The 115,343-nt window shown below is 52.3% G+C and carries 110 protein-coding genes, 1 other RNA gene and 1 pseudogene (2 of these 112 running past the window's edge); 51 read left to right on the top strand and 61 right to left on the bottom strand.

Annotated elements, in window-relative coordinates; translation table 11 throughout:
- Positions 1-58 carry the 3' portion of a 7-cyano-7-deazaguanine synthase QueC gene (gene queC, locus TU92_RS02135; RefSeq protein ID WP_112164319.1) on the top strand. Its footprint begins 641 nt before the window's first position, so only the last 58 of its 699 coding nucleotides appear in the window; its start codon lies beyond the left edge, outside the window; the stop codon is at positions 56-58.
- Positions 59-110: 52 nt separating this feature from the next.
- Here queC and TU92_RS02130 read toward each other — a convergent pair whose 3' ends face one another.
- From TU92_RS02130 to bolA, 9 genes are all read right to left on the bottom strand, one after another.
- A complete protein-coding gene (locus TU92_RS02130) occupies positions 111-527 on the bottom strand; it encodes a YbgC/FadM family acyl-CoA thioesterase (protein WP_112164318.1) in 417 nt (138 codons plus the stop codon).
- A 117-nt stretch (positions 528-644) separates the two neighbouring features.
- Positions 645-1,028, bottom strand: a complete 384-nt coding sequence (locus tag TU92_RS02125; protein ID WP_112164317.1) for a ComEA family DNA-binding protein — start codon at positions 1,026-1,028, stop codon at positions 645-647.
- Between the two features lie 138 nt (positions 1,029-1,166).
- Positions 1,167-3,047 (bottom strand): peptidylprolyl isomerase, encoded by a 1,881-nt coding sequence (gene ppiD, locus TU92_RS02120; RefSeq protein ID WP_112164316.1) that lies wholly within the window; start codon positions 3,045-3,047, stop codon positions 1,167-1,169.
- A 166-nt stretch (positions 3,048-3,213) separates the two neighbouring features.
- The gene (gene hupB / locus TU92_RS02115) at positions 3,214-3,489 is read right to left on the bottom strand and encodes a nucleoid-associated protein HU-beta (protein WP_112164315.1); all 276 of its coding nucleotides are present in this window, start codon (positions 3,487-3,489) and stop codon (positions 3,214-3,216) included.
- Between the two features lie 214 nt (positions 3,490-3,703).
- The gene (gene lon / locus TU92_RS02110) at positions 3,704-6,058 is read right to left on the bottom strand and encodes an endopeptidase La (RefSeq protein WP_112164314.1); all 2,355 of its coding nucleotides are present in this window, start codon (positions 6,056-6,058) and stop codon (positions 3,704-3,706) included.
- Positions 6,059-6,249: 191 nt separating this feature from the next.
- Entirely contained in the window at positions 6,250-7,524 is a 1,275-nt protein-coding gene (gene clpX / locus TU92_RS02105; RefSeq protein ID WP_112164313.1) for an ATP-dependent protease ATP-binding subunit ClpX, read from the bottom strand.
- A 230-nt stretch (positions 7,525-7,754) separates the two neighbouring features.
- On the bottom strand, positions 7,755-8,378 hold the full coding sequence (gene clpP / locus TU92_RS02100) for an ATP-dependent Clp endopeptidase proteolytic subunit ClpP (protein WP_056771081.1): 624 nt from the start codon (positions 8,376-8,378) through the stop codon (positions 7,755-7,757).
- Between the two features lie 417 nt (positions 8,379-8,795).
- Positions 8,796-10,100, bottom strand: a complete 1,305-nt coding sequence (gene tig, locus TU92_RS02095; protein WP_112164312.1) for a trigger factor — start codon at positions 10,098-10,100, stop codon at positions 8,796-8,798.
- Between the two features lie 449 nt (positions 10,101-10,549).
- Positions 10,550-10,864 carry a transcriptional regulator BolA gene (gene bolA, locus TU92_RS02085; protein ID WP_112164311.1) on the bottom strand — a complete coding sequence of 105 codons (315 nt, stop codon included), beginning with the start codon at positions 10,862-10,864 and terminating at the stop codon, positions 10,550-10,552.
- Positions 10,865-11,207: 343 nt separating this feature from the next.
- On the opposite strand from bolA, the gene TU92_RS02075 reads away from it, so the two are divergent.
- From TU92_RS02075 to TU92_RS02035, 9 genes are all read left to right on the top strand, one after another.
- A complete protein-coding gene (locus TU92_RS02075; RefSeq protein WP_112164309.1) occupies positions 11,208-11,786 on the top strand; it encodes a lipoprotein in 579 nt (192 codons plus the stop codon).
- 149 nt (positions 11,787-11,935) lie between these two features.
- Positions 11,936-13,414: a muropeptide MFS transporter AmpG gene (gene ampG, locus TU92_RS02070; RefSeq protein WP_112164308.1), complete on the top strand. Its 1,479-nt coding sequence runs from the start codon at positions 11,936-11,938 to the stop codon at positions 13,412-13,414.
- 435 nt (positions 13,415-13,849) lie between these two features.
- Positions 13,850-14,809: a cytochrome o ubiquinol oxidase subunit II gene (gene cyoA, locus TU92_RS02065; protein ID WP_112164307.1), complete on the top strand. Its 960-nt coding sequence runs from the start codon at positions 13,850-13,852 to the stop codon at positions 14,807-14,809.
- A gap of 3 nt (positions 14,810-14,812) precedes the next feature.
- On the top strand, positions 14,813-16,804 hold the full coding sequence (cyoB, locus tag TU92_RS02060) for a cytochrome o ubiquinol oxidase subunit I (RefSeq protein ID WP_112164306.1): 1,992 nt from the start codon (positions 14,813-14,815) through the stop codon (positions 16,802-16,804).
- Positions 16,794-17,411, top strand: coding sequence for a cytochrome o ubiquinol oxidase subunit III (locus TU92_RS02055; RefSeq protein ID WP_112164305.1), 618 nt, complete (start codon positions 16,794-16,796; stop codon positions 17,409-17,411). Before cyoB ends, TU92_RS02055 begins: the two co-directional genes overlap by 11 nt.
- Positions 17,408-17,740 carry a cytochrome o ubiquinol oxidase subunit IV gene (locus tag TU92_RS02050; RefSeq protein ID WP_056771051.1) on the top strand — a complete coding sequence of 111 codons (333 nt, stop codon included), beginning with the start codon at positions 17,408-17,410 and terminating at the stop codon, positions 17,738-17,740. The genes TU92_RS02055 and TU92_RS02050 overlap by 4 nt, the downstream gene beginning before the upstream one ends.
- An 18-nt stretch (positions 17,741-17,758) precedes the next feature.
- Positions 17,759-18,643: a heme o synthase gene (gene cyoE / locus TU92_RS02045; protein ID WP_112164304.1), complete on the top strand. Its 885-nt coding sequence runs from the start codon at positions 17,759-17,761 to the stop codon at positions 18,641-18,643.
- Between the two features lie 188 nt (positions 18,644-18,831).
- Positions 18,832-20,196 carry an MFS transporter gene (locus tag TU92_RS02040; protein WP_112164303.1) on the top strand — a complete coding sequence of 455 codons (1,365 nt, stop codon included), beginning with the start codon at positions 18,832-18,834 and terminating at the stop codon, positions 20,194-20,196.
- Positions 20,197-20,372: 176 nt separating this feature from the next.
- Positions 20,373-21,671, top strand: a complete 1,299-nt coding sequence (locus TU92_RS02035) for a Gfo/Idh/MocA family protein (protein ID WP_112164302.1) — start codon at positions 20,373-20,375, stop codon at positions 21,669-21,671.
- 117 nt (positions 21,672-21,788) lie between these two features.
- On the opposite strand, the gene TU92_RS02030 is transcribed toward TU92_RS02035, so the two are convergent.
- Positions 21,789-22,280 (bottom strand): YajQ family cyclic di-GMP-binding protein, encoded by a 492-nt coding sequence (locus tag TU92_RS02030; protein WP_112164301.1) that lies wholly within the window; start codon positions 22,278-22,280, stop codon positions 21,789-21,791.
- A gap of 239 nt (positions 22,281-22,519) precedes the next feature.
- Between TU92_RS02030 and panE the strand changes: the two genes are divergently transcribed.
- Both panE and yajL read left to right on the top strand, forming a co-directional pair.
- Positions 22,520-23,431, top strand: coding sequence for a 2-dehydropantoate 2-reductase (panE, locus tag TU92_RS02025; RefSeq protein WP_112164300.1), 912 nt, complete (start codon positions 22,520-22,522; stop codon positions 23,429-23,431).
- Positions 23,394-24,002 carry a protein deglycase YajL gene (yajL, locus tag TU92_RS02020; RefSeq protein ID WP_112164299.1) on the top strand — a complete coding sequence of 203 codons (609 nt, stop codon included), beginning with the start codon at positions 23,394-23,396 and terminating at the stop codon, positions 24,000-24,002. The genes panE and yajL overlap by 38 nt, the downstream gene beginning before the upstream one ends.
- Before the next feature lie 67 nt (positions 24,003-24,069).
- Here the strand turns inward: yajL and thiI are convergent, their stop codons facing one another.
- On the bottom strand, positions 24,070-25,518 hold the full coding sequence (gene thiI, locus TU92_RS02015; RefSeq protein WP_112164298.1) for a tRNA uracil 4-sulfurtransferase ThiI: 1,449 nt from the start codon (positions 25,516-25,518) through the stop codon (positions 24,070-24,072).
- Between the two features lie 290 nt (positions 25,519-25,808).
- On the opposite strand from thiI, the gene xseB reads away from it, so the two are divergent.
- From xseB to TU92_RS01995, 4 genes are all read left to right on the top strand, one after another.
- A complete protein-coding gene (gene xseB / locus TU92_RS02010) occupies positions 25,809-26,051 on the top strand; it encodes an exodeoxyribonuclease VII small subunit (RefSeq protein ID WP_112164297.1) in 243 nt (80 codons plus the stop codon).
- Between the two features lie 6 nt (positions 26,052-26,057).
- Complete coding sequence (gene ispA, locus TU92_RS02005) at positions 26,058-26,987, top strand: (2E,6E)-farnesyl diphosphate synthase (RefSeq protein ID WP_112164296.1); 930 nt, start codon at positions 26,058-26,060, stop codon at positions 26,985-26,987.
- A gap of 19 nt (positions 26,988-27,006) precedes the next feature.
- Positions 27,007-28,869, top strand: a complete 1,863-nt coding sequence (dxs, locus tag TU92_RS02000) for a 1-deoxy-D-xylulose-5-phosphate synthase (protein WP_112164295.1) — start codon at positions 27,007-27,009, stop codon at positions 28,867-28,869.
- 151 nt (positions 28,870-29,020) lie between these two features.
- Positions 29,021-29,995 (top strand): aldo/keto reductase, encoded by a 975-nt coding sequence (locus TU92_RS01995; protein WP_112164294.1) that lies wholly within the window; start codon positions 29,021-29,023, stop codon positions 29,993-29,995.
- Between the two features lie 90 nt (positions 29,996-30,085).
- On the opposite strand, the gene thiL is transcribed toward TU92_RS01995, so the two are convergent.
- The 5 genes from thiL to nrdR form a co-directional block, all read right to left on the bottom strand.
- Complete coding sequence (gene thiL / locus TU92_RS01990; protein WP_112164293.1) at positions 30,086-31,057, bottom strand: thiamine-phosphate kinase; 972 nt, start codon at positions 31,055-31,057, stop codon at positions 30,086-30,088.
- A gap of 164 nt (positions 31,058-31,221) precedes the next feature.
- Positions 31,222-31,635 (bottom strand): transcription antitermination factor NusB, encoded by a 414-nt coding sequence (gene nusB, locus TU92_RS01985; RefSeq protein ID WP_101075473.1) that lies wholly within the window; start codon positions 31,633-31,635, stop codon positions 31,222-31,224.
- Between the two features lie 20 nt (positions 31,636-31,655).
- The gene (gene ribH, locus TU92_RS01980; RefSeq protein ID WP_056771010.1) at positions 31,656-32,126 is read right to left on the bottom strand and encodes a 6,7-dimethyl-8-ribityllumazine synthase; all 471 of its coding nucleotides are present in this window, start codon (positions 32,124-32,126) and stop codon (positions 31,656-31,658) included.
- A 150-nt stretch (positions 32,127-32,276) separates the two neighbouring features.
- Positions 32,277-33,398: a bifunctional diaminohydroxyphosphoribosylaminopyrimidine deaminase/5-amino-6-(5-phosphoribosylamino)uracil reductase RibD gene (gene ribD, locus TU92_RS01975; protein ID WP_112164292.1), complete on the bottom strand. Its 1,122-nt coding sequence runs from the start codon at positions 33,396-33,398 to the stop codon at positions 32,277-32,279.
- Between the two features lie 9 nt (positions 33,399-33,407).
- Complete coding sequence (nrdR, locus tag TU92_RS01970; RefSeq protein ID WP_112164291.1) at positions 33,408-33,857, bottom strand: transcriptional regulator NrdR; 450 nt, start codon at positions 33,855-33,857, stop codon at positions 33,408-33,410.
- Between the two features lie 159 nt (positions 33,858-34,016).
- On the opposite strand from nrdR, the gene TU92_RS01965 reads away from it, so the two are divergent.
- Complete coding sequence (locus TU92_RS01965) at positions 34,017-34,577, top strand: DUF3251 domain-containing protein (protein ID WP_112164290.1); 561 nt, start codon at positions 34,017-34,019, stop codon at positions 34,575-34,577.
- Between the two features lie 67 nt (positions 34,578-34,644).
- On the opposite strand, the gene secF is transcribed toward TU92_RS01965, so the two are convergent.
- The 5 genes from secF to queA all read right to left on the bottom strand — a co-directional run bounded on the left by secF (position 34,645) and on the right by queA (position 40,307).
- On the bottom strand, positions 34,645-35,616 hold the full coding sequence (gene secF, locus TU92_RS01960) for a protein translocase subunit SecF (RefSeq protein WP_112164289.1): 972 nt from the start codon (positions 35,614-35,616) through the stop codon (positions 34,645-34,647).
- A gap of 10 nt (positions 35,617-35,626) precedes the next feature.
- Entirely contained in the window at positions 35,627-37,474 is a 1,848-nt protein-coding gene (gene secD, locus TU92_RS01955) for a protein translocase subunit SecD (RefSeq protein WP_112164288.1), read from the bottom strand.
- A 27-nt stretch (positions 37,475-37,501) separates the two neighbouring features.
- Positions 37,502-37,834 (bottom strand): preprotein translocase subunit YajC, encoded by a 333-nt coding sequence (gene yajC / locus TU92_RS01950; protein WP_056770992.1) that lies wholly within the window; start codon positions 37,832-37,834, stop codon positions 37,502-37,504.
- A gap of 166 nt (positions 37,835-38,000) precedes the next feature.
- Positions 38,001-39,125, bottom strand: coding sequence for a tRNA guanosine(34) transglycosylase Tgt (gene tgt / locus TU92_RS01945; protein WP_112164287.1), 1,125 nt, complete (start codon positions 39,123-39,125; stop codon positions 38,001-38,003).
- Positions 39,126-39,236: 111 nt separating this feature from the next.
- Complete coding sequence (queA, locus tag TU92_RS01940) at positions 39,237-40,307, bottom strand: tRNA preQ1(34) S-adenosylmethionine ribosyltransferase-isomerase QueA (protein WP_112164286.1); 1,071 nt, start codon at positions 40,305-40,307, stop codon at positions 39,237-39,239.
- Between the two features lie 135 nt (positions 40,308-40,442).
- On the opposite strand from queA, the gene TU92_RS01935 reads away from it, so the two are divergent.
- From TU92_RS01935 to ggt, 3 genes are all read left to right on the top strand, one after another.
- Positions 40,443-41,024, top strand: coding sequence for an ACP phosphodiesterase (locus tag TU92_RS01935; protein WP_112164285.1), 582 nt, complete (start codon positions 40,443-40,445; stop codon positions 41,022-41,024).
- Between the two features lie 218 nt (positions 41,025-41,242).
- Complete coding sequence (locus TU92_RS01930) at positions 41,243-41,845, top strand: peroxiredoxin C (RefSeq protein ID WP_112164284.1); 603 nt, start codon at positions 41,243-41,245, stop codon at positions 41,843-41,845.
- Positions 41,846-42,123: 278 nt separating this feature from the next.
- On the top strand, positions 42,124-43,887 hold the full coding sequence (gene ggt / locus TU92_RS01925) for a gamma-glutamyltransferase (protein ID WP_112164283.1): 1,764 nt from the start codon (positions 42,124-42,126) through the stop codon (positions 43,885-43,887).
- A gap of 87 nt (positions 43,888-43,974) precedes the next feature.
- Here the strand turns inward: ggt and proY are convergent, their stop codons facing one another.
- The 5 genes from proY to phoB all read right to left on the bottom strand — a co-directional run bounded on the left by proY (position 43,975) and on the right by phoB (position 50,818).
- The gene (proY, locus tag TU92_RS01920) at positions 43,975-45,393 is read right to left on the bottom strand and encodes a proline-specific permease ProY (protein WP_112164282.1); all 1,419 of its coding nucleotides are present in this window, start codon (positions 45,391-45,393) and stop codon (positions 43,975-43,977) included.
- A 147-nt stretch (positions 45,394-45,540) separates the two neighbouring features.
- On the bottom strand, positions 45,541-46,860 hold the full coding sequence (brnQ, locus tag TU92_RS01915) for a branched-chain amino acid transport system II carrier protein (protein WP_112164281.1): 1,320 nt from the start codon (positions 46,858-46,860) through the stop codon (positions 45,541-45,543).
- 567 nt (positions 46,861-47,427) lie between these two features.
- On the bottom strand, positions 47,428-48,531 hold the full coding sequence (locus TU92_RS01905; RefSeq protein WP_112164279.1) for a cobalamin-independent methionine synthase II family protein: 1,104 nt from the start codon (positions 48,529-48,531) through the stop codon (positions 47,428-47,430).
- A gap of 256 nt (positions 48,532-48,787) precedes the next feature.
- On the bottom strand, positions 48,788-50,107 hold the full coding sequence (gene phoR / locus TU92_RS01900) for a phosphate regulon sensor histidine kinase PhoR (protein ID WP_112164278.1): 1,320 nt from the start codon (positions 50,105-50,107) through the stop codon (positions 48,788-48,790).
- Between the two features lie 21 nt (positions 50,108-50,128).
- Positions 50,129-50,818: a phosphate response regulator transcription factor PhoB gene (gene phoB, locus TU92_RS01895; RefSeq protein ID WP_112164277.1), complete on the bottom strand. Its 690-nt coding sequence runs from the start codon at positions 50,816-50,818 to the stop codon at positions 50,129-50,131.
- A gap of 217 nt (positions 50,819-51,035) precedes the next feature.
- Here phoB and sbcD point away from each other — a divergent pair, with 217 nt between their 5' ends.
- The 5 genes from sbcD to TU92_RS01870 all read left to right on the top strand — a co-directional run bounded on the left by sbcD (position 51,036) and on the right by TU92_RS01870 (position 58,372).
- The gene (gene sbcD, locus TU92_RS01890; RefSeq protein WP_112164276.1) at positions 51,036-52,274 is read left to right on the top strand and encodes an exonuclease subunit SbcD; all 1,239 of its coding nucleotides are present in this window, start codon (positions 51,036-51,038) and stop codon (positions 52,272-52,274) included.
- Positions 52,271-55,519 (top strand): exonuclease subunit SbcC, encoded by a 3,249-nt coding sequence (gene sbcC, locus TU92_RS01885; RefSeq protein ID WP_112164275.1) that lies wholly within the window; start codon positions 52,271-52,273, stop codon positions 55,517-55,519. Before sbcD ends, sbcC begins: the two co-directional genes overlap by 4 nt.
- Before the next feature lie 236 nt (positions 55,520-55,755).
- Positions 55,756-56,778 carry an ABC transporter substrate-binding protein gene (locus tag TU92_RS01880; protein ID WP_112164274.1) on the top strand — a complete coding sequence of 341 codons (1,023 nt, stop codon included), beginning with the start codon at positions 55,756-55,758 and terminating at the stop codon, positions 56,776-56,778.
- 11 nt (positions 56,779-56,789) lie between these two features.
- A complete protein-coding gene (locus TU92_RS01875) occupies positions 56,790-57,554 on the top strand; it encodes an ABC transporter permease (RefSeq protein WP_112164273.1) in 765 nt (254 codons plus the stop codon).
- On the top strand, positions 57,551-58,372 hold the full coding sequence (locus tag TU92_RS01870; RefSeq protein ID WP_244207762.1) for an ABC transporter ATP-binding protein: 822 nt from the start codon (positions 57,551-57,553) through the stop codon (positions 58,370-58,372). Before TU92_RS01875 ends, TU92_RS01870 begins: the two co-directional genes overlap by 4 nt.
- A 67-nt stretch (positions 58,373-58,439) precedes the next feature.
- Here TU92_RS01870 and mak read toward each other — a convergent pair whose 3' ends face one another.
- Positions 58,440-59,360 carry a fructokinase gene (gene mak, locus TU92_RS01865; RefSeq protein WP_112164272.1) on the bottom strand — a complete coding sequence of 307 codons (921 nt, stop codon included), beginning with the start codon at positions 59,358-59,360 and terminating at the stop codon, positions 58,440-58,442.
- Positions 59,361-59,569: 209 nt separating this feature from the next.
- On the opposite strand from mak, the gene rdgC reads away from it, so the two are divergent.
- Complete coding sequence (gene rdgC, locus TU92_RS01860; protein ID WP_112164271.1) at positions 59,570-60,484, top strand: recombination-associated protein RdgC; 915 nt, start codon at positions 59,570-59,572, stop codon at positions 60,482-60,484.
- A 69-nt stretch (positions 60,485-60,553) separates the two neighbouring features.
- Here rdgC and ppnP read toward each other — a convergent pair whose 3' ends face one another.
- The 6 genes from ppnP to TU92_RS01825 form a co-directional block, all read right to left on the bottom strand.
- Positions 60,554-60,844 (bottom strand): pyrimidine/purine nucleoside phosphorylase, encoded by a 291-nt coding sequence (gene ppnP, locus TU92_RS01855; protein ID WP_112164336.1) that lies wholly within the window; start codon positions 60,842-60,844, stop codon positions 60,554-60,556.
- Positions 60,845-61,023: 179 nt separating this feature from the next.
- Positions 61,024-61,701 carry an AroM family protein gene (locus TU92_RS01850; RefSeq protein ID WP_112164270.1) on the bottom strand — a complete coding sequence of 226 codons (678 nt, stop codon included), beginning with the start codon at positions 61,699-61,701 and terminating at the stop codon, positions 61,024-61,026.
- 254 nt (positions 61,702-61,955) lie between these two features.
- Positions 61,956-62,747: an IclR family transcriptional regulator gene (locus tag TU92_RS01845; protein WP_112164269.1), complete on the bottom strand. Its 792-nt coding sequence runs from the start codon at positions 62,745-62,747 to the stop codon at positions 61,956-61,958.
- A gap of 536 nt (positions 62,748-63,283) precedes the next feature.
- Positions 63,284-63,808 carry a shikimate kinase AroL gene (gene aroL, locus TU92_RS01835; protein ID WP_112164267.1) on the bottom strand — a complete coding sequence of 175 codons (525 nt, stop codon included), beginning with the start codon at positions 63,806-63,808 and terminating at the stop codon, positions 63,284-63,286.
- 263 nt (positions 63,809-64,071) lie between these two features.
- Complete coding sequence (locus tag TU92_RS01830) at positions 64,072-64,650, bottom strand: class I SAM-dependent methyltransferase (RefSeq protein WP_112164266.1); 579 nt, start codon at positions 64,648-64,650, stop codon at positions 64,072-64,074.
- 226 nt (positions 64,651-64,876) lie between these two features.
- Positions 64,877-65,152 carry a YdgH/BhsA/McbA family protein gene (locus TU92_RS01825; RefSeq protein ID WP_112164265.1) on the bottom strand — a complete coding sequence of 92 codons (276 nt, stop codon included), beginning with the start codon at positions 65,150-65,152 and terminating at the stop codon, positions 64,877-64,879.
- A 405-nt stretch (positions 65,153-65,557) separates the two neighbouring features.
- Between TU92_RS01825 and TU92_RS01820 the strand changes: the two genes are divergently transcribed.
- Entirely contained in the window at positions 65,558-66,475 is a 918-nt protein-coding gene (locus TU92_RS01820) for a DUF808 domain-containing protein (RefSeq protein WP_112164264.1), read from the top strand.
- Between the two features lie 59 nt (positions 66,476-66,534).
- Here the strand turns inward: TU92_RS01820 and TU92_RS01815 are convergent, their stop codons facing one another.
- Entirely contained in the window at positions 66,535-67,305 is a 771-nt protein-coding gene (locus TU92_RS01815; RefSeq protein WP_112164263.1) for a class I SAM-dependent methyltransferase, read from the bottom strand.
- Between the two features lie 139 nt (positions 67,306-67,444).
- Between TU92_RS01815 and TU92_RS01810 the strand changes: the two genes are divergently transcribed.
- From TU92_RS01810 to sseA, 3 genes are all read left to right on the top strand, one after another.
- On the top strand, positions 67,445-68,236 hold the full coding sequence (locus TU92_RS01810; protein ID WP_112164262.1) for a helix-turn-helix transcriptional regulator: 792 nt from the start codon (positions 67,445-67,447) through the stop codon (positions 68,234-68,236).
- Positions 68,237-68,366: 130 nt separating this feature from the next.
- Complete coding sequence (locus TU92_RS01805; protein ID WP_112164261.1) at positions 68,367-68,915, top strand: GNAT family N-acetyltransferase; 549 nt, start codon at positions 68,367-68,369, stop codon at positions 68,913-68,915.
- A 32-nt stretch (positions 68,916-68,947) separates the two neighbouring features.
- Positions 68,948-69,793 (top strand): 3-mercaptopyruvate sulfurtransferase, encoded by an 846-nt coding sequence (gene sseA, locus TU92_RS01800; RefSeq protein WP_112164260.1) that lies wholly within the window; start codon positions 68,948-68,950, stop codon positions 69,791-69,793.
- Between the two features lie 47 nt (positions 69,794-69,840).
- Here sseA and TU92_RS01795 read toward each other — a convergent pair whose 3' ends face one another.
- From TU92_RS01795 to purL, 6 genes are all read right to left on the bottom strand, one after another.
- The gene (locus TU92_RS01795; protein ID WP_208640447.1) at positions 69,841-70,638 is read right to left on the bottom strand and encodes a phosphate/phosphite/phosphonate ABC transporter substrate-binding protein; all 798 of its coding nucleotides are present in this window, start codon (positions 70,636-70,638) and stop codon (positions 69,841-69,843) included.
- 15 nt (positions 70,639-70,653) lie between these two features.
- Positions 70,654-71,661: a fatty acid desaturase gene (locus TU92_RS01790; RefSeq protein WP_112164258.1), complete on the bottom strand. Its 1,008-nt coding sequence runs from the start codon at positions 71,659-71,661 to the stop codon at positions 70,654-70,656.
- 171 nt (positions 71,662-71,832) lie between these two features.
- Positions 71,833-73,134 carry a bifunctional glucose-1-phosphatase/inositol phosphatase gene (agp, locus tag TU92_RS01785; RefSeq protein ID WP_112164257.1) on the bottom strand — a complete coding sequence of 434 codons (1,302 nt, stop codon included), beginning with the start codon at positions 73,132-73,134 and terminating at the stop codon, positions 71,833-71,835.
- 173 nt (positions 73,135-73,307) lie between these two features.
- The gene (pagP, locus tag TU92_RS01780) at positions 73,308-73,826 is read right to left on the bottom strand and encodes a lipid IV(A) palmitoyltransferase PagP (RefSeq protein ID WP_167457487.1); all 519 of its coding nucleotides are present in this window, start codon (positions 73,824-73,826) and stop codon (positions 73,308-73,310) included.
- Positions 73,827-74,180: 354 nt separating this feature from the next.
- Complete coding sequence (gene pagP / locus TU92_RS01775; RefSeq protein ID WP_112164256.1) at positions 74,181-74,804, bottom strand: lipid IV(A) palmitoyltransferase PagP; 624 nt, start codon at positions 74,802-74,804, stop codon at positions 74,181-74,183.
- A gap of 279 nt (positions 74,805-75,083) precedes the next feature.
- Positions 75,084-78,974 (bottom strand): phosphoribosylformylglycinamidine synthase, encoded by a 3,891-nt coding sequence (gene purL, locus TU92_RS01770; RefSeq protein WP_112164255.1) that lies wholly within the window; start codon positions 78,972-78,974, stop codon positions 75,084-75,086.
- Positions 78,975-79,252: 278 nt separating this feature from the next.
- Between purL and mltF the strand changes: the two genes are divergently transcribed.
- Entirely contained in the window at positions 79,253-80,713 is a 1,461-nt protein-coding gene (mltF, locus tag TU92_RS01765; protein WP_112164254.1) for a membrane-bound lytic murein transglycosylase MltF, read from the top strand.
- Between the two features lie 8 nt (positions 80,714-80,721).
- On the opposite strand, the gene tadA is transcribed toward mltF, so the two are convergent.
- Complete coding sequence (gene tadA, locus TU92_RS01760; RefSeq protein ID WP_112164253.1) at positions 80,722-81,273, bottom strand: tRNA adenosine(34) deaminase TadA; 552 nt, start codon at positions 81,271-81,273, stop codon at positions 80,722-80,724.
- Positions 81,274-81,562: 289 nt separating this feature from the next.
- On the opposite strand from tadA, the gene yiaY reads away from it, so the two are divergent.
- On the top strand, positions 81,563-82,714 hold the full coding sequence (gene yiaY / locus TU92_RS01755; protein WP_112164252.1) for an L-threonine dehydrogenase: 1,152 nt from the start codon (positions 81,563-81,565) through the stop codon (positions 82,712-82,714).
- 106 nt (positions 82,715-82,820) lie between these two features.
- Here yiaY and yfhb read toward each other — a convergent pair whose 3' ends face one another.
- Genes yfhb through murQ form a run of 3 tightly spaced genes read right to left on the bottom strand, consistent with a single transcriptional unit; the run spans position 82,821 to position 85,750 of the window.
- Positions 82,821-83,459 (bottom strand): phosphatidylglycerophosphatase C, encoded by a 639-nt coding sequence (gene yfhb, locus TU92_RS01750; protein ID WP_112164251.1) that lies wholly within the window; start codon positions 83,457-83,459, stop codon positions 82,821-82,823.
- A 4-nt stretch (positions 83,460-83,463) separates the two neighbouring features.
- Positions 83,464-84,828 carry a PTS transporter subunit EIIC gene (locus TU92_RS01745; protein WP_112164334.1) on the bottom strand — a complete coding sequence of 455 codons (1,365 nt, stop codon included), beginning with the start codon at positions 84,826-84,828 and terminating at the stop codon, positions 83,464-83,466.
- 28 nt (positions 84,829-84,856) lie between these two features.
- Complete coding sequence (murQ, locus tag TU92_RS01740) at positions 84,857-85,750, bottom strand: N-acetylmuramic acid 6-phosphate etherase (RefSeq protein ID WP_112164333.1); 894 nt, start codon at positions 85,748-85,750, stop codon at positions 84,857-84,859.
- Positions 85,751-85,904: 154 nt separating this feature from the next.
- Between murQ and TU92_RS01735 the strand changes: the two genes are divergently transcribed.
- Both TU92_RS01735 and TU92_RS01730 read left to right on the top strand, forming a co-directional pair.
- Positions 85,905-86,753, top strand: a complete 849-nt coding sequence (locus TU92_RS01735) for a MurR/RpiR family transcriptional regulator (protein ID WP_112164250.1) — start codon at positions 85,905-85,907, stop codon at positions 86,751-86,753.
- Between the two features lie 100 nt (positions 86,754-86,853).
- Complete coding sequence (locus tag TU92_RS01730) at positions 86,854-87,108, top strand: YfhL family 4Fe-4S dicluster ferredoxin (RefSeq protein WP_056770866.1); 255 nt, start codon at positions 86,854-86,856, stop codon at positions 87,106-87,108.
- Position 87,109: 1 nt separating this feature from the next.
- On the opposite strand, the gene acpS is transcribed toward TU92_RS01730, so the two are convergent.
- From acpS to lepA, 7 genes are all read right to left on the bottom strand, one after another.
- Complete coding sequence (gene acpS, locus TU92_RS01725; protein ID WP_112164249.1) at positions 87,110-87,490, bottom strand: holo-ACP synthase; 381 nt, start codon at positions 87,488-87,490, stop codon at positions 87,110-87,112.
- Positions 87,490-88,221 (bottom strand): pyridoxine 5'-phosphate synthase, encoded by a 732-nt coding sequence (gene pdxJ, locus TU92_RS01720; protein ID WP_112164248.1) that lies wholly within the window; start codon positions 88,219-88,221, stop codon positions 87,490-87,492. The genes acpS and pdxJ overlap by 1 nt, the downstream gene beginning before the upstream one ends.
- Before the next feature lie 104 nt (positions 88,222-88,325).
- Positions 88,326-89,063, bottom strand: a complete 738-nt coding sequence (gene recO / locus TU92_RS01715; protein WP_112164247.1) for a DNA repair protein RecO — start codon at positions 89,061-89,063, stop codon at positions 88,326-88,328.
- An 11-nt stretch (positions 89,064-89,074) separates the two neighbouring features.
- Positions 89,075-89,980, bottom strand: coding sequence for a GTPase Era (era, locus tag TU92_RS01710; RefSeq protein ID WP_112164246.1), 906 nt, complete (start codon positions 89,978-89,980; stop codon positions 89,075-89,077).
- Complete coding sequence (gene rnc / locus TU92_RS01705) at positions 89,977-90,657, bottom strand: ribonuclease III (protein ID WP_112164245.1); 681 nt, start codon at positions 90,655-90,657, stop codon at positions 89,977-89,979. Before rnc ends, era begins: the two co-directional genes overlap by 4 nt.
- Positions 90,658-90,930: 273 nt before the next feature.
- Complete coding sequence (gene lepB, locus TU92_RS01700) at positions 90,931-91,908, bottom strand: signal peptidase I (protein WP_112164244.1); 978 nt, start codon at positions 91,906-91,908, stop codon at positions 90,931-90,933.
- A 28-nt stretch (positions 91,909-91,936) separates the two neighbouring features.
- Positions 91,937-93,739, bottom strand: coding sequence for a translation elongation factor 4 (gene lepA / locus TU92_RS01695; RefSeq protein WP_112164243.1), 1,803 nt, complete (start codon positions 93,737-93,739; stop codon positions 91,937-91,939).
- A gap of 422 nt (positions 93,740-94,161) precedes the next feature.
- Here lepA and TU92_RS01690 point away from each other — a divergent pair, with 422 nt between their 5' ends.
- Positions 94,162-94,980, top strand: a complete 819-nt coding sequence (locus tag TU92_RS01690) for a DUF6585 family protein (protein WP_112164242.1) — start codon at positions 94,162-94,164, stop codon at positions 94,978-94,980.
- Between the two features lie 63 nt (positions 94,981-95,043).
- Here the strand turns inward: TU92_RS01690 and rseC are convergent, their stop codons facing one another.
- From rseC to rpoE, 4 genes are read right to left on the bottom strand one after another with little or no spacing between them, the layout of a single operon-like run.
- Positions 95,044-95,526: a SoxR-reducing system protein RseC gene (gene rseC / locus TU92_RS01685; protein ID WP_112164241.1), complete on the bottom strand. Its 483-nt coding sequence runs from the start codon at positions 95,524-95,526 to the stop codon at positions 95,044-95,046.
- Positions 95,527-95,542: 16 nt separating this feature from the next.
- On the bottom strand, positions 95,543-96,496 hold the full coding sequence (rseB, locus tag TU92_RS01680) for a sigma-E factor regulatory protein RseB (RefSeq protein ID WP_112164240.1): 954 nt from the start codon (positions 96,494-96,496) through the stop codon (positions 95,543-95,545).
- Positions 96,496-97,143: an anti-sigma-E factor RseA gene (rseA, locus tag TU92_RS01675; protein WP_112164239.1), complete on the bottom strand. Its 648-nt coding sequence runs from the start codon at positions 97,141-97,143 to the stop codon at positions 96,496-96,498. Before rseA ends, rseB begins: the two co-directional genes overlap by 1 nt.
- Before the next feature lie 30 nt (positions 97,144-97,173).
- A complete protein-coding gene (gene rpoE / locus TU92_RS01670) occupies positions 97,174-97,749 on the bottom strand; it encodes an RNA polymerase sigma factor RpoE (protein ID WP_056771962.1) in 576 nt (191 codons plus the stop codon).
- Between the two features lie 214 nt (positions 97,750-97,963).
- Here rpoE and nadB point away from each other — a divergent pair, with 214 nt between their 5' ends.
- Entirely contained in the window at positions 97,964-99,565 is a 1,602-nt protein-coding gene (gene nadB / locus TU92_RS01665) for an L-aspartate oxidase (protein WP_208640446.1), read from the top strand.
- A gap of 44 nt (positions 99,566-99,609) precedes the next feature.
- Here the strand turns inward: nadB and trmN are convergent, their stop codons facing one another.
- The gene (gene trmN, locus TU92_RS01660) at positions 99,610-100,356 is read right to left on the bottom strand and encodes a tRNA(1)(Val) (adenine(37)-N(6))-methyltransferase TrmN (protein WP_112164332.1); all 747 of its coding nucleotides are present in this window, start codon (positions 100,354-100,356) and stop codon (positions 99,610-99,612) included.
- 156 nt (positions 100,357-100,512) lie between these two features.
- Between trmN and srmB the strand changes: the two genes are divergently transcribed.
- Positions 100,513-101,841 (top strand): ATP-dependent RNA helicase SrmB, encoded by a 1,329-nt coding sequence (srmB, locus tag TU92_RS01655; RefSeq protein WP_112164237.1) that lies wholly within the window; start codon positions 100,513-100,515, stop codon positions 101,839-101,841.
- Between the two features lie 87 nt (positions 101,842-101,928).
- Here srmB and grcA read toward each other — a convergent pair whose 3' ends face one another.
- On the bottom strand, positions 101,929-102,312 hold the full coding sequence (gene grcA, locus TU92_RS01650) for an autonomous glycyl radical cofactor GrcA (RefSeq protein WP_112164236.1): 384 nt from the start codon (positions 102,310-102,312) through the stop codon (positions 101,929-101,931).
- A gap of 340 nt (positions 102,313-102,652) precedes the next feature.
- Between grcA and ung the strand changes: the two genes are divergently transcribed.
- On the top strand, positions 102,653-103,336 hold the full coding sequence (ung, locus tag TU92_RS01645) for a uracil-DNA glycosylase (protein ID WP_112164235.1): 684 nt from the start codon (positions 102,653-102,655) through the stop codon (positions 103,334-103,336).
- 61 nt (positions 103,337-103,397) lie between these two features.
- Here ung and grpE read toward each other — a convergent pair whose 3' ends face one another.
- Complete coding sequence (gene grpE / locus TU92_RS01640; protein ID WP_112164234.1) at positions 103,398-103,985, bottom strand: nucleotide exchange factor GrpE; 588 nt, start codon at positions 103,983-103,985, stop codon at positions 103,398-103,400.
- A 137-nt stretch (positions 103,986-104,122) separates the two neighbouring features.
- Between grpE and nadK the strand changes: the two genes are divergently transcribed.
- From nadK to bamE, 3 genes are all read left to right on the top strand, one after another.
- On the top strand, positions 104,123-105,001 hold the full coding sequence (nadK, locus tag TU92_RS01635; RefSeq protein WP_112164233.1) for an NAD(+) kinase: 879 nt from the start codon (positions 104,123-104,125) through the stop codon (positions 104,999-105,001).
- A gap of 95 nt (positions 105,002-105,096) precedes the next feature.
- The gene (gene recN, locus TU92_RS01630) at positions 105,097-106,758 is read left to right on the top strand and encodes a DNA repair protein RecN (RefSeq protein ID WP_167457485.1); all 1,662 of its coding nucleotides are present in this window, start codon (positions 105,097-105,099) and stop codon (positions 106,756-106,758) included.
- 112 nt (positions 106,759-106,870) lie between these two features.
- A complete protein-coding gene (bamE, locus tag TU92_RS01625) occupies positions 106,871-107,215 on the top strand; it encodes an outer membrane protein assembly factor BamE (protein ID WP_112164231.1) in 345 nt (114 codons plus the stop codon).
- Positions 107,216-107,293: 78 nt separating this feature from the next.
- On the opposite strand, the gene TU92_RS01620 is transcribed toward bamE, so the two are convergent.
- Positions 107,294-107,578, bottom strand: coding sequence for an RnfH family protein (locus TU92_RS01620; RefSeq protein WP_112164230.1), 285 nt, complete (start codon positions 107,576-107,578; stop codon positions 107,294-107,296).
- Positions 107,571-108,005, bottom strand: coding sequence for a type II toxin-antitoxin system RatA family toxin (locus tag TU92_RS01615; RefSeq protein ID WP_112164229.1), 435 nt, complete (start codon positions 108,003-108,005; stop codon positions 107,571-107,573). The genes TU92_RS01620 and TU92_RS01615 overlap by 8 nt, the downstream gene beginning before the upstream one ends.
- A 154-nt stretch (positions 108,006-108,159) precedes the next feature.
- On the opposite strand from TU92_RS01615, the gene smpB reads away from it, so the two are divergent.
- From smpB to TU92_RS22410, 6 genes and pseudogenes are all read left to right on the top strand, one after another.
- Positions 108,160-108,642: an SsrA-binding protein SmpB gene (smpB, locus tag TU92_RS01610; protein ID WP_112164228.1), complete on the top strand. Its 483-nt coding sequence runs from the start codon at positions 108,160-108,162 to the stop codon at positions 108,640-108,642.
- Between the two features lie 49 nt (positions 108,643-108,691).
- Positions 108,692-109,055: a transfer-messenger RNA gene (gene ssrA / locus TU92_RS01605) on the top strand.
- 176 nt (positions 109,056-109,231) lie between these two features.
- Positions 109,232-110,278 (top strand): integrase domain-containing protein, encoded by a 1,047-nt coding sequence (locus tag TU92_RS01600; RefSeq protein WP_244207761.1) that lies wholly within the window; start codon positions 109,232-109,234, stop codon positions 110,276-110,278.
- Positions 110,279-110,645: 367 nt separating this feature from the next.
- A complete protein-coding gene (locus TU92_RS22265; RefSeq protein WP_167457484.1) occupies positions 110,646-110,783 on the top strand; it encodes a hypothetical protein in 138 nt (45 codons plus the stop codon).
- A 443-nt stretch (positions 110,784-111,226) separates the two neighbouring features.
- Positions 111,227-111,421 (top strand): annotated as a pseudogene (locus tag TU92_RS22590) (terminase small subunit); the annotation flags it as partial.
- Between the two features lie 28 nt (positions 111,422-111,449).
- Positions 111,450-111,764: a hypothetical protein gene (locus TU92_RS22410; protein ID WP_244207760.1), complete on the top strand. Its 315-nt coding sequence runs from the start codon at positions 111,450-111,452 to the stop codon at positions 111,762-111,764.
- Between the two features lie 212 nt (positions 111,765-111,976).
- Here TU92_RS22410 and TU92_RS01590 read toward each other — a convergent pair whose 3' ends face one another.
- Complete coding sequence (locus TU92_RS01590) at positions 111,977-112,759, bottom strand: DeoR/GlpR family DNA-binding transcription regulator (RefSeq protein ID WP_112164226.1); 783 nt, start codon at positions 112,757-112,759, stop codon at positions 111,977-111,979.
- 272 nt (positions 112,760-113,031) lie between these two features.
- On the opposite strand from TU92_RS01590, the gene gatZ reads away from it, so the two are divergent.
- The 4 genes from gatZ to TU92_RS01570 form a co-directional block, all read left to right on the top strand.
- On the top strand, positions 113,032-114,327 hold the full coding sequence (gene gatZ, locus TU92_RS01585; protein ID WP_112164225.1) for a tagatose-bisphosphate aldolase subunit GatZ: 1,296 nt from the start codon (positions 113,032-113,034) through the stop codon (positions 114,325-114,327).
- Positions 114,320-114,802, top strand: coding sequence for a PTS galactitol transporter subunit IIA (gatA, locus tag TU92_RS01580; RefSeq protein ID WP_112164224.1), 483 nt, complete (start codon positions 114,320-114,322; stop codon positions 114,800-114,802). Before gatZ ends, gatA begins: the two co-directional genes overlap by 8 nt.
- Before the next feature lie 111 nt (positions 114,803-114,913).
- Positions 114,914-115,198 carry a PTS galactitol transporter subunit IIB gene (gene gatB, locus TU92_RS01575; protein WP_112164223.1) on the top strand — a complete coding sequence of 95 codons (285 nt, stop codon included), beginning with the start codon at positions 114,914-114,916 and terminating at the stop codon, positions 115,196-115,198.
- Between the two features lie 3 nt (positions 115,199-115,201).
- Positions 115,202-115,343, top strand: the 5' end (the start) of a protein-coding gene (locus TU92_RS01570; RefSeq protein WP_112164222.1) for a galactitol-specific PTS transporter subunit IIC. It continues 1,223 nt past the right edge of the window; only the first 142 of its 1,365 coding nucleotides appear in the window; the start codon lies at positions 115,202-115,204; its stop codon lies off the right edge, out of view.

Raw genomic sequence — 115,343 nt, 5'->3', positions numbered from 1 at the left:
TCAGCAGGATAATGCAGGCGTGATGGCCAGCCTGAAGAAGAAAACCGGCCTGAAATGATCTTCGGGTTGTGATAAGAGCGGGCAGATTTCACTGCCCGTTTTCATTTTATTCAGTCGTGGCTGGCCTGATCGTTTTCCAGCTCAAGCTCGCGCAACCTTTCCAGCAACTCACCTTCCAGTGGTAATGCTTTTTGCGTGCGCAAATCAATGCAAACAAACGTCAGTGTGGCATCTGCCACCATATCGCCTTCACAGGTCACTACCTGCTCGATGACACCGCTTCGACCATTCAGTTGCTGAAGGCTGCTGTCGATGCGTAAGAGATCGCCCAACACGGCAGGCTTGCGGTAGTTGATATTGATATTCACCACGATGAAAGCAATTTTGTTTTGGCTCATCCACTTAAAGCCAGACTGATTGTCCAGCCATTCCCAACGCGCCGTCTCCAGGAACTCCAGATATCGGGCATTGTTAACGTGCTGGTAAACGTCGATATGAAAACCGCGAACTTTGATAAACGTATGCATAGTGATTAAACAACTCCTGCTGATCGCCTGAGGCATAAACCGAACTGGTCAGATGTCTTTAGAGATTAGCAGAAGAAAACGGCGGCACCCGTTAAGGGTTGGCCGCCGCGACATCCGTCACAGTTTCAGACGGTCCTTGTTACGTTCAAACAGTGCTGCACCGATTCCTGGCACTTCACGCAGCTGTTCAATATCGGTGAATTGCCCCAGCTCTTCACGGTAGCTGATGATGGCCTGCGCCTTTTTCATCCCCACACCGTTCATCACTTTGGCAAACTCCTCTGCCGTGGCGGTATTGATGCTGACGGTACTTTCATCCGTCACCGCCGCCTGCTCCTTTTTCACCTGCGGACCCGCCACTTTGCTGGCCGTCGTTGCCGGGGCAACGGACGTTGTGGCAACCGTGCCGGTAGTATTAGGCGCCGCCTTCAGCATTACAGGTAAGGTAGAAAGTCCCAGTGCCAGAGCGAGTGAAAGTGAAGTAATGCCTAATTTTTTCATGCTGTATCCTCCATGTGTTTGACAGCACACAGAGAGTGCATCAGGAAAAAAAAGCGAACAACGGGCAACTTTCAAATGTGGAAAAGGCCGCGAAAGCGGCCTTTGTTTGTTGCAACGCGTTGCAAAACTTTGCGGCGTTTACTGGTTTTGTGCAGCAGAACCGAACTTGATTTTCGCTTGCTGACGCAGGTTAGTCAGAAGCGCATCAAAGGTCACGTTCGAGGAGGTTTGTTGCATTTCCTGAGCAAAACGTGCGGCATCCGCTTCAGGAACAGCACCCGGCGTCACGGCAGTCAGTTTGACCAACACGCTGTTTCCTTTGGTATCCTGAGACAAACCGTAGACAGCCTGATCTTTCTGCGGCTGCGGCATAGCGAAGACGGTTTCTTCGAACGCTGAAGGTTGCTGGCTGCGCTGAACTTTCTGCACATCACCAAAGCTCAGACCTGCGGCTTTCATCGCATCATCGCCTTTGCCTTCTTTCAGCGCCGTCAGCAGTTTCTCGCCTTCCATACGCGCCTGATTTTGCGCTTTCTGGCGTTTCACCAGCGTCGTCACCTGATCTTTCACTTCAGCAAATGGCTTAACGCCTTCAGCTTTGTGTGAATCGACACGTATCACAAACGCACGATCACCATCGACCGTGATGATGTCAGAGTTGTTGCCCGGAGTACCGTCCTGAGGGATAAGACCACCTTCAAAAATCGCCTGCACTACAGGTTTGAAGTTGATAGCTGCCGGGATTTGATTTTGTGTGAACCAGTCGGTATGAGCCGCTTTCACGCCGGCAACTTCTTCAGCCGAAGCCAGAGATTCGTTGTCGTTGGTCGCCGCTTCACTGACCTTCTGCTGCAATGCGTAGTAGGCATCGAGTGATTTCTCTTGTTTGAGCTTATCAGTGATGCTGTTACGCACTTCGGCCAGAGGCTTGACCTGTTCAGGTTTGATGTCTTCTAAACGCAGGATGAAGAAACCGCTGTCAGATTTAATCACACCCGATACCTGACCTTTGGTGGTCAAGTTAGCGCTTTTAAATTCTGGCAATGTTGTTTCAGGTTCCATCCAGCCCAAATCACCGCCTTTTTTTCCGCTCAGTGCATCGGTGGATTTCGTTTTCGCCAGTTCAGCAAAGTCAGTGCCGTTCTTAAGCTCAGCCGCAACTGCGTCCGCTTGTGCCTGAGTTTTCAGGACGATAACACTGTAGCGACGGCGCTCAGGCTGACCAAACTCGTTTTTGTGCTGGTCGTAATAGGCGCTAATATCGGCATCCGATACGTCTGCTTTACCCTGCATAGCCGCTGCATCCATTTGGATGTAGCTGATTTTGACCTGCTCAGGGGACAAGAAGTTGTTTTTATTCTGCTCGTAGAAAGCCTGCAATTCGGCGTCAGTCACCTGCTGTTTCGCTGCCAGAGTCTCAGTGTCCAGCGTCGCGGTGTGCACATCGCGGGTTTGCAGGATCAGCTCGCCCAGCGTTTTGCTTTCAACAGGGAGAATGAAATCAGACTGACCAAACGCTTGTTCGAGTTGCTGACTGATCAATTGCTGTTTCATCAGCTGGGCAAAATTATCCGCGCTGTAACCCATGCTCTGGATACTTTGGAGATATTTAGCGTTGTCGAAACGACCATTGGTCTGAAATTGCGGCGTCGCAAAAATCGCGTCTTTGATCTGTTGATCATTGACCGTAATGCCTAATTTTTTGGAATACTGATCCAGCAAAGTGACATCAATCAGGTTGTTCAGAGATTCCTGACGCAGCTGCTGCATGTAACCTTCGCTGCCTGCCAGCGCAGAGAACTGATCTCCAAGCTGTTGTTGCAGTCGGCTGCGCTGATTTTGCACTGCCTGCTCTAACTGAGCTCGACCGATCTCCTGACCATTCACTTTCGCTGCATAGTCGCCTGAACCGCCGACCAGGTAGTTGCCCACCCCTGTCAAAATAAAGGACAGAATAATCAGGGCCAGAATGATTTTGAGCACGACGTTATTGGACGCCGCGCGTAAATTGTCCATCATAGTGAGGCAACACTCCGCTGTAATAAAAAAAGCGCACCGTTTTCGATGCGCCTTATATCTTACCTTACCAGCCCGGTGACGTCAGGTTATTGTTTAACAACCAGACCTGAGTAAATATGCATCAGTGATACGCTTCACACGGATTTGACGTCAGCTCGTCGGGTAATTAGCCGTTAACGGCATCTTTCAGCGCTTTACCTGCACGGAAGCCAGGTACTTTAGCTGCTGCAATGCTGATTTCTTTACCGGTCTGTGGGTTACGGCCAGTACGTGCTGAACGTTCGCGCACGGAGAAAGTACCAAAACCTACCAGAGCGACTTCTTCCCCGGCTTTCAGGGTATCAGTGACAGATCCAAGAACCGCATCCAAAACACGTCCCGCTGCGGCTTTAGAAATATCAGCACCGGCAGCAATTTTGTCGATCAATTGTGACTTATTCACTCTTTTCGTCCCCTCTTAATATTTTTCATCACGCCGAATTTCCCTTCGGACGCGACCGCGCTGCTGTTATATCAATCTTGTCAGGGCTATGCAAGCGACTGAAAGCAGCCTGAAACCTTCTGACCGTTGACTACGTTAACGGCACAAAAAAAAGCTGGCAAGTGAGAATTCACCAGCCAGCCAGCGTTTTATTCAACTGTGTAAGTCAACATCACTATTTCGCAGCAACCGGTAACGCACCGTATGCAGGATTTTGCAGAGCAAAGTTCAGAACATCATCAATACGTTTGACCGGATGGATCTCAAGATCTGCCAGCACGTTCGCCGGAATTTCTTCCAGATCGCGTTTGTTGTCGTCCGGGATCAGAACCACTTTGATACCGCCACGGTGTGCAGCCAGCAGTTTTTCTTTCAGACCACCGATTGGCAGCACCAGACCACGCAGGGTTATCTCACCCGTCATCGCCACGTCTGCACGCACAGGGTTACCGGTCAGACAAGACACCAGGGCGGTACACATTGCAATACCCGCACTTGGGCCATCTTTCGGCGTCGCCCCTTCTGGTACGTGAACATGAATATCACGCTTTTCGTAGAAGTCAGGGTTGATGCCCAGCTTGTCGGCACGTGCACGCACGACCGTCAGCGCAGCCTGAATGGATTCCTGCATCACTTCACCCAGTGATCCGGTGTACGTCAGCTTACCTTTACCCGGCACGCAGGCTGTTTCGATGGTCAGCAGCTCGCCGCCCACTTCAGTCCACGCCAGGCCAGTCACCTGACCGACACGATTTTCGGTATCCGCACGGCCATAATCGACCTTTTGCACGCCGAGGAAATCTTTCAGGTTGTCGCCGTTAATTTCAATGTGCTTGAGGGTTTTATCCATCAGCAATTGTTTAACCGCTTTACGGCACAGTTTAGACAACTCACGTTCCAGACTACGCACGCCCGCTTCACGGGTATAGAAACGAATGATGCCGATGATTGCACTGTCATCCACCGTCAGTTCGTTCTTCTTCAGCGCATTACGTTCAATCTGTTTCGGCAACAAATGCTGTTTGGCGATGTTCAGCTTTTCGTCTTCGGTGTAACCGGAAAGGCGGATCACTTCCATACGGTCCAGCAATGGCGCAGGGATGTTCATGGAGTTCGACGTCGCGACAAACATCACGTCTGACAGGTCATAATCGACTTCCAGATAGTGATCGTTAAACGCTACGTTCTGCTCTGGATCCAGCACTTCCAGCAGCGCTGAAGCCGGATCGCCGCGCATGTCAGACGACATCTTGTCGATTTCGTCGAGCAGGAACAGCGGATTTTTCACGCCAACTTTGGCCATTTTCTGGATCAGTTTGCCTGGCATAGAACCGATATAGGTACGACGGTGACCGCGGATTTCCGCTTCATCGCGTACGCCACCCAGCGCCATACGAACATACTCACGCCCTGTCGCACGTGCGATGGACTGGCCAAGAGAGGTTTTACCCACACCCGGAGGCCCGACCAGGCACAGGATAGGCCCTTTGATTTTGCTGACGCGCGTCTGCACCGCAAGATACTCAAGGATTCGGTCTTTGACGCGTTCGAGGCCAAAGTGATCGGTATCCAGAACTTCCTGCGCTTTGCGCAAATCTTTCTTCACTTTACTGCGGGCGTTCCATGGCACCTGAAGCATCCAGTCGATATAACCACGGACCACTGTGGCTTCGGCGGACATCGGCGACATCATTTTCAACTTTTGCAGTTCAGCTTCGGTTTTTTCACGCGCTTCTTTCGGCATTTTCGCCGCGTCGATTTTGCGTTTCAACGCCTCATGTTCATCAGGCGTGTCGTCCATTTCACCAAGTTCTTTCTGAATCGCTTTCATTTGCTCATTCAGATAGTACTCGCGCTGGCTCTTTTCCATCTGCTTTTTGACACGGTTACGGATACGTTTTTCGACCTGTAAAAGATCGATTTCGGATTCCATCATCGCCATCAGATATTCCAGGCGCTCGGTGATATCAAACATTTCCAGTACGGACTGTTTGTCAGCGAGTTTCAATGGCATATGCGCGGCAATGGTGTCAGCCAGACGTGCAGCATCTTCAATGCTGTTCAGCGACGTCAGCACTTCTGGCGGGATTTTTTTGTTCAGTTTGATATAGCCTTCAAACTGATTAATCGCTGTGCGTACCAGAACTTCCTGCTCGCGTTCATCAACGGCCGGAGATTCAAGGTATTCTGCCTGGGCAGCAAAATGCTCGCCACTGTCAGAAAGTGTGGTAATACGTGCGCGTTGTAACCCTTCCACCAGCACTTTTACCGTGCCGTCCGGGAGCTTCAGCATTTGTAATATTGAGGCAACCGTACCCACGGAGAAGAGATCGTTAACGCCCGGCTCATCGGTCGACGCTTCTTTCTGCGCAACCAGCATGATTTTTTTGTCGTGATCCATCGCGGCTTCGAGGCATCGAATCGATTTTTCCCTGCCAACGAACAACGGGATCACCATGTGCGGATAAACCACCACATCGCGCAGAGGCAATACGGGGATTTCTATGCGTTCAGAACGCTCAGGGTTCATAGAGCTCTCTCTTAGTTTAGCTTCCGCCAGGTTAAGGAAATCTCGTGAAACACGAGTCAGACGGGTTTCAGCAAGTCGTTAACTGAGTATATGGGGATGAATGTCCGACATTCAACGATAAGAATGTGCGAAAAAAAAATGGGGGACTAAATCCCCCATTTTGTGGCTAACTCTCTGGATAGTTTGGCTAATTATTCACCAGACGCTTGTTGCGCCTCAGGCTTGCCATAAATCATCAGAGGTTCTGACTGGCCCGCAATTACGGACTCATCAATCACCACTTTCTCCACATCGTCGAGAGACGGCAGATCGTACATAGTGTCCAGCAATGCAGCCTCAACGATTGAACGTAAACCACGGGCACCCGTTTTACGGTTCATGGCTTTCTTCGCAATCGCAATCAGCGCTTCATCACGGAATTCCAGTTCAACGCCTTCCAGATTGAACAATGCCTGATATTGCTTAGTCAGCGCATTTTTCGGCTCTTTCAGAATTTGAATCAGTGCATCTTCATTCAGCTCGCTGAGCGTCGCGACCACTGGCAGACGGCCAATGAACTCAGGGATCAGACCAAATTTGATCAAATCTTCCGGTTCAGCCTGCGCCAGCAACTGACCTTCAGTGGCCTTTTGCTCTTTGCCTTTCACTTCTGCACCAAAACCGATACCGGTACTGGTGTTAATACGCTGGCCAATCACTTTATCCAGACCGGCAAACGCACCGCCGCAGATAAAGAGGATTTTCGAGGTATCAACTTGCAGGAATTCCTGCTGTGGATGCTTACGTCCGCCCTGAGGTGGAACTGCAGCAACCGTACCTTCAATCAGTTTCAGCAGCGCCTGCTGGACACCTTCACCGGACACGTCACGTGTGATCGATGGGTTGTCAGACTTGCGGGAAATCTTGTCGATTTCGTCAATGTAGACAATACCGCGTTGCGCTTTCTGAACATCGTAATCACATTTTTGCAGTAGTTTCTGAATGATGTTTTCAACATCTTCCCCCACGTAACCGGCTTCGGTCAGTGTGGTGGCATCGGCCATAGTAAATGGCACATCCAGGAAACGTGCGAGGGTTTCAGCCAGCAGCGTTTTACCGCTACCGGTCGGCCCGATCAGCAGAATGTTACTTTTGCCTAATTCGATCCCATTACTGGTATCGCCATTACGCAGGCGTTTGTAGTGATTGTATACCGCCACTGCCAGCACTTTCTTCGCAGGTTCCTGACCGATAACGTAATCGTCAAGGTGCTGACGGATTTCGTGCGGCGTCGGTAATGCACTGCGTTCACGGTGTGGCGCGACTTCTTTAATCTCTTCGCGAATAATGTCATTGCACAAATCGACACATTCATCGCAGATATACACTGACGGCCCGGCAATCAGCTTACGCACTTCATGCTGGCTTTTGCCGCAAAAAGAGCAGTACAGCAGCTTTCCTGAACCGTCTTTGCGCTTATCTGTCATCAGTAAACCTCTTCTTTAGTATCAGTCCCGCAGCGTTACTATAACGCGACGACACGACCATGTTACACAACAGCCGCATGAGGGCTGATGTCTGTTCATTCATGTTATGACTCACATCGGGTGGAAAAGTGTCGTTAATGCCACACTCTTTTTCCTTTTCGGAAAGTTTCCGCCCACGTAACCACGGTATGAGTATAACTATAGACCATCAGCCCGGCACGATTGAGCCGTCAGGCGCGATGGGTAAATACAGAATCCACTAAACCGTACTGTACAGCCTCATCAGCAGACAGGAAACGGTCACGCTCTGTATCGCGCTCGATTTCTTCAAGCGTTTTGCCCGTGTGTTTCGCCATCAGCTCATTCATACGAGATTTCACTTTCAGGATTTCTTTCGCATGGATCTCAATGTCCGTCGCCTGCCCCTGGAAACCGCCCAGTGGCTGGTGGATCATCACGCGCGAGTTTGGCAGGCAGAAACGCTTACCTTCTGCACCTGCGGTCAACAGGAACGCGCCCATTGAACATGCCTGGCCCATACAAATCGTACTGACGTCCGGCTTGATGAACTGCATGGTGTCATAAATCGACATCCCGGCAGTGATCACGCCACCCGGTGAGTTGATGTACAGATAGATGTCTTTTTCCGGGCTTTCTGCTTCCAGGAACAGCATCTGGGCAACAATCAGGTTAGCCATATGGTCTTCGACCTGACCAGTCAGGAAGATGATGCGTTCCTTAAGCAGACGGGAGAAGATGTCGTATGAACGCTCGCCCCGTGAAGTTTGCTCAACCACCATGGGTACCAACGCCATGTTTGGTGCAAATTGCTCTCTTTCACCACTGTATGACATAACCGTCTCCTAATAGATTCTGTTTGGCGCTATTTAAAACCGATTCTACTTGAGATAGACACACATGACTATGCTCAAGCGGCCAAGTCGCCTTTTACACGCCTGACGGTCGTTATCAGTCAGATTCTGACTACAAATTTATCTGAGTTCGTGTTTATCAATTGGGGGATTTAGGCCCCTTTTTCAAGCCTGCCGTCATAATTCTTTTCTCTATCCCCCAATCCGGGCCGCTGAAAGGCCATTTTGCGGGAGACAACGGAGCGGTTCTACGTGCGCTGTGCCTTATAGAGATAAATATAGTGCAAAAACAACAGCCAAAACAAAAATACCTGATTTTTGGCAAATAAAAAGCCCGCAGTGAAAACTGCGGGCTTTTAAACGTGAATCTGCGGACAGATTCAGCAACGTGCAATAAAATTATGCAGGTTGAGTCTGGTTCATCAGCTCAGTAAAGGTAGTGGCTTTTTCAGTCACTTTCGCTTTAGACAACAGAGTTTCGACCGCTTGTTCTTCCAGCGCGACGTTACGCATGTTGTTCATCAGCTCTTTGTTTTTGCTGTAGAACTCAACAACTTCCTGTGGATCTTCGTACGCAGAAGCCATTTCTTCGATCAGCGCTTTAACACGATCTTCGTCAGCTTTCAGTTCGTGCTGGCTGATGACTTCGCCCAGCAGCAGACCGACAACAACGCGGCGTTTAGCTTGCTCTTCGAACAACTCGCGTGGCAGTTCCAGCGCTTGTTTTTCGTTGCCACCAAAACGCTGTGCAGCTTGGCGACGCAGAACGTCAACTTCGCCGTCGATCAGTGCAGCTGGCACGTCGATTTCGTTAGCGCTGACCAGACCGTCGATAGCCTGAGTTTTGATGCGGTTACGAACAGCACCTTTCAGCTCGCGCTCCATGTTTTTACGCACTTCTGCACGCAGACCTTCAACAGAACCATCAGCTACGCCGAAACGTTTGATGAATTCTGGCGTCAGTTCTGGCAGCTCACGCTCTTCCACTTTCTTCAGGGTAATAATGAACTTAGCCGCTTTACCTTTCAGATTTTCAGCGTGGTAATCTTCTGGGAAGTTTACGTCGATAGTGAATTCTTCACCGGCTTTGTGACCGACCAGACCTTCTTCGAAGCCTGGGATCATGCGGCCCTGGCCCATAGCCAGTACGAAATCAGAGGCTTTGCCGCCTTCGAAATCTTCACCGTCGATAGAACCGGAGAAATCAACGGTCACGCGGTCTTCTGCGGTGACAGCTGCATCAGTTTCTTTCCAGTCAGCTTGTTGCTTGCGCAGAGTTTCCAGCATGGTATCAACATCAGCGTCGTTAACTTCAACAACAGGTTTTTCAACTTCGATGTTTTCCAGATCTTTCAGCTCAACTTCCGGGTAAACTTCAAATTCTACGGTGAAAGTGAACTCTTCACCCTGCTTGTACTCACCCGGGATATAGTTAGGTGCGCCAGCTGGATTGATTTTTTCTTTGATGATCGCATCAACAAAGTTGCGTTGCATCAGATCACCCAGCACGTCCTGACGTACTGACGCGCCGTAACGCTGTTCGATGATGTGGCTTGGTACTTTGCCTTTACGGAAGCCGTCAATACGTACTTTTTTAGAGACGTTGACCAGTTCACTTTTCACTGCTTTTTCAATGCTTTCAGCAGGAACAGTAATCGTTAAGCGGCGCCCAAGGCCTTGAGTGGTTTCAACAGAAACTTGCATCTTGTTACCTCAAAAAAAAATCACAGTGCTCGGTCAACTCCAGAAGTCGTTCACAAGATGAGAAGCACCAAAAGCGCAAACTTACCTTGAAAACGACTTCTAAGAACCGGGACAGTTCTGTATCAGAACGTAGCCCTGTATTCGAGAGCGTCCGAAACCATTCCGGAAAAATTAGACGCGACATTATAGCGACGCAGACGCATTGAGTCGAGGACGGTATCTACAAGCGCGGGAGGGAAACTCACACGGGGACTCGATCCTTCGAAAAATGCGGTCGATGCAGAGGCGAAAATTGCCCTTGTCGTCTGCCTGTCTTGGGAAAAACAAAAACGGCCCGCGGGCCGTTTCATGAAATTCGCATCTACTAATACCGCATCTGACAAGCAAAGTTCCAGTGATACTGCGTCAAACGGCGATATTTATGCCTTTTGTGAATCAGATCTCGACGATCAGGCCATTGTTCCGGCACCGCGACACGGGGGTGATGCCGGAACCGTGTCCTGCAACCCTTCCCATTCTTTTTGGGTGTAGGTGTGCAATGCCAGTGCATGTACGCTGCCTGCGAGTTCTTCAGCCAGATGCCCGTATATAGCACGATGGCGCGCCAGAAAACGTTCACCAAGGAACTTATCGGATACCATGACCACTTTGAAATGGCTTTCTGAGCCTGCCGGTACATTATGACGATAGCTTTCGTCAGTCACTTCCAGAAACGCGGGTTCAAACGCCTCGACTAACTTTGCTTCTATTTGCTCACGAATCATCGCTATCTCCTTACACCGTATCAGCAGAGAACTGCGCACGTCGGGTTCCCTTTGTCTTACATTCCTTTATCTTCACGTTCTACCCTTTAAGAATAGGCTGTTTTCCGACATCCACGTTAATCACGTTAAAAAATTTATAGATTTGATTGATAAAATCGGCGCTCAGTCTGTCAAAGAAATGGCGGCTTAGCCACGGATGCAGACCGTAATCAGCAGACCTGATGAAATAAAACGCTAAAAAATCACTTTTCCAGATTGTTGGGACTTCCACCCGCAAATGGCAATGTTATGATGGCGAGATAAATATGAGCACTATTCCCTTATAAATATTGAGAAAACACACATGTTAAAGAAAATTATTTTCCCTGTGCTGGCGATGTTGATGCTGGCCGGTTGCGCTACCAGCACCAACACGCTGGACGTTTCGCCAAAAATCGTTCTGCCATCACAAGACCCAACGCTTCAGGGCATCACTATCAGCGTTAACGGCGCTGACCAACGTCAGGATCAGGCGCTGGCGAAAGTTAACCGCGATGGCCAGCTGATTTCTCTGACCCCGTCACGCGACCTGCGTTTCCTGTTGCAGGAATCTCTGGAAAAACAAATGACTGCACGTGGTTACATGGTCGGAGCTGACGGTGTCGTCGATCTGCAAATCGTCGTGAATAACCTGTATGCGGACGTACAGGAAGGTAATCTGCGTTACAACATCACCACCAAAGCAGACATCTCCATCATTGCTACCGCGAAAAATGGCAGCAAGCAGGTGAAAAATTACCGCTCGACCTATAACGTTCAGGGCGCGCTGTCTGCGACCAACGCTAAAATCACCACCGCGGTGAACACCACGCTGGGCGATGTCATCAGCGACATGGCGTCTGACACCAGCATCAGCGACTTCATTAAAGCTAACGCACGTTAAGATTCCGTTGTTGTCAGCCTGATACTTTCTGCCCGGCCTGTCCGGGCAGAATGCTAATGAAAGCCAGTGAATTTATTCCCCGCGAAGCATCCCTTCCTTTATTATGCCCATGCGCCACTCTTTCACCTGTCCGCAGGAACATACTTTTCATGATCAGTCAGTACTTTAAGATTTTCACACAGCGTAATACGGTCATTTTACTGCTGCTGGGTTTTGCGTCCGGGTTACCGCTGGCGCTGACCTCTGGCACGTTACAGGCGTGGATGACGGTCGAGAATGTCGATCTGAAAACCATCGGTATCTTCTCGCTGGTCGGTCAGGCTTACGTCTTTAAGTTCCTGTGGTCGCCGATGATGGACCGCTACACGCCCTCTTTTCTCGGGCGCAGGCGCGGCTGGCTGGTGCTGACGCAACTGCTGCTGGTCGTGGCGATTTTCGGCATGGGCTTTATGGATCCTTCAAAGGACCTGTTCTGGCTGGCGGCGCTGGCGGTGCTGATAGCCTTTGCTTCGGCGTCGCAGGATATTGTCTTCGACGCCTATAAAACGGATTTACTCCCCGCCGAAGAGCGCGGCAACGGCGCAGCGGTTTCGGTGCTGGGTTACCGGCTGGCGATGCTGGTTTCCGGCGGGCTGGCACTCTGGCTGGCTGACCGCTATCTCGGCTGGCAGCACATGTACTGGCTGATGGCTGCCCTGATGCTGTGCGGCGTGCTGGCGACGCTGATGGCGCCGGAGCCGGAAAATTCACAACCCGCGCCGCGCACCATCGAAATGGCGGTGGTCGCTCCCTTGAAAGACTTCTTTGGCCGCAACAACGCGTGGCTGATTTTACTGCTGATCGTGATGTACAAAATGGGCGATGCCTTTGCCGGTAGCCTGAGCACCACTTTTTTAATTCGTGGGGTTGGTTTTGACGCCGGAGAAGTCGGTCTGGTGAACAAATCATTAGGACTGCTGGCGACGATCGTCGGAGCGCTGTTCGGCGGAATGTTGATGCAACGTCTGAGTCTGTTCCGCGCGCTGATGCTGTTTGGGATTTTGCAGGCCGTCTCCAACGCCGGTTACTGGATCCTTGCGGTGACTGACAAACATCTGTATTCCATGGGCGCGGCGATCTTCTTTGAAAACCTGTGCGGCGGTATGGGCACGGCAGCGTTTGTTGCCCTGCTGATGACGCTCTGCAACCGGTCATTCTCCGCCACACAGTTCGCGCTGCTGTCTGCCCTTTCCGCCGTGGGCCGCGTTTACGTCGGGCCGATTGCGGGCTGGTTTGTCGAAGCCTACGGGTGGCCGTGGTTTTATTTGTTCTCTATCGTGGCCGCCGTTCCTGGTCTGTTGTTGCTGGCGGTCTGTCGCGACACACTGGCGTACACGCAAAAAACCGACAGTTTCCTGCCCCGGATCCACTTCGCCACGCCGTATCGCTGGGCGTTGCGCTGCATGGTAGCCGGTAGCGTATTGCTCGCTCTTTGGCTGATTACGCTGATTATAAACAGTCTGGGCTGGGCGTCATGGCAATCGCTGGCAGTGACGCTGCTCGAAACCGGGGCATTCATCTGTCTGGCGGGAATTTTCCTTGGCAGCCTGCTGGATTTCCTGTCACTGCGCCGCAGCGCACGCGCCTGATTTTCCGCCATTCGTTTTGAAAATGAATGGCGGATTCGATTTAACAATTCATCTATAAATATTGCTCAACAATTTGCCGTCGAAAAAAATAATATTTTCTGTTTTTATTTTTCAGGCGCTCATTTGATGCTTTTTATTTCACCTGAAATCTACATTAATTTAACATTAATTAAACCTTCCGGCCGGATAATCGGTGAGAATAATATTTACAAATTCCGACACCCCTTGTTTTTCATCACTATAGAAAAAAATCTATACGCAACATATTGTTGCCCACTGTGAATTGTCACGATCCGTGACATGTGTGACTGCGTTAACATAAAGTGTCAACAGCGCTTTGACACTTGTTTAAGCGTGTTTACAGTCCTGCAACCTTCCCGTAAAATGCCCGCACACCTGAAGCGACAATAGAGCCCTAGTTATTGAGGTCGTTAGATGAGACTTAAGAAATACAATAAAAGTATTGGGATGTTGTCCTTATTTGCTTCCGCGTTAATGTTAAGCGGTTGCAATACGGCATTGATGGATCCCAAGGGAGCAATTGGACTTGAACAGAGAACGCTGATTTTAACGGCGATCGGTTTAATGCTGATCGTTGTTATTCCAGTTATTATCATGGCGTTTGCCTTTGCGTGGAAGTATCGTGCTTCCAACACAAAAGCAACCTACAGTCCTAACTGGTCCCACTCCAACAAAATTGAAGCCGTCGTCTGGACTGTTCCAATTATTATCATTGCCATTCTGGCAACGATTACCTGGAAGACCACCCATGCGCTTGATCCGTTCAAGCCAATCGTATCTGACCAAAAACCAATGACGGTTGAAGTCGTGTCTCTGGACTGGAAATGGTTGTTTATTTATCCGGAACAGGGCATCGCAACTGTTAACGAACTGGTTATCCCGAAAGACGTGCCTGTTCAGTTCAAAGTCACTTCAGACTCTGTGATGAACTCGTTCTTTATTCCTCAGTTAGGCGGACAGATTTACGCGATGGCGGGTATGCAGACTCAGTTGCATTTGATTGCAAATGAAGCTGGCACCTATAAAGGCATCTCGTCAAACTTCAGTGGCCGTGGTTTCTCTGGCATGAAGTTCAACACAATTGCGACCCCAACCCGTGGCGATTTCGACACCTGGGTAGCGAAAGTGAAAAGCGCACCGAACCAACTGGCAACCACTGATGACTTCAACAAGCTGGCTGCACAGAGCATCGACAACCCGGTCGAATATTTCTCTGTCGCAAAACCAGGCCTGTTCAAAGAAATCATTGGCAAATACTCCATGCATGACATGAAGGCAGCGCCAGAAGGTCATACCATGCCAATGCCTGCCGGCACTGACATGAAAGGCATGGATATGGGTGGACAGTCTCACGCAGCCGGAGCCGAGGAATAAACGATGTTCGGAAAATTAACGCTTGATTCGGTTCCGTACCATGAACCGATTATCATGGTCACCGTTGCCGCAATAATCCTGGGCGGTCTGGCAGTTGTTGCCGGTATCACCTATTTCGGCAAGTGGAAGTATCTGTGGACCGAGTGGCTGACCTCCGTCGACCACAAAAAATTAGGTATCATGTACATCATTCTGGCTTTCGTCATGCTGTTGCGTGGCTTTGCCGATGCCATCATGATGCGTAGCCAGCAGGTGCTCGCCTCTGCGGGTGAACCTGGCTTCCTGCCGCCTCATCACTACGACCAAATCTTTACCGCGCACGGCGTAATCATGATCTTCTTCATGGCGATGCCTTTCGTTATCGGTTTGATGAACGTGGTGGTTCCTTTGCAGATCGGTGCACGCGACGTTGCGTTCCCGTTCCTGAACAACGTCAGCTTCTGGTTCACCGCTGCCGCTGTGATTCTTATCAACATCTCTCTGGGTGTCGGTGAGTTCGCACAGACCGGTTGGTTGGCCTATCCGCCGTTGTCCGGTAAGGAATACAGTCCGGGGGTGGGGGTCGATTATTGGATATGGAGTCTACAGATATCCGGTATTGGTACCTTGCTGACTGGTGTTAACTTCTTTGCGACCATCCTCAAGATGCGCGCACCAGGCATGCCGCTGATGAAAATGCCGGTATTTACCTGGGCCGCACTGTGCACCAACGTGTTGATTATCGTGTCCTTCCCGATTCTGACCGTGACTGTTGCACTGCTGACTTTAGACCGTTATCTGGGCACCCATTTCTTCACGAATGACATGGGCGGCAACATGATGATGTACATCAACCTGATTTGGGCCTGGGGCCATCCGGAAGTGTACATTTTGGTTCTGCCAGTCTTTGGTGTGTTCTCTGAAGTTACCGCAACCTTCTCTAAGAAACGTCTGTTCGGTTACACCTCGCTGGTATGGGCAACCATCGCCATCACCGTGTTGTCGTTCGTCGTTTGGCTGCACCACTTCTTCACCATGGGTTCAGGCGCTAACGTCAATGCCTTCTTCGGCATCATGACGATGATCATTTCTATCCCGACCGGGGTAAAAATCTTCAACTGGCTGTTCACCATGTACCAGGGCCGTATCACGCTGAACGCAGCGATGCTGTGGACCGTTGGCTTCATTGTCACCTTCTCTGTGGGTGGTATGACCGGCGTTCTGTTGGCGGTTCCGGGTGCTGACTTCGTGTTGCACAACAGCCTGTTCCTGATTGCTCACTTCCACAACGTTATCATCGGTGGTGTGGTCTTCGGTTGCTTCGCTGGTCTGACTTACTGGTTCCCTAAATCCTTCGGCTTTACGCTGAATGAGAAATGGGGTGTGCGTTCATTCTGGTTCTGGATCATCGGCTTCTTCGTTGCATTCATGCCACTGTACGTACTGGGCTTCATGGGTATGACCCGTCGTGTCAGCCAGAATATCGATCCTGAGTTCCATCCGCTGCTGGTTATCGCCGCGTGTGGTGCAGCACTGATTGCTATCGGTATCCTCTGCCAGCTGATCATGATCTTCGTGTCTGTCCGCGACCGCGACCAGAACCGCGATCTGACCGGTGACCCGTGGGATGCACGTACTCTGGAGTGGTCAACTTCTTCTCCTCCTCCGTTCTATAACTTCGCTATCGTGCCGCAAATTCACGACCGCGATGAGTTCTGGGACATGAAAGAGAAAGGCACCGCTTACAAGCAACCTGCAAAATATGAAAAAATTCATATGCCACGTAACAGCGGCGCAGGCTTCATCATCGCTATGTTGAGTCTGGTTTGTGGTTTCGCATTAATCTGGGATATCTGGTGGCTGGCAGCAGTAAGCTTCCTCGCACTGGTAGTGACCTGGATTGTGAAAAGCTTCGACGAAGATGTTGATTACTACGTATCAGCTGAAGAAGTCGAACGTATTGAAAATCTTCATCATGAACAAATCCGTAAAGCAGGTGTGAAACATGGCAACTGATACCCTGACTAACCACGACGCAGCCCATGCAGAGCATGGGCACCACGACGCGGGTGAGACCAAAGTCTTCGGCTTCTGGATCTACCTGATGAGTGACTGCGTACTGTTTGCGAGCTTGTTCGCAACTTACGCGGTGCTGGTGCACGGGACCGCGGGTGGCCCGACTGGTAAAGACATTTTTGAACTGCCGTTCGTTCTGGTAGAAACCTTCTTCCTGCTGTTCAGTAGTATTACGTACGGCATGGCGATGCTCGGTATGAGCAAGGGCAGTGTGAAAGCAGTCAACGGCTGGTTGTTCCTGACCTTCCTGTTCGGTCTGGGCTTCATCTGCATGGAAGTGTACGAATTCCATCACCTGATCAAAGAAGGTTTCGGTCCGGATCGCAGTGGTTTCCTGTCAGCGTTCTTTGCGCTGGTAGCCACCCACGGGATCCACGTAACCTGCGGTCTGATCTGGATCATCATCATGATGGTACAGGTAAGCCGCCGTGGTCTGAACGCCGTTAACCAAACCCGTCTGATGTGCCTGAGTCTGTTCTGGCACTTCCTGGACGTTGTCTGGATCTGTGTATTCACCGTTGTTTACCTGATGGGGGTATTAGCATGAGTCATTCTGCCACTTCCCACGGCGGCGCAAGCCACGGCAGCGTGAAGTCATACCTGATTGGCTTCATCCTGTCAGTGATCCTGACGGTTATCCCGTTCGCCATGGTCATGAGCGATACTGCTTCGCATTCACTGATCATTGGTACCGTGGTTGCATCCGCGGTCATCCAGATCGTTGTCCATCTGGTGTTCTTCCTGCACTTAAGTACTGCGTCGGAAGCTCGCTGGAATCTGGTGGCATTTCTGTTCACCGCTGTGATTATCTTTATCGTCGTTGTGGGCTCATTGTGGATTATGTATAACCTCAACCTCAATATGATGGTCAGTTAAAGAGCCGAGCTGCACGTGATGATTAAGCAATACCTGCAAGTAACGAAACCAGGAATTATTTTCGGCAACTTAATTTCTGTCATCGGGGGATTCCTCCTTGCTGCCAAAGGCAACATCGACTTCCCACTCTTTCTCGCCACTTTGGTGGGCGTTTCGCTGGTCGTCGCATCAGGTTGTGTGTTTAACAACTTCATCGACCGCGACATCGACCGGATCATGGAAAGAACGAAGAACAGGGCCCTGGTAAAAGGACTTATTCCGCCGAAAACAACCCTGGTTTACGCCACTATTCTGGGTATTGTGGGCTTTGCGTTGTTGTATATCGGCGCCAATCCGCTGGCCATGTGGCTGGCGGTGATGGGCTTTGTGATTTATGTCGGCGTTTACAGCCTGTACATGAAACGCAACTCGGTCTACGGCACGCTGATCGGCAGCTTGTCGGGCGCGGCGCCACCGGTGATTGGTTACTGTGCCGTTTCCGGCCAGTTTGATACCGGTGCGCTGATCCTGCTTCTGATTTTCAGCCTGTGGCAGATGCCGCACTCGTACGCGATTGCCATCTTCCGCTTTAAAGATTATCAGGCTGCAGGCATCCCGGTTCTGCCCGTAGTGAAAGGCATTTCCGTCGCCAAGCATCATATTACCGTCTACATTCTGGCGTTTATGATTGCGACACTGATGCTTACCCTGAGCGGCTATGCAGGTTATAAATACCTGATTGTCGCAGGTGCGGTGAGTGTCTGGTGGCTGGGCATGGCACTGAAAGGTTACAAAGCTGAGAACGACGTGGTCTGGGCGAGAAAGCTGTTTGGCTTCTCCATCGTGACCATTATGTCGCTGAGCTTTATGATGTCTGTGGACTTTAATTCCGCACCCACATCGCTGCTAACCTACGTTTGGTAACCCGAGCTGTTAGCCTGACGCGCTGTCGTTCATTCCGATAATCAGCACACTGAAAGGCCAGTAGCGATACTGGCCTTTTCTTTTGTTCTGCCGGAAAGCAAAACCCGTAATATCTGCTAAAGATCCATCGTTTTACCCCAACTCGCCAAAAGCACTACAATGCACGATTGTTATTTTGAGGTAGTAATGTGAACGATAACCAGATGACCCCGCAGGAAAGTCGGGCAACATGGGGACTAGGGACAGTATTTTCTTTACGCATGCTCGGCATGTTCATGGTTCTTCCCGTCCTGACCACCTACGGTATGGCGTTATCCGGTGCCAGCGAAACGCTGATCGGCATCGCAATCGGTATTTATGGCCTTGCACAGGCTGTGTTCCAAATCCCGTTTGGATTGATGTCTGACCGCGTTGGCCGCAAACCGCTGATCGTCTTTGGTTTGATCATTTTCTGTATCGGCAGCATCGTTGCTGCATCCACCGAATCTATCTGGGGCGTGATCATTGGTCGTGCTCTGCAAGGCTCCGGGGCAATTGCCGCCGCGGTCATGGCGCTATTGTCAGATCTCACCCGTGAGCAGAACCGCACCAAAGCGATGGCCTTTATCGGCATCAGCTTCGGCGTGACCTTTGCGATAGCGATGGTGCTCGGCCCAATCATCACGCACGCGTGGGGTTTACATGCGCTGTTCTGGGCGATTGCCGTACTGACTATCATCGGCATCATCATTACCGTCGCCGTTGTCCCCTCCCCTGCCACCCATATTCTTAATCGCGAATCGAGCATGGTGAAAGGCAGCTTCGGCAAAGTACTGAGCAACCCGAAACTCCTGAAGCTGAATTTCGGCATTTTGTGCCTGCATATCCTGCTGATGTCGAGCTTCGTGGTATTACCGCAGGTGATGGAACACGCAGGCTTCCCTCCAAGCGAGCACTGGCGCGTCTATCTGGTCACCATGCTGACGTCCTTCGTCGCGGTAATCCCGGTTATTATCTACGCCGAGAAAAAACGTCATATGAAGCAGGTCTTCATGGGCTGCGTGGCGGTTTTACTGCTGGCTGAAATCGTGCTGTGGTCTGCCGGGCTGCATTTGTGGGCAGTCATCGCGGGTATCCAGCTGTTCTTCCTTGCTTTTAACGTGATGGAGGCCATTCTGCCGTCGCTTATCAGTAAAGAATCTCCGGCCGGATATAAAGGCACTGCGATGGGGCTTTATTCCACCAGTCAGTTTATCGGCGTGGCAATTGGCGGCAGCTTAGGCGGTTATGTCTACGGTAACGCCGGTGCCGGCGCTGTCTTCCTGGTGTGTGCGGCGATTGCCGTGGTCTGGCTGGTGGTCAGCTCGACCATGACCGAACCGCCGTACGTCAGCAGCCTGCGCATCACGCTGTCTGAACTGGCGGTGAAAGATTCTGCGCTGCAGGCGCGCATTATGGCGCAGCCGGGTGTGGCTGAAGCCGTGGTCGTGCCGGAGGAATTCAGCGCTTACGTGAAAGTCGACACAAAACAGACCAACCGCAAGGCGCTGGAACAGCTGGTCAGCGCTGCCTGATTTTTGCACATTTTTACTGTTAATTCCGGCGTGCCTCTAAAAATGGCACGCCATTTCATTTCGATGTTTCCCGCTGTGATACACCTCACTTAAAAATCTCCCGCAATCATTATCCTCAGGAATTCCTTAACAAAAATTCTGTCAGCCATGACGGCTTTTCAGCCTTTGGGGATCTCATGAAAACGTATGCTTTAGTGGGCACCGGCGGGCGCTCTGGTTTGTACATTGACGCGATCACCGGCAAATACCGCCACAACGCAAAGTTTGTGGCTTTCTGCGACACCAATCAGACACGCATGGATTATGCGAATCAGCAGCTGGCGCAGCGTGACATCGCGCCGGTGCCCACCTGGAAAGCCTGCGACTTCGGCGACATGCTCAGCGAGACTAAACCCGACATCGTGATTGTCACCAGCATGGATCGCACGCATGACGATTATATTGTCCGCGCCCTGCATGCCGGTTGTGATGTGATCACTGAAAAGCCGATGACCATTGATGAAAACCGTGCGCTGCGTATTCTCGATGCGGTCGATGCCACTGGCTATCAGGTTCGCGTGGCTTTCAACTACCGTTACGCGCCGCACCACGGCAAAATCCGCGAACTGCTGATGGAGGACACCATCGGCGAAGTCCTTTCTGTGCATTTTGAATGGCTGCTCAATACCGAACACGGCGCTGACTATTTCCGCCGCTGGCACCGTGAAAAGCGCAACTCCGGCGGCCTGCTGGTGCACAAATCCACCCACCATTTTGATCTGATGAATTTCTGGCTTAACAGCACGCCGGAAAAAGTTTATGCACAAGGCGACCTGCGATTTTACGGTAAAGAGAATGCCGAGAAGCGCGGCGTGACGGAGTTTTACCCGCGTGCGCACGGCTATCCGCAGGCTGATAACGATCCTTTTGCCCTGCATATGGCTGATAACGCTCAGCTCAAAGCGTTGTATCTTGATGCCGAGCACGAGGATAACTATTTCCGCGATCAGAGCGTTTTCAGCGACGGCATCAACATTGAAGATACGCTGTCGGTGCTGGTTAAATACCAGAACAAAGTGCAGATGACATATTCACTCAACGCCTATCTGCCATGGGAAGGACTGAACGTAGTATTCAACGGCACCAAAGGGCGCATTGAAATGAAAATCGTCGAGATGTCCTACGTGAATGCTGGCGGTAAACGTGAAAACGAAGGCAGTCTGGAAGAGGCGAAAATAGTGGTGTATCCGCTGTTTGCCAAAGCGTGGGAAGCCGAATTCTCACTGGGCGAAGGCGGTCACGGTGGCGGAGATAACGCCATGCTTGAGGATCTTTTTGGCGAACGTAAAGAGGATCCGTTAAAACGCGCTGCCGATCACCGCGCAGGCGCCATGTCGATCCTGACCGGTATCGCCGGCAATCTCTCCATGCAGCACGATAAACCGATTTACTTTAAAGACTTCGAGCTGGTGAAGCGGCTGCAACAAAAGAAATAGCACACATGGAAAAGGGACGCGATAAGCGTCCCTTATAACTGAGATAACCCAGTAATTTGAATTACAGCACTAATAAGTGAATCGGATCCCTGGCTGCGGCTCAAAGAACGACGATGATTAGTCGCGGAAATTCTTGAACTGGAACGGCTGTCCCAAATCCCCGTTGCGCACCAGCGCCATCACGGCCTGCAAATCATCACGAGCCTTGCCGGTCACGCGAACTTCATCGCCCTGAACCTGCGCCTGGACTTTGATCTTACTGTCTTTGATCAGCTTGACGATTTTCTTTGCCAGCGTCGATTCAATACCCGAGTGCAGTTTGGCCTCCACACTGTAGGTTTTACCGCTGTGATCCATCTGCTCCGGAATTTCCAGCGCGCCACCTTCAATCCCACGCTTGGCTAACTTCTCACGCAGAATATCTACCAGCTGGTTGACCTGAAAATCAGATTCGCTGGCCACTTTGATGCTCTCGTTTTTTTCGTTGAGATCGAAGCTGGCTGGCACATTGCGGAAATCCCAGCGGGTTTGCAGATCACGGCTGGCGTTTTCCACGGCGTTACGAACTTCCTGCATGTCGATTTCGGAAACAATGTCAAAAGACGGCATAATCGCTTCTCCCTGTAGTTTTGTATTGCACGTTATATGGCGTGCATAATACCGCCTTCAACCGCCGATGCCAAACGACAGCAAAGCTCCAGCCACAAATGGGCACGACGGTCAAAAAGTGCAGGTGAAAATGTGATGTGCAGCACAAATGTCTATACTAATACGATAACCGGACAGCAGAATATTCTTTCTACACCCGATTCCTACGGCGTAATTCGCCACCACTCCCGGGAGGCACAATGAAAATTACAGTATTAGGTTGCGGTGCGCTGGGACAACTTTGGCTATCAGCCCTTTATCAGCAAGGCCACGACGTGCAGGGGTGGATCCGCATTCCGCAGCCTTTTTGTGCCGTCAACGTGATTTCCCCGGAAGGCGTGGCGTTTAACCGTAATATGCCGACCAACGATCCGGAGCATCTGGCGCAAAGCGAGCTGCTGCTGGTGACGCTCAAAGCGTGGCAGGTTTCCAGTGCGGTCAGCGCACTGATGCCGATGCTCAATGATAATTGCACCATCCTGTTGCTGCATAACGGCATGGGCACGGTGGATGAATTACCGGCTAACCGGCTGGCTATCTTACAAGGCGCCACCACCCACGCCGCCCGGCACGAAGGTAACGCGATTATGCACGTCGCATCGGGTATGACTCACATCGGGCCGGTCACGCCGCGTGGCGCGGCGCACAGTGCGCTGGCGGATACCTTGCATCATGCGCTGCCGGACGTCGCGTGGCACGACAACATCAGGCCGTCGCTGTGGAACAAACTGGCGGTCAACTGCGTGATCAATCCCCTCACCGCGCTTCATGAATGTACTAATGGCGATCTCATCGCCTTCCCCGACCAGATTGAGCAGATTTGTCTGGAAGTGGCACAGGTCATGGCGATAGAGGGATATGAGATCCATAGCGAATCACTGCTGAGTTTTGTCTATCAGGTGATCGACACGACGGCGGCCAACCATTCCTCGATGTTGCAGGATATCCGTCATCAGCGTCACACTGAAATTGATTATATTACCGGTTACGTACTGCGCCGCGGGCGCAAACACGGGCTGAGCCTGCCGGTAAACACCCGCATATTTGAACAAATTAAAAGAAAGGAAAACGACTATGAGCGCATCAGTTCTGGTCTGCCTGGCACCTGGTAGCGAAGAGATTGAAGCCGTCACCGCAATTGATTTGCTGGTTCGCGCAGGCATTGATGTCACCACTGCCAGCGTGGCGGGCGACGGTAATCTGGAAATCCGCTGTTCGCGCGGCGTGCGTATTTTGGCGGATGTCACTCTGGTCGAGGTCGCCGACGACGACTTTGACGTGATCGTGCTGCCGGGCGGCCTCGGCGGGGCGACCTGTTTCAGTGAAAGCCCGCTGCTGGTGGAGAAAGTCCGTCAGATGCACATCAGCGGGAAAATTGTCGCCGCTATCTGCGCTGCGCCCGCGCTGGTGCTGGAATATCACGACTTATTCCCAGTCGGCAATATGACCGGTTTCCCTGGGCTGCGCGATAAAATCGATCCGAATAAATGGTCCGATCGCCGGGTGATTTTCGATCCGCGCGTCAATCTGCTGACCAGCCAGGGACCGGGCACGTCGATGGAGTTTGCCCTGAAGATTATCGATCTGCTGCTCGGTAAAACTAAGGCCGCCGAAATCGCCGCGCAGCTGGTGCTTGCGCCGGGGATTTACAACTATACCGATGAAGGCGCCCGCGAATCCTGACCGGAACCTCAGAAAGTAAAAAGGGGCTCAGCGATGCTGAACCCCTTTATTTTTATCGCCGTGAAAACTAAGGGCGATAAACTTTCACATTGTTAAAGCCCTGCTCTTTCAGATACAGCGCCTGCAAACGACTCATGACGCCGCGATCGCAGTACAACAAATAGGTTTTGCTCTGATCCAAATCGCCGAACTGCGTCGCCAGCTTATAGAATGCCAGCGTCTTCACTTCGACATTCTCCAGTGCCAGCGGGTCTGCTTCAGCTTCATCCGGCGCACGCACGTCGAGCACGATATCGGTAGAAACAAACTCAGCGACGGTTTCGACTTCAGGAACTTCCTGAGCGGCCTGCTCAGCAATTTCACGGATGTCGACGTTTCGCGCTTCGCTGACCACTTTATCCAGCACCGAGAAATCGAACATCGCTTCTTCAGCTTCGATTTTAGCTTTCACCGCTTTTACGGTCGGGCTTTTCGAAATCACACCGCAATATTCCGGCATGGTTTTGGCGAAGTCTTCGGTGCCGATTTCACGGGCAATCTTGATGATGTGCTCTTTATCGTGAGAAATCAGCGGACGCAGGATCAGCGTGTCAGAGACGTTGTCGATCAGGCGTAAGTTGGTCAACGTCTGGCTAGACACCTGGCCCAGCGCTTCGCCGGTCACCAGCGCCTGTACACCGTAACGTTCTGCGATAGAAGACGCTGCGCGCACCATCATACGTTTGAGAACGACGCCCATCTGACCGTCTTCAATTTTTTCCAGGATCTCACCGACCACCGGTTCAAAATCAATGGCGATGAAGCGCACGCGGTGTGAGCTGCCAAAACGGTTCCACAGGTAATGCGCCACCTGTTTTACACCGATTTCATGAGCCGCGCCGCCGAGATTAAAGAAGCAGTAATGCACACGGCAGCCACGACGCATCAGCATATAACTGGAAACGCCGGAGTCGAAACCGCCGGAGATCAGTGACATCACATCTTCCTGCGTGCCGATCGGATAACCGCCCTGACCTTCGAGACGGCTTTTCACCAGCACCAGTTTGTCGTCGTTGATTTCCAGCTTCACCGTAACTTCTGGCGAAGTCAGGTTCACCCGTGCAGACTCAATGTGTTGATTCAGACCGCCGCCCACGTAGCGTTCTACGTCGCCGGAGCTGAATTCATGCTTACCGCGACGTTTAACACGCACGCAGAAGGTTTTTCCTTCCACTTCAGAACGATAGGCTTCAAGCGCCTGTTCGAAAATGTTATGCATGTCGGTATAAGGACGATCTTCCACTTCTTCTACGTAGCGGATGCCCGGAATGCGGCACAGCATTTCCTGGATGAGATCGTGTTTGCTTTCGTCTTTGCTGCGAACTTCGATATGATCCCAATGGCGTACGACTGCCAGCGTCTCATCATGCGGTCGCACAATGTTGCGAATGCTGCTTGAGAGGATCTTAATGAAGCGCAAACGCACAGATTGGCTCTTGATGGTGATTTCAGGGAACAATTTAATGATAAACTTCATGGCAGTCTTTTGTTAGCAGGTTAAAGAACGGGGGTAGTAAGTCGCTGAATAAGGATCTAGGATCCTATTATTGCTAAGCCTTATGTTTGTTTATGAATCATCAGTTTTGTGCCACATTGGGCTTAGCAATAAACTCAGCGGCGCAGAGTATATCACTTTTCATGGATATTCTGCGCGCAAAACCAAACAGCAGTGCCATGCTTAACGGGATGTCTCCCTGGGCTGAGAACCGACCCTGCCGTCTCAGCGCTCTGGTCACCGAGTCTGATCAACGATATTGAAAGAGAATTATGCCGAAAAAATCTGCACCACCCGCCAATTTCGAAACGGCTCTGGCCGACCTGGAACAGATCGTTGCCCGCCTTGAATCAGGCGAATTGCCTTTAGAAGACGCGCTGAATGAATTTGAGCAAGGCGTCCAGCTTGCCCGTCAGGGCCAGCAAAAACTGCAACAGGCCGAACAGCGTGTACAGATCCTGCTCGACAGCGATGAAGATGCACCGCTGGCACCTTTCACACCGCAAGCTGAGTAAAGGTTTATGTCTGAAGCGATGTCTCTTTCTCCGGCTGGCGAGTTCTCCCGTGAGCTGCGCGCCATGCAGCAGCGCGTTGACAGCGTACTGACCGCCTATATAGATGCGCAGCCGCTGGCTGATTTACCGCTGGTTGAAGCGATGCGCTACGGTGCGTTGCTCGGCGGTAAACGCATGCGTCCTTATCTGGTGTACGCCACCGGGCAGCTGTTCGGGCTGGATTTGAAAAATCTTGATGCGCCCGCGGCGGCGGTCGAATGCATTCATGCTTATTCGCTGATCCATGACGATCTGCCGGCGATGGATGACGACGATCTGCGTCGCGGACAGCCGACCTGTCACATCAAATTTGGTGAAGCGAACGCGATCCTCGCCGGTGACGCGCTGCAAACGCTGGCGTTCACTATTTTAGCCGACGGCGACATGCCGGACGTACTGGTTAAAGATCGTCTGTCGATGGTGTCCGAACTGGCCACTGCCAGCGGCGCCAGCGGCATGTGCGGCGGACAAGCGCTGGATCTGGCTGCCGAAGGCCAGCAGGTCAGCCTTGATGCACTGGAAAAAATCCACCGCCATAAAACCGGTGCGCTGATCCGCGCCGCTGTGCGCATGGGTGCGCTGGCCGCCGGCAATACCGGACGCGCCGTTTTGCCTATACTGGATACCTATGCACAGGCGATTGGCCTGGCGTTTCAGGTTCAGGATGACATTCTGGATGTGATTGGCGATACCGCCACGTTGGGCAAACGTCAGGGTGCTGATCAACAACTCGGTAAAAGTACTTACCCTGCCCTGCTGGGGCTCGACGGCGCAAAGGCCAAGGCCATGGACCTGTATCAGGAAGCCGTTTCCGCACTGGACCAGCTCGCCGCGCTTTCTTACAACACAGCGCCACTTCTCGCGTTAGCCAGCTTCATTATTGAGCGCGATAATTAATACTTACTATGAGCAACTGATGAGTCTTGAACTAGCCAAATACCCGACACTGGCGCTGGCGGAGAATCCTGAAGATCTCCGTTCACTTCCTAAAGAGAGCCTGCCTAAGCTCTGCGACGAACTGCGCCAGTATTTACTGGCCAGCGTCAGCCAGTCCAGCGGACACTTTGCGTCCGGGCTGGGAACGGTTGAACTGACCGTGGCCATGCACTATGTCTACAATACGCCGTTCGACCACGTGGTCTGGGACGTCGGCCATCAGGCCTATCCGCATAAAATTTTGACCGGACGCCGTGACCGGATTTCCACCATCCGCCAGAAAGGCGGCCTGCATCCATTCCCGTGGCGCGGTGAAAGCGAGTACGACACGTTGTCTGTCGGTCACTCTTCGACGTCAATCAGCGCCGGTCTGGGCATGGCCGTGGCCGCCGAGCGTGAAGGCAAGAACCGCCGTACTGTCTGCGTAATTGGTGATGGCGCGATCACGGCAGGTATGGCATTCGAAGCCATGAACCACGCCGGTGATATCAAGCCGGACATGCTGGTTATCCTCAACGACAACGAGATGTCAATTTCCGAAAACGTAGGGGCGCTGAACAATCATCTGGCGCAGCTTTTATCCGGTAAGTTGTATTCCCATCTGCGTGAAGGCGGTAAGAAAGTCTTGTCCGGCATTCCGCCTATCAAAGAGCTGGTACGCCGTACTGAAGAACATTTAAAAGGCATGATGGTACCAGGCACGCTGTTTGAAGAGCTGGGCTTTAACTACATCGGCCCGGTTGACGGACACGACGTGGTGGCGCTGGTGCAAACGCTGAAAAACATGCGTGACCTCAAAGGCCCGCAGTTGCTGCACATTATGACCAAAAAAGGCAAGGGCTATGCACCTGCCGAAAAGGATCCGATTGGCTGGCACGCAGTGCCGAAATTCGATCCGGCATCCGGTATTTTGCCAAAAGGCAAAGAGGGTTTACCGACCTATTCGAAAGTCTTCGGCGACTGGCTGTGCGAAACGGCGGCTAAAGACAGCAAGCTGATGGCAGTGACGCCTGCGATGCGTGAAGGCTCCGGCATGGTGCGCTTCTCCCGCGAATATCCGCAGCAATATTTCGACGTGGCGATTGCTGAGCAGCACGCCGTGACCTTTGCGGCGGGTCTGGCGATCGGCGGCTACAAGCCGGTTGTCGCGATCTACTCCACCTTCCTGCAACGCGCCTATGATCAGGTGATCCATGACGTAGCGATTCAGAATCTGCCGGTGCTGTTTGCCATCGACCGTGGCGGTATTGTCGGTGCCGACGGCCAGACGCATCAGGGCGCGTTCGATCTCTCGTTCCTGCGCTGCATTCCGAACATGATCATCATGACACCAAGTGATGAAAACGAATGCCGTCAGATGCTCCATACCGGTTATCACCATAATGGCGGTCCGGTAGCGGTGCGTTATCCGCGCGGTACCGGCACTGGCGCAACCTGCGAGCCGCTGGCGTCACTGCCAATGGGTAAAGGTGTGGTGCGCCGCGAAGGCGAGAAAGTGGCGATCCTTAACTTCGGGACTTTGTTACCGGATGCGCTGGAAGCCGCTGAAAAACGTAATGCCACCGTGGTGGACATGCGCTTTGTGAAACCGCTGGACGAAGCCCTGATTCTGGAACTGGCCGCCAGCCACGAAGTGCTGGTGACGGTTGAGGAAAACGCCATTATGGGCGGCGCAGGCAGCGGCGTGAACGAACTGCTGATGGCCAAACGTATGCTTGTGCCGGTGCTCAATATTGGTCTGGCGGACAACTTTGTGCCACAGGGTACACAGGACGAAATTCGTCATGACGTCGGTCTGGATGCCGAAGGGATCGACCGTCAAATCACCGACTGGCTGGCCTGATCATTTCCCCCTCTTTCTCCTGAAAGAGGGGATTTCTCCCTCCATACCCTCATCTCTTGCGCAATCCTGCCGTTCTGTGAGCTACAGTTAAGCATGCTAATCATTTTTTTACGCCTGCCGGTCTTGGCGCAGGCTTTAACGGAGAGATGCAATGCAATACACCACGTTGGGAAAAACCGGTCTGAAAGTGTCGCAACTGTGTCTGGGTTGTATGACGTATGGCGAACCGGATCGCGGCAGACATGCCTGGACGCTGCCGGAAGAGAGCAGCCGCCCGATCATCAAACAGGCGCTTGATGCGGGCATTAACTTCTTTGATACAGCCAACAGCTATTCTGACGGCAGCAGCGAAGAGATCGTCGGACGTGCGCTGAAGGACTTTGCAAAACGCGATGACATCGTTGTCGCCACCAAAGTGTTTTATCCGATTACCGGTCTGGAAGGCGGATTGTCACGCGCCTCTGTCATGCAATCCATCGACGACAGCCTGCGCCGACTCGGCATGGAGTATGTCGATCTGCTGCAAATCCACCGCTGGGATTACAACACGCCGATTGAAGAAACGCTGGAAGCGCTGAATGATGTGGTGAAAGCCGGGAAAGCGCGTTTTATCGGTGCATCATCGATGCACGCCCATCAGTTTAAACAGGCGCTGGATATTTCCGAGCAAAATGGCTGGGCACGTTTCGTCTCGATGCAGGATCAATACAACCTCATTCAGCGTGAAGAAGAGAAAGAGATGTATCCGCTGTGCCTGGAAGAAAACATCGCGGTTCTGCCGTGGAGCCCGCTGGCACGGGGTAAGTTAACGCGTCCGTGGGGTGAAACCACTGCGCGTTCAGTCTCTGACAGTTTTGCCAATACGTTGTACGACGCCACCGACGAAGCTGACGGTAAAATCGCTGAACGTGTCGGTAAAATTGCCGAAGACCACGGAGTACCGCGTGCTCAGATTGCGCTGGCGTGGATCCTCAGCAAACACGTGATCACGGCACCTATCATCGGTGCTTCCCGCCCCGCTCATCTCGATGACGCGATTGCTGCGTTGAACATCAGGCTGACCATCGAAGAAATCGCCGAACTGGAAATGGCTTACGTACCGCACAAGGCCGTCGGTTTTGAATAAGATCAGCGAAACATTTTGAGTTAAAAAAAAGCGCGACAGAATCAACCTGACGCGCCTTTTTCACATTGAATCAAACCGTCTAACGGCCCGTCAGGCGAAGTGATCAAACCCCTGCCATTCCAACTCTACCTGTTTGCCGCCGCGCAAGAACTTAATACCTTCCGACAGCGGTGCGATCTGACCGACACAGGTGAAATCTACACCCAGATGGCTCAGCGCAACGTCCAGCGCGCCCCGGTTTATTTCCGGTACGGTGAAGCAAAGCTCGTAATCTTCGCCGCCGGTCAACGCCCATTTCAGCGCCTGCTCAGGATCAGCAATTTTCTTCATCGCGTCAGACAACGGGATAGCGTCAAGATCCAGACGCGCGCCGCAGTCGCTGGCTTTCAGAATGTGTTTCAGATCGGAGATGAGCCCGTCAGAGAGGTCGATGGCCGACGTGGCTAAATCACGCAGCGCCTGCCCCTGCAAAACGCGCGGCGATGGCCGCAGATGACGTTTGAGCAGAAACTCGCGGGATTTATCATCACTGATGTTCAGCTGTTCCAGCAGTACCGCCAGACCCGCCGCGCTGTCACCCAGCGTGCCGGTCACGAAAATCCAGTCGCCGACGCCCGCGCCGGAACGCGTTAATGCGCGCCCAACGGGAACCAGCCCCTGAATGGTCAGCGTCATGCTCAGCGGACCGCGCGTAGTATCGCCGCCAATCAGCTGCATGCCGTAATAGTTAAGTTGTTCGAACAGGCTGTCGCTGAATGCTTCTAACCAGTCGGCTTTCACCTCAGGCAGCGTCAGTGCGAGAGAAACCCAGGCCGGATCCGCGCCCATTGCGGCCAAATCACTGAGGTTTACTGCCAGCGCTTTGTAACCCAAATCGGCCGGAGAAATGGTTTTAAGGAAATGAATGCCTTCGACCAGGGTATCAGTACTGACTGCCAGTAGCTGCTTTTCGCCCACCGTCAGTAAGGCACAATCATCACCAATGCCTAACTGAACATCCTGCCGGGCAGTTCTGAACCGGTTAAAGTAGCGATTGATAACGTCAAATTCGCCGGATGCCATAGTACAATTCCAAATCGTTAGAATGACTTAAGGCCGGAAAACCGGCCTTAAGAGGGGTGTCACACAGAAGATAAGCGAGGTGACATCACCAGACTATCAACAGAGCGCGCATTCGGCTGAAAATGAGTGTGATCATTTATCAGAAACGCTGACTCTGGCTGACATTATTTTTTGCGAATATGCGGGCCCGCTTTGTCCAGCACACCGTTGACAAACTTGTGGCTGTCTTCAGCGCCGAAGGTTTTCGCCAGTTCGATCGCTTCATTGATGGCCACTTTGTAAGGGACATCCTGGCGCTTGCTCAGCTCAAACAGAGCCAGACGCAAGATAGCTCTTTCCACCTGGCCTAATTCATCCAGCTGACGTGACAGGTATGGCGCCATCAATGCATCGAGTTTCTCTGCACTGTTTGCTACACCCGACAACAGTTCGCGGAAATAGGCAATGTCTACGTCTTTGACATCCTGCTCGGTCAGGAATTCTAATTCAACATCGGCGATGTCATTTTTCGACAACTGCCAGGAGTAAAGCGCCTGAACGGCACATTCACGGGCGCGGCGACGAGCAGCAGGTTTCACGGATTTCCCCTTAACTAGATTCAGGCCTTAATAGCCTTGATAACATTAATCATTTCAAGCGCGGTCAGTGCAGCTTCTGCACCTTTATTACCGGCTTTTGTCCCTGCACGTTCGATGGCTTGTTCAATGCTTTCTGTTGTCAGCACACCAAAGGCAACCGGGATTTCGCTGTTCATTGCAACGCTGGACAAGCCAGAGCTGCATTCGCCCGCGACGAATTCAAAGTGGGCTGTGCCCCCGCGGATCACGGTACCGAGTGCAACCACGGCGTCGTACTTACCGCTTTCAGCCAGAGCACGGGTTGCCAGAGGCAATTCGTATGCGCCAGGGACCCAGACTACGGTGATGTTGTCATCGCTGACCTGACCAATACGTTTCAACGCATCAATAGCACCGGAAAGCAGGCTGTCGTTGATGAAATTGTTAAAACGAGCAATCGCGATCGCTACGCGCGCGTTAGGCGTGGCTACAACACCTTCAATAACGTTCATAGTTTTCCTTAAAGTGGGTTCAGGAGTTTCTCAACCCCAGCCGCAGGGGGGCGGATTCTATCATAAAATTACCCTGTCTGGACATGTGCTTTTAAACCCATGCGGACAAGGAGGCGTAAAATTCTCAGTACGATGTTTTCAGCACGCTATTCAGTACTGCGGTTTCATGCGCAGACGCAGATCCTGGCCAATCTGCCGGACATCGCTGAAGGCGAATTCCGGCGCATCGCTCAGATGCTGCAATCCGGGCAGTTCACACAGCGCCCGGCCATTATTACCCAATAACTTAGGTGCCATATAAACGATTAATTCATCAACCAGACCGGCTTGTAATAAGGCACCGGCGAGTTGTGCGCCTGCTTCGACCCAGACAGAGTTTATCTGACGCTTCGCCAGCTGCATCATCAGCAGAACCAGATCGATTCGATTGTCGCGGCCAGGAACGCACCATTGCTCTACGGATTCAGGCCAGAGTTGATTATCCTTCTCCAGACGCGCCAGCAGCACATCACCGGGGAGTTTCATCAGCTGATGCTCAGGGGTGACACGGTTCTGGCTGTCGAGAATGATCCGCAGCGGTTGGCGCAGATTTTCTTCGGGATAAATCGCCTGCACGTCGCTGCCCAGTTCGCTCCAGCGCACGTTCAGCGATGGATTGTCGGCCAGCACGGTAGCACTGGTACTGAGAATGGCTGAGCTTTCTGCGCGAAAACGCTGAACGTCAGCGCGCGCTGCAGCAGATGTGATCCACTGGCTTTCGCCCGAGGCCATTGCCGTTCTGCCATCCAACGAAGCGCCCATTTTCAGCTGCACGTAAGGGAAACCGGTGCGCATCCGCTTGAGGAAACCAAGATTGACGGCTTCCGCCTGCGAATGCATCAGGCCGTGGCTGACATCCACACCATTTTGCTTGAGGCGATATAAACCGCGCCCGGCGACTTCCGGGTTCGGATCCTGCATGGCGGCCACCACGCGGGTGATCCCGGCAGCCAGCAGCGCATCGGCACACGGCGGCGTGCGCCCGTGGTGGCTGCAAGGTTCGAGCGTCACATAGGCCGTGGCACCTTTGGCTTTTTCGCCTGCCATGCGTAACGCATGGACTTCAGCATGAGGTTCACCGGCACGCACATGGTAGCCTTCACCGATGATTTCGCCATTAAGCACAATGACACAGCCGACGTTCGGGTTTGGCGTGGTAGTGAAACGTCCGCGGCGCGCCAGCTCGAAAGCACGCGCCATAAAACGTTCATCAGAAGCTTTTTCGGACAGCATTAACGTTCCTTAATCCTGAAGACGGGCAATCTCTTCGCCAAATTCGCGGATATCTTCAAAGCTGCGATACACCGATGCGAAGCGGATATAGGCCACTTTATCCAGTCCTTTCAGCGCATCCATCACCAGACCGCCGATCATTTTGGCTGGAATTTCACGTTCGCCGGTGGCGCGCAACTGGGATTTAATGTGGCTGATGGCGGTTTCAACGTCATCTGAACTGACCGGCCGCTTTTCCAGCGCTTTCAGGAATCCGCTACGTAATTTGTCTTCATTAAAAGGTTCGCGGACTTCATTGCTTTTTATGACGCGCGGCATCACCAGTTCCGCCACTTCAAACGTGGTGAAACGTTCATGGCACACCAGGCACTGACGGCGGCGGCGAACCTGCGATCCATCGCCCACCAGGCGGGAATCAATGACTTTAGTATCAACAGCGGCACAAAATGGGCAATGCATAGCACTTCCTGATCGCGAACTCAATTGGACATCAGTTTAACCCGAAGTGTGCCGACAACAAAGGCTGTCGCTACTTTCATAGACATCGGGTTAAACTTACGCATCTCTATTAGTGCCCGGACGGATGTTACATCGGGCAGAAGAAAGGAAATCTCTGATATGACGAAACACCCTCGCCTTTGGCTGGCCTGCGCCGCATTGCTCAGCCTGACCGGCTGCGCGAAGCAAAATCCACAATTGCCGGAACTGAAAACCGAAGTGGGCCAGCTGAATCAGAAACTGCAACGGCTGACCGATTTGGCCGTCGCGCTGGAGCAGCAGACCACGCTTAACCGTCAGTCCACCAACGGCGTGTATTTGCTGCCTGCGGCGAAAAGCCCGGCGCTGCTGAAAAGTGATCTGGGAGAACTGACCGTCACGCTGCTGCGTGTGGCACCTGACGCGAGCGGATTACAGGCCGTTCTGGAAGTGAAGAATAATGCCGGTCAGCCGTTGCCGCCGTTTACCGCGTCTCTGAGCTGGGGCCAGCTGGATCCGGTGACCGGCAAACCACTGACCGTGGATATGCAAACCCAAAACATCAACGTCGAACCGGATTTGTTACCGGGGCCGGTAAAAACTTTCGACGTGAAGTTTAGTCAGGTCACGATGGAAACGCTGGGCTTTATCCATTTGCATAATATGGTTGCCACGCCTCAGCCCGCGCCGGTTCAGCCGTAACCCCCCCAAATGTCAGACAAAAAAAACCCCGCAACGCGGGGTTTTTTATTACTGAACGGTTTGCAGATTAAGGCAGAATCGAAGGCTGATCTGCACCTTCTTTTTCCACTTTTTGCTGCAACATGTGTTCACGCTTCATGCCCAGTTTCAGAGCCAGCGCCGAAGCAACGTAAATCGATGAAGCCGTACCAATTGAAACACCAATCAACATGGTCAGTGAGAAACCACGCAGCAATGCACCACCAAACAGATACAGCATCAGGATCACGACTAACGTGGTACCGGATGTGATTAATGTTCTGTGCAACGTCTGGGTCAACGACACGTTAAAGATTTCGTAAGATGTCCCGCGACGGATCTTGCGGAAGTTCTCACGAATACGGTCCGATACTACGATGCTGTCGTTAAGCGAGTAACCGATAACCGACATTAACGAAGCAACGATAGTCAGGTCGACCTCGATATGGAACAACGAGAGCACACCCATGGTGATCACCACGTCGTGAGCAAGTGCGATAACAACACCTGCTGCCAGACGCCACTCGAAGCGGAAACCGACGTAAACTAAGATAGCGATCAGCGCCACTAACAGCGCCATAGCACCATTTTGCGCCAAATCGGCACCTACGCTCGGGCCAACGAACTCGATACGTTTCACCTGGGCATTCTGGCTGGTCGTTTCGTTAATCACGCTAAGAACTCTGGCACCCAGTTCCTGGCCGCCTGTTTCACCCTTAGTCGGTGGCATACGAACCATGATGTCACGGCTGCTACCAAAGTTCTGTACCAGCGGTTCTGCAAAGCCTGCTTTCTCAAGCGAAGCGCGCATCACGTCCAAATCCGCAGGTTTTTCCAGCGAGATTTCAATGACCGTACCGCCGGTGAAATCCAGACCCCAGTTGAAACCCTTCACACCGATAATGGCGATAGAAAGGATCAACAGGAAACCGGAGATACCGAAAGCCCAGTAATCCCAGCGCATAAAGTCATAGACTCTACGGCCGTGGTTTAATTGTTCTACAGTATATTCCTGTGCCACAACGCACTCCTCAGATAGACAGCTTTTTGATGCGCTTGCCGCCGTACAACAGGTTTACGATGGCACGGGTACCGACGATTGCGGTAAACATTGACGTCGCTACACCAATACCGGTTGTAATCGCAAAGCCTTTAATTGCCCCGGTGCCGACGGCATACAGGATGATGACCTTGATTAGCGTCGTGACGTTGGCATCAAAGATGGAGCTGAACGCGCCTTTGTAACCTTCATCAATAGCCTGCTGTACTGTACGTCCGTTACTAAGTTCTTCCTTAATACGTTCGTTGATCAGTACGTTGGCATCAACCGCTACGGCAAGGGTTAATACGATACCCGCAATACCCGGCATAGTCAGTGTTGCCCCTGGTATCAGAGACATGATCCCAACAATAAGCACCAGGTTAGCAATCAGCGCAGAGGTCGCAATCAGGCCAAACTTCTTATAGAAGAACAGCATGAAGATAATTGAGACCGCAAGTCCTGCCAGACAGGCTTCCAGACCTTGCTTGATGTTTTCCATCCCTAAGGTCGGGCCGATGGTACGTTCTTCAACAATCTGAATTGGCGCGATCAACGCACCAGCACGCAGCAGCAGAGACAGCTGACGGGCTTCATTCGGATCGTTCACACCGGTGATGCGGAAGCTGTTGCCCAGACGTGACTGAATGGTCGCCACGTTGATGACTTCTTCCTGTTTCGCCAGAATCGAACGGCCGTTGGCATCTTTCTTACCGCTGTCTTTATATTCCACGAACAGGGTCGCCATCGGTTTGCCGATGTTATCCTTCGTGAAGTTAGACATGGCGTTACCGCCAGCGCTGTCGAGAGAGATGTTTACCTGCGGCTGATTGTACTCATCCATGCTGGAGGTGGAGTCAGTGATATGGTCACCGGTCAGGATCACGCGTTTGTACAAGACAACCGGGCGGCCTTCACGGGTATTTTTCACTTCGCTGTCACCCGGCACGCGTCCAGAAGTTGCAGCGGTAGCATCCACATTGGTGTTGACCAGACGGAATTCCAGCGTCGCGGTCGCGCCGAGAATTTCTTTCGCGCGAGCGGTGTCCTGAATACCCGGCAACTCAACCACAATACGGTCAGCACCCTGACGCTGTACCAGCGGCTCGGCCACACCCAGTTGGTTAACACGGTTACGCAAGATGGTGATGTTTTGCTGAACGGCATACTCGCGAGCTTCACTCAGACGAGCATCAGTCATCACCACTTTGATGGCGTTATCGCCACTGTTGGTGATCACTAAATCGCGGTGACGTGGGCCGAGGAAGCTGACCGCAGAATCGCGGGTGGCAGCATCACGGAATCGCACTTCAACGCCATAGTTGTCGAGCTTACGCACCGTGGCATAAGGAATATTCTTGTCGCGCAGATCGCTGCGCATGTTGTCCATTGTCTGCTCTTGCAGCTTACTCAGCGCGGTATCCATATCCACTTCCATCAGGAAGTGCACACCACCACGTAAGTCGAGGCCCAGCTTCATCGGCTCGGCACCCAGCATGCTCAACCAGCGCGGCGTTGCAGGCGCGAGGTTCAGTGCAATGACAAACTTGTCGCCCAGCGCTTCGGTCAGCGCTTCACGTGCACGAAGCTGTACATCCGTGTCATTGAAACGGGCAAGAATAGCGCCATTTTCCAGAGCAACTGATTTGATCTGAATTTTGCTTTGATCTAATACGTTACGGACTTGGTCCAGCGTTGCTTCACTGGCGTCGGAACCCCGAGCACCAGTGATTTGAACAGCCGGATCCTCACCATAAAGGTTGGGAAGTGCATAAAGCAGCCCGACGATGACCACAACGATCAGCATCAGATACTTCCACGCAGGATAACGGTTTAACACGGCAGTTCCCTTCGGGAAAATCGAAAATTAGATAGACTTCATCGTGCCTTTTGGCAGAACTGCTGCCACGAAGTCACGCTTGATCATCACTTCGTTAGTGTCGTTCAGTGCGATAACGACATAGCCGGTTTCAGCCACTTTCGTTACGCGACCGATCAGGCCACCGGTGGTCATCACTTCGTCACCTTTACCGATGGAATCCATCAGTTTTTTGTGTTCTTTAGAGCGTTTCTGCTGCGGGCGCAGGATCATGAAATAGAAAATCAGACCAAAAACCACCAGCATAATAACCAGAGAGTAAGGACTTCCCTGTGACGGTGCGCCAGACGCTGCGACAGCATCGGAAATGAAAAGACTCATTTAAATTCCCTCATTGTTGTTGTGAAGCAAAAGAGTTGTTGTAAAAAATACCGTATTTCCAAAATGGAGTCTGGCGATGAAACGTCTCGCACAATACCCCATTATGACGGCTCAACAAATGATAAAATCGGCACCGCCCTGAGGTGATACCGACACGACTAAGAAATCAGAAGTTTAAAGGCGGAACCGGTTTGCCTTTACTCTCGTAGAAGTCTGTCACAAAGAGCTCTAATTTACCCTCTTCGATAGCCTGGCGTAAACCGGCCATCAGACGCTGGTAATAGCGCAAATTATGAATGGTATTTAAACGCGCACCCAGAATTTCGTTGCAACGGTCGAGATGATGCAAGTAGGCGCGGCTATAATTGCGACACGTGTAGCAATCACAGTGTTCATCCAGCGTCGAGGTGTCATCTTTATGCTTGGCATTACGGATTTTCACGATGCCGTCGGTGACGAACAGGTGACCGTTACGCGCGTTACGCGTTGGCATTACACAGTCAAACATATCGATACCGCGACGCACGCCTTCCACCAAATCCTCCGGTTTGCCGACGCCCATCAGATAACGAGGTTTGTCTTGCGGAATTTGCGGGCAAACGTGCTCGAGGATACGGTGCATGTCTTCTTTTGGCTCGCCTACCGCCAAACCGCCCACAGCGTAACCATCAAAGCCGATATCTACCAGCCCTTTTAATGATACATCTCGTAAATCTTCGTAAACGCTTCCCTGGATAATCCCGAACAAAGCATTCTTATTATTCAATTCGTTGTGACGATCGCGACTGCGTTGCGCCCAGCGCAAAGACATCTCCATCGAGCGTTTGGCGTAATCCCAGTCGGCAGGATATGGCGTACATTCGTCGAAGATCATCACGATGTCAGAGCCGAGATCGTTTTGGATCTCCATGGATTTTTCCGGGCTCAGGAACACCGGATCTCCGTTGATCGGGTTACGGAAATGCACACCCTCCTCTTTGATTTTGCGCATCGCACCCAGGCTGAACACCTGGAAACCGCCGGAATCAGTGAGGATCGGGCCGTGCCAGTTCATGAAATCATGCAAATCGCCATGCAGCTTCATGATTTCCTGGCCCGGACGCAGCCACAGGTGGAAGGTGTTACCGAGCAGGATCTGTGCGCCGGTTTCTTTGACTTCTTCCGGGGTCATGCCTTTAACGGTGCCGTAGGTACCGACGGGCATAAAGGCCGGGGTTTCGACCACGCCGCGTTCAAAGACCAGACGTCCGCGACGGGCGCGGCCATCGGTAGTGCTTAATTCGTACTTCACATTGCCTCCAGCATCAGAGAAACAGTCTGATGAGGTTAAGTCCGTGGCATGACGCCCGGAAAAGAAAGCCCGAATGCACCGAGTGCGTCCGGACCGGTAGTTTTAAAAAACTTACTCGCCCACCACTTCCTGAGGGGCCAGCGGGTTACGGTTGATGAACATCGCATCGCCGTAACTAAAGAAACGGTACTGCTCAGCCACCGCCTGATGGTAAGCATTCATGGTATTTTTGTATCCGGCAAACGCCGACACCAGCATGATCAGGGTTGATTCAGGCAGATGGAAGTTCGTTATCAGGGAATCAATCACCTGATAGTGATAACCCGGATAGATGAATATCTTAGTATCACCGAAGAACGGTGCAATCAGCGCATCTTCGCTGGCTTTCGCGGCACTTTCCAGCGAACGGACAGACGTGGTACCCACGGCCACCACTTTGTTACCGCGCGCTTTACACGCCAGCACCGCATCCACCACGTCCTGAGGCACTTCGGCATACTCAGCGTGCATGATGTGGTCTTCGATGGTATCTACGCGTACCGGCTGGAACGTCCCCGCGCCGACGTGCAGCGTGACGAACGCAAATTCCACGCCCTTTTCTTTCAGCGCATCCATCAGCGGCTGATCAAAGTGCAGACCGGCAGTCGGTGCAGCAACAGCCCCCAGACGTTCACTGTAGACTGTCTGATACAGTTCGCGGTCGGCATCTTCGTCAGGACGGTCAATGTACGGCGGCAGCGGCATATGGCCGATTTCGTTGAGCAGGGTAAAGACATCGCGGTCTTCATTAAATTCCAGCTCAAACAGCGTATCGTGACGCGCCACCATCGTCGCTTTAATATCGTCTTTATCACCGAGCAGCAACTCTGCGCCGGGCTTCGGAGATTTTGAGGCGCGAACGTGCGCCAGAACGCGGTGCGAATCCAGCACGCGTTCAACCAGCACTTCAATCTTGCCACCGCTGACCTTACGGCCAAACACGCGGGCGGGGATCACGCGGGTATTGTTGAAGACCAGCAGATCACCGGGCACGATTTTATCGAGAATGTCGGTGAACACGCCGTGCGTTAACTCACCGCTCGGCCCGTCCAGAGACAACAAACGACAGCCGCTGCGCTGGGTCTGCGGATAGCGGGCGATCAGGGATTCCGGGAGTTCAAAAGAAAAATCGGCAACACGCATGGGTTTTCACTTCACTTTAACGACAAAAACAGGCGGCTTAGTCTAGTGGGACGGGGCATCCCCTGCAAGCTTCTGCGCTAATAAAGGCACCCGCTGACCTGTCAGAGATCACGTTTCCTGCGTTATACTTCGCCGATGAATTTTTTAGCGCACCTCCATCTGGCCTCGCTGGCCGACAGTTCACTGCTGGGCAATTTGCTGGCGGACTTCGTTCGCGGCAATCCTGACGGACAATATTCTGCTGAAATCGTCAGCGGGATCCGTATGCATCGCCGCGTTGATACCCTGACCGACTCCCTGCCCGAAGTGCGGATCGCGCGCAGCTATTTCCGTGATGATTTCCGCCGCGTCTCGCCGATCACGCTCGACGTGGTGTGGGATCACTTCCTGTCGCGCCATTGGGCGACAATTCATCCACAGCAACCGCTGGAAGATTTTCTTGCCGCCTGTCAGCAGGAAATTACGCCGCATTTGCCCGATATGCCGGAGCGTTTCCAGAATCTGAATGCCTGGTTATGGCCGGAGCGCTGGATGGAACGCTACGCCGCACTTCCGTTTATCGCCGATGTACTTCGCGGCATGGCCTCACGGAGGCCAAAACTCAGTGCACTGACCGGTTCCTTCCACGATATCGAACTGAACTATGACGCGCTCGAGCAGTTATTCTGGCAATTTTACCCGGTGATGATGCAGCAGGCGAAAGATCGTCAACTCTGACAAACCGCGCTAAACCTGTGAGTCACAGCACAATCCCTGCAAGACAGATGGTTGTTGATAAAGAACCGTGAGACTTAGATCAAATACTGATAGCCGGATGCTATCTGATTGATTGGCGCGATGGGGTTTATTCACTACCGGCTTGCCCCTATACTGGCAGTCGTTTTGTTCACCCTTTCCACCTACGATGCCCTCATGGGTCTTAAAAGGAGTAATTTATGGTTCTGGTAACTCGCCCAGCCCCTGATTTCACCGCAGCTGCAGTACTCGGCAGCGGCGAAGTAGTTGAAAACTTCAACTTCAAAAAACACACCGCAGGCAAACCAACTGTTATCTTCTTCTGGCCAATGGACTTCACTTTCGTTTGTCCTTCTGAGCTGATCGCTTTCGATCACCGTTACGAAGAATTCCAGAAACGTGGCGTAGAAGTGGTAGGCGTTTCCTTTGACTCCGAGTTCGTTCACAACGCATGGCGTAACACCCCTGTTGAGAAAGGCGGCATCGGCCCTGTCAAATACGCAATGGTTGCTGACATCAAACGCGAAATTCAGAAAGCCTACGGTATCGAACATCCGGTCGCTGGCGTTGCACTGCGCGGCTCCTTCCTGATCGACAAAGAAGGCGTTGTACGTCACCAGGTAGTGAACGATCTGCCACTGGGTCGTAACATCGACGAAATGCTGCGTATGGTTGACGCGCTGCAATTCCACGAAGAGCACGGCGAAGTGTGCCCGGCTCAGTGGGAAAAAGGTAAAAAAGGCATGGGCGCATCTCCGGATGGCGTGGCTAAATACCTGTCTGAAAACGCTTCAAACCTGTAATCCTCTTCGGATATCAAGGTCAATAACGGTCAGCCTCGCTGGCCGTTTTTTTTGCCTGCCATTTGCCACGATCACAGTTCTCCCCTTCCTTCTGCTCACTCCCGGTCTTTTACGTCTACGCTGAAAACGTATCACCTGCGTCAGAGTGGTACGCACTTTTATAAAGAGTGGCGTGCGCTTTGCATAAATGCATTGCGTTAAACAACATCGTTAACACCCAAAAAAGCGTTATCACACAAGAGCCTGAAGGTTCTGATTTTCAAAAGACAGGAGTTTACATGTTACGGAGTCCATGGAAAAAATCGCTCATCGCACTGGCTATGTTTACCAGTTTTCCGCTGCTGGCCGCGTCAAATCCGGCCGTTGAAGCGAAAAACGGTATGGTCGTCACCTCGCAACATTTAGCGTCACAGGTCGGCGTCGACATCCTCAAGATGGGGGGCAACGCGATTGATGCCGCCGTCGCAGTCGGTTACGCACAGGCCGTCGTCAACCCATGTTGTGGCAACATTGGCGGCGGTGGCTTCATGACGGTGCATCTGGCAGACGGTAAAGACACGTTTATCAACTTTCGTGAAACCGCACCCGCAGCCGCCAGCGCCGATATGTATCTGGACGCCGATGGCAATGTGAAAAAAGGCGCCAGCCTTTACGGCTATCTGGCCGCAGGCGTTCCGGGGACGGTGCTGGGAATGGATACGGTTCAGAAAGAATACGGCACGCTCACGCGTGAGCAGGTCATGGCACCGGCGATAAAACTCGCACGCCAGGGCTTCGTGCTGACCCGCGCGGATACCGATATTCTCGATACCAAAGTAGCCCGCTTCAAAGAAGATCCCGAAGCCGCGCGTATCTTCCTGCGAAAAGACGGCAGCCCGTTGCAGCCTGGCGACAAACTGGTGCAAACCGATTTAGCCAACACGCTGGAGTCTGTTTCCAGGCACGGCCCGGACGCGTTCTATAAAGGCAAAATCCCGGCAGCAGTAGAAGCGGCCTCGAAAAAAGGCGGCGGCATTCTGACTGCGGCGGATTTCGCTAACTACAAAGTCACAGAAGACGCGCCGATCACCTGTAGCTATCGCGGCTATAAATTTGTCTCCGCGCCCCCGCCGAGTTCTGGCGGCGTAACGATGTGCGAAATCCTCAACATTGTTGAAGGCTATGATCTGAAAAGCATGGGCTTCAACTCAGCGGCGTCCATTCACACGCTGACCGAAGCCATGCGTCACGCCTATATGGACCGCAACACTTATCTCGGCGATCCGGCCTTTGTGAAGAATCCGGTCGATCGTCTGATCAGCAAAAGCTATGCCGAAGAAATTCGTAAGAAGATAGAAGCGGATAAAGCGACGCCATCCACGCAGGTTCAGCCGGGCATGGAACCGCACGAGAAGCCGGAAACCACGCATTACTCTATCGTCGATAAAATGGGCAATGCCGTTTCTACGACGTACACCATCAACGGCCTGTTTGGTTCCGTGGTGATTGCGCCGGGCACCGGTTTCTTCCTTAACGATGAAATGGATGATTTCACCACCAAAGTCGGCGAGAAAAACCTGTACGGGCTGGTGCAGGGGACGCGTAACGCCATCGCCCCCGGTAAGCGCCCACTATCGTCGATGAGCCCGAGTCTGGTGACCAAAGACGGTAAAATCTTCATGGTACTGGGGTCTCCGGGTGGTTCGCGCATCATCACGATCACATTGCAAACCGCGCTTAACGTGATTGATTACGGCATGCCTCCGCAGGAGGCCGTCAATGCGCCGCGCATTCACCACCAGTGGCTGCCGGATGAGGTCTATTACGAGCAGCGTGGCGTCTCGCAGGACAGCCTGAACATTCTGGCGAAGATGGGCTACAAAATGGTCGAGCAAACCCCGTGGGGCGCAGCAGAGCTGATTCTGGTGGGCTTACCGGGCGCGGCGGGTGTCACGCCGATGAACTCAGGCAATGACTCGGCATTGTCGGGGAAAGTTCGTGAGGGCTATTTGTATGGCGCGAATGACGTGCGTCGCCCGGCGGGTGCTGCAATAGGCTATTAACCTTCAGCGGCAGGAAATAAAAAACCCCCGATGTCGCGAAGATATCGGGGGTTTTTCTTTATCCGAAGGTAAGCACTTGCTTACGCGTTACTTACTGAGCGACAACGCCTGCTTCTTACGGTCGTTACGCAACTTGAACGCATAACCTATCAGCAGCGCCACAACCCAAACCATGCCGACGTAAAGTGACACGCGGGTATCCGGGAAGTAACCGATCAGGCCGATGATAAACACCAGGAAGATGATGCCGAATACCGAAGTGTAGACGCCGCCACGCAACGGGAACTCGAGCTCTTTAACCTGTTGTTTATTCAACTTGCGACGAAAACCTATCTGGGAGAACAGGATCATAATCCACACCCAAACAGTCGCGAAGGTCGCCAGAGACGCAATCACCAGGAATACGCTGGAAGGCATGATGAAGTTGAGGTAAACCGCAATCAGCAGCGCCCCCATCATCACCAGCACCGTGACCCATGGCGTGCCCAGACGCGACACCTTGCTGAATATTTTCGGTGCCTGCCCCTGCTCTGCCATTCCGTGCAGCATACGGCCCACGCCAAACACATCGCTGTTAATCGCCGACAGTGACGCGGTGATCACTACAAAGTTCAGAATACCTGCCGCTGCGGTGATCCCCATATGCTGGAACGTCAGCACGAACGGGCTGCCCTGCGTACCTATCTGATTCCATGGGAAAATGGACATAATGACAAACAGTGTGCCCACATAAAACACCAGAATACGCAGCGGCACGGAGTTAATGGCTTTCGGAATAGACTTCTTCGGGTCTTCAGCTTCACCGGCAGTAATACCGATGATTTCAATCCCGCCGTAGGCAAACATGACCAGCTGTAAAGACAAAATGGTGCCCATGATGCCCTGACTAAAGAAGCCGCCGTGGCTCCACAGATTATGAATACCCGTCGCCTGCCCGCCGTTACCGATGCCCCAAATAATAATGCCGAAGCCCGCCACAATCATGATGATGATCGTCAGCACTTTGAAGAAGGAGAACCAAAATTCCAGCTCGCCGAACACCTTCACGCTGACCAGATTGATGGCGCCGATAATCAGCACCACGCTCAGCACCCACGTCCACTGCGGCACGTCCGGGAACCAGACGCCCATATAAATGCCGAACGCCGTGACGTCCGCGATGGCAACGATCAGGATTTCAAAACAATAGGTCCAGCCGGTGATGTAACCCGCCATTGGCCCAAGATAATCCTGCGCATAGCGTGAGAAAGAGCCACTCTGCGGATTGTTAACAGACATCTCGCCAAGGGCGCGCATGATGATAAAGGCGATAATGCCGCCGACCAGATAGGCCAGCAGCACGCTTGGCCCCGCCAGTTTGATCGCATCCGCCGATCCGTAAAACAGCCCGGTTCCTATGGCCGATCCCAATGCCATAAAGCGAATATGACGCGTTGTCAGACCACGTTTTAGCTTCGTGCCCGGCGCTTCTGGCTGCGCGGTTGGTTGTTCAGCTGATTGTTGCATTGACCCTAACCCGTTTCTGTATTTTGAAAATCAAAAATGCGAATTCTAAAAAACACTGCGTCCTGCCAATGAAAAAGCCACGGAAAGGTTTCCGTGGCCTGATTGGCGAAACATTCATTCAACTACGTTCGAATATTCTGCCGATAATTATTGGTGCGCGGTAACGCTGCGCGGACCACTGATTTTGTCATAAATACCGACCAGCACCAGCATTAATACTGAAGGCGGTAACCAGGCAAGACCCTGTGCTGCCAGCGGCAGTTTTCCGGCCCAGACAGGCATGATATCAGCAAACGCAGAGGCTTTGATGCCGTCGACAATACCGAACACCAGGCTGACCAGCATAACCGGCGCCACGATGCGCGTCGTATTATTCCACCAGCGCAGGGTGAAGCTCAACACCACCAGTGCGATACATGGCGGATAGATGGCCGTCAGCACCGGAATGGAAATCTGGATCAGATGGCTCAGGCCGAGATTAGACACCAGCATAGAGAACAGACCCAGAATAAATACCAATGACTTATACGACAGCGGCAGGTACTGAGCAAAGAACTCCGCACAGGCGCAGGTCAGGCCAACCGCCGTCACCATACAGGCGATGAAGATCAGCGCACCGAGGAAGAAGCTACCGACGCCACCGAAGGTATGTGCCACATAGGCATGCAAGATAACTGCGCCATTGGTTGCGCCAGGCACCAGTGAAGCACTGTTTTCCCCGAGTTTGAACAGGCTCAGATAGACCAGCACCAGACCTAAGCCAGCAATCAGACCGGCCAAAATAGTGTAACGGGTCAGCAGTTTGGCATCAGTCACACCGCGCGAACGGGCAGCATTAACAATAACAATGCCGAAGACCAGCGCGCCCAGCGTATCCATTGTCAGATAGCCATTAACGAAACCGCTGGAGAACGGAACGGTCTGGTAAGCATCCACCGCAGGCATGGTCTGACCGGCAGGCCACAGCAGCGCGGCAACGCCCAGTGCAGCCAGCGCGACCATTTTCAGCGGCGCGAGGAAATGCCCGACGGTATCAAGCAGGCGGCCCGGATAGAGTGAAATGCCGATCACCAGCGCGAAGTAGATCACGCTGTAAATCAGCAAAGGAAGCGGGCCGTCACCGGTCATCGGTGCGATACCCACTTCAAAAGAGACGGTTGCGGTACGTGGCGTGGCGAACAGCGGGCCCACAGCCAGATAACAGACGGTCGCCAGCAGAATACCGGCACCACGTCCAATCGGCGTACTCAGGGCATCGACACCGCCACCGACGCGCGCCAGCGCAATCACGGTCATCACCGGGAGACCTACCGCGGTTATCATAAACCCGGCAGCTGCCCACCAGACTTCAGGACCGGCCTGCAGGCCAACCATCGGCGGGAAAATAATGTTCCCCGCCCCGACGAATAAAGCGAAGGTCATGAAACCCAGCGCCAGAATATCTTTATTTGTTAAACGAGTACTCATGATTGGTGTCGTGTTGCCTGTTCAAATGAATAAAGTGACCGTTGCTGTCGCCGTGCAGCTTCGTCAAAAGGATGAATGGTGTAAAAGACCAGAGAGCACCACTGTAAGATCGAAGTGTGCTTAAAACGCCTGATGATATGCAGATGATTATGTTGTTATCCCTAAATATTTCATGGTGCGGGAAGGCGGCAAGCGAGGAAATCCCGATGAGCTTACCTGAGTAAGGGATTCGGGTTAACGAGCGTGGCCAACGCATCTGCAACGTGAAATATGACGGGCATATGCAGGGAGTATCGAGCGACAGCGGGGGCTAAGGTAAACGTTTATAGCGCAGAAAGGCAAGCCGAGATCCAAAAAGCAGAGCGTTCAACCAGATTAATACTCTAAAGCAGCCTTTATCACTAAATACGGCATCAAACACGCAATATGATATGTATGATTTTTAAGCGAAGTAAGCACAAGATATGCTCCTTAATGGCAAAAAGTGCGTGAAATCACCATTAAGAGGCGATTACACGCACAATATCCAGCATATTTGTGAGGTCACAAAACAACCAATCTGCCGTATTACCAGACGCGGGCAGCGATATCCACCACCAGTTTCAGTTTTTCCCACTGCTGCACTTCAGTGAGGCTGTTGCCCTCTTCCGTCGAGGCAAAACCACACTGCGGGCTGAGGCAAATCTGATTGATATCCAGATATTGCGCCGCTTCCGCCAGACGCGTTTCGACGGTTTTGGCCAGTTCCAGTTCGCCGGACTTAGTGGTGATTAACCCCAGAACCGCCTGCTGATGACCTTTTTTGATAAAGCGCAGCGGTTCGAAACCACCGGAACGCTCATTGTCATACTCAAGAAAGAAGGCATCGATATTTACACCGCCAAACAGGATCTCAGCCACCGGCTCGTAGCCACCTTCTGAAATCCAGGTCGAGCGGAAGTTACCGCGACACACGTGCAAACCAATCACCAGATCGTCCGGTTTACCGGCAATGGCTTTGTTCAGCACGTCAGCGTAAGTACGCGCTAACTCTTCAGGAGAATCGCCACGCTCGCGGATTTGCTGCTTCTGATCTTCCGAGCACAGATACGCCCAGACGGTATCGTCGAGTTGCAGATAACGGCAACCGGCGTCGTAAAACGCTTTAATCGCGTCGCGGTAAACCTGTGCCAAATCGTCGAAATAGACTTTCAGATCCGGATACACCTCTTTGCTGATGGCGTTACGGCCACCGCGGAAATGCATTACGCTCGGGCTTGGAATGGTCATTTTGGGCACTGCGCTGCCGCAGATGCTTTTCAGAAAACGAAAATCTTCCAGCATCGGATGTGAACCAAAGCCGAGTTTGCCTGTGACTTTAATGCTGCGCGCTTTGGTCTGTACGCCGTTGAACTGAATCCCCTGGACTGCGTCGTAACCTTCCACACCGTTCAGCCCTTCGAAAAAATCGAAGTGCCACCACGCGCGGCGGAATTCACCGTCAGTGACCACCTGCAGACCGGCTTCGCGTTGTAAATCCACCACGCGGCGGATTTCGGTATCTTCAACGGCGCGCAGTTGCCCGGCATCAATCTCACCGGCCTGAAACTGCTTACGGGCTTCTTTGATAGCCGCCGGGCGAAGGAAACTGCCGACCACGTCAGCACGGAACGGAGGGGTTGTACGTTGCATGAAAGACTCCTTAATGGCACCCCGTCTCAGACGAAATGCAAATGATTTACAAGCTGAATAATTACGCCGCGTTACATTTGGACTTCTAGATGTCTAAATGGCTTTAAGGCCATACTGTCATGACGGTTACTCACCGACAACAGAGGAATTTTCATGGGAGGTGAAATAAATTCATGATCAAATGCAGAGAGTTCATGAAGCAGCAAGCAAAAAAGCCCGTCATGTAGAAATGACGGGCTCAATAGAAAACAGCAAATTACGGTTTCACTGAAATTTTAGAGGTGTTATCGGAAGGAACAATCAGTCTCGGTGCCAGCGTAAACATAAAGCGCGTGCCGACGCCGACTTCGCTCATCACCTCAAGCCGGGCGTTGTGGTGGCTGAGCGCATGTTTGACGATCGCCAGCCCCAGACCGCTGCCGCCGGTCTGACGGGAACGGGCTTTGTCGACGCGATAAAACCGTTCGGTCAGGCGCGGCAAGTGCTGAGGCGCAATCCCCGGCCCATTATCGCTAATCTGGAACTGCGCACCCTGCGGCGTTTGCTGCCAGCTGACCTCTATTCTGGTGCCCGGCGGCGTATGGTTCACCGCGTTATACACCAGATTCGACACCGCACTGCGTAGCTGATCCTCATTGCCGAAGACCTTCAGCTTGTCGTTTACGCGGAACACCACTTCGTGCTGACCGCCGCTCAGCGTCTGTACTTCGCGCTCCAGCATTCCGAGCATCACCGGAATATCGACTTTTTCGTGCAAATCCATATTGGCGGAGGCTTCGATTTTTGACAGCGTCAGGAGCTGCTTGACCAGCCCGTCCATGCGTCGCGTTTGCTCTTGCATGGTATCGAGCGCCTTAGTGCGAAACGGCTCTTCCAGCTTGGCGTCTTCCATCATTTCCAGATAGCCCTGCAAAACGGTCAGCGGGGTGCGAAGTTCATGGCTGACGTTGGCGAAGAAGTTACGTCGCGCACCTTCCAGCTGGCGCATTTGCGTGACGTCACGCGCCACCATCAGTAACTGCCCCTCGGAATAAGGCATCACGCGAAATTCGACGTAATGTTCATTATTGAGCTGGAGATTTAGGGCGCGGCTAAAATCACGCGCCTGGATCCAGACGCGAAATTCCGGATAGCGCAGCAGGTTGAAGATGTGTTGCCCGTTATCTTCCGGCCAGCGGAAGCCAAGCAGTTCCTGGGCCAGACCGTTGCACCAGAAAATATTGCCCTCTTCGGTGGTCAGCACCACCGCATCCGGCAAGGATTCTGCACCGCTGCGAAAACGTTTAATGAGTTGCCCTAATTCACGGCGGCGACGCCGGTTGCGCATCTGCATCTGGTTCAGCCCGTAGAACAACGGCTCCCAGCTCCAGCGACCATTTGGCGGGGTGATGCTGCGGTCAAGCCACAGCCAGTGTGAGAGTTTAAGCTGGTTATAATAGTTCCAGCCCAGCGCCGCCAGCAGCGACGCAAAGAGAAGCCAGCCAAAATGGCCGACAAAAATACCGAGAATGATCGCTGGCAGGCAAAACAGAAAAAATTCGCCGGCCAGCCGTTTCCATGACAAACGTTCTAACACACAGATTCTCCGCTGTGGGGACTAATAACGCGTTGAGAAACGATATCCCGTGCCACGGACAGTCTGGATCATTCTGTCATGTCCACTGGTTTCCAGCGCTTTGCGTAAACGACGAATATGCACGTCCACGGTTCGATCTTCCACATAAACGTTAGTGCCCCAGACGTTATTCAGCAACTGCTCGCGGCTGTAAACACGTTCCGAGTGGGTCATAAAGAAGTGCAGTAATTTGAATTCGGTCGGCCCCATGTCGAGCGCCTGCTCATTGGCCATCACCCGGTGGGAGGAAGGATCAAGTGTCAGACCCTGCATGTCGATCACCTCTTCCACCGCCATCGGCGAAATACGGCGCATCACAGCTTTTATACGGGCAACCAGTTCTTTGGGAGAGAACGGTTTAGTGATGTAATCATCGGCACCCACTTCGAGGCCACGCACCCGGTCTTCTTCTTCACCGCGTGCGGTCAGCATCATCACCGGAATTTCGCGGGTCAGGGCTTCACGTTTTAGATGCTTAATAAACTGGATCCCGGAACCGCCCGGTAACATCCAGTCAAGCAGGATAAGCTCAGGATAAGGCTCGACCAGTTGGCCAATCGCGGAATCAAAATCTTCAGCTTCTACTGCCTGATAGCCATTTTGTTCCAGTACAAAACACACCATTTCACGGATTGGAGCTTCGTCTTCAACCACCAATATACGTCTAGCCATCGTAGGTCCTGCCAATAGGTTAGCGATCTTTTATTTGATTGCGGGCGCCATTATGCGTCAGTTTTGTGACAGATTTATGAATAGAAAGGATGGTCTATTACAGCGCACTTTGACAGCCATCTCGCTGAAATGCGCCTGATTTTTCTGGGGACATCGTCCCCCGACGGCGTTTATACTTTGCGCCATTGTTACCGTGCAGCGAATCACCGGGAGTTTCATGCGCCTGATCCACACTTCAGACTGGCACCTTGGCCAGTATTTCTTTACCAAAAGCCGCGCCGCCGAGCATCAGGCTTTTCTGCGCTGGCTGACGGAACAGGTGGAAATTCATCAGGCAGATGCCGTGATTGTGGCGGGTGATATTTTCGATACCGGCTCGCCACCGAGCTATGCGCGGGAACTGTATAACCGCTTCGTGGTGGAATTACAACACACCGGCTGCCAGCTGGTAGTGCTGGCCGGCAACCACGACTCTGTCGCCACGCTCAATGAATCTAAGGAACTGCTTTCCTGCCTCAATACCCGCGTGATCGCTACCGTCGGTGAAGACTTGTCTGAGCAGGTTCTGGAATTAAATCATCGGGATGGCTCGCCCGGCGCAGTGCTGTGTGCGATCCCGTTCTTACGCCCGCGCGATTTGATAGCCAGTCAGGCTGGTCAGTCCGGCAGCGACAAGCAGCTGGCATTGCAAGAAGCCATCGCCGCCCATTATGACGCTTTATATAAAGCGGCACAGGCGAAGCGCGACCAGCTCGCCGTTCCGCTGCCCATCATCGCCACCGGCCATCTGACCACCGTCGGCGTCAGCACCTCGGATTCGGTACGTGACATTTATATAGGCACCCTCGACGCCTTTCCGGCACAGGCCTTTCCGCCGGTCGATTACGTTGCACTCGGGCATATTCACCGCGCCCAGTGCGTGGCGAAAACCCACCACATCCGCTACAGCGGCTCGCCGATTGCGCTGAGTTTTGATGAACTCGGCAAAGCCAAAAGCGTGTTTTTGCTCGATTTTACGGGTGCAACGCTTAACAGCATCGACACGCTGGAAATTCCGGTATTTCAGCCGATGCAGATGATCAAAGGCTCGCTGGCCGAAATAGGAAAACAACTGATGCAGTTTACCAACGGCGATGCCACAAAACCGGTCTGGCTGGATATTGAAGTCGCGACGCAGGATTACCTCAGCGACATTCAGCGGCGCATCCAGACGCTGACCGCCGAACTGCCGGTGGAAGTCGTGCTGCTGCGCCGCAGTAAAGAACAGCGCATTAACAGCATTGAACAACAGGAAAAAGAAACCCTCAGCGAGCTGAGCGTGAGCGATGTCTTCGAGCGGCGGCTGTCGCTCGAAGCGGACGCCGACGAACAGCGTCAGGCGCGGATGCGCACGCTGTTCGCGCAGGTGGTCGATGAGGTCACCAGCGGCCATCACGCAGGGCACGCCGCACAATGAAAATTCTCAGCCTGCGTTTAAAAAATCTAAACTCGCTGCAAGGCGAATGGAAAATCGACTTCACCGCTGAGCCTTTTGCCAGCAACGGATTATTCGCCATCACCGGCCCGACCGGCGCGGGGAAAACCACCCTGCTCGATGCCATTTGTCTCGCACTGTATCATCAGACGCCGCGCCTCAACGTCACACCCAGCCAGAATGAACTGATGACCCGCCACACCGCCGAATCGCTGGCCGAAGTGGAGTTCGAGGTCAAAGGCATTGGCTACCGTGCCTTCTGGAGCCAGCGCCGGGCGAAGAACTCGCCGGACGGCAATTTACAGGCGCCGAAAGTCGAGCTGGCATTGCTGGCGGACGGCAAAATTCTGGCGGATAAAGTCCGCGATAAACTCGACGCTATTGCAGAACTGACCGGCCTGGATTTTGGCCGTTTCACCAAGTCGATGATGCTGTCGCAGGGACAGTTCGCCGCCTTTCTCAATGCCGACGCCAACGACCGCGCCGAACTGCTGGAAGAACTGACCGGCACGGAAATCTACGGCCAGCTGTCTGAGCGCGTATTCGAACAACATAAACAGGCGCGCGTGGCGCTCGACGGTTTGCATCAGCGCATGGCCGGTATCGAACTGCTCAGTGAAGAACAGCGTCTGGCGCTGGAAATGCAGCTTAAAGAACTGAACGCGCAGGAAATCAGCCTCAGTCAGCAGGCGCAGCAGCGTCAGCAGGATCTTAACTGGCTGCAACAGTGGCAGCAGGTGCAGCAAAAACATCAGCAATCGGTGCAACAGCTGGCCGCGACGGAGCAGGAAATGGCGCAGGCTGCGCCGCAGTTACAGCAACTGGCGCGCAGCGAACCGGCGGAAAAACTCCGTTCACGACTGAACGATCGCCAGCGCTGCCAGCAGGAAACGCTAAGCCTGCAACAGCAGACCGCAGAGCTGATTCACCAGCAGGAACAGCAACTGGCGCAGATGACGCCGCTGAAACAGGCCGCAGAGCTTGCGCAGAGTGCGCGCCAGAAACAGGCCGAAGAACAGCGCCAGCAGCAGACGCTGATTGAAGAACAGATCCTGCCACTGGATAACAGCATCGCCCAGTGGCAGAAATCGCAAAACGACACCCGGCAGTCAGTGAATGATGTCCAAAAACAAGTCAGCGAACAGAATCTCACGCTGGAACAGCTGACCGCCGAACGCCAGAAGCTTGAGGAGCAAAGTCGTCAGCATCAGACACGGCATACGGCCCTGACCGATGCACTCACCGCGCAGCAACAACATCAGGCCACGCTGGAAAATCAGCATCCGCTGACGGCCTTGCAAAAACGCCAAGCCGAACTGACACAACTTCGGCCAGTGCGCCAGCAGCTATATTCGCTCGCACAGCTTTACCCTCCGCTGAATCGCCGGGTGGTGCAGCAAAACGCCGATTTCCTACAGATCCAGACGCAGGTCACGGAAGAAGAACAGCGGCTTGGCGCGATACGTCTGCAATGTCAGAAGCAACTGGAACATCTCAATGACGTTAAAGCGCGCCTGAAAAGTGAAGAGCTGATCGTCAGCCTCACCGCCGAGCGCGCGAATCTGCAAAGCGGCAAGCCGTGTCCGCTGTGCGGCTCGACGTCGCATCCGGCGGTGGAAAGCTACCGGGACGTCAAACCGTCAGAAACCGCGCAGCGGCTGGAGCAAATGCAGGCAGAATTCGATAAAGAAAAAGCCAGCGGCATTGAGTTGGCGGCGAAGATCAAAAGCCTGAAAGAGCAGCAAATGCGTCTGCAAACCCAGCTTGAGCAGGATAAGCAACAGCTGAACGCACATCAGGAAAGCTGGCAGCAGCTGAGTACCCCGCTGAACCTGACGTTCGGGTTGCAGGATACCGACGCTGCTCAGCAATGGCTGGCGGAACGCGATCGCGAAGAACAACAATCTCAGGATCTGCTGGGTCAGCACGAACAGCTGGCGCGGGCCCTGCAACAGGCGAAAGATGCGCTGAATGACGCCGTGACGGAGCAACAGAAAACGCAGCAACACGCCGCCCTGCTGAGCGAGCGGTTTACGCTTATCGGGCAAAGTCAGGTCAGACTTCAGGAACAGATGGAGCACCTGCAAAAACAGTTTACTGAAGGCGAGAAAACGCTGGCAGAGCTGAACGCGCAGCGTCGCAGTCTGTTTGGCGACCGCCAGATTGCGCAGGTTCGCGAGCACTTACATCAGCAGCAACTGGCCGCCGAGAAAGCCGTCAGCGACGCGACCGACGCACTGAACAAAGCGCAGGAACAGCGCGATAAACTGGCCGGTCAGCTGGCCAGCACACAGCAGCAACATCAGCTGGCCACGGCACGTCTGCATCAGGCTGAGAGCGAGTGGCAACAGGCGCTGGCCGCCAGCGAATTCTCTGACGAAGATGCGGTGAGACTCGCCCTGCTCGATGACGGGCTGCGTCAGCAACTACAGCGGCAAAAAGAACGGCTGCAACAACAGTTGGCGCAGGCGCAGGCACTGCTGAGTGATGCCAGCGCGACGCTGGAAACTCACCGTCTGGCACGCCCTGCACATCTGAGCGAGAACGAAATCGACCTCACTCAGCTGACCGCAGAACAGGCCGCACTGGCGCAACAGCTGAAAGGGTTACAGCAGCAACTCGGTGAAGTCAGCAATCAGCTGAAATTTGATAAAGAACGGCACAGCGGACAACAGGCGTTAATCGGTCAGATTGCACAGACACAGCTGACCTGCGACGACTGGGGCTATCTCAACCAGATGATCGGCTCCAGCGACGGCGCGAAATTCCGCAAATTCGCCCAAGGGCTGACGCTGGATCATCTGGTGTATCTGGCGAACCGTCAGCTGGAAAAACTGCACGGCCGCTATCTGTTACAGCGCAAAACCAGCGACGCGCTGGAGTTGCAGGTGGTCGATACCTGGCAGGCCGATGCGGTGCGCGATACCCGTACGCTCTCCGGCGGCGAGAGTTTCCTCGTGAGTCTGGCGCTGGCGCTGGCGTTGTCCGATCTGGTCAGTGATAAAACCCGCATCGATTCGCTGTTCCTCGATGAAGGTTTCGGCACGCTTGATGCTGACACGTTGGACACCGCGCTCGACGCCCTTGACAGCCTGAATGCCTCCGGTAAAACCATCGGCGTGATAAGCCACGTCGAAGCGATGAAAGACCGCATTCCGGTGCAAATCAAAGTCACCAAAGTGAACGGTCTGGGCGTCAGCCGCCTGAGCAGTGAATTTAAAGTCTGACCGCTTTGCCGCAGGGCAAGCCGCTAGCAATCGTGCTATCGCCTTGCCCTGTGGTGGATCCTTTCTGTGAGCACCCGCGCAAAAATCGCACCGTTGCAGTGCGCTCTCTCCAGACAACCTGATGAATAATCGGTTATTTCGTTAAACCGTCGATCTGGCACGCCCTGTGCTTAACGTTATGTATACAAGTTGCAGTACAAGCTGCACAGCCTGCATAACCGCCAAGGGGAACGCCGATGAAAAACGACAAACCTGAAATCCTTCCGTTCAATAAACAACGCCGTCAGATGATGAAATGGCTGGCGATCACCGGCGGCGTGATGACGCTGGGCGGTATGATCCCCACCACCGTTTTCGCCGCGGACGACGATGAAATCCGCATCGGCTACTGGCCGATTGTCGGTGGTTTGCCGTTGTACGTCGCGCTCGAACAGGGCTTCTTTAAAGAGGCCGGGCTGAACGTCAAAGGCGTCAAATTTGCCAGCGCACAGCAAATTGTCGAAGGAATGATAACCGGCAGGATCCACGGCTGCGCCAACGGCACCGCCACCGGCGCGTTGGGTTTAGGGGAAATCACATCGCCCGGCTTGTTCAAAATTATCTGTTCAAATCCGTCCAATCACACGCTGGTGTTAGATGAATTTCTGGTCCCACTGAACAGCACGGCGAAAACCATCGCGGATCTGAAAGGCAAGAAAATCGCCTGCGGGCCGGGCATCCAGAACGTCACCATGGCAAAAATCATTCTGGAAAAGAACGGATTCACTAATCCCTCAGTGATCGAACTCCCCGTCGGTCAGCACGCCCCTGCCCTTGCTGCCGGGCAAATTGACGGCGTTTATACGCTTGAGCCGACCGGCACCGTCGGGCGTATGAAACATCTTTCGCGCACGCTGGAAACCGGCGTCATCTCCAAATACGTGCTCGGTAACGCCGATGCTCCATGGTTCGGCGGCGCAGCGGCGCTCAATTCCACCTTCATTCAAAGCAACCCTGACGCCGCGAAAAAGTTTATCGCCGCCTACCAGAAAGCCGTGGAATTTATTGCCGCCAACCCGGACAAAGCGCGGGAAAACGTGGCGGGATATACCAGCATTGAACCGGCGCTGGTGAAAGAAGTGCCGCTACCGGGCTTCGTGATGTATCCCGACCTAAAGGGCGACAACCTGCAATGGTTCCAGAAGTTTTATGACGTCTTTACGGAAAGAAAAATCTTCAGCAAACCGGTGGATGTCGCTTCGCTGATTTATCAGGGATAAGGGGAATTATTATGACGTCACGTTGGTCTTCGAGATTATTGCCGCTGATTGGCCCGGTGTTGCTGTTTCTGTTCTGGCAGCTGGCAGTGAGCGCCAAATGGCTGAATCCGGTGCTGCTGCCTTCGCCCGTCGAAACGCTGGGCTTCATGTTCCAGTCGTTTTCTGATGTCTCGATGCGCACTGACATCGGCGCGACCCTGTATCGCACGCTGGTGGCCTTTGGCTTCGCGGCGGTGATTGGCGTCCCGCTCGGCGTGATTTTAGGCAGCAATGAAAAAGTGTATCGCAGCCTGGAGTTTCTGATCGACTTCTTCCGCTCGACGCCGTCCTCGGCGCTGATCCCGCTGTTCATGCTGATTTTCGGCATCACCGACGCCAACAAAATCGCTATTGCCGCCTTTGCTGCGGTACTGGTCATCCTTTTCAACAGCGCTTACGGCGTAATGAACGCCAAGAAAACCCGCCTGATGGCGGCCAAAGTGATGGGCATTTCCCGCTGGCACATTTTCAAAGACATCCTGCTGATGGAAAGTCTGGCGCAGACGTTTGTCGGCCTGCGCACCGGCGTGTCGATTGCGTTGGTCATCGTGATCGTCGCTGAAATGTTTATCGGTTCGGAAACCGGCCTCGGACATCGGATCATCGACGCGCAGCAGGTCTTCAATATCAAAGACATGTACGCCTCGATCCTTATCACCGGCGCACTGGGCTATTTACTGAATCTGGCCTTTTTGCTGATCGAGAAAAAAACCGTCCACTGGAGTAGCAAAGCATGACGCAACCTCTCTCGCTAAAACCTGATTACAAAGGCCCTCAGCTGCCGCAATACGCCACGCGCCCGGATACCCATGTCACTATTCGCGGGCTGACCAAAGCCTTTGCCGGGCAGCCGTTGTATACGGATCTCAACCTGGATCTGCCGCGCGGCAAAATCGTGTCGATCTTCGGGCCGAACGGCTGCGGGAAATCCACGTTGATGAACATGATCGCCGGGCTTATCCCGGTAGACAAAGGCGACATTCTTTTCGACGGCAAAACGCTGGCGCAGACCACCATCGGCTACGTATTTCAAAACTACCGCGATGCGCTGTTTCCGTGGATGAGTGCACGTTCCAACATCGCCTATCCGCTGGTGCGTAACGGCATGAGCAAGGCCGAGGTGAACGCACGCGTCGATGAGCTGACGCAGATGTTTGATATTCGCTTCGATCTCAAACGTTATCCCTATGAGCTTTCCGGCGGGCAGCAGCAAACCGTGTGCATCATGCGGGCACTGGCGACACGGCCAGAGGTGATGTTCCTGGACGAGCCTTTCTCGGCGCTGGATTTCGAAATGACGTTGTTTATTCGCGATAAATTGCAGGAAGTGCAGCTGGCGACCGGTGTCACCATGCTGATTGTGTCTCACGATCTGGAAGATGCGGTATTTCTGGCGGATGAGATTTTGCTGCTCACGCGGCGCCCGACCCAGGTGGCAGAAATCGTGCCGTTCGATCTGCCGCGCCCGCGCGGTTCAGAAATCATGAGCCACCCGGAATTTATCCGCGTGAAGGCGCATACGCTGGAAGTGTTTAAACGGGAGATGGCGCTCTGACCGAATGAACGGGCGCGGTATTTTTAGCAAATCCCGCGCCCGATAGTTTCTCAAAGGAGAATAAAGATTAAAGCGCAAACCGCGACTGCGGCCACAGCCATGCCGCACCGCGTACGCCGCTGGAATCGCCGTGAACGGCTTTGAGGATCGGCGTCTCGCATTCCCCCCCAAACACCCATTGTTTCACCAGCAGCGGAACGGTGTCATACAGGCGATCGACATTGCTCATTCCCCCGCCGAGCACAATTGCGTCGGGATCGAGAATATTCACCACGTTTGCCAGCGCTTTCGCCAGGCGACGTTCATAACGCCCAAGCGCCAGCTCCGCTGTTTCATCGCCCTCTTCCACCAGTGCAATAATCTCTGGCCCTTTCAGCCGCTGGCCGGACAGACGGAAATAATCCTCCGCAAATCCAGTACCCGAAACGAACGTCTCAACGCAGCCTGATTTTCCGCAATAACACGGCACTTCGCTGGCAAACTGTCTTTCCTCATCATCCTGCCACGGCAGCGGATTGTGCCCCCATTCCCCGGCATTGCCGTTCCCCCCTGCGTGCGCGGCACCGTGCAGCGCCACGCCGGAACCGCAGCCGGTGCCGATGATCACCGCAAACACCGTGTTACGGCCTGCGCCTGCGCCGTCGGTGGCCTCGGACACCGCCAGGCAGTTAGCGTCGTTGGCAATGTGCACTTCGCGGTTGAGCAACAGCGCCAGGTCTTCATCCAGCTGCTGGCCGTTGAGCCATACCGAATTCGAATTTTTCACTTTACCGGTGAACGGAGAAAGCGTGCCGGGAATACCCAGACCGACGCTGCCGCGCTGGCCGGTGGCCTTCTCGGCATCCAGCACCAGCCCTTCAATCGCTTTCAGCGTGCGTTCGTAATCATTCCTTGGCGTATCCACACGTTTACGAAAAAGCTCACGGCCTTCGTCGGATAACGCAATGACTTCTATTTTTGTGCCACCTAAATCAATGCCAATTCGCACGTTTTCTTCTCCTGTCACATCGGGTAGGGTCAGTTTTTTATCATTAATCCAGTTTAGAAGCCTGAAGCGGCAACCACCAGAATAAGGTGTTATGCAATGTTTCGCACAGGGGCGATTTCTTAACGACGGCTGACGCCCAATTGGGTATCATGCCGCCCTGTATTCATTTAATCAGCGTACCACGAGTGCGCTGGGACAGGGATAACGCCATGTTATGGTTTAAGAATTTGTTGGTATACCGTTTGAGCCGTGAAGTTTCGTTATCTGCTGACGAAATGGAAAAACAGCTCAGCGCTTTCACCTTTACTCCGTGCGGCAGCCAGGACATGGCGAAAACCGGCTGGGTTTCACCGATGGGTTCCCACGGTGGCGACGCGCTGACTCACGTCAACGGCGGCCAGATCCTCATCTGCGCGCGTAAAGAAGAAAAAATTCTGCCTTCTCCGGTGATCAAGCAGGAGTTACAGGCCAAGATCGACCAGCTCGAAGGTGAACAGCATCGCAAGCTGAAGAAAACCGAAAAAGATTCCCTGAAAGACGAAGTGCTGCACAGCCTGATGCCACGCGCCTTCAGCCGCTACAGCCAGACTTTCATGTGGATAGACACCGTTAACGGCCTGATCATGGTCGATGCTGCCAGCGCCAAGAAAGCCGAAGATATGCTGGCCCTGCTGCGCAAAAGCCTCGGCTCGCTGCCGGTGGTGCCGCTGACCATGGAAAGCCCAATCGAACTGACGCTGACCGAGTGGGTACGTTCAGGCGTGACCCCGGCCGGTTTCACGTTGCAGGACGAAGCTGAGCTGAAAGCGATTCTGGAAGAAGGCGGCGTGATCCGCTGTAAAAAACAGGCGCTGGTCAGTGACGAAATCGCCACGCACATTGAGAATGGCAAGCTGGTGACCAAGCTGGCGGTGGACTGGCAGGAACGTATCGCCGTGGTGCTGGCCGATGACGGCAGCATCAAGCGTCTGAAATTCAGCGATGTTATTCGCGATCAAAACGAAGATATCGACCGCGAAGATTTCGCTGGCCGCTTTGATGCCGACTTCATCCTGATGACCGGTGAACTGGCCGCGCTGATTCAAAACCTGATCGAAGCGCTGGGCGGCGAAGCCCAAAGATAACCCGCAAACTCCGGACGTAAAAAAGGCGCTCATTGGCGCCTTTTCTATTGGTACTGTGTCTGAAACGGTTTATTTACTCAGATACTTACACAGGTACGAGGTGGTTTCGCCGACCTGCATGTTGAATTCGCTTTTACCCGGAATGTAGAACGTTTCGCCGGGCTTGAAGACCTGCCAGTCCGGAGAGCCTGGGATCAGCACTTTCAGTGAACCACTGATGACCGTCATTTCTTCCGGTTTTGCCGTGCCAAATGTGTATTCGCCGACGGCCATCACGCCAACGCTGGCGGCACCCGTACTTTCGCTGTCAAAACCAATCGATTTTACTTTCCCGTCAAAATACTCATTATTTTTCAACATAGATTGGCCCTTTGCGATAATTTTCAGAGGTTTCATATTAGGGGCAAAAACCCGCTGCTGTCACTGATTATTATAGCTTTCTCCCCACCCGGCGACACCGCCCGCAAACCGCAATCACTGATTTGATTTTACGTCTGCACAGTGCCATTGTGGGGAGTCACGCACGCACACAACCCCGCTTACGCCACCAGTTCAGCCGCCAGTTGCACCATCAGCACATTCGCCAGTAACACAGGGATATCGAGATGCTGCTCTAGCACTTCAACGTGATGATGGTTGTAGCCGAAGCAATCAAGCACCACCACTTCCGCACCCTGCTCGGCAAAGCGTATCGCCGCATCAGTCAGTGCCTGGTCGTCAGGTAAATACGGACTCGCCACCGCAAAACACGGTGCCTGTTCCAGCTTGCGCCATTTATTCGTCTGCCAGCCAATCTGGGATTCCACCGGCACCACAATGCCAGCCCGGTGCGTTCCGACCATCGCGCCAATCAGCGGCGGGATCATCCGCTCCGGTTCGATAAGCAATGCGCTGTCGGCATGTAAACTGCTGAATTCGCCACCGCACAGCAGCAGAATAGTGGCACATCCTTGCGCTTCCAGCTGGTGGATTTTTTCCTGCAATCCACGCTCGGCACCGGCCGCAGCAAGTAAAACCTGCGAACCATCCAGTAACAGGGCGACCAGCACGGCCTCGCCCTCCTGCGGCGCATAACGCTGCTCAATTTGCTCCCTGCTAAGGCCGTCCAGTAACCCGACATGCGTGACGGGTTCGTCCGGCAGATGCGTCATCAGCAGCGGTGTTATGTCGCTGCGCGGCGCCTGTCCAATGGTGAGGGTAGCAAAAGAAGTCATCATAAGCGGGATGTCCGGCCATTCAGGTAAGTCGCCCCTGAATGGCACAAGGAAGGATAAAACGCAGATATCGTAAATGTGTTTTGTAAACTCATCACAAAGTCCTCTTAAACCACGTAACCGGCGCAAAAGCGCATGAGCTAAAAACGGTTACGAACGCTGTTCATCGTGGAACAGTCATTGTTTAGTGCTGGCTAAATAAGCCCTGGTGTCGGTCTGGTACTCACTTCACTTTCTGCATCGGTTGCCCGATGCGTTTACTGCAAGCCGGAGAGACGCTGATGATTAATCCAGTCATCATCACCCAGCTTTTCAGCAATTTTTCGGGTCACGGCGGTCAGGCCATCCTTTATCCCTTCCGGTATGCCCTTTCCTTCGGCTGGGGAAGAGAAAGACAGCCCTAACCCCACAATCTCATTTCTGTGCTTATTAAAAATACTGGTGGCTAAAGAACTGATCCCCTGCAAGGTTTCGTTATTGGCAAAGGACAATCCGTTCTGCCGGATTTCAGCCAGCCGCACTAATAATAAATCGATACTTTTCGGTGAATTCGCCGATTTCACCTGATATTCGCCGCGATACCGCTCGCGAACTTCATCGTCGCTGTAGCGCGCCAGAATCGCCCGGCCAATCGCCGTTTCATGCGCCGGTAATAAACTGCCCGCCGGTGTCACCACCTGCAGATAAGTTCTGCCAGGAAACATCCGCATGATCATTATCTCGCGGCCTTCGAGCATCGAAACATAACCGGTGCACTGCGTCAGCTGACTGAGCTGCGTCATGTAAGGCGTTGTCGCATCGACCAGCGGCGTCGATAAATAGTGGCTGGATATCGCCAGTAATAATTTTCCGATTCGATATAAACGACTGTCCGGATCGCGCTCTAATAAGCCTTCACTTTCCATGGTCATTAATAATCGGGACACGGTACTTTTTGGCAAGGCTAAATTGTTCACCACATCGCTAAATGACAGCCCCGGATGACCCTGGTTGACGCCCTGCCTCGAAAATAACTTCAGTACTGCCGTCGCATTCTCTAAAGTGCTCATAAAGAGAAGAGTTCCGCTATGTGGAACAAGGTTCCTGTAAAGTTGATTGAAAAATAGTGCTGATACGTGTCAGCGTCAAGGCGTTTATTTTTGGCGGAATAAAATTGCACTTAATAAATATGCTTAAAGATAATCCTAAAGCCATTCATTAAAGAGAAAGGGGGAATGAATTGCCGAGTATTTATGAGGTGACGCGCGTCAAACTCAGCAGATTATAGCGATTAAAGATTACGCAAAATATACAGCGCGATAGAGGCTTCGACGAGGATGATAGTGACCGACCAGACAGCGGGCATCGCTTTGCTGTGCTGGTGAAAGAACGACATCAGGGGTTTCATCATGGGTTCCGTAGTGGAGGTTAAAGTAATCACCTGAGTTATTATCTTACTCCCATCTATTCGTAAGAACAATAAGTAACCCTGCGTGATACTCATCACATAACGTGGCCCATTTTGTTTACGTTTTCCGTGATTTCCCACCCCGCAGACATAAAAAAACGAGCCACCTGGGCTCGTCGTTTTTCATCATCACGGCTGTCAGCGTGCCATCGGCAAGGCCAGTGCTTCCATGATGGCATTCACCACCTGCGTCGGATCCTGCGTACCGTCGACAACGTGATGTGCAGCCTGCTGATACAATGCTTCGCGCTCATTCAGCACCTGCATCATTTCTTCAGTGATCGGTTTACCGGTCAGCGTAGGACGCTGATCTTCCATCGGGGCATCTTCCAGACGGTTTGCCAGCGTGGAGGCCGGTGAACGCAGATAGATAACGGTGCCTGTCTGGCGCATAAAATCACGGTTTTCCGCCGACAGCACCACACCGCCACCGGTAGCGACCACGGTCAGCGGCGAGCTTATCGCCTTCAGCGTTTCAGTTTCACGACGGCGGAAACCTGCCCAGCCTTCACGGTCAACGATATCGGCCACGCTGAGCCCTGAGGTACGCAGCAGATAGAGATCGGTATCGACAAATTTATAGCCCAGCGCTTTCGCCAGAGCACTCCCAACTGTCGTTTTACCTGCGCCACGCGCGCCTACCATGAATATGGGTTGTGTCATTAACGCTGTCCTTAATTCCCCGGGAGCCTCGTTGCTCATCTGATGAAAATCCATCATTTACCTGACGCATGAATGTCAAAATAGTTGCTGATCTGGCGTCTTGATGTACTCGCAAGATAGTACAACAAAAAAGCCTCACTGGCAGATTTTTGTCACCTGCCGGTGAAGCTTCTGTAGCGTTTTATTTACGCCACCCGTGGCATCATACTGATAAATCTTTACAGCGCAATGTTCTCAGCGGGTTGGATCGTTAAAGTGCTGTATCAGTGTGGTTTACAAATATAGACCAGTGCCGGGGGGAAATTTTTCACAACGCGGATTTTTTTCCAGGTGAAGTAACGGGAGAGCATTTTCTCGGAAAGATGACTGTACTGGAACAGCACCAGTACACCGTCTTTCGCCTTCAGCTGCTGCTGCGTTTTCTGCAAAATCTTCATGCTGATGCGCGTCGGCATCGACAGCAGCGGCAGACAGGAAAATACGGCATCATAATCCCCCGTCAGGTGCTCGGCTGAATGCGCCATAACCTGTAACCGTCGGTCGTCGAACAGATTCAGCTTGCGGATAAACGCCGGCTCAATCTCAAAAGCATCCAGCCGTGCATCCGCACGCATGCGGTTAAGGATCCGCCGCGTCAGCACGCCGTCAGCCGCGCCTAACTCGGCGATATGTAAAGACTTTGTCCAGTCGATCTGGCTGAGCATCGCGTGACACAACCAGGGGGACGACGGCATCAGCGTCCCCATTGTCCGTGGTGAGCTAATAAAATTCTGCAAATAAAAAAATTGATTCTGGATCGAAAGACCGGTGTTCTTAATCGTCATTCTCGCGGCATTCAACATATTAACTACCTCCTGAGGACATAGACCCTTATATAACAGAAAAATTCTTAAGAAATGATTAATAAGGGGAATAAACGTCACAGAGGCTAATTAAAAATAAATCACATGGGATAACTCCCAAAAAAAGCGTTATACCGGGTTATGTATAAATAACAAAAAGGCCAACGTCAGGTGACATTGGCCTTCTCACACGCTATCTGAAGTGAATCAGAAGTCAGTCAGATTTTTATTTATACAACTCAACATTTGCACGGTTCAGGCTGGAATCGCCCGGCGTACCCGCACCGACAACGCGGTAGTGTGTTGCGCCTTTATCGCTGGCAATCTGGTTCAATGCATCTTTCATGCTGCCCGGAACGGTGCTTGGCGCACTCACAGACACCATACCCAGTGACTGGTAAGTCCCGCTTTGTGCTTCTTGCGCAGTAATTGGCGAAGCCGCCAGCGCTGAGAATGAAGCAACAGTAATAGCAACAGCTGTAATTGCAGGTAAGAGTTTCATATTACGCACCTTTCTTTCGTTAGTTTCGTTAATTAATGGAGCGGAAGTAATCCGTTGAAATAATTATCGTTGAAACAATGAAAGGGGGCGTAATGCAACGTAAAGAAGTTTAACCATTGTGGTAAAAATAAGGAGGGATTGAAAGGAAGTATTTCGGCGATGATAACTGCAAGAGAATTAACGATATTTGATGGAGAAATGATGGAGAGTTTTCAAAGTTATTTATAGCCCGCACAACATTCGCACAAATCGACGCCGTAGTGCAATCACTGATATGATTATTTTTTATGAATTTTCTGCTTCCTTGATCACCTGCACAGTCAGGGTCGCAGATTCGGGCTTCCGCGCGGGCGGGAGCTCATTTAAACAATGATACTAAGGACGTTTTTATGGGGAGCATAAATTATGGCGGGTGGTAGCCTTCTGGCCTTAATCGATGATATCGCATCGATTCTCGATGACGTGGCCGCAATGAGCAAAGTGGCGGCAAAAAAAACCGCCAGCGTGCTCGGAGACGATTTAGCGCTGAACGCACAACAGGTCACGGGCGTAAAAGCCGACAGGGAATTACCGATCGTCTGGGCCGTGGCGAAAGGCTCGATGTTAAACAAAGCCATACTGGTGCCGCTGGCGCTGCTGATCAGTGCCTTCATTCCGTGGGCTATCACGCCGCTGCTGATGATTGGCGGTGCGTACTTATGTTATGAAGGGTTTGAGAAAGTCGCGCACAAACTGATGCCCGGCAAACATCAGGAAGAAGAAAAACCGGCAACGGAACAGGTAAAAACCGAAGCTGATGCGAAAAAACTCGAAAAAGAAAAAGTAAAAGGCGCAGTGCGCACCGACTTCATTCTTTCGGCTGAAATTATCGTGATTTCTCTCGGTATCGTATCCGCTGCCCCGTTCCTCAATCAGGTCACCGTCATGGTGCTGATTGCTGTCGCCATGACCATCGGCGTATACGGACTGGTGGGCGCGATTGTAAAAATCGACGATGCAGGTTTGTATCTGAGCAAACTCTCCGGTGAGAGCAGCGTCATGAACGGCGTACGTGCGTTTGGCCGTGGCATTGTGAATCTTGCGCCATGGCTGATGAAAACGCTGTCGGTCGTCGGCACGATTGCTATGTTCCTGGTCGGTGGCAGCATTATCAGCCATGGCCTGCCTTTCATGCACAGCCTGCTTGAAAAATTCACCCACGGCCATCAGGGCTGGGTGAATACGCTGATCACCGGCGCTACCGATTTGGGTGTAGGCCTGGTGGTCGGCGCTGCTGTTCTGGGTGCAGTGCTGCTTGGGCAAAAGATGTTTGGGAAGAAATAAAAACTGCCGTTTTGCGCCCTCCTTTTACAGAAGGGCGCCATTCACCCTCTTCAATTCGTTCAGTTCTTTGACGCCACCAGCATCATAATGTCGCTGGTGAAAGAACCGTCGGGCTGGATCTCGAAATGCTGCACGACATCGTCTGACATCACTTTTTGCAACTCGCGGATCGCCACGGAGAAATGTTCCGGTGTGCGCATGCGTGCGATCCAGCTGGTGAACTCCAGCGACAGGCGGTCGGTGGTGACCTCGCGGGTAATCAACCCGGCCTCTGATGACATATTCAGCCATTCGCCCGGCGAATAGTTACGCACATGCGACGTATCGCGTAACACCTCGATGGTTTGCAGATAGATATCCAGCAGCGGATGTCCCGGCGACACCACGTCCATCATGATGAATTTCCCGCCCGGCTTCAGCACACGAGCCACTTCGCGCAACGCCTGCCCAACATCGTGCCAGTGGTGCGCGGAATAGCGGCTGATAATGACGTCGGCGCTATTGTCGGCAAACGGCAGTGATTCCGCTACGCCCTGCTGTACGCGGATGTTATCCAGGTGTTTGTCCTTCGCCGCCTGCGCCACCACCGCCAGCATTTGCGCGGACAAATCATAGGCAATCACGCTTTTCACCACGCCCGCCGCCACAAAGCTGGCGTGTCCTGCACCGCAGCCCAGATCGATAACCTGCGCCTCTTTATGCGGTGCCAGCAGGGTTGCCAGCCGCTTCAAATCCGCGCCCTGTGAATGAACGGCGCTGGTCAGATAATCCTGTGCCTGCGAACCAAACTGCTTATCAACCGCCTGACTGTGAGTATTTTTCATGTTCATCATTGCTCCTGCCTGTCTTGTTTTTATGGGGATAAATGCGGGTTTCAAATGACCTCAAAATCACTATAGGCATTGTTCTATACGGGTACAATATGAGCGTTTATACTGGTATCAGTTACTCCCAGTCTGAGAGATAAGAATGATAGATAACGCAGAGTCACTCACCGGCCCGAAGGCACTGGGGCTTTTTTTACGTACCCACCGTGAGCGGGTTACGCCGGAAATGGTCGGGCTGCCAGGGTCATCGCGCCGCAGAACCAGCGGCCTGCGGCGTGAGGAGCTGGCGCAAATCAGTGGCATCAGCGCCACCTGGTACACATGGATTGAACAGGGGCGTGATGTGTCTATTTCCGCGGCTACGCTCGATAATCTCGCTAACGCCTTGCGGATGGAACCGGCCGCGCGCGAGTATCTGTTCAGCTTAGCGGCGGTGAAAGATCCGCAGGCTGTGCACATTTCCGGCGCACCGGACGTCAGCCTGAAAAACTGCGTGAATCAGTTCACCTGCCCTGCTTATCTGCTCGACAGCTGCTGGAACGTACTGGCGTGGAATGCTCAGGCCGAAGCGTTGTTCAGCGGCTGGCTGGGGGGTGATCCGCAACCCAATCTGCTCGACTTCATGTTTCTGCATCCGCTGGCGCGTAAACTGGTGACTAACTGGGCTGAACGCGCCAAGCGCGTGGTCGCAGAATTTCGCGCCGAAACCAGCCACTATGCGCATTCGGATGCGGTTCGGGAGACCGTTATCAGCCTGCGCGAACGCAGCACAGACTTCAATCAGTGGTGGACGCAGCAGGAAGTTTTGTCGCGGGAGGGAGGTGAACGGCGCTTTAATCATCCGGCGGAAGGTGAAAAAAGTTACCTTCAGCAGACATTTTTCCCGGCGGGATATGCCGACTGCAAGCTGGTGATGCTGGTCCCGCAGGAGTAAGACCGCAAGCCAGACAGCGCTGTTTTTTCACACTTAATTGCCCTTGCCGCCAATTGACATATTGATGCTGTATGTGTGAGGCTGATTTGATTGCTTTTCCGAATCATTTCTACACTGACGGATGATAATCATGATGACACGCCAGATTTATCAGGACGAAGAAATCGAAATCCGTGCTGCAAACGAACTGGAGGCCGTGCTGCACTTTGCAGCCGTTCAGGCCTCAGTAAAAGAAATTGGCGCATGGGAAACCTGGTGCACCGAAAAATACACGCTGGAGGACAGCCGCAAGTATCTGACCGACAGCGAGCAAAAACGCCATCGCGGCGCAGAATTCAATTTCTGTCTGTTCGATCGCGCCAGCGGTGAGCTGATTGGCAGCGTGGGCATTAACCGCATCGTGCAGGAATATAAGTTCGCCAATGTCGGATATTGGATCCGTACCGGATATACAGGCCGGAGTCTGGCGACGCTGGCAGTCAGAGCGGCGGTCCGTTTTGCTTTTACCGAACTTGAACTCACGCGGCTGGAAATTGTGGCGATGGAAAGCAACGTCCGCAGCCGCCGCGTCGCGGAGAAAGCGGGTGCCACTTCCGAGGGCCTGCATCGCAATCGTCTTTATTATCACGGTCAGCCGCGCGACGCCTGGGTCTATTCCCTGATCCCGGGCGATCTCTGAGCTGGCTTCACAAAAAAGATAAGGCACAGAACATGACTTTTTCTACCCATACCGTATCTACCGACTGGCTGGCGAAGAATCTGAATTCACCGGACGTGGTCATTATCGATTGTCGGAAATCCAAGCCGGGCATCACCCCGCCGATTGATTTTCATGCCAAATATCTTGAAGCGCATATCCCCAATGCAATCTATGTGGAAGTCGACAGCATTTCCGACTGTACTACCGGCCTGCCGCATATGATGCCGACAGCCGAAGAATTTGCTGCGTCAATGAGCCGTCTCGGCGTGGCCGACACGCAAACTATCGTGCTTTACGATGAAGGCGATTTATTCTCTGCGCCGCGCGTATGGTGGATGCTGACCAGTTTCGGCGCGAAAAGCGTCCGCGTGCTGGACGGTGGCCTTAACGCATGGATTGCCGAAGGTAAGCCGACACAAAGCGGTGAACACACCCGCGTGCCTTCAACGTTCAACGCCAAACTTGTGCGTCCGGTGGTCGTTTCGGCACAGCAGGTCAAAGAATCACTGGGCAAAGTGCAAATCATCGATGCCCGCTCGCTGGCGCGCTTTAAAGCCGAAGCGCCGGAGCCGCGTCCAGGTTTGCACGGCGGCCATATTCCGGGCAGCCTTAGCGTGCCTTTTACCGAGCTGACGCAGGACGGTCATCTGAAAGCGCCACAAGCCCTGAAAGCAACGTTCGAAAAGCTGGGCGTGGATCTGAATAAACCGGTGATCACCAGCTGTGGCTCGGGCGTAACCGCCGCGGCACTGGCTTTCGGGCTGGACGCGCTGGGCGTGAAAGATGTCGCACTGTACGACGGTTCGTGGGCAGAATGGGGTGACGTGAACGAAGATTTCCCTATCGAAACGCACTGAAAATATGGTGTGAGAAATTAAAAACCGGGCTGAGAAGCCCGGTTTTTTTATGCCGTTTTTTGCAGGGTCAGTTCACTGACGCCGAACGACTGCGCGATCTCTTTCATTAGCGCGATCACGCCGTAGGCCAGTCGCGGCACTTCGGTGAACTCTTCGATCAGTAACGGCTCGCTGACGGGTTCGTGCGCGATTTCATGCAATGCCTGTCGTAAAATCGCCAGCTGTTCCGGTGAGGTTTGTGCTGATGTGATCAGCGGTAAACCGGGCACGGCGGCAGTTTGGCCGATAACGACCAGGCCGGTGAGGGTTTCAGGTTCTGCGCGTTTGAGCAATTCCATCGTCACGCAATCCACCGCCGCAATATCGGCTTTACTCTGCTGAATAAAATGAAGGGATTCGCGGTGGCTGCCCGTTGCTGAGGCTTCAGAAAAAAATCGCCCTGCGTCGGCCAGCGGAGCCACCAGTGCGCGCAGGCTGTTATAACCGGACTGAGAATCGGTGCTGTTGAACGCCAGACGTCGGTGGCGGAAATCGGCCAGATACCGCCCTTTATCCTCCTCACGCACAACTAAAAAGCTGCGGTAACGGAACCCGTCACAGCCGGGAGCGCGGTAGCTGAATAATCCCACCAGCTGCACCTGCGGCAGGCTTTCCACCAGCGGGAATCCGCAGGTCTGACTGAGCAGTAAATCCGGTCGTTGCCAGTGCGCCAGCAACGTCTGCGGCCAGCTCAGAGAGTCAGGCGTATCGTGCAGGCCGAGTCGGCGGAGCTTGTCACGCAACACGCTGGCGAACGCCTCAACGTCAGGCGGGGAGATGGCGTACATCGGTAAAGACATCAGCATGATTTGGCGACTCCGTCAGGGGGTGTCCTGCTGATAATCATAGTCGCTGCGCGACGGTTGCGCTGGCACTCCCTCAGGCGCAAAAGGATGACTTTCGACGGCGACCGGAGACCTCGAGTGATCGCGAAACCACTGCCGGTAACCTTTCACCACAAAACCTTCGCTTCGCGCAATGTATGCCTCACGATCGGCGGCATACACCTGACGCAATGCAAACCACGGGACGCCAGGCAGATCGTGATGCACCAGATGGTAATTCAGGTTCAGGAACAAGATCCGCCACACCAGACCGGCTTCGTTCAGGGTGGATCGCGCCTCGGGCGCATGTTCGGCACGGTGTTCGAAGAAAGAGCGGACTTTCGTCAGGCTGAGCGCCGGATAACTCACCGCCAGAATAAAAAAGGCAGGCGATAAACCGCGCTGTGCCATCCAGTACAGCAATCCCGCCAGCAAAATACCGTGCGTCAGCCACATCGTGACCGCCCGCCAGTCGCCACGAAACACCGCCGTGAATGCGCCGGTCAGCGTGCTGCAAATATCCAGCAGCGGGCCGAGCAGCATTCTGCCCGGCAGGGTATTGCGTAATCGAACCAGCGCTTTCATTGCCGGTGAAAGCGTTTCCCAGCTGTTGCGGCTGAAGTAATAGCCTTCGGGATCGTCGCCGGGCAGCGTGAGATGTTCATTAACGTGATGCTGCAAATGGGTATCGCGATACAGGCCGTACGGATACCAGACCGCCAGCGGCAGCGTGCCCATCAGCTGATTAAACCAGGGTTTGCGGGTCGGGTGGCCGTGAATAAGTTCATGTTGCAGCGACATGTACCATGTGGTGAACCAAATCAGCAGCGGCGTGCCGATCCACACGCCGAGCGACGTCCAGAACATGACGACGGCAAACCAGCCGCTGTAGACGGCAACGATAAGCGCCCAGGTTGGTAATTCCAGCCGCCACAGGATGCGGCGGGAACGGGCCACGATATCCGCCCGCTGTCGGGCGCTGAGGTAAAAGGAGGTCGACGCCATAATTTTCCGCGCTGCTGATGATAAAGGCTTCGGCAAATTATCCCGCATCCCGGCACTTCGGCGAACTGACTTAAAATGCATTCTATTGCCAGTTCAGCGCTAAAGACCTGCGGCACAGTTCAGGCGTAAAAAAGCCCGCCGGAGCGGGCTGGAGACGTCTTATAACTCAGCTTAACCTTGCAGATCTTTCTGCACAGCCTGAGTGAATTCGTCCATCGGGCAGAACCCCTGTTTATCGACGGCACAGCCTTCGATTTGCAGCGTCACACGCTCAGGAGGATTTTTGATACTCAGCGCAACATTGTTACGGATTTGCTTCGCGGTCGGATAAATGTATTCGATCTTCATCAAATCTTTATTGGCTTTTTTGTCATGCCAGCGCTGGAAAACAACGGTGCCGCTGATTGGCGTACGTTCGTACTGACCCGGTAAGGTGTAGTCCTGCGTTTTCAGCGCGGCGAGCAGCGAGGCGATATTCGAATCATGCCCGACCAGCACGGCCAGTTTTGACTGCTGTGCCGCTTTTTCGTCAGCGGTATTCGCCAGTTTTGGATCCAGTGAGCCGGCAATAAAGGTGAGCAACGGTTTAGCCGCGTTCGCCGCAATCGCTGGCGAGCCGAAAAGGGTCTCGTGATACAGATTTTTGATAGTTTCCAGCTTCGTCCATTGTTCAGGCGTACTGATTTTTCCCCATGCGATGTCTTTCATCGGGAAACCTTCGTAATACTGCAACATGAACGCGTCGGTCGCACCGGTCGCCATGCGCAGAGGCCCGGTAATACCCGGCTCTTTGCCCTGCGTCAGCACGACATCCGACGGCTGAGATGCCAGATCGCACTGTTGTTTCTCTTTACAGATTTTGCTGTTTTTGTAATCGAGAATACTTTCCAGCAGTTGGTAATTGGGTTTCAGACGCTGATTCAACCCCGCCAGACCGCCCTCACCCGCATGCTGATTAACAGAATTCAGCGCGCTGGTTTTGAAGGTTTCGTTCACTTCGGCAGTAATAATGGGGTTAAAGACCGGATCCATTTTACCGATTTCCACGCGGTTGATGACCGCCACATCACAGCCGGGGAAAGCGCCGGTCGTAAAGTGTTTCGCGGTATCAATGGTGCGCGGCAAACTGTTGGCGTAAGTGAAGACTTGCGCGTTTGCAGGACATCCGGCGGCAGGCAGCAGTTTGTCTTTCGCCAGCCAGGCGCGGAAATAATGTCCCATATGCTCGGAAACCTGACCGCCTTTTGGCGTCAGCAAGCCGCCTTCAGTTTTCCAGACAGGCCAGGTATGCGTGGTGGATTCCGCCAGCACATCACCATAATTGACCAGCGGCGCACGGATACCGTGGCGGCTAAGCACCAGCACCTGTTGCAGTTCTAAATTATCGGACTGAGCGGCCTGAGCGACAGGCACAGAGAGCGGCAAAACGCAGGCAAGTGCAGACAATGCAAGAAAACGGGATGCTTTTTTCACGAGTGATCCTCTTGATGAATAGTTTTGTAGATTCCCTGAAATAAAAAATCACCGCAGGATCCAACAGATTGATTCCTGCGATGAATTTCTAGCATAGTGGAATATTCACCAGAAGTGGGGGATCAGGTTCACAACCTGCGTCCGGGGCTTTGTTCAGTCACAAAGAAACTGATTCAGAACTGATAACGCAGCCAGGCAAAGAACACGTTGCCATTGTTGTGAGTACCGGGAATATAGGTCGCCTGAAAAGTGAGTTTGTCATAGCCAACCGAAGCCAGCGGTAATACGATCGGAATAGGAATATATTTATAGTCATCTCGCGCAGTGACCGCCGCCGTATAACCTAATCCTAAACGAAAATCTTTATCATTCATTGGCTGCCATATTTTTTCCCAGCCATAACCCCCGATCGGTTGCCATTTATTATGTGAGTCTTTAAACGCCATAAAATAGATGCCGTTCCAGTTTCCTTTCTCATCATATCGGGAAATACCATAACCTCCGCCCCACGGACGTTCGTTATATCTGTCAGTTTTTTCTTTGTCATAAGCCAGGCGGTTGTGCCAGGTAATGACCGGCAGATAGAGGTCCTGGGAATCAGAATCGTTCCAGGTGCTGGACACGTTATCTTTGAAAGTATCCCACATCTGCGGAAAAATGGACTGCGTGCCATCTTTATTGGGGGTGTTCATCGGGTCCAGCCCGCTATTGGATGCCCAGACTGGCGAACTTAACCCTAATGTCACCACCACAATGAAACCAGCTATGACTTTATTGATTAGCATTTTCATAATAACTCCCTGCATTGAGGTAGTATCATAAACAAAGCCTGGCTCAATAAAGTAAACGTAGGTATAACGAAAAAACCTTATTGCCGTTAATCTAATGAATTTAAAGCGTTTAAATTATGTATTATCAGAATTATCCTTAAATGATTTAGATTCTGTTTATACAATTACCACCTAGAATCCCCAGAACACTCAGAATATCCGCAGAGAGGCTGCGAGAATTATCCTATTATTAAACTAAAGTAATTAAATTAATTATCAAAACTGAAAGCGGAACCAGCCAAAAAGTACATTACCTTTGCTGTTGGCGCCTGGCACGTAAGTTGCCTGGAACGTCAGCCGGGAATAGCCTGCTGAAACCAGAGGCAGAACCATCGGGAAAGGAACGTAATCATAATTATCACGCGCCGAGACGGCAGTAATATATCCGGCGCCTAAACGGAATTCTTTATCATTCAGGGGTTGCCATATCTTTTCATAACCATAACCGGCAACGGGTTCCCATTTATTAAAGGAGTCTTTAAACGCCATAGCATAAAGCGCATGCCAGTTTCCTTTTTTATCATAGCGAGAAACACCGTAACCCCCGCCCCATGGATGTTCGTTATATCCATCAATTTGTTTTTCACTGTGAGTATGACGATTGTGGCGTGTTAATACGGGCAGAAAGAGATCCTGGTGCTGCGGAGCATTCCAGGTTTCCGCAATATTATTTTTATATGCAGACCATAAACTTTCGTTATTACCCTGTTCAGAAACAGTTTGAGTTTGCGGAACTATCACACTTTCCTCTGCCTGCGCAGGGTTAGCGGTAAGTAAAAAAGCAGCATAAATTGAAAAAGAGAATATTGCGCTTAGATTTAATAAACGGATATTTTTCATTGAAATGAACGCCCTGTTAATTTGACCGGGGCATCATATAATGTAAAAACTATATAAATATTGAATCATGCATTAAGTAATCATAAACAATGCAGATGTGATTTTTTATAAACATTTAAAAACAATAGGTTATGAATTGTCGCACAAAAAAATACTGAAACATTAATTTACATTTAGGGGATCTGACTTCTCAAGGCCACATATTTTGTGGCGTGCAGATATAAAAAAACCGCAGGGCTTTCGCGCTGCGGATTTTTATTACTGACGCAATTTGGCGTATCAGCCCAACTGTTTACGCGCATTACGGAACATACGCATCCACGGGCTATCTTCGCCCCACTCTTCCGGGTGCCAGGAGTTACTGACGGTACGGAAGACTCGCTCAGGATGCGGCATCATTACGGTAACGCGACCTGACAGGTTTGTGACTGCAGTAATCCCGTTCGGTGAACCGTTCGGATTCGCCGGATAGTTTTCCGTCACCTGACCGTGGTTATCCACAAAGCGTAGCGCCACCAGATTGCTGTGCTCAATCTGTGCCAGATGCGCAGCGTCTCGCACTTCCACATGGCCTTCGCCGTGTGAAACCGCAATTGGCATACGTGAACCGGCCATGCCCTGCATGAACATCGACGGGCTGGCGGTCACTTCTACCAGACTGAAGCGCGCTTCGAAGCGGTCAGACAGGTTACGCACAAAGCGTGGCCAGTGTTCTGCGCCCGGAATCAGCTCTTTCAGGTTGGACATCATCTGACAGCCGTTACACACGCCCAGCGCCAGTGTTTGCGGACGATGGAAGAACTCGGCGAACTCTTCACGCACGCGGTCGTTGAACAGGACAGACTTCGCCCAGCCTTCACCTGCGCCCAGCACGTCACCGTAGGAGAACCCGCCGCACGCTACCAGCGTGTGGAAATCCTGCAAATCACGGCGACCGGCCAGCAGATCACTCATGTGGACGTCTACTGCGTCGAAACCTGCGCGGTGGAAGGCGGCTGCCATTTCCACGTGAGAGTTCACACCCTGCTCACGCAGCACCGCGACTTTCGGACGCGCACCTTTGGCGATGTAAGGCGCAGCAACGTCTTCGTCAGGTGCGAACGTCAGTTTGACGTTCAGACCCGGATCGAGATCGTGCGTTTTGGCCTGATGTTCCTGATCGGCACATTCCGGGTTATCACGCAGACGCTGCATCTGCCAGGTGGTTTCCGCCCACCAGGTACGCAACGTGGTGCGGCTTTCGCTGTACACCGGTTTGTCGCCATGAGTGATGATGAAACGGTCGCCGGTTTCCACTGTACCGAGGTAATGCGTGCAATCCGCCAGGCCAAATTTCGCCAGCGTCTGCTCAACGGCATCACGGTCCTCTGCGCGAACCTGAATCACCGCACCCAGCTCCTCATTGAACAAGGCCGCCAGCGCGTCATTGCCGAGTGCAGCGATATCCGCCGTCAGGCCGCAATGACCAGCAAAGGCCATCTCGGCGAGCGTGACCAGCAAACCGCCGTCGGAACGGTCATGGTAAGCCAGCAGTTTCTGCTCAGAGACCAGCGCCTGCATAGCATTGAAGAAGCCACCGAGCTGTTCTGCACTGCGCACGTCAGCAGGGGTATTACCCAACTGACGATAAACCTGTGCCAGCGCCGTTGCACCCAGCGCATTATGACCGGCACCCAGATCCACCAGCAGCAGCGCGGTATCGCCTTTATCCGTGCGCAGCTGTGGCGTCACGGTATGACGCACGTCTTCGACGCGGGCAAACGCGGTGATAACCAGGGACAGCGGTGACGTCATCTCGCGTTGTTCGTTGCCTTCCTGCCAGCGGGTTTTCATCGACATAGAGTCTTTGCCCACAGGTATGGTGATACCCAGCGCCGGACAAAGCTCTTCACCCACGGCTTTCACCGCCGCGTACAGACCGGCATCTTCGCCCGGATGACCGGCCGCTGACATCCAGTTAGCAGAAAGCTTCACGCGCTTGAGGCTGCCAATTTCCACCGCCGCGATGTTGGTCAGCGCTTCGCCGACGGCCATGCGCCCGGAAGCGGCGAAGTCCAGCAGCGCAATCGGTGCACGTTCGCCCAGAGACATCGCTTCGCCATAATAGCTGTCGAGGCTGGCAGTGGTGACGGCGCAGTCAGCGACAGGGATCTGCCACGGGCCGACCATCTGATCACGCGCAACCATGCCGGTAACCGTACGGTCGCCGATAGTGATCAGGAAAGTTTTCTCTGCCACCGCAGGCAGATGCATCACGCGTTTTACTGCTTCAGCGATCTGAATATTTTCCGCGTTAAGGTCATCACCGTTCGCTTTCAGCGTCGTGACGTCACGGGTCATTTTCGGCGTTTTGCCGAGCAGCACGTCCAGCGGCATATCAATCGGCTGGTTGTCGAAATGGTTGTCTTCCAGAGACAAGTGCATTTCTTCTGTCGCTTCGCCGATCACGGCGTAAGGCGCGCGCTCGCGTTTACAGATGGCATCGAACTGTTCGAGCTGAGCAGGTGCGACCGCCATCACGTAACGTTCCTGAGATTCGTTACACCAGACTTCCAGCGGGCTCATGCCCGGCTCGTCGTTGAGGATATCGCGCAACTGGAAGCGGCCGCCACGGTTGCCGTCGCTTACCAGTTCCGGCATGGCGTTGGATAAGCCGCCCGCGCCGACGTCATGGATGAACAGAATCGGGTTGTCTTCACCGAGCTGCCAGCAGCGATCGATGACTTCCTGGCAGCGACGTTCCATTTCCGGGTTATCGCGCTGTACGGAAGCAAAATCCAGATCAGCATCGGACTGGCCAGAGGCCATAGAAGAAGCCGCACCGCCGCCCAGACCGATATTCATCGCAGGACCGCCGAGGACAATCAACTTCGCACCAACGGTGATCTCGCCTTTTTGCACGTGATCGGCACGGATGTTACCAATGCCTCCCGCCAGCATGATCGGTTTGTGGTAACCGCGCAGCTCCGGGCCGTTGTGGCTGTTGACGTTTTCTTCGTAAGTACGGAAGTAGCCCAACAGCGCCGGGCGACCAAATTCATTGTTGAACGCTGCGCCGCCCAGCGGACCGTCGGTCATGATATCGAGCGCGGTAACGATGCGATCCGGCTTACCGAAATCTTCTTCCCACGGCTGTTCAAAGCCCGGAATTCGCAGGTTAGAAACGGAGAAACCGACCAGACCCGCTTTTGGTTTTGCCCCGCGACCGGTTGCGCCTTCGTCACGGATTTCACCACCGGATCCCGTTGCCGCGCCCGGCCACGGAGAAATTGCCGTCGGGTGATTGTGGGTCTCGACCTTCATCAGGATATGCGCCTGCTCCTGATGGAAATCGTACAGACCGTCTTTCGCATCGGCGTAAAAACGGCCAACCTGCGAACCTTCCATCACAGCGGCGTTATCTTTATACGCAGAAAGCACGTAGTCCGGCGTCTGTTCGAAGGTATTTTTGATCATCTTAAACAGGGATTTCGGCTGCGTTTCGCCGTCGATAACCCAGTCAGCGTTGAAGATTTTGTGGCGGCAGTGTTCGGAGTTAGCCTGCGCGAACATATAGAGTTCGATGTCAGTCGGGTTGCGCCCCAACGACGTAAAGGCTTCCATCAGGTAGTCAATTTCGTCCTGCGCCAGCGCCAGACCCAGTTTGGTGTTGGCGCTTTCCAGCGCGCTGCGACCTTCGCCAAGAATATCTACATGCTGTACCGGCGCGGGCTGATGTTGTGCGAACAAAGCGCTGGCGTCTTCCAGCTTACCGAAGAGGGTTTCCATCATCCGGTCATGCAGCAATGCGCCCAGCTGTGCCCATTGCGCGTCGGTCAGTTGCGGTGCCTGTACGTAGAATGCCAGACCGCGCTCCAGACGCAGCACCTGAGATAAACCGCAGTTGTGAGCGATGTCAGTGGCTTTGGAAGACCACGGAGAAATGGTGCCGGGACGTGGAGTGACCAGCAGTAAGCGGCCAGTTGGAGCGTGTTCAGCGAGAGAAGGACCGTATTTCAGGAGGCGTTGTAACTTGGTTTGTTCGTCCGAACTCAGCGGTGCGCTGACATCGGCAAAGTGTACATATTCGGCGTAGACATCGCTGACCGGAAGGTGGGCATCCTGACAGCGGGACAACAATTTGTTAATGCGAAAAGCCGACAAAGCGGGCGAACCACGCAGTATTTCCATAATCACAGATCTCTCGTCTTCGAAGACACTGACCACAGTGCTTCATTGGGCGCAACAGGGGGAAAACGCGGCCTATTATAAAGAAAGCCATCGCCCGACGAAACCGTTTGCGCAGGGAATATTGATATTCATTTATAGGCGGACATTTTGTGCGGGCATTATGAATAAAGTTGCAGACTGCCGTTTTGTTGAGCAAAATGCGTCAGCACTGGGGATATAACCATACTAACTGCACAGCATATCGTATAAAAACAAGAGCGCCGCAGCGAGATAACTATTTGACGCGACTAAAAATTAATTATGTCCTGATGGGGATTGCCGCCCTGTTGCTGGCGCTGGCCTTATGGCCTGCCGTGCCGTGGCACAGGGGTGATGGCGACCAGTTGGATCAAATAAAATCCCGTGGAGAATTGCGCGTCAGCACGCTCAATTCTCCACTGACTTTTATGGACTCCCCGGAAGGTAATCTCGGCTTCGATTACGAGCTGGCGAAACGCTTTGCAGATTATCTGGGCGTGACGCTGGTCGTCTCTCAGCACACCACCGTTGACGCCATGTTCAGTGAGCTGGACCACGATAAAGCCGACATGCTGGCATCGGGTCTGGTTTACAACAATGAACGGCTGAAAAACTACCGGGCCGGGCCAGAATACTATTCCATTTCGCAGCAGCTGGTTTACCGGCAGGGTGCCGCACGCCCGAAAAGCTTCGCCGACATTAAAGGCACGCTCATGGTTTCCGCTGGCACCGCGCATATTGCGACGCTCGAAGCCGCGGGCAAAAAATTCCCTAACCTGACGTGGAGCACCACAGACAAGATGTCGCCGCGCGACCTGCTGCAACAGGTGGAAAACGGCACGCTGGATTACACTCTGGGCGATTCCGTGACTATTGCACTGATGCAGCGTGTGTATCCGCGTCTGGCCGTTGCCTTCGACGTCACCGAAGATGAACCCGTCACCTGGTATTACCGCAAGCAGCCGGACGATGACAGCCTCTCCGCCGCCATGCTGGATTTTTTCAGCCAGATTGCCGACGACGGTACGCTGGAGAAACTCGAGGAAAAATACCTCGGCCACGTAGGCGACTTCGATTACGTCGATACTCGCACCTTCCTCAATGCCATCGACAAAACGCTGCCGGATCTGCAGCCGCTGTTTGAAAAGTACGCACAGGACATCGACTGGCGGTTGCTGGCTGCTATTGCTTATCAGGAATCACATTGGGATCCACAGGCCAAATCACCGACCGGCGTGCGTGGCGTGATGATGTTAACCCGTGCAACGGCATCCGGGCTGGACGTGGATGACAGAACCGATGCAGAGCAAAGTATTCGCGGCGGTGCGCTCTATCTATCGAGGCTGATGGAAAAGATGCCGGAAACCATTCCGCAGGATGAGAAAATCTGGTTTGCCCTTGCCGCGTATAACATGGGTTACGGCCACATGCTGGATGCCCGTAAGCTGACGGCGCAGCAGAAAGCCAACCCCGACAGCTGGGCGGATGTAAAACAGCGGTTGCCGATGCTGAATCAAAAACGTTATATCGGCCGCACAACCTACGGCTATGCGCGTGGGACTCAGGCCTACAATTACGTCGAAAACATCCGTCGCTATCAGCTCAGTCTGGTGGGGTATCTGATGGAAAGAGAGAAAAAACAGGCGCAACAGGCAGCGTTGCAAGCTCAGTTAGGCCAGGGCTATCCGGTGGTGGATACGAAGGAAGCGCTGGAGGAATAATCCTGTGATCATTCTTCCGGCGGTGCGCCATTTTCAGCAACGCGTTGCGCCAGCCGCAGCGCTTTTTTCTGACTGCGACGATAACGGAAGAATGCGCTCAGCTGTTCCGAACAGGCATCGGCCATTATGCCGGATGTGATTTCTACCTGATGATTCATGCCCGGATGGCGCAACACATCGATCAGGGAACCGGCAGCCCCGGTTTTGGCGTCTGCGGCACCATACACTACGCGGCGGATCCGGCTGTGGATCATCGCGCCCGCACACATCACACAAGGCTCCAGCGTGACATACAGCGTGGCGTCAATCAGGCGATAGTTTTGTACCACCTTGCCGCCCTGCCGCAGCGCCATAATTTCGGCATGTGCGGTGGGATCGTGACGACCGATGGAACGGTTCCAGCCCTCGCCAATGACCTGATTATCTAAAACCAGCACGGCACCTACGGGCACTTCACCTTCATCCTGTGCTTTAAGTGCCAGATTCATGGCATGGTGCATCCAGAACTCATCATCTTTTACTTCTGCCAACTCAACCTCTGCCACTTCAACCTCAATCATTTTAAACCGGCCATCATTATACCTTTCTTCGGGTAGCTCGCGCACGTCGGCGGGACGTGTCAAAGAAAACTATTCACAGCAATGATTGAACAGTTTACCTCATGGATATTTATCAATGAATTTGTCTCCATGAAATCAAAACCGGAGACAATAACCTTGTAATTCATAAAGGTAATTTATTTATTACCCACCAAAAGCAGAAATTATTGCGGTAGATCAATCGGTGTTACCGGTAACAATCATAAGCTTTATTTGTACCTCATAAGAATTAACAATAAGGAAATACATTATGGCTACCGCAACTTTCTTCATCCCTTCTGTCAACGTAATTGGTTCAGGCGCACTCCACGATGCAGCGTCTGCCATCGCACAGCACGGTTTCCACCACGCGCTGATCGTTACCGATAAAGTGCTGTTCGATATCGGCGTCGTAAAACAGGTTCAGGAATTACTGGCGCAAAGCGATGTGCAAAGCAGCATCTACCACGGAACACATCCCAACCCGACCACCCGCAATGTGCGTGAAGGTTTGGAAATTCTGCAACGTGATGCCTGTGATTGCGTGATTTCCCTCGGTGGGGGTTCACCGCACGACTGCGCAAAAGGGATCGCCCTGCTCGCCACTAACGGCGGCGACATCAAAGATTACGAAGGCGTTGACCGTTCTGCTAAACCACAGTTGCCGCTGATCTCCATTAACACCACCGCCGGTACAGCATCCGAAATGACCCGCTTTTGCATTATCACGGATGAAGCACGTCATATCAAAATGGCCATCGTCGATAAGAATGTGACGCCGCTGATGTCCGTCAACGATCCGCATCTGATGGCTGGAATGCCAAAAGGGCTGACTGCCGCAACCGGTATGGACGCATTAACGCACGCGATTGAAGCCTATGTGTCCAGCGCCGCGAATCCGATCACCGATGCCTGTGCGCTGAAAGCGGTCACCATGATTGCCGATTCGCTGCGCACCGCCGTCAACGATGGCGCCAACATGCCAGCGCGTGAAAACATGGCCTACGCACAGTTCCTGGCCGGGATGGCGTTTAATAACGCGTCACTCGGGTATGTTCACGCGATGGCGCACCAGTTAGGCGGTTTCTACAATCTGCCGCACGGTGTCTGTAATGCGGTGCTGCTTCCGTTCGTACAGGAATATAACGCCCGCGTGGCCAGCCCGCGTCTTAAAGACATCGCCGCCGCAATGCACATTGATGTCGCCGGTATGACAGACGAGCAAGGTGCCAAAGCCTGTATCGATGCGATCCGCCAGCTGTCAGGCGACGTGGGTATTCCGGCCGGTCTGTGTGATTTGAATGTGAAAGAAGAAGATTTTAATACGCTGGCCACCAACGCGCTGAACGATGCCTGTGCGCTGACTAACCCGATTCAGGGGACACATCAGGATATTGTTGCGATTTTCAAAGCGGCAATGTAGCCCTTCCAGGAAAGTTTCTTAACCCTGGCGGGATCGCCGGGGAAAGAAAAACAGAAAAGGCCGGAAATCCGGCCTTTTCTGTTTGCGAGGCGCAGAGCCGGAAACGTCATTCCAGCTGCTGTAGCTCACCCTGTTTGCTGACGCGAAAACGGTGCTCGCAAAAGTACAGCAACGGGTTGTCCTGCTTGCTGTCGCTGTATCCGCTGTAGAGTTTCAGTGGCGAACCGATGCGGCTTTCCAGCTGTACGACCTTCTCTTCGCCGAGACAACGCAGTGGTAAAACCCAGCCGCCTTTAGCCCGCGCAATCCGGCTGCCCACCAGTTTCACCTGCGGTAAAAACAGCGATTCGTGATACACCTGCTTCACCAGACTTTCCGGCGACCCGGTAATCAGCCAGACTTCGGTATCATCGCTGTCGAGATACTCCCGCAACCGTCGCTGAACCACCGGGAACTCCACCACTTTCTGGCGAAATGTATTCACAAACTGCAACTCCAGTGCCTTGAGTCGCGCCTCGCTGTGCCCGAAGGTGATCGCCCAAAGCAAAAGGCTCATCGGCCAGCGGGTCGCGCGCCCCTGAAAGAATAGCCCCAGCCCAATCAGCGGCAGTAAAGGCACCACCAGAATCAGATTTTGCGGCATACGCCAAAGCAGGAAACGTAAGAAGGATCCAAACATATCCTGCTGATGCAGCGTGCCATCAAGATCAAAAAACACTACCCGTCGGTCAGGCTTCGTTGTCAATCCGTTACTCCTCGGGATCGTTGAACCCCATCATCCAGGTAAATATAAAACCAGCTAATACCGTAATGACTAAACCTGCCAGATACAACATCACTTTGCCGGAAACAATGGTCAGCGCCAGCGGCAATCCTGAAATTCCAAAAGTGATTACCGTCGCGACTTTCCAATAACAGATTAGCGCACCGCCGACGGCTCCGCCCAGACATGCGCCGATAAAAGGTCGCCCGAGTGGCAATGTCACGCCAAATATCAGTGGCTCACCGATGCCCAAAATGCCGACTGGCAAGGCGCCTTTAATCACTTTTTTCAACCGTGCATTGCGGGTTTTCATATAGACCGCAATCGCCGCCCCCACCTGCCCGACGCCGGCCATTGCCAGGATCGGTAACAGTGGATTGGAACCGTGCGCCTGAATCAGCTCGACGTGGATCGGCACCAGCCCCTGATGTAAACCTGAGAGTACCAGCGGTAAAAACGCCCCAGCCAGAATAGCGCCGACCAGCAAACCGCCTTTGTCGATGGCGATATTCACGCCATGCGCGATACCGTCAGAGATGAGTCCGCCGAGCGGTTGCAGGATAATGATCGCCAGCGTCGCCGTAATCAGCGTGGTGATCAGCGGATTGAGGATCAGCTCAACGGATTCCGGCAACCACTGCCGCAGGCGTTTTTCCAGCCAGCACATCAGCGCAACGACCAGCAACACGGCAATCACGCCGCCACGGCCAGGCTGAAGTGTTTCCCCGAATAAGGTGATTTGCGCCAACGCCGGGCTCGAGAGGATCCCCGCCATCACGCCCCCCATCGCCTGCGAACCACCGAATACCCGCGCGGCGTTCACACCGACCAGAATATTCATGATGGCAAACACTGCACCGCCGAATACCGCCAGCAGCCCGAGAATATTCGGATATTCTGTCGCAATCGAACCGGCAATATCAGGCCGTTTAAGCAGATTGATGATGCCCATGATCAGGCCAGAGGCGATAAAAGCCGGAATAAGCGGGATAAAGACATCTGCCAGTTTGCGCAGCGCTCCGCTCATTGGTGCGGAATATTTGGCTTTCGCATTGGCCTTATTACGCGCGATGTCGTTTTCACCAGAGCCAGTGCGCACCGGGCTGAGCTGTAACCGCATGGCGTCCACGACTTTTGCCGCCGCACCCGGACCGACAATAAACTGATGCTGCTCTCCCTGCTTCAGATAGCCCTTTATACCTTCCAGCGTTTTCAGGCTGGCCAGATCCAGAAGCCCGTCGTCATGCACTTCCACGCGTACGCGCGTCATGCAGTTTTCCAGCTTACTGATATTTGCTTCACCGCCCACACCCTGCAAGATCTTCGAAGCCAGCAGGTGAGTTTTGTTCATCGCCGTCGCCATGCTTATCCCCTTTGCTTTAATCCGCCAGAGCTGCGCGCAGGAATCCATTGTGTTTTGTCAGACGCGCAATTGCCTGCTGCGCATCGATCCCCGCCAGCAACATCAGAATCGCCGGTTTCACTTCGAATTCGGTTTCTGACAAAGCCTGTTCAGCGGCTTCCCGCGCAGCTCCGGTGGCTTCAACCACAATGCGGCAGGCGCGATCGACCAGCTTAACGTTGGTCGCTTTCACATCCACCATCAGGTTCTGATAGACCTTACCGGTTTTGACCATCGCGCCGGTTGAAATCATATTCAGCACCAGTTTCTGCGCGGTGCCGGATTTCAGACGAGTGGAACCGGTCAGCGCTTCCGGACCGACGACCGGCGAAATCGCGATACTGGCTTCACGGGCAATCGGCGAATCAGGGTTGCAGGAAATCGCGACGGTGGAGCAACCGAGTTGCGTAGCGTAACGCAGCGCACCAATGACATAAGGTGTCCGCCCGCTGGCCGCAAGACCCACCACCGTATCTTTGGCGGTCAGATTGAGATTTTTTAAATCTTCGACCCCCAGCGCTTCGTTGTCTTCCGCGCCTTCCACGGCTTTAAGCATCGCACCCGGCCCACCGGCAATCAGGCCAATGACCATGGTGTGCGGGACGCCAAACGTCGGAGGGCACTCGGATGCATCCAGCACGCCCAGACGGCCGCTGGTTCCTGCGCCAAGATAAATCAGGCGCCCTCCGGCTTTAAATGAGGCGGCAGCCTTATCGACAGCCTGGGCGATTTGCGGAAGTACCTTATCGATCGCCTCCGGCACCTTGCGGTCTTCCCGGTTAAAGCAGGTCACCAGATCCAACGTAGACATTTCATCCAGATTCATCGTATCCGGGTTACGGCTCTCTGAAACCAGAGCACCTAAGTTCATCGTTTGATTCATTGCACACTCCTGAATTTTTAATTCAAATTAATTACACAATACTTGAATATTTTATTCATCAATGCGAGGAATATTTGCTACTTTAAAGAACATAATCAGTAAAACGTGATGTCGGTATTTTGAGGAACGGGGAAAACCCAGCATGAGTTGTATGATTCGGATCCGCCAGCTCTACCCAACGCTGGCACAAAATGACCGCAAGCTGGCCGATTTCTTACTGGAACAGCCGGATAAAGCACGCCATCTGAGCTCGCAGAAACTGGCGGAAATGGCGGGCGTCAGCCAGTCAGGCGTCGTGAAGTTCGCACAAAAATTAGGGTATAAAGGTTTTCCTGCGTTGAAACTGGCGATGAGCGAATCGCTGGCCTCCCCGAAAAACAATGCGCCTGTGACGGTGCACAATCAGATCCTCAGCACGGACAGTTTGCATGTGGTCGGGGAGAAATTGCTGGCAGAAAAACAGGCGGCGTTGCGCGCCACGCTGGATATTAACGGTGAGCCCCGGTTAAAGATTGGCTTATCCATGCTGGCCGATGCCAGAAAAATTGTGCTGACGGGCATCGGTGCGTCCGGTCTGGTCGCGAAGGATCTGGCGTATAAGCTGCTGAAAATCGGCGTGACAGCTATCGCCGAATCCGACACTCATGTGCTTATCGCCACTGTGCAGGCGCTGTCTAAAAAGGATTTGCTGCTGGCGATTTCATCGAGCGGCGAGCGCAGTGAAATAAATCTGGCGGCGAGGGTCGCACGTGAAAGCGGTGCGAAAGTACTGGCGATCACCGGTTTTACACCCAATACGCTACAACAGCAGGCCGACCACTGCCTGTATACCGTCGCCGAATTACCGGCTACGCGAGGTGCCGCGCTCTCGGCAACCACCGCGCAATATTCACTGACCGATCTGCTGTTCGTCGCACTGGTTCAGCAGGATACGGAACATGCGCCGGAGCGGATCCGCCACAGCGAAGAATTAGTAAAAAAGCTGGTTTGATCAGGATCAGTTCAGGCGTGGAAAGGCGCTGGCACGGAAACTATGCCAGCGCAATTCTGGTATACTGCGCGCCCTGATTATTGAAGATACGAGAAACGTTATGGCCCTGCTGATCACACACAAATGCATTAACTGCGATATGTGCGAACCGGAGTGCCCGAATCAGGCGATCTCGATGGGCAATGAGATTTACGAAATTGACAGCGATCGCTGTACGGAATGTGTCGGCCACTACGACAAGCCGACCTGCCAGAGCGTCTGCCCGATCGACAACACGATCATCATCAATCCGCAACACACCGAATCCAACGAGCAGCTTTGGGACAAATTCGTCGTACTGCATCACGCCGTGTAATTCAATTTTCGATGATCACCGTGGCGCACGCGTAACGTCGCTCATCGGCCAGCGTCACATGCACGTTTTTCACGCCCAGCTCCGCCGCCATTTCTGCGGCACGGGCGTGAAATATCAGCCCCGGTTTTCCCAGCACATCATTCACCACTTCAAACTGTTCAAACGCCAGCCCGTTACGGATGCCCGTGCCCAGCGCTTTCGCCGCGGCTTCTTTCACTGCAAAACGCTTTGCCAGAAAGCGAACCGGCTGCTGATGCTGCTGATAGACAGCCCATTCATTGGCGCACAAGATACGTTTTGCCAGCCGGTCGCCGCTGCGTGCAATCACTGCTTCGATACGGGTTATCTCAACGATATCCGTACCTAAACCTAAAATACTCATTAACGGCGCGCTTCCCGCATCAGGTTTTTCATTTCACGTACGGCACCCGATAAACCATCAATCACGGCCTGACCAATAATGGCGTGGCCAATGTTCAGCTCGTGCATCTCTGGCATCGCAGCGATCGGTTGTACGTTGTGGTAAGTCAGCCCGTGGCCGGCGTTCACTTTCAGCCCTTTGCCCGCGGCATAGGCGGCACCTTGTTTAATACGCTGAAGCTCAGCCTGGCGCTCAAGGTCAGTTTTCGCTTCGGCATACGCACCGGTATGAATTTCGATATAAGGCGCACCCACGGCAACGGCAGCGTCGATCTGGCGCAGATCCGCATCGATAAACAGGGAAACCAGAATGCCGGCTTCACTGAGACGGGAGACGGCGACGGTCATTTTGTCGATCTGCCCGGCAACGTCCAGCCCGCCTTCTGTGGTCACTTCTTCACGTTTTTCCGGAACCAGGCAGCAGAAATGCGGCAGAATTTCACAGGCAATGCCGACCATTTCATCGGTCACCGCCATTTCGAGATTCATGCGGGTCTGGATGGTCTGACGCAGAAGACGGACATCACGATCGGTGATATGGCGACGGTCTTCGCGCAGGTGAACGGTGATCCCGTCAGCTCCCGCCTGCTCAGCAATAAACGCCGCCTGAACCGGATCAGGGTAAGCCGTACCGCGTGCATTACGCAGTGTCGCGACATGATCAATGTTAACGCCTAACAGCAACTCAGCCATAACAGCTCCAGATTTAAGAATGGATTAATTTAAGAGTGGTTGAAAAAAACCAATTTCCGCAGTTTACACCCTGGGGTGCAGTGGCGTGTAGTCCGGGGAAAAAATTAGCTGGCAGAATTGTCAGAAGGTGCGACAGGCTTTTTGACCTGAAACTGGCGAAACAGCTCACGGCTTTTCAGCGGCTTACCGCCGAGATAGGGCTTGAGCGCAATACGGGTAAAACGTTTGGCGGCGCGCAGAGTGGCTACATCGGGGAAATCACGACTGGCCAACGCTTTCAAATCTTTACCGGTAAAGCTTGAATTGTCGATCACCAGACTGGCGATAAACCCTTTCTCTTCGCGATAACGATAGGTCATGGTGTCACTGACTTCTTCGCCGCTGCCCGCACAATGCAGAAAATCTACGCCGTAACCCAGATGATGCAGCAGTGCGAGTTCAAACTGACGCAGCGCATATTCCGGAGAGCCGGTCGCACCCGCCAAATTTTGCAGACAATTGAGATAATCGAAGAATAACGAAGAGTAGTTAGCTTCCTGTTCGAGCACGCGGGAAACCAGTTCGTTAACGTACAGGCCGCTGTAAAGCATCAGACCCGAGAGAGGAAGTGCCAGAGAGACCGGCTCGGCGTTACGCAGGGTTTTCACTTCTCCCCGCCCGCTCCAGCGAACCAGTAAAGGCGTAAAAGGCTGCAAGCAGCCTTTCAGATTGGACCGGCGGCCGCGCGCACCTTTTGCCAGTATGCGCACCCGCCCTTGTCCTTCAGTGAAAAGATCCAGCATGAGACTGGTTTCACTGTAAGGTCGCCCATGCAAAACAAATGCGCGTTGCCAGCCTTCCATAGGCGCGGACCTTATAAGTCGTCTGTATAACCCAGACTGCGCAGCGCACGTTCGTCGTCTGCCCAACCGGATTTGACCTTAACCCACAATTCAAGATGAACCTTCGCTTCAAACATGTTTTCCATGTCCTGACGAGACTCGATACCGATCGTCTTGATTTTTGAGCCTTTATTACCGATAACCATTTTTTTCTGGCCTTCACGTTCTACCAGAATCAGGCCATTGATATCGTAACCGCCACGTTCATTACTCACAAATCGCTCGATTTCTACGGTCACCGAGTAAGGCAGTTCTTCGCCCAGGAAACGCATCAGTTTTTCACGAATGATTTCAGAGGCCATAAAGCGCTGTGAGCGGTCAGTAATGTAGTCTTCAGGGAAGTGATGAATCGCTTCCGGCAGACGCTTACGGACGATGCTGGCGATGGTATCGACGTTAATACGTTTTTCGGCAGACATTGGCACGATATCGATAAAGTTCATCTGCTCGCTGAGGAACTGCAGGTGTGGCAACAGCTTCGATTTGTCAGTGACATTATCGATTTTGTTGATAGCCAGCAGAACCGGCGCTTTGATATCGCGCAATTTATTCACGACCATTTCGTCGTCAGGCGTCCAGTGGGTGCCTTCAACCACGAAAATAACCAGTTCAACATCACCAATCGAACTGCTGGCAGCACGGTTCATCAGGCGGTTGATCGCCCGCTTTTCTTCCATGTGCAGCCCAGGGGTGTCCACGTAAATCGCCTGATAAGGGCCTTCTGTATGGATACCCATAATACGGTGACGTGTTGTTTGCGGTTTACGCGAAGTAATGGAGATCTTCTGCCCCAGTAATTCGTTCAGCAAGGTTGATTTACCGACGTTAGGACGGCCAACGATTGCTACAAAACCACAGTAATTCTTTTCTTCGCTCATTCAAGCTCCAGCTGTATCAGCGCTTGTTCCGCTGCCGCCTGCTCGGCTTTTCTGCGACTTGACCCGGTTCCTACAACCGGCTGGTTCAAGCCACTGACCTGGCAGTGGATGGTAAACTCTTGGTCGTGCGCTTCACCGCGAACCTGCACAACCAGATAAGAAGGCAACGGCAGATGGCGACCTTGCAAAAACTCCTGTAAACGGGTTTTTGGGTCTTTCTGCTTATCACCGGGACTGATTTCGTCTAAACGACTACGGTACCAATCGAGAATCAGCTTTTCGACGTTCTGGATATCACTGTCCAGGAATACGCCGCCAATGAGTGCCTCCACCGTATCCGCAAGAATTGACTCACGGCGGAAACCACCACTTTTTAATTCGCCCGGCCCTAAACGTAAGCATTCACCAAGATCGAATTCACGTGCCATTTCAGCTAACGTATTTCCGCGCACCAGCGTGGCACGCATGCGACTCATATCGCCCTCATCTACCCGAGGAAAACGTTGGTACAGTGCGTTAGCAATCACATAACTAAGAATGGAATCACCCAGGAACTCTAAACGCTCATTGTGTTTACTGCTTGCGCTGCGGTGAGTCAGTGCCTGCAATAAAAGCTCCTGCTGTTGAAAAGTGTAGCCCAGCTTCCGCTGAAGCCTGTTTATTACGATGGGATTCATGAGTTACCAATAGATCAAGAATGCGTCAAAAACTTCAGCATACGGAACAGGCCTGCTTCGCCCTAAGCCAATCCAAAGCTGTTTCGTTTGCAGTGGCTCTCTCAGTGCATTTTCAATATGAAATTAAAATCTGAAGAGCCAACTTTTATCGCCCGAAGGGTTATTCTACAACGTGTGGATATTTAATGCTGCGCTAATATGCCCGTCATTACTGAAGTTGCAGGGGCTTTCACCTCCTGCAACTCGAATTATTCCGGGCAGCAACAGCAAGAATTAATGTATTCCACCGATACGGCTTAAACGAACGCCGGTAGGCCATTCACCTTCTTGTTTTTTAAAGCTCATCCAGATGGCAGAAGCTTTACCCACTAAGTTCTTTTCTGGCACAAAGCCCCAATAGCGGCTGTCTGCGCTGTTGTCACGGTTATCGCCCATCATGAAGTAATGGCCGGCCGGAACAACCCAGGTGCCCATCGGCTGGCCCGGTTGCTGATAATAAGCCCCTAACTGGTCACGCGCGCCGGGCACGGTCAGAATATGATGAGTAACATTGCCCAGCGTTTCATTGAACTGAACCAAACGGACGCCATCCTGAGGGACATTCGCCGTCGGCGGGGTTTCAAAGAATCCGCTGCTTGCTTCACCACCGGATGCCTGACCGAAGGTCTGAACGAAATCACTGGCAGCGCCGGCGTCATAGGTCACGGCCAGCGCGGTATTACAGTTACTGCCGCTTTTGCACGCGGGCTGAATAGTAACTTGCTTACTGAAAGGATCGTAAGTCACCCGGTCACCCGGTAAGCCTACAAGGCGTTTAATATAATCCACTTTGGGGTTCTGCGGATATTTGAACACCACGACATCACCGCGTTTCGGCTCGCCCGTTTCGATAAGTTTAGTCTGAGTAATCGGATCTTTCAGACCGTAGGCATATTTTTCTACCACGATAAAATCGCCGATTAACAGCGTTGGCATCATGGAGCCTGACGGGATCTGGAAGGGTTCATAAATAAATGAACGCACCACAAACACGACTAACAAAACCGGGAATACCGAAGCACAGGTTTCTACCCAACCCGGCTGCTTCGCCACCTTGTTCAGCGTTGTATCGTCTACGGCACCGCCCGTTTCGGCCTTAATTTTGGCAATTTTAGCCCGACGAGCAGGTGCAAGCTTGAAACGGTCAAGGCACCAGATAATCCCTGAAACCAGCGTTGCAATCGCCAGAACCAGGGCAAACATGTTAGCCATGCATACTCCCTACAACTCAATTAAGGATTTATTTATTGCCGTCTTTGCCCACATGGAGAATGGCCAGGAACGCTTCCTGAGGCAACTCAACGTTACCCACCTGCTTCATGCGCTTCTTACCATCTTTCTGCTTCTGCAACAGTTTCTTCTTACGACTGACGTCGCCGCCGTAGCACTTGGCTAAAACGTTTTTACGTAACTGTTTAACAGTTGAACGAGCAATAATATGAGCACCAATCGCCGCCTGAATAGCAATGTCGAACTGCTGACGCGGGATCAACTCCTGCATCTTCTCAACCAGCTGGCGTCCGCGACCTTGCGAGTTGCCACGGTGAGTGATCAGCGCCAAGGCATCCACGCGTTCGCCGTTGATTAGAACATCAACACGTACCATGTCAGAAGCCTGGAAACGTTTGAAATTGTAATCAAGTGAGGCATAACCACGGGAAGTTGATTTCAGACGGTCAAAGAAATCGAGAACCACTTCTGCCATTGGGATTTCGTAGGTCAGTGCAACCTGGTTACCGTGGTAAACCATATTCGTCTGTACGCCACGTTTCTCAATACACAATGTGATCACGCTACCCAGATATTCCTGAGGCATCAGCATATGACACTCAGCGATAGGTTCGCGTAATTCCAGAATATTATTCAGCGCAGGGAGCTTAGACGGGCTGTCAACGTAGATGATTTCGTTACCGGTGGTCACCACTTCATAAACAACCGTTGGTGCAGTGGTAATCAGATCAAGATCGTATTCGCGCTCCAGACGTTCCTGAATGATTTCCATATGCAGCAGGCCGAGGAAGCCAATACGGAAACCGAAGCCCAGTGCGGTAGAACTCTCTGGTTCGTAGAACAACGAGGCATCGTTCAGGCTAAGTTTACCCAGCGCATCGCGGAAGTTTTCGTAATCATCGGAGCTAACAGGGAACAGACCGGCGTAAACCTGTGGTTTTACTTTCTTGAAACCAGGCAGAACTTTATCCGCAGGATTACGTTGCAGCGTCAGGGTATCACCCACCGGTGCGCCCAGAATGTCTTTAATCGCACAGACCAGCCAGCCTACTTCACCGCAGTTAAGAATATCTTTATCAACGCGTTTCGGCGTAAAGATACCCAGACGATCGGCGTTATAAACCTGTCCGGTACTCATTACTTTAATCTTGTCGCCCTTCTTCATGGTGCCGTTTTTAATACGGACCAGAGAGACAACGCCCAGGTAGTTATCGAACCATGAGTCGATGATAAGCGCCTGCAGAGGAGCATCCGGATCGCCTTCTGGCGGCGGAACATCGCGCACCAGACGTTCCAGAACTTCCGGAACACCGACGCCGGTTTTCGCAGAGCAACGCACCGCATCTGTCGCATCAATACCGACGATGTCTTCGATTTCCTGCGCAGCGCGATCGGGATCGGCCGCAGGCAAATCGATTTTATTAAGAACCGGCACGACTTCCAGATTCATTTCCATCGCGGTGTAGCAGTTAGCCAGAGTCTGAGCCTCTACGCCCTGCCCCGCATCCACGACCAGCAATGCGCCTTCGCAAGCAGCCAGTGAACGGGAAACTTCATAGGAGAAGTCAACGTGCCCGGGAGTGTCGATAAAGTTCAGATGGTAAACTTGCCCATCTTTGGCTTTGTAATCGAGGGTTACGCTCTGAGCTTTGATGGTAATGCCGCGTTCGCGCTCAAGATCCATCGAGTCGAGGACCTGAGATTCCATTTCACGGTCGGACAAGCCACCGCAAATTTGAATAATACGGTCGGACAGCGTCGACTTACCGTGGTCAATGTGGGCAATAATGGAGAAATTTCGTATATGCTTCATTATAAAAGTTTTTCTGCCTTGGTATTTCTGGATCATTCGCCATGAACATACAGCGACGGTTTGTAGGTTGGCTGTCTTTCGCCTAAGTGGCAGCATTCTACATGTCAGCACCGTGAAAACCTAGTCTCGACATACCTTAACTCCAGATTATGCGAGCTTTCCTGAAAGCCGGAACGCACATTGACATCAGTTATCCACGCCACCTTCTGTCAGCAGATACTTTCGCATGCGCCCGATTTCAGATTATCGACATTCAGCGGCCTTTACTGCTTTAGGAAAATACCCATATACAAAAACCACGCCCTGTACTTAATATACTGTTATAAAAAGAAAAACTGATTCCTAAAATATAATTTTCAATCTCCATTCTTCCTTAAGCATCTTTTATTTTTTTAACTCAATCCGGTCACAAGGTTATCATCATGATCAATGAAGGGCGGCTGCTCAGTCAGCATGGCTTTGCCAAAGCCAACTCGTGGATCACACTGGTCCTGTCAATTCTCTTACTGGTCGCAGGGGCAATACAACTTGCCTTTCTGCTGACAGTGGATCACCCGGCAAGCAGCCTCTACAGTGTGTTTTTTACGGCACTTTTGAGCATTGCTTTGGGTGTTGTCCTGATGTTTTTAAGACGCCTGATCAGGCCTCATCAGATCTATCAGTTGCATGAGAATGGCATTTTAGTGATAAGTCAGGAAGACAAAAAAAACAGGTTCATTCCGTTCGAAAGGATCATGGATATATATCGTTTCAGAACAGGAAAATATTCGCGGCGAATTTTGAATACCATGTTATTTCGCGAAGAAAATAGCCGAACCTGGCACCATATCACGCCAAACATTGCTAACTCTGAACGACTAATTGAGATCATTAAAACTGAGCAATTGATGTTTCGTGGCCCGTGGGCACTCAATACGCTGGCCCAGGGCGGTGACATTCATTTCACCAGCACGACGCATGCACGCTGTGGCCTGAAACATTTCTTCAGCACTAAGCTCATGATGATGAATGAGAAAAAAATCAGACTGAGCGCGCTGGCGCTGACATCCGACGAAGGTAAAACCGTGCCGGTAGAGGATATTCAGTTTATCAGCGGAGGCAGCAATAGCCCGCTGGTCCGGTTGCTCGATAAGCATGGCAGAATTTTATTCTCCGTTCCGTATGCATCGCTTTCCAGTGCCGATCTTTTTATCGCGCTGATTGAGCATATGATTCAGAACCGGATACCGGTCAGACATTAGAACAGGCAGGATGACAAGGACGTAAATTAAAAGCCGTTATCTCTCAGAGATAGCGGCTTAATATCAGGAAGGGAGATTCGGTTCTGACTCAGTAGAATACCGGAACGCATTTGGCGGTAAGCCCACCTGCAAAACCACAGGCTGATAACCTGACTGACCATCAACTTTCGCCGCCAGCGCTTTGGCGAGTAAAAAGCCCAGCCCGCCCCCCAGAACCGCTCCGACTACCGCATAAACATCAGCCTTCAACAGCGCCTGTAGCAGACCGCCGCCGAGGATCACGCCAAACAACGGCGTCATATAAACCAAAAATGCGGAACGCAGCAGGCTTCCTTCGGGAATGCCCAGTTCGACTTTTTGTCCCGGCTCCAGGCGCTCAGAGATGTTGACCTGCAGATTATGCTCGGTTTGCGGCCCCAGTTCATTGAGTACGCGGGCACCACATCCTGAACGTGAATGGCAGCTGCTGCATCCCGCCTGCGTTTCACAGCGCAGTGACGCGACACCATCTTGCCACGAGACCACGGTGGCCCATTCTTTCATCATGCGATTGCCCTCAAATTTATTTTGCAGAGAACACGATGCTGTCAGCGATACGTTTGGCGGTGGAAGGCGGCAATTCGCCGACGACAGTAATTTCATTGCCATTACGTACTTCTGTTTGCACCGTTCTGCGCCCCTGCCTGATCAATTGCTCAGATGGACCGTTGGTTGTTGCACTGACGTTGACTGAGAAACTGAACAATCCGTCGGTATACAACCGTGATTCTATCGTAACGGGCATATTTGGCAACGTTCGGCGGCTGCTGGCCACTTCGGTGATCCCTGCCGGGAGCCATTTCACCTGCCATGTAAACTTCACCTGCTCGGAAGCCGGTAAAGAAAGCACAGGAGGAAGGTTGGCTTTTTCGAGGTCGGCCAGTGAGCTGATGACAACTTTATCAACGTCATTAAAGCCAATCACCCGGAATTGCTCCAGCGTCTCACCATCGCGATCCAACAAATCGACGCGCATTGGCAACTTCGTTTCTTCATCCACCCAAATCACGTAGCTGAAACGCGTGCCATCACGCGAAACAACACGGATCACCTGGCTGAGGCGGTCAGCAGCCCGCGCACGGCCTACGGCAATAAAGTCGTAATACTTTGAGAGCAGGGAGAAATCACTGAAAACAATGGAAGGGAGCGAATCAACGATGTGATCGCCATCCAGTGTGAAAGGTTGCAGGCCGGTTTCAAAGTAGCTGATATCTTTTCCGCGCTGGACAATTTCACGGCGCGGACCGTCCATCAGAACCAGCTGTGCCAGCGAGGTTCGGTTAGAGATAGCATGACGATAGCGATAGGAATCAATCCCTTGCTTCGTGATGTTGATAAAACCCATTTCATAATTCAGCGACTGGCTGGCTTTGCCCATATCCTGTAATAACGCCTCGGTAGATGACTCTGCCGAGGCGATACCTGAATAAAGCAGGCTGCCCGTTGCTAAAAAAACGGCAAACCAATTTTGCTTCATTACTGCGTTTGCGTTCCTAAAGACTGAGTACCAGGGACCTGAACAGCGGCCTGTTGCGGGGTGACAGGTTCGAGTTGAAGCTGTTCTGAGTGCAGACGACGCTGCAATTCATAATCCTGCAACATCGCATTGATGCGCTTACGCTGCTCCTGGACGTTCTGCTGCCCGTTAGCAGTATTACTTTCGCTCGGTACGCCGAAGCTGACCGGAGAAGCTTTACCCATCATTGGCAGAGTATTGAACGCCGGTGTTTCTGGTGAAGCACCAGAAGCATCAGGCTGATTGTAGTGCTGAACACCGACAATCACCGCCAGCGATACACAGGCTGCAACACCGACCTGAGTCAGTTGGCTTGCCCAAGGGCGAACCTTCTGCCAGAACGGCATTTTTTGCCAGGTATGAGGCTGAGGTTGCGATTCAGTCGCAGACCCCGGAACCAGTTTAACCGGCTCGTTTGCCAGCGCAGCGGCCACACGATCTGCGATATCCAGATGCACCACATTCCCAATATCACCACGCAAGGTATCGCGGATCAAATGATAACTCTGCCAGTTTTGCTGAAGCGCAGGATCTGTTGATAGAGAACTTAACAGTTCATTATCAATGGCTTCACCATCCATCAGAGCGGAAAGCTTTTCTTTCTGCATGCCTAAGTACCCTTCCTGTGTCCGTCATCTCTAACGCTGGATGAGCGGTTGAACTTTATTGTCAATTGCTTCCCGGGCACGGAAAATTCGGGATCTCACCGTACCCACCGGACAGTCCATGATGGTCGCTATCTCTTCGTAGCTTAATCCATCCAGCTCCCTCAGAGTGATCGCCATGCGAAGATCTTCCGGGAGTGCTTCAATAGTACGGAAAACTATTTGCCGTAACTCTTCTGACAACATCAAGTTCTCAGGGTTCGATATTTCTTTCAGAGCGCCGCCACTTTCAAAATTCTCGGCTTCGTTTGCATCCACATCACTGGAGGGTGGACGCCTGCCCTGAGCAACTAAATAATTTTTCGCCGTATTGACTGCAATACGGTACAGCCAGGTATAAAAAGCGCTGTCGCCACGGAACGATTCCAGTGCGCGATAGGCTTTAATGAAAGATTCCTGAACCACATCAGGCACATCGCCCTGTGGCACATAGCGGGATACAAGGCTCGCTACCTTATGCTGGTATCGGATAACCAGTAAATTGAACGATTTTTGATCACCCTTCTGGACCCGCTCAACCAGAACCTGATCGGCTAACTGCTCGCTCATCCGAGGTAAAATCTCCCCAAAACTATCTCCGCGCATAAAGTAGTACTGCCAGCTTTCATCATTATATTCCTGAGCAAGTACAGCTTGGAGTTCACATGGAACGTTAAGTTCCACATCGCCATTGTTTTTTCTAATGAAGTCTCATGCCCGTGGCTTTTGCACGGAGGTTTAGGCTAACATGAATTTCCCTCTTCTTCTGCAAACATCATACGTTATGCAACCTTCATCTGAATTTGTCAGTGATGTATTGATTATCGGAAGTGGCGCTGCGGGCCTTTCTTTGGCTTTGCGACTTGCAGACCACTGTCACGTAACTATTCTCAGCAAAGGCCCTCTCAACGAAGGCTCTACCTTTTACGCACAGGGTGGTATCGCCGCCGTTTTCGATGAAGCAGACAGTATTGCCTCACACGTCGAAGACACTTTAATCGCCGGCGCAGGATTATGCGATAAAGAAGCCGTTGAATTTATCGCCAGCAATGCACGCCATTGCGTCCAGTGGTTAATCGATCAGGGAGTTCTGTTTGATACCGAAACCAACGCGAGTTCAGAAGAACGTTATCACCTGACCCGTGAAGGTGGTCACAGCCACCGCAGAATCCTGCATGCTGCTGATGCGACAGGTAAAGAAGTAGAAACTACGCTGGTAAGTAAAGCAAGAGCACATGCCAATATTTGCGTTAAGGAACGCTATAATGCAGTTGATTTAATTACCTCCAGCAAAATCGGTTTACCGGGTACACAGCGCGTGGTGGGTGCGTATGTCTGGAACCGCGACAAAGAACATGTCGAAACGCTGCGAGCCAAAGCCGTTGTGCTGGCGACGGGCGGTGCGGCGAAAGTGTATCAATACACCACCAATCCGGATATTTCATCGGGCGACGGTGTCGCAATGGCCTGGCGCGCAGGCTGTCGTGTGGCCAATCTCGAATTCAATCAGTTTCACCCGACCTGTCTCTATCATCCGCAGGCACGTAATTTCCTGCTGACGGAAGCCCTGCGCGGCGAAGGCGCCGTACTCAAACGCCCGGACGGCTCGCGCTTTATGCCGGACTTTGACTCGCGTGGCGAACTGGCTCCCCGCGATGTCGTTGCCAGAGCCATTGACCATGAGATGAAGCGGCTCGGCGCGGATTGCATGTATCTTGATATCAGCCATCGCCCGCCGGAATTCATCAAACATCACTTTCCAATGATTGATGAAAAGCTCAGCTCTCTCGGCATTGATCTCACCAAAGAAGCCATTCCGATTGTTCCTGCTGCGCATTACACCTGCGGTGGCGTGATGGTCGACCAGCACGGGCGTACCGATCTCGACGGTTTATATGCTATCGGTGAAGTCAGCTACACCGGCTTGCATGGTGCGAACCGGCTGGCATCGAACTCTTTACTCGAATGCGTGGTGTATGGCTGGTCAGCGGCTGAAGATATTATTAAGCGGTTACCTCACGTCAAACTGGCAAAACATGTACCGCAGTGGGACGAAAGCCGGGTGGACAATTCAGATGAGCAGGTAGTTATCCAACATAACTGGCATGAATTGAGGTTGTTCATGTGGGACTACGTTGGGATTGTGCGCACGACGAAACGACTGGAGCGTGCGCTGCGTCGTATCATGACACTGCAGCAGGAGATTGATGAATACTACGCCAATTTCCGCATCTCCAATAACTTGCTCGAGTTGCGAAATCTGGTGTTAGTCGCGGAGCTGATTGTCCGCAGTGCCATGGAACGCAAGGAAAGTCGCGGACTGCACTACACGCTGGATTACCCTGATTTACAGGAAAACCCGCAGCCCACGATCCTCCAGCCTTAATGGCGTCAAAGTGCGAAGGAACGCACTTTTCAATTTTGCCCTTCTCAATAATTCAGATAAAAATCCGTAATCAATGCGCAAAACGCTTCGCTATAAATCCCTTCAGATTTGCGCAGCGCGAGCTCATGTTCGACAATCTCTGCCGGTTGTCTGGATAACGTCAGCAGCATACGGTTCAGGGGTTTCCCTGGGCGATCGCGAACCACCATCCTCCAGGCGCTGAACCAGCCTTTCTGATGCGCCATCGCTTCAAACGTCATCCCAATATCATAAGGCAGCACTACGCTGAACACTCCCTCAGGCGTGATGAGCTTAGCCGCGCAATCGAGCAACGCGTCGTGGGTCAGCGTTTCAGTGTACCGCGCAGCATTTCGCGCTTCATCGCGGCAGGCTACCGCAGATTCGAAGTAAGGGGGATTACTGACGATCAGGTCATATGCTGCCTGATGTTCATCGGCGTAATCATTGATATCCTGTGCATACACGGCCATCCTGTGTGCCCAAATGGACTCGGCAAAATTTTCAGCCGCCTGCGAAGCCGCGGCAGGCTGAAGTTCCACGGCATCAATCTGCGTCTGGGGACCGGTGCGCTGCGCCAGCATCATAGCGATAAGTCCGCTACCGCAGCCGATATCCAGAATACGCCGGGTATGGGTCACCGATGCCGTTGCGCCAAGCAGAACGCCATCGGTGCCAACTTTCATCGCGCACCGATCGTGCGCCACAAAGAACTGTTTAAAGGTAAATCCATTACGCCGTAAAGGCTGAGGGGAACTGACTTCTTTTGTCACTGATTTCACCGTAATTGCGCCAGTCATCAGGCCTGTGAACGAAAACTGACGTAGCATAGGGCAAAGAGATGCAGAGGAAAAGGTACACAAACCGCTTAAATAGGTGAAGATCGCGTCTAACACGTCTATAATCGGCGCCCCAAGTAGAGGTAGACCATGACTGTAACGAATTTTTCCGAACTCGAACTCGATGAACGCCTGCTAGACGCCTTAGGCGAAAAAGGCTATACCCGCCCGACTGTCATTCAGGCAGAGGCAATTCCGCCTGCAATGGACGGACGCGATGTGTTGGGTTCGGCTCCTACCGGCACCGGCAAAACAGCGGCATTCCTGTTGCCTGCATTGCAACATTTGCTGGATTTCCCGCGTAAGAAATCTGGTCCGCCACGAATTCTGATCCTCACGCCAACCCGTGAACTGGCCATGCAGGTTGCCGATCAGGCACGCGAACTCGCTAAGCATACCGATCTGGATATCGCGACGATCACCGGCGGCGTGGCTTACATGAACCATGCCGAAGTATTCAGCGAAAACCAGGACATTGTCGTCGCGACGACTGGCCGTTTGCTGCAATACATTAAAGAAGAAAATTTCGATTGCCGCGCCATCGAAACGCTGATCCTCGATGAAGCTGACCGCATGCTGGACATGGGTTTTGCGCAGGATATCGAAACCATTTCTGCCGAAGCACGCTGGCGCAAACAGACGTTGCTGTTCTCCGCAACGCTTGAAGGGGAAGCCATCCGTGAATTCGCCGAACGCATTCTGACTGAACCGGTAGAGATCGAAGCCGATCCGTCACGTCGCGAACGCAAGAAGATCCTGCAGTGGTATTACCGCGTTGATGATGTGCCACACAAAACGCAGATGCTGATCCATCTGCTGAAACAGGAAGATGTCACCAAATCCGTGATCTTCGTGCGTAAGCGTGAGCGTGTTCACGAACTGGTTGCATGGCTGCGCGAAGCGGGAATTAACTCCTGCTATCTCGAAGGCGAAATGGTTCAGGTTAAGCGTACTGAAGCGGTTAAACGCATGGTCGAAGACCGCGTGAACGTGCTGGTTGCCACCGATATCGCCGCGCGCGGTCTGGACATCAACGACATCAGCCACGTCTTCAACTTTGACCTGCCGCTGACGGCTGATATCTACCTGCACCGTATCGGGCGTACCGGCCGTGCTGGCCGTAAAGGTACCGCTATTTCGTTCGTGGAAGCGCATGACCATCTGCTGCTGGGCAAAATTGGCCGTTATCTGAATGAGCCGCTGAAACCTCGCGTGATCGACGAACTGCGTCCGAAAACGAAAGCACCAAGCGAGAAAACCACAGGCAAGCCATCGAAGAAAGTGCTGGCGAAGCGTAAAGAGAAACAGAAATCCGCGCAGGAAAAATCGAAGGTGAAAGTGAAGGTTCGCCATCGCGACAGTAAAAACGTAGGCAAACGCCGCGTAAAACCTGATGCGGCGAAAGACGCGTCAAAATAAGTATCAGCTAATCACCTGATTCAGATGAAAAAAACCGCCTTTTCAGGCGGTTTTTTATTGGATTCAGTCAGCGAAACAGCGCTGTGATTACAGGCTTTCGGTGAAGGTACGGGTGATCACGTCACGCTGCTGTTCAGCAGTCAGGGAGTTAAAACGTACCGCATAGCCGGACACACGAATGGTCAGCTGTGGGTATTTTTCAGGATGCTTAACCGCATCTTCCAGCGTTTCGCGACGCAGTACGTTAACGTTCAGGTGTTGGCCACCCTCTACGCGTACAGTCGGTTGAACTTCCATCGGCACTTCACGGTATTCGAACTGGCCGAGTTCGCTGACAGCAACGATCTGGTCTTCCGCATAACCCGCTTTTGCACACACGCAGCGAGCTTCCGCTTTCTCATCATCCAGCAGCCAGAAAGAATTTTTCAGGGCTTCGTTGTTAGTTTTGGTAATTTGGATCCCGGTGATCATATGTTGCCTCCATAATTGGCTACGATACTGTTAATAGGTTGAGTGCCAGGTTCATACGGCAACCTGTTATTTCTGCTCTCAGATATAACAGCACTACACCCCGCAAACCTTGACTAATATCAATCTTTTTAGTGTGCCTATTTCCTGCTCACGGCATATTTATGTTTTATATCAATTTTTCCAAGCCCTTTACTTAAATTATTTTTGTAAATTATCAATAAAATTTGCACGAAAACCTTAAGCCACAGATAAACATCAGCAAAATGATGTGCGGGTTTCACTCAGAAGAACGAGCAGGTAAGCTACGCGCAACAAAATTACCTTCAAAAGGAGAGCGTCAATGTCCACTACTCTCACCTGGCATGACGTGATTGGTCAGGAAAAAGAAAAGCCCTACTTCGTTGAAACCCTGAAGTTCGTTGCCGCTGAACGTGCAGCAGGGAAAACCATTTATCCGCCGCAACAGGATGTGTTTAACGCCTTTCGCTCGGCAGAGCTGGCGGATGTGAAAGTGGTGATTCTCGGGCAGGACCCTTACCACGGTCCTAATCAGGCACACGGTTTATCCTTCTCCGTGCGTCCCGGTATTCCTGCGCCCCCATCGCTGGTGAATATGTATAAAGAGCTGATGACGGATATTCCGGGGTTTGAGCGTCCGAACCACGGCTATCTGCAAAGCTGGGCCGATCAGGGGGTGTTACTGCTTAACACGGTTCTGACCGTTGAAGGCGGGCAGGCCCACTCTCACGCCAAACTGGGCTGGGAAACGTTCACCGATCGGGTGATTGCGGCACTGAATGAAAATCGCGAAGGGATTGTCTTCTTACTGTGGGGTTCGCATGCACAGAAAAAGGGCAACATTATAGATACGCAACGCCATCATGTTCTGAAAGCGCCGCACCCTTCCCCGCTTTCGGCACATCGCGGGTTCCTGGGTTGCAAACATTTCTCTCAGGCGAATACCTTGTTGGAACAACAGGGGCTGGCTCCCATCGATTGGGTGCCAGTATTACCTGCAGAATGACGTAAAAAAGAGGCACCCGCAAAGGTGCCTCTCTCATCATCTGTCTCTGTTCAAAACAGAATCAGGCTTTCGCCTTTGAAACCGCGACCATCGCCGGGCGTAGAAGACGACCATTCAGCGTGTAACCCTTCTGCATAACCATAATCACGTGATTAGGCTCCAGCTCTTCGGATTCCATCATGGTCATCGCCTGATGCAGTTCAGGATTGAATGGGACGTGAATATCGCCCACCACTTCCATACCGAACTTGCGAACCGCATCCAGCATGGATTTCAGGGTCAGCTCAACCCCTTCAATCAGACCGGTCAGTTCAGGATTGGATTTATCAGCCAAATCGATCGCACGTTCCAGGTTATCAATAACTGGCAGCAACTCGCCGGAGAATTTTTCCAGGGCGAATTTATGTGCTTTTTCGATATCCAGTTCAGTACGGCGACGGACGTTTTCCACTTCCGCTTTCGCACGCAGCAGGCTGTCACGCTCACGCTGCTGGACTTCTTTCAGCTGTGCTTCTAATTCAGCAATGCGTTCATCGCGCGGGTCAACGACATCTGCCGCCTGAGTTTCCGCTTGCGCATGCAGCTCTTGTTCCTGATTCAGTTCTTCAGAGACTTGCTCGTCAGGTGTCTTATGTTCTTTACTACTCATGAATATCTCCGCGTTTTAGCATTAATCTTGCTAGTTGGCTTATTATGGGGATCAAAACCGGGGATTCAAGGTTTGGTTTTTAATGAAACCGGTCATAATGCAGGAGTCATCACACCCTGCTGAGGATAACCACAGCGATGAATAAAAAATTTGAGTGCATTGGGATAGTCGGACACCCTCGCCATCCTTCCGCACTTGCCACCCATGAAATGCTCTATCACTGGCTAATCTCAAAGGGTTATCAGGTGATTGTTGAGCGGCAGGTGGCGCAAGATTTAGCCCTGGAAGGCGCGCAAACCGGCAGTCTGACGGACATCGGTAAATTAGCAGATCTGGCTGTTGTGGTCGGCGGTGACGGCAATATGCTCGGCGCGGCACGGGTACTGGCGCGCTATGACATAAAAGTTATCGGCATTAACCGCGGTAACCTTGGGTTTCTCACCGACCTGGATCCGGACAACGCATTACAGCAGCTGGATGACGTTTTACAAGGCGAATATATCAGTGAGCAACGTTTCCTGCTGGAAGCGATGGTGCGCTGTAAAGGTCAGCAATGTCGCGTGAGCACGGCTATCAACGAAGTGGTGCTCCATCCGGGCAAAGTCGCACACATGATTGAATTTGAAGTCTATATCGACGACAAATTCGCGTTTTCTCAACGCTCCGACGGCCTGATTATATCAACACCTACGGGTTCAACGGCGTATTCGCTCTCCGGCGGTGGCCCGATCCTGACGCCGACGTTAGAAGCGATTGCGCTGGTGCCGATGTTCCCACACACGCTCTCGGCGCGTCCGCTGGTCATTAACAGTAACAGCACCATTTGCCTGCGGTTCTCGCATATGAGCACTGATCTGGAAATCAGCTGTGACAGCCAGATTGCGTTGCCTATCCAGACAGGTGAAGAAGTCGTGATTCGTCGCAGCGAGTTCCACCTGAACCTTATTCATCCAAAGGATTACAGTTATTTCAATACCTTAAGCACCAAACTCGGGTGGTCTAAAAAACTATTCTGAATTGAAAAAATAATTCGCCAGCCTCTTTACTGTATATAAAACCAGTTTATACTGTATGTAATTACAGGTCTGTTGTTATGTACAGGAAGGTGATCATGCTGGCGCAATTAACTATCAGTAACTTTGCTATTGTCCGTGAGTTAGAAATCGATTTTCATGCAGGGATGACGGCAATCACCGGGGAAACCGGGGCTGGTAAGTCCATCGCTATTGACGCTCTCGGGCTTTGCCTGGGCAACCGCGCCGATGGCAGCATGGTGCGCCTAGGTGCAAGCCGCGCAGATATCTGTGCCCGCTTCACCTTAGCCGATACGCCTTCCGCTAAACTCTGGCTGGCTGAAAATCAACTCGATGATGGGCATGACTGCCTGCTGCGTCGCACCATCAGCAATGACGGGCGCTCACGGGGCTTTATCAACGGGACACCGGTGCCATTATCGCAGCTGCGCGAATTGGGTCAGCATCTGATCCAAATCCACGGGCAGCACGCCCACCAGCTTTTACTCAAACCTGAACATCAAAAACATCTGTTGGATGCCTACTCTGATCAGCCCTTCCTGCTGGCTGAAATGCGTAAAGCCTACCAGAACTGGCATCAGAGTTGCCGCCAGCTGGCGCTGTATCAGCAACAGATGAACGAACGTGAATCCCGTCGTCAGTTATTACAATATCAGTTGAAAGAGCTCAACGAGTTCTCTCCGCAGGCCGGCGAATATGAACAAATCGATGAAGAATACAAACGTCTGGCGAACAGCGGGCAGCTTCTCTCACTGAGCCAGAGCGCATTGTATTTACTGGCCGATGGTGAAGATCAAAATATCGTCAGCCTGCTATACAGCGCGCGCAACCAACTCACTGAACTGGCTGAACTCGACAGCAAGATGAATGACCTCATCATCATGCTGGACGACGCCTCGATTCAAATCAGCGAGGCCAGTGACGAACTTCGCCATTACAGTGAACGTCTGGATATGGATCCGAACCGGTTGTTTGAACTGGAGCAGCGTTTATCTCGTCAGATGAATCTGGCACGTAAGCATCATGTGAGGCCGGAAGAATTGCCCGAGCATCATCGCCAGTTGCTCGAAGAACAGCAGGCGCTCGATGATCAGGAAACCAATCAGGCCGAACTGAGTGAAGCGGTGCAGACTCATTACCAGCAAGCTGTCGCCATTGCCGCAGAGCTGCACGATAAGCGTCAGTTCTTCGCTGATGAACTGACGCTGCTGATAACTCAAAGCATGCAAGCTCTTTCCATGCCACACGGTAAGTTCCAGATTCAAGTGCATTTCGAACCGGAACATCTGGGAGCAGAAGGCGCTGACCGTCTGGAGTTCCAGGTCACTACTAACCCGGGACAACCGTTGCAGGCTTTAGCTAAGGTCGCTTCAGGTGGCGAGCTTTCCCGTATCGCGCTGGCGATTCAGGTTATTACTGCGCAGAAGATGGAAACACCCGCACTGATCTTTGATGAAGTGGATGTCGGCATCAGTGGCCCGACTGCGGCGATTGTCGGACGTCTGTTGCGTCAGTTGGGTGAATCAACCCAGGTAATGTGCGTTACGCACTTACCGCAGGTTGCAGGTTGCGGCCATCAGCATTATTTTGTCAGCAAAGAAACTGACGGTGAAGTGACAGAAACGCAAATGAATCGCCTCGATAAAAAGGCGCGTTTGCAGGAACTGGCGCGTTTACTGGGCGGAAGTGAAGTCACCCGAAACACCCTGGCCAATGCAAAAGAGTTGCTCGCAGCGTAAAAAGCTCAACTTTTTTACAGTTCAGCGGTCATACAGGTGCCCCGCAAAGGTTTCAAACTGATGAAAGGTCTATTATCATCGGCATCTTATGCCCTAAAGGAATGTAATGACTATGCGCTGTAAAACGCTAACTGCCGCCGCTGTAGCTCTTGTAATGCTTACTGCGGGCTGTTCCACTCTGGAAAAGGTGGTTTATCGGCCTGACATTAATCAGGGGAACTACTTATCTCCTGCTGACGTACAAAAAATTCATACCGGCATGACTAAGCAACAGGTTGCTTATGTTCTTGGCACGCCGATGCTGCACGATCCGTTTGGCAGCGATGTCTGGTATTACGTGTTCCGTCAGGAACCGGGCCATCAGGGCGTCACTCAGCAAACACTGACACTGACCTTCAACGGCTCAGATACGCTGACTAACATTGATAACAAGCCGACGTTAAGCGATCAAAAATAAATCGTCCCGGTGTGATGGTCGCTGGTAACAACCACGAATTCATCTTTCAGGGTAAAAAAATAAGGCGCCAGAGGCGCCTTATTTTTTGGAACGTTCAGCGCGGATACGCCGTAACTCTTTAGGATCCGCAATCAGCGGCCGGTAAATTTCGATTCTGTCACCGTCATTGACGATATCCGCCAGTTTGACCGGGCGACTGTAAATCCCAAATTTGTTCTTTTTCAGATCAATATCTTTACGCAACTCAAGCAAGCCAGACGCCAGTAGCGCCTGTTCGACATTACTGCCCTGTTCGAGTTTAACGGTCCGCAAATACTGACGTTCAGGCAACGCATAGACCACTTCAACGCGGATGTCAGACACTGTAGACCTCTTTCGCCCGCAGGGTGAACGCCTGAACCATGCTGCCAGCCAACTCTTTGAAGATTTTCCCGAAAGCCAATTCGATCAATTTATTTGTAAATTCGAAATCCAGGCTGAGCTGCACTTTGCAGGCATCCGGACTGAGTTCGATGAAGTCCCACCCCCCGGTCAGCTTACGAAACGGGCCATCCACCAGTTGCATATCAATACGCTTATTACTGATTAACGTGTTCTTCGTGGTAAAGGTTTTGCTGATACCGGCTTTCGAAACATCAACTGCCGCCGTCATCGACGTATCACTGTTATCCAAAATACGGCTGCCAGTACAACCCGGCAAAAACTGCGGGTAAGCATCAACATCATTCACTAAAGTGTACATCTGCTCCACGCTGAAGGGCACCAGCGCAGAACGACTTATCTGTGGCATATCATTTTCCAGGTGTCATAAAACGTACAGATAATACCATTTATCCGCACGGTAATAAAAACTACGAAGCACAGGGGGCCAAAAAAGGAAAAACAACAGAGTCAGACCCGTGGGGATTTCATTCGGCAACGCTTACAGTATAATAAGTATCACTATGACAAAGAAAAAAGCACATAAACCCGGTTCCGCGACTATCGCGATGAACAAACGCGCTCGCCACGAATATATCATTGAAGATGAATTCGAGGCGGGGCTTGCTTTGCAGGGATGGGAAGTCAAATCGATGCGTGCTGGTAAAGCAAACATCACTGACAGCTACGTCACATTCCGCGACGGTGAAGCCTTTTTGTTTGGCGCAACCATTCAACCTCTCAACATGGCGTCCAGTCACATTGTTTGTGACCCGACCCGTACAAGAAAATTACTGCTGAACAAACGTGAGTTAGAAACACTGTTCGGTAAAGTCAGTCGCGACGGTTATACCGTGGTCGCGCTTTCCATGTACTGGAAAAATGCCTGGTCAAAAGTGAAGATCGGTCTGGCGAAAGGTAAGAAAGAGCACGACAAGCGCGATGACATCAAAGATCGTGAGTGGAAAGTAGACAAAGCACGTATCATGAAGCACGCAAATCGCTAAGTCTCTGGCTTAGCTTGGTGTTTTGCTGGTATACTGCGAAATAGTACTTGGGGCTGATTCTGGATTCGACAGGATTTGCGAAGCCCAAGGAGCATGCCGAGGGGCGGTTGGCCTCGTAAAAAGCCGCAAAAAAATAGTCGCAAACGACGAAAACTACGCCCTAGCAGCTTAATACCCTGCTTAGAGCCCTCTCTCCCTAGCCTCCGCTCTTAGGACGGGGATCAAGAGAGGTCAAACCCAAAAGAGATCGCGTGGACACCTTGCCTGGGGTGAAAGCGTTAAACCCAATCAGGATAGTTTGTTAGTGGCGTGTCCATCCGCAGCTAACCGGCGAATGTAAAGATTGGACTAAGCATGTAGTGCCGACGGTGTAGTAATTCTGGACGGGGGTTCAAATCCCCCCAGCTCCACCAAACAAGGTTTCGGTTATTACCAGATAAGGCCGTTACCGCAAAGAAAGCCGCAGCCCGCAAGGGTTTGCGGCTTTTTTATTGCCTGATATCTGCAGGTAAGCTCTGTATACAACCGGCATTTTTGGTTATACGTTTAGTTATATCCCCTCCATATAACTACAAAGCGTATTACTAAAATGGCTCGGACCACCACACCACTCACCAACACAGAAATCAAAGCCGCGAAGGCTAAAGATAAAGAACACACTTTGCAGGATGGTGGCGGTCTTTACCTTTTGATCAAACCCAGCGGCGTCAAGATATGGCGCTTTAACTACTATCGGCCTGACACGAAAACGCGAGCGCTGATCAGTTTTGGCGCCTACCCTTCAATCTCGCTTGCCGATGCGCGCCAGTTGAGAGAGAACGCCAAATCGCTCCTCGCTAAAAATTTCGATCCGCAAAACCATCAGCGAGAGCTCACTGAAGCTGAAACGACGATGAACTCGCACACCTTTGCAAAGGTCGCTGAAGCCTGGATGCAGATTAAAAAATCTGAAATCTCTGCCTACTATGCCAAAGACGTCTGGCGCTCTATCGAAAAAGATTTTCTCCCAACCCTGGGTAATCTCCCCGTCAGCCTGATCAAAGCAAAGACGGTAATCAGTGCGCTTGAACCGGTATCCGGTCGCGGAGCATTAGAAACTGTCAGACGTCTGAGCCAGCGGGTTAACGAAATCATGATATATGCTGTTAACTCTGGCCTGATTGACGCTAACCCAGCCTCCGGTATTGGCCGGGCATTCAAGAAACCAGCCAAAGAACACATGCCAACAATACAGCCTGAAGAATTACCCGCATTCATGAAAGCCGTTTCTCTGGCGAGTATCGACCTCACCACGCGTTTAGTGATCAAGTGGCAGTTACTGACTTTAGTACGGCCAGCTGAAGCGGCTGAAACTGCGTGGGAGGATATCGATATCGAGAACAAACAATGGCGGATCCCCGCGCATAAAATGAAAGGCAATCAGAAGCGCAAAGCTAGCGGTTACATTCACGTTATCCCGCTTTCTGAACCCGCGCTGGATATCCTGCAAACTCTTTCGCCACTCAGCCAGCATCGGGAACACGTTTTCCACTCCATCAAAAAACCCAAAGCCCCAATGAACAGCCAGACGGCCAACGCAGCCATAAAACGTATGGGGTATCAGGATATGCTGGTGATAAGCATAATATTAGAGTGACTGCTGTAATCTCAGTTCAAGAGGTATCCAATAAAATAATAAAACCCGAGTTAAATCAATAACCCCCATCCACCTTTAGGCAATTACAATATCCCTCTCAGACATAAAATCTTTTAGTGATTTATTTAAATCATATCGTTATCGATCTAATTTATACAAAGTAGTCAATGAAAATGTCGAGCCTCCATTAATCTAAAAAATTAGAGAATTATTAATACCTATTTTTTGATCTGGCTCAATTAGCTCAATTGACGGAAGTCTAATCAAAGTGCAATCTAATTAAGCAGTAATTACACAGTTATAAACCCCTTGTTAAAATAACAAACGAAAATAGTATTTTCATCTTTAACGCAAAAGGAAACAAAAAATGACTGACAGACGACCAATCAACAAAGATGTAAATGTTCCAAAACCTGGTGGTGGTGAACAACCGAGGGCTCGAAACGAGGATGGACAGTTGCGTAAAAAGCGTGATGATGCAGGGAAACCACGGGATCAAAAGTAATTATAGAAGTTCAAATTGATTAATTTATTCAATATTTAAAACGCCTGATAAAAATAAATCGGGCGCTTTACATTTTAATAATTCGCAACTACTTTCCTGAGTGTATATCTACTATAATTATAATATTGAATTCAAGTAGCCTATACTTATAACTGGCCTCATGAAAACTTGTTACCTCCACACGACTACATCACCACCCAACTTTCCCACAGAGCCTTGGGTAAAAAGTATGGTCTGAGTGAAGACGCCATCAGAAAACGCGCCAGGACTGATGGTTGGGTACGCAATAACAGGTACGCAAATAGTACGCAGCAACAACACTTAAAACCTGCAGGGATTAACGTTCCCCCCCTCTCACACAATTCAATACTCAACTGATACAGAAGTACGAAATAAATCGAGCCAGGGAAAGTCATGAGCCCAATGAATACTGGCTAAACCACATGCAACAGCGCTTTGTGTATGAGTATCTCAAAGACCTGAATCAGTCAGCAGCATACCGTCGCACTTGGTACAATTGCGCACCAGGATCTCTTTGCGCAGCAGCCTCACGCCTGTATAGAAATGTTAAGGTGAATCGCGCAGTCCAGTCTGCGATGAAAGACCGGTTAGCTTCTGGCCGGATAAGGGCCGATGATGTAATGCGCTGGCTATGGAACATCGTCATTGCAGATCCAAACGAGCCCATTCAGTACCGGCGAGTTAATTGCCGAAAATGTTGGAGCGATATTGCTCGGGATCCGACAGACGACCCGAACCCCGATTGCGGGTTTTATTTCGGTGAAGGTATTGGTGAGATCTACCACAGCGACACTTGAGAAATTTCTGTCGAGGCGACAAGCTTATATGCAGGAAGGCACAGCGGTTGACCTGCGTACAGGGGAACTGTGGTATCTGAAATTACTTAACAATGTGCAGGCAGAAATCCATAAAAATGGCACGTACGACATTCTGAAAAAGAAATACTTCACTTTTAGGTAGATAACAAGAAATCTGGATATCACCCTTACCGGCCACAGGGATCATTCCCAGCGGCCTGTGTTTGAATTCATCTCCCAAAATACTCTGTCTGCTACTGCAACGCTTTCACATTGTTTTCGTGATGCCGCTCACCCCTTAAAACTGCCTGTTTCCCTTATTTTCCCAGCAGCATACAGTCAGCATGCGTTGAAAATACCTGCTTCGAGAGGGAGTTAAACAAGAATGAGATCGGTTGATGTCTGTTTCAGTGCCTGCTGTGCCTCTTCGCTGATGTCCGTATCGGTAATGATGGCGTCGATTTTATTCATTGGCAGCACAAGGTTGTATCCCCGACGACCAAACTTGGTGGAATCGGTAACGACAACAACCCGCTGGGCAGCCTCAGCCATAATGCCGCTGATACTGTAACCCTCATTAAACGTCGTGATGCCAGATGCCGCATCCAGGCCATCGGCACCGACGAACATCAGGTTGGCGACAATCCCCTGCAAGGCATATTCGGTAATGTTGCCATGCAATGAACGCGTTTTATGTCTCAGCGTTCCGCCACACACCACCAGCGTGATATCGGGGTTCTCGGAAAGCACAAAGGCAGCCGGTAAATTATTGGTAATGACTGTGATATCGCCGAATTTCACCAGTTCTTCAGCAAGTAGCATCGTAGTACTACCACTGTCGAGGATCACGGTATTACCTGGCTTCACCATGCCAGCGGCCGCCAAAGCGATACGTTTTTTAGGATCACTGGCCTGAAGATAACGTTCCTCCATCACCATTTCATGCTGCTGGTTATCCTGTCCGCGGCTCTCCTTCTCTTGCCGCCTGGCCGCTCCGCCATGAAAACGGGTCAATTCACCTTTTTGGTCCAGCAAAGTCAGGTCAGAGCGAATGGTCACTTCGGAAACACCGAAAGCACTCGAAAGCTCCGCAACCTGAACATTCCCCTTCAGATTGACTAACTCAATAATTCTATTGCGACGATCGAAAGTATTCATTCTGTTTAGCCCAAAACGCCATATAGGCCTTAGTGTAAACAAAAGACTTCGCAATGAGGAGAAAAAAATAGTCCGAATGTGAAACACGTAACCTTGTTTTACCGAACTATCCATTTGTGTACAGAATGAAATTACACGGCACAGCACCCCAAACGAAAGAAAACGAATGAAATAACTTACGAAATATTACGATCATCATCACGAAAAACAAAAATCGCTATTGTCTGGATTTCGGAAAGATACGAACATCTTCGAAAACAAACGGAGGAAAAATGAAAGAATTAATATCAAAACATAAGAATGGCGAAAGTATCGGTATTTGCTCAGTCTGCTCGGCCCACCCTTTGGTGATCGAGGCTGCACTTCGGGAAGACCTACAAACCAGCCGAAAAGTCCTCATCGAGGCCACGTCCAATCAGGTTAACCAGTTCGGTGGCTATACCGGTATGTTGCCCATTGATTTTCGCGATTTTGTTCTCGCGATAGCCGAGAAAATCGGCTTTCCTGTTCAGCGCTTGATATTAGGGGGCGATCATCTGGGGCCAAATTGCTGGCAGAGCGAAAATGCTGAAAGTGCAATGAGTAAAGCGGAAGTCTTAATCGCGCACTACGTGGAAGCTGGTTTCAGTAAAATCCATCTGGATGCTTCAATGTCCTGTGCGGATGATCCTATTACGCTGGATCCTTTTATTGTTGCTCAGCGTGCAGCACGTTTATGTCGGATCGCGGAAAAAGTGGCAACACCGCAGCAAAAAGCGTCTCTGACTTACGTCATTGGTACGGAAGTGCCGGTTCCCGGCGGCGAAGCATCAGCCATTCAGCACGTGCACGTTACCGCAGCCAGAGACGCGAAAGCGACGCTAAATATGCACCATCAGGCATTCCGTGAAGCCGGTTTGGAAGAAGCCATCAATCGGATCATCGCCGTCGTGGTTCAACCCGGCGTTGAGTTCGATCACAGCAGGGTGATCCATTATCAGCCCGATCTCGCACAAGATTTATCAGCCTATATAAAAACCACGCCACTGGTTTACGAGGCACATTCCACCGATTACCAGACCCGGAACTCCTACCGCAATCTGGTAAACGATCATTACGCCATCCTCAAAGTCGGACCGGCGCTAACTTTTGCATTGCGTGAGGCTGTCTTTGCACTCGCAAATATCGAACAGGTCCTCATTGCACCAGAATCCCGCAGCCAGCTCCTGACGGTAATCGACGGCGTCATGCTTGATGAACCAGGTTACTGGAAAAAGTATTACAACCCGACATTCAGCCTGTCTCTGATCGACCTTCATTTCAGCCTTTCTGATCGTATCCGCTACTACTGGCCACACGCGCGTATCAACCGGGCGATGGAAGTGCTGATCAGTAACTTACAATCCCTGGATATCCCGCTGGGACTGCTAAGCCAGTATCTGCCAGCCCAGTTCGAACGTGTGATGGCAGGCGCTCTGGCCAGCGATCCTCATGAACTGATCATCGACAAAATTCAGGACGTCTTACGCGCCTATCACTTTGGCTGTACTCCACAAAGAGCAACCTGCGGAGAGTGCAACCATGCATAACTGCGAAGTCTTCATTAAAACCGGTATCGCCTTTGAAGATTATTACGACGCACTGACGCATATCGGTAAATGCATGGTGGAAGCGGGTGTTGTTGAGAATAGCTATCCGCAGGCGCTGCTTGACCGTGAAGCGGAATACCCCACCGGTATCCAGCTTGAAAAACACGCGGTCGCCATACCGCATTGCGATTCTACACATGCCCTCACGCCAGCCATTTACCTGATACGCCCCGATGCACCGGTTGAATTCTTTCAGGCTGACGATGAAGGCACGGTGCCGGCGTCATTGATTGTGGCGCTGATCGTCACGCATCCGTCGGAGCAACTGGTGTTATTGCGTCAGTTATTCAGCCAGTTGCAGGATCCTGCTTTTTTCGAAGGCTTGCTGACGGTCCCCGAAGATCAGCTGGCAGCCTTGTTTAAACAGCATGTATTTGCCGCGACTCCCCTGAAGGCGACAGTAGTCTCTGCCTGAAGTTGTTGTGAACAAAGAAGGTTTTTTGAACAAAGACGTTTTTATGACCAACGCTGTACCCGAAGTCCTACAAAAAATAACACCAAAAACAGACCATCAAGGAGTCTTACCGTGAAACGAAAAGTCATTGTCGCCTGTGGCGGCGCTGTTGCCACCTCAACGCTGGCGGCAGAAGAGATTAAAGAGCTGTGTGAAGCTCACGGCATACAGGTGGAGATCGTTCAGTGCCGCATCAATGAAATTGAAACTTTCATGGATGGCGTGCACCTGATTTGTACCACAGCCAAAGTCGACCGCACGTTCGGGGATATTCCGCTGGTCCACGGCATGCCGTTTATCTCTGGTGTGGGCATGGAAACTTTGCGTGAAACAATACTGACCCTGTTACAGGAGTAAGCCATGTTTACCGAAATTATGCGCTACATCCTCGATCTCGGGCCAACAGTCATGCTGCCCGGAGTGATCATCATTTTCTCCCTGATATTAGGGATGAAGCTGGGTGATTCTTTTAAATCTGCGATTCATATAGGGATTGGTTTTG

The organism is Rahnella inusitata, assembly GCF_003263515.1.
GTDB classification, from domain to species: domain Bacteria; phylum Pseudomonadota; class Gammaproteobacteria; order Enterobacterales; family Enterobacteriaceae; genus Rahnella; species Rahnella inusitata.
This window is presented reverse-complemented; position numbering and strand designations above follow the sequence as displayed.

What these genes read in the sequence shown, in the direction of transcription:
- rseA (WP_112164239.1), bottom strand. Translation starts at nt 97,143, where the DNA reads ATGCAGAAAGAAAAGCTTTCCGCTCTGATGGATGGTGAAGCCATTGAT.
- rnc (WP_112164245.1), bottom strand. Translation starts at nt 90,657, where the DNA reads ATGAATCCCATCGTAATAAACAGGCTTCAGCGGAAGCTGGGCTACACT.
- purL (WP_112164255.1), bottom strand. Translation starts at nt 78,974, where the DNA reads ATGGAAATACTGCGTGGTTCGCCCGCTTTGTCGGCTTTTCGCATTAAC.
- TU92_RS01870 (WP_244207762.1), top strand. Translation starts at nt 57,551, where the DNA reads ATGACGCAACCTCTCTCGCTAAAACCTGATTACAAAGGCCCTCAGCTG.
- TU92_RS01880 (WP_112164274.1), top strand. Translation starts at nt 55,756, where the DNA reads ATGAAAAACGACAAACCTGAAATCCTTCCGTTCAATAAACAACGCCGT.
- rseC (WP_112164241.1), bottom strand. Translation starts at nt 95,526, where the DNA reads ATGATGAAAGAATGGGCCACCGTGGTCTCGTGGCAAGATGGTGTCGCG.
- ampG (WP_112164308.1), top strand. Translation starts at nt 11,936, where the DNA reads ATGATCAGTCAGTACTTTAAGATTTTCACACAGCGTAATACGGTCATT.
- bolA (WP_112164311.1), bottom strand. Translation starts at nt 10,864, where the DNA reads ATGATTCGTGAGCAAATAGAAGCAAAGTTAGTCGAGGCGTTTGAACCC.
- TU92_RS01590 (WP_112164226.1), bottom strand. Translation starts at nt 112,759, where the DNA reads ATGAATACTTTCGATCGTCGCAATAGAATTATTGAGTTAGTCAATCTG.
- TU92_RS01995 (WP_112164294.1), top strand. Translation starts at nt 29,021, where the DNA reads ATGCAATACACCACGTTGGGAAAAACCGGTCTGAAAGTGTCGCAACTG.
- TU92_RS01825 (WP_112164265.1), bottom strand. Translation starts at nt 65,152, where the DNA reads ATGAAACTCTTACCTGCAATTACAGCTGTTGCTATTACTGTTGCTTCA.
- aroL (WP_112164267.1), bottom strand. Translation starts at nt 63,808, where the DNA reads ATGACACAACCCATATTCATGGTAGGCGCGCGTGGCGCAGGTAAAACG.
- ribH (WP_056771010.1), bottom strand. Translation starts at nt 32,126, where the DNA reads ATGAACGTTATTGAAGGTGTTGTAGCCACGCCTAACGCGCGCGTAGCG.
- cyoB (WP_112164306.1), top strand. Translation starts at nt 14,813, where the DNA reads ATGTTCGGAAAATTAACGCTTGATTCGGTTCCGTACCATGAACCGATT.
- TU92_RS22265 (WP_167457484.1), top strand. Translation starts at nt 110,646, where the DNA reads ATGACTGACAGACGACCAATCAACAAAGATGTAAATGTTCCAAAACCT.
- acpS (WP_112164249.1), bottom strand. Translation starts at nt 87,490, where the DNA reads ATGAGTATTTTAGGTTTAGGTACGGATATCGTTGAGATAACCCGTATC.
- ispA (WP_112164296.1), top strand. Translation starts at nt 26,058, where the DNA reads ATGTCTGAAGCGATGTCTCTTTCTCCGGCTGGCGAGTTCTCCCGTGAG.
- TU92_RS01815 (WP_112164263.1), bottom strand. Translation starts at nt 67,305, where the DNA reads ATGAACATGAAAAATACTCACAGTCAGGCGGTTGATAAGCAGTTTGGT.
- yajL (WP_112164299.1), top strand. Translation starts at nt 23,394, where the DNA reads ATGAGCGCATCAGTTCTGGTCTGCCTGGCACCTGGTAGCGAAGAGATT.
- cyoA (WP_112164307.1), top strand. Translation starts at nt 13,850, where the DNA reads ATGAGACTTAAGAAATACAATAAAAGTATTGGGATGTTGTCCTTATTT.
- yajC (WP_056770992.1), bottom strand. Translation starts at nt 37,834, where the DNA reads ATGAGTCTTTTCATTTCCGATGCTGTCGCAGCGTCTGGCGCACCGTCA.
- phoB (WP_112164277.1), bottom strand. Translation starts at nt 50,818, where the DNA reads ATGGCTAGACGTATATTGGTGGTTGAAGACGAAGCTCCAATCCGTGAA.
- TU92_RS01875 (WP_112164273.1), top strand. Translation starts at nt 56,790, where the DNA reads ATGACGTCACGTTGGTCTTCGAGATTATTGCCGCTGATTGGCCCGGTG.
- sbcD (WP_112164276.1), top strand. Translation starts at nt 51,036, where the DNA reads ATGCGCCTGATCCACACTTCAGACTGGCACCTTGGCCAGTATTTCTTT.
- queA (WP_112164286.1), bottom strand. Translation starts at nt 40,307, where the DNA reads ATGCGTGTTGCCGATTTTTCTTTTGAACTCCCGGAATCCCTGATCGCC.
- murQ (WP_112164333.1), bottom strand. Translation starts at nt 85,750, where the DNA reads ATGAACTTAGGTGCTCTGGTTTCAGAGAGCCGTAACCCGGATACGATG.
- lepB (WP_112164244.1), bottom strand. Translation starts at nt 91,908, where the DNA reads ATGGCTAACATGTTTGCCCTGGTTCTGGCGATTGCAACGCTGGTTTCA.
- yiaY (WP_112164252.1), top strand. Translation starts at nt 81,563, where the DNA reads ATGGCTACCGCAACTTTCTTCATCCCTTCTGTCAACGTAATTGGTTCA.
- TU92_RS01935 (WP_112164285.1), top strand. Translation starts at nt 40,443, where the DNA reads ATGAATTTTTTAGCGCACCTCCATCTGGCCTCGCTGGCCGACAGTTCA.
- rpoE (WP_056771962.1), bottom strand. Translation starts at nt 97,749, where the DNA reads ATGAGCGAGCAGTTAGCCGATCAGGTTCTGGTTGAGCGGGTCCAGAAG.
- clpX (WP_112164313.1), bottom strand. Translation starts at nt 7,524, where the DNA reads ATGACAGATAAGCGCAAAGACGGTTCAGGAAAGCTGCTGTACTGCTCT.
- TU92_RS01930 (WP_112164284.1), top strand. Translation starts at nt 41,243, where the DNA reads ATGGTTCTGGTAACTCGCCCAGCCCCTGATTTCACCGCAGCTGCAGTA.
- ribD (WP_112164292.1), bottom strand. Translation starts at nt 33,398, where the DNA reads ATGCTGTCCGAAAAAGCTTCTGATGAACGTTTTATGGCGCGTGCTTTC.
- rdgC (WP_112164271.1), top strand. Translation starts at nt 59,570, where the DNA reads ATGTTATGGTTTAAGAATTTGTTGGTATACCGTTTGAGCCGTGAAGTT.
- TU92_RS01690 (WP_112164242.1), top strand. Translation starts at nt 94,162, where the DNA reads ATGATCAATGAAGGGCGGCTGCTCAGTCAGCATGGCTTTGCCAAAGCC.
- panE (WP_112164300.1), top strand. Translation starts at nt 22,520, where the DNA reads ATGAAAATTACAGTATTAGGTTGCGGTGCGCTGGGACAACTTTGGCTA.
- TU92_RS01615 (WP_112164229.1), bottom strand. Translation starts at nt 108,005, where the DNA reads ATGCCACAGATAAGTCGTTCTGCGCTGGTGCCCTTCAGCGTGGAGCAG.
- TU92_RS01810 (WP_112164262.1), top strand. Translation starts at nt 67,445, where the DNA reads ATGATAGATAACGCAGAGTCACTCACCGGCCCGAAGGCACTGGGGCTT.
- recO (WP_112164247.1), bottom strand. Translation starts at nt 89,063, where the DNA reads ATGGAAGGCTGGCAACGCGCATTTGTTTTGCATGGGCGACCTTACAGT.
- TU92_RS02055 (WP_112164305.1), top strand. Translation starts at nt 16,794, where the DNA reads ATGGCAACTGATACCCTGACTAACCACGACGCAGCCCATGCAGAGCAT.
- gatZ (WP_112164225.1), top strand. Translation starts at nt 113,032, where the DNA reads ATGAAAGAATTAATATCAAAACATAAGAATGGCGAAAGTATCGGTATT.
- ung (WP_112164235.1), top strand. Translation starts at nt 102,653, where the DNA reads ATGTCCACTACTCTCACCTGGCATGACGTGATTGGTCAGGAAAAAGAA.
- ppnP (WP_112164336.1), bottom strand. Translation starts at nt 60,844, where the DNA reads ATGTTGAAAAATAATGAGTATTTTGACGGGAAAGTAAAATCGATTGGT.
- tig (WP_112164312.1), bottom strand. Translation starts at nt 10,100, where the DNA reads ATGCAAGTTTCTGTTGAAACCACTCAAGGCCTTGGGCGCCGCTTAACG.
- pdxJ (WP_112164248.1), bottom strand. Translation starts at nt 88,221, where the DNA reads ATGGCTGAGTTGCTGTTAGGCGTTAACATTGATCATGTCGCGACACTG.
- sbcC (WP_112164275.1), top strand. Translation starts at nt 52,271, where the DNA reads ATGAAAATTCTCAGCCTGCGTTTAAAAAATCTAAACTCGCTGCAAGGC.
- grpE (WP_112164234.1), bottom strand. Translation starts at nt 103,985, where the DNA reads ATGAGTAGTAAAGAACATAAGACACCTGACGAGCAAGTCTCTGAAGAA.
- brnQ (WP_112164281.1), bottom strand. Translation starts at nt 46,860, where the DNA reads ATGAGTACTCGTTTAACAAATAAAGATATTCTGGCGCTGGGTTTCATG.
- lepA (WP_112164243.1), bottom strand. Translation starts at nt 93,739, where the DNA reads ATGAAGCATATACGAAATTTCTCCATTATTGCCCACATTGACCACGGT.
- cyoE (WP_112164304.1), top strand. Translation starts at nt 17,759, where the DNA reads ATGATTAAGCAATACCTGCAAGTAACGAAACCAGGAATTATTTTCGGC.
- bamE (WP_112164231.1), top strand. Translation starts at nt 106,871, where the DNA reads ATGCGCTGTAAAACGCTAACTGCCGCCGCTGTAGCTCTTGTAATGCTT.
- clpP (WP_056771081.1), bottom strand. Translation starts at nt 8,378, where the DNA reads ATGTCATACAGTGGTGAAAGAGAGCAATTTGCACCAAACATGGCGTTG.
- TU92_RS01965 (WP_112164290.1), top strand. Translation starts at nt 34,017, where the DNA reads ATGACGAAACACCCTCGCCTTTGGCTGGCCTGCGCCGCATTGCTCAGC.
- dxs (WP_112164295.1), top strand. Translation starts at nt 27,007, where the DNA reads ATGAGTCTTGAACTAGCCAAATACCCGACACTGGCGCTGGCGGAGAAT.
- proY (WP_112164282.1), bottom strand. Translation starts at nt 45,393, where the DNA reads ATGCAACAATCAGCTGAACAACCAACCGCGCAGCCAGAAGCGCCGGGC.
- lon (WP_112164314.1), bottom strand. Translation starts at nt 6,058, where the DNA reads ATGAACCCTGAGCGTTCTGAACGCATAGAAATCCCCGTATTGCCTCTG.
- recN (WP_167457485.1), top strand. Translation starts at nt 105,097, where the DNA reads ATGCTGGCGCAATTAACTATCAGTAACTTTGCTATTGTCCGTGAGTTA.
- TU92_RS02030 (WP_112164301.1), bottom strand. Translation starts at nt 22,280, where the DNA reads ATGCCGTCTTTTGACATTGTTTCCGAAATCGACATGCAGGAAGTTCGT.
- TU92_RS01845 (WP_112164269.1), bottom strand. Translation starts at nt 62,747, where the DNA reads ATGAGCACTTTAGAGAATGCGACGGCAGTACTGAAGTTATTTTCGAGG.
- ggt (WP_112164283.1), top strand. Translation starts at nt 42,124, where the DNA reads ATGTTACGGAGTCCATGGAAAAAATCGCTCATCGCACTGGCTATGTTT.
- TU92_RS02050 (WP_056771051.1), top strand. Translation starts at nt 17,408, where the DNA reads ATGAGTCATTCTGCCACTTCCCACGGCGGCGCAAGCCACGGCAGCGTG.
- xseB (WP_112164297.1), top strand. Translation starts at nt 25,809, where the DNA reads ATGCCGAAAAAATCTGCACCACCCGCCAATTTCGAAACGGCTCTGGCC.
- TU92_RS01905 (WP_112164279.1), bottom strand. Translation starts at nt 48,531, where the DNA reads ATGCAACGTACAACCCCTCCGTTCCGTGCTGACGTGGTCGGCAGTTTC.
- thiI (WP_112164298.1), bottom strand. Translation starts at nt 25,518, where the DNA reads ATGAAGTTTATCATTAAATTGTTCCCTGAAATCACCATCAAGAGCCAA.
- TU92_RS02125 (WP_112164317.1), bottom strand. Translation starts at nt 1,028, where the DNA reads ATGAAAAAATTAGGCATTACTTCACTTTCACTCGCTCTGGCACTGGGA.
- era (WP_112164246.1), bottom strand. Translation starts at nt 89,980, where the DNA reads ATGAGCGAAGAAAAGAATTACTGTGGTTTTGTAGCAATCGTTGGCCGT.
- nrdR (WP_112164291.1), bottom strand. Translation starts at nt 33,857, where the DNA reads ATGCATTGCCCATTTTGTGCCGCTGTTGATACTAAAGTCATTGATTCC.
- TU92_RS01600 (WP_244207761.1), top strand. Translation starts at nt 109,232, where the DNA reads ATGGCTCGGACCACCACACCACTCACCAACACAGAAATCAAAGCCGCG.
- smpB (WP_112164228.1), top strand. Translation starts at nt 108,160, where the DNA reads ATGACAAAGAAAAAAGCACATAAACCCGGTTCCGCGACTATCGCGATG.
- pagP (WP_112164256.1), bottom strand. Translation starts at nt 74,804, where the DNA reads ATGAAAAATATCCGTTTATTAAATCTAAGCGCAATATTCTCTTTTTCA.
- ppiD (WP_112164316.1), bottom strand. Translation starts at nt 3,047, where the DNA reads ATGATGGACAATTTACGCGCGGCGTCCAATAACGTCGTGCTCAAAATC.
- grcA (WP_112164236.1), bottom strand. Translation starts at nt 102,312, where the DNA reads ATGATCACCGGGATCCAAATTACCAAAACTAACAACGAAGCCCTGAAA.
- srmB (WP_112164237.1), top strand. Translation starts at nt 100,513, where the DNA reads ATGACTGTAACGAATTTTTCCGAACTCGAACTCGATGAACGCCTGCTA.
- TU92_RS01805 (WP_112164261.1), top strand. Translation starts at nt 68,367, where the DNA reads ATGATGACACGCCAGATTTATCAGGACGAAGAAATCGAAATCCGTGCT.
- TU92_RS01790 (WP_112164258.1), bottom strand. Translation starts at nt 71,661, where the DNA reads ATGGCGTCGACCTCCTTTTACCTCAGCGCCCGACAGCGGGCGGATATC.
- TU92_RS02130 (WP_112164318.1), bottom strand. Translation starts at nt 527, where the DNA reads ATGCATACGTTTATCAAAGTTCGCGGTTTTCATATCGACGTTTACCAG.
- TU92_RS01730 (WP_056770866.1), top strand. Translation starts at nt 86,854, where the DNA reads ATGGCCCTGCTGATCACACACAAATGCATTAACTGCGATATGTGCGAA.
- thiL (WP_112164293.1), bottom strand. Translation starts at nt 31,057, where the DNA reads ATGGCATCCGGCGAATTTGACGTTATCAATCGCTACTTTAACCGGTTC.
- gatA (WP_112164224.1), top strand. Translation starts at nt 114,320, where the DNA reads ATGCATAACTGCGAAGTCTTCATTAAAACCGGTATCGCCTTTGAAGAT.
- TU92_RS01830 (WP_112164266.1), bottom strand. Translation starts at nt 64,650, where the DNA reads ATGTTGAATGCCGCGAGAATGACGATTAAGAACACCGGTCTTTCGATC.
- nadK (WP_112164233.1), top strand. Translation starts at nt 104,123, where the DNA reads ATGAATAAAAAATTTGAGTGCATTGGGATAGTCGGACACCCTCGCCAT.
- sseA (WP_112164260.1), top strand. Translation starts at nt 68,948, where the DNA reads ATGACTTTTTCTACCCATACCGTATCTACCGACTGGCTGGCGAAGAAT.
- nadB (WP_208640446.1), top strand. Translation starts at nt 97,964, where the DNA reads ATGCAACCTTCATCTGAATTTGTCAGTGATGTATTGATTATCGGAAGT.
- TU92_RS01795 (WP_208640447.1), bottom strand. Translation starts at nt 70,638, where the DNA reads ATGCTGATGTCTTTACCGATGTACGCCATCTCCCCGCCTGACGTTGAG.
- rseB (WP_112164240.1), bottom strand. Translation starts at nt 96,496, where the DNA reads ATGAAGCAAAATTGGTTTGCCGTTTTTTTAGCAACGGGCAGCCTGCTT.
- TU92_RS02075 (WP_112164309.1), top strand. Translation starts at nt 11,208, where the DNA reads ATGTTAAAGAAAATTATTTTCCCTGTGCTGGCGATGTTGATGCTGGCC.
- TU92_RS01820 (WP_112164264.1), top strand. Translation starts at nt 65,558, where the DNA reads ATGGCGGGTGGTAGCCTTCTGGCCTTAATCGATGATATCGCATCGATT.
- TU92_RS01850 (WP_112164270.1), bottom strand. Translation starts at nt 61,701, where the DNA reads ATGATGACTTCTTTTGCTACCCTCACCATTGGACAGGCGCCGCGCAGC.
- TU92_RS01735 (WP_112164250.1), top strand. Translation starts at nt 85,905, where the DNA reads ATGAGTTGTATGATTCGGATCCGCCAGCTCTACCCAACGCTGGCACAA.
- TU92_RS01745 (WP_112164334.1), bottom strand. Translation starts at nt 84,828, where the DNA reads ATGAACAAAACTCACCTGCTGGCTTCGAAGATCTTGCAGGGTGTGGGC.
- TU92_RS02035 (WP_112164302.1), top strand. Translation starts at nt 20,373, where the DNA reads ATGAAAACGTATGCTTTAGTGGGCACCGGCGGGCGCTCTGGTTTGTAC.
- pagP (WP_167457487.1), bottom strand. Translation starts at nt 73,826, where the DNA reads ATGAACACCCCCAATAAAGATGGCACGCAGTCCATTTTTCCGCAGATG.
- tadA (WP_112164253.1), bottom strand. Translation starts at nt 81,273, where the DNA reads ATGATTGAGGTTGAAGTGGCAGAGGTTGAGTTGGCAGAAGTAAAAGAT.